The sequence below is a fragment of the Pseudocitrobacter sp. RIT415 genome (assembly GCF_003057695.2).
GTDB lineage: Bacteria > Pseudomonadota > Gammaproteobacteria > Enterobacterales > Enterobacteriaceae > Pseudocitrobacter > Pseudocitrobacter faecalis.
This window is the reverse complement of sequence record NZ_QBJC02000021.1, coordinates 1-85,547: the sequence shown is the minus strand read 5'-3', so window position 1 is coordinate 85,547 and position 85,547 is coordinate 1. Positions and strand designations below refer to the sequence as shown.

The following is an 85,547-nucleotide window of genomic DNA, read 5'->3' as shown; positions in this document are numbered from 1 at the left end:
CGTAGCGCCGATGGTAGTGTGGGGTCTCCCCATGCGAGAGTAGGGAACTGCCAGGCATCAAATTGCAGTAAACCAGGATGAAAATCCGGGTAGTGACAAAGAAATTCGGTGGAGCGGTAGTTCAGTCGGTTAGAATACCTGCCTGTCACGCAGGGGGTCGCGGGTTCGAGTCCCGTCCGTTCCGCCACTTATTAAAAAATTAAGCCTGCTTCATTAGCAGGCTTAATGATAAGAAACTTTAGGGGCGTAGCTCAGTTGGTAGAGCACCGGTCTCCAAAACCGGGTGTCGCGAGTTCGAGTCTCTCCGCCCCTGCCATATATAATCCTTTGCTGATGCAAAGGATTTTTTTTGCCTGAAACTCAGCGAAGTGACATCTCGCGATCCCACTCCTTTCTTTAAAACATACCTAAATCAAAACGTTATTTTTCAGAATATCGCGTATTTGCGCTTGTTTATCGCTGTTCTGTAACCAAATGGCGTATAACGGGCGAGAAAGCGTCGCGCTATCCGCAACCGTATGTAGCCCACCTTTCTCTTTTGCCCACGCGGTAGGTAACCACGTGCAACCTTTCAGCGGCTCCAGTTGCTGTCTTGCCAAATCAGCTGAACTGGTGGTCAATAGCGGAACGTCATCGTGCGCGATCAGGCCAGCTTCATGTTGCTGAAAATCCGGGCCCCATTCCAAACGCAAATAGTTGAGCTCTGCTTTCTCACTGAAGGGCGATGCACAGAAAAGCGCGAGTGTGAAGTTTCCCAATAACTGGCTACTAAATTCATCCATCTTGGGGGCTTCTGTCGTGATGAGCAGATCAAGTTGCCGCTCATGAAGTTGTTTTACCAGCGACTGACGCTGGGCAATGCGTGCCTCAAATTGAAGATTATCAAACGATTGATAGAGTCTCCCGAGCCAGCTATTTAGCATGCATTCCCACAGAGACGCGCTGGCACCGATTGAGAATTCATTGTGCCGCGAGGTATGGGCGACCTCTTTTCGCGCCGCCTGCCAGGTATTCATCAGCGTTTCTGCATAGGGCAGAAGTTTTTCGCCTGCGGCGGTCAGACGAATATTGTTGCGATGTCGGGTGAAGAGATTGACGCCCAACTGATTTTCCAACTGACGGATGCGAAAACTAACCGCAGATTGCGTCAAATAGAGGGCTTCCGCAGCGCGCCCGAAGTGACGAGTTCTGCTCACTTCGAGGAAAGTTTTTAGCAATTCCGTATCCACAGCTTTCTCCGCAAAATTATTTGTCGTAATGATTTAAATCTTTTGTTTTACACTCTGTCAAGCGTAACTAATACTCCGCGCCATAAATAGCTCGGCCAAAGAATTAGGAGCGTGTAGGATGGCGGAAAGCTTTACGACGACTAATCGTTTTTTCGACAATAAAAATTATCCACGCGGGTTCTCTCGTCATGGTGATTTCACCATCAAAGAGGCTCAACTGCTTGAACGTTGTGGCTATGCCTTTAACGAACTCGATCTCGGTAAACGTGAACCGGCTACCGATGAAGAGAAGCAGTTTGTTGCGGTGTGCCGTGGCGAGCGTGAGCCAGCGACCGAAGCTGAACGCGTATGGAACAAATATGTGACGCGCATTAAACGTCCTAAACGTTTTCACACGCTGTCTGGTGGGAAGCCGCAGGTGGAAGGCGCTGAAGACTACACTGAAAGCGACGACTAACAGGAAAGGGGCTTCGGCCCCTTTTTTAATGCAGCAGCTTTTGCAGATGAATCAACACCCGATCAATACCCCGATAACTCAGCGCTTCCTGTAAATGATGACGCGCAATAGTGTCTACCCCTTCAAGATCGGCAATCGTTCGCGATACTTTCAATAAGCGCTGCCAGGCGCGTATTGATAACCCCAGCGTGGTGAGCGTTTGCTCCAGCCATAGCGCATCTTCATCACACAGCACACAGAAACGACGAATATCACTACTACCAAGCCTGGCGTTAAGCTGTCCCTGCCGATGATACTGACGCGCCTGGGCTTCGATTACACGCGCCTGCACGTAATGGCTGTTTTCTTCCTCATGACGCGCCTGACTCAATATTCCTGGTGGAGGCAACGGTATCTCAAGGGAAAGATCAAAACGGTCCAGAAACGGACCCGATAGACGCCCCAGATAACGCAGCGTCTGCTCTGGCGTACAGCGATTGTGATTTCCCTGATAATGCCCGGTAGGGCTTGGATTCATAGCTGCAATCAATTGAAAGCGCGCCGGATAGGTAATTTTCGCCCTTGTTCGCGAAATATGAATCTGCCCCGACTCAATAGGTTCGCGCAGGGCATCCAGTACCCGCCGTTCAAACTCCGGAAGCTCATCGAGAAACAGAACACCGTTATGCGCCAGTGAGATCTCGCCTGGCCCCGGAATAGATCCGCCACCCACCATGGCGGTTAACGATGCGCTGTGATGTGGAGCCCGAAAAGGGCGTTGACGCCACTGCTTCTGTACGTTGCTGGCATTCTCCAGACTAATAATTGCCGCCGTTTCCAGCGCCTCCTGATCGTTAAGCGGAGGCAGCAGACCGCGCAGTCGAGAAGCGAGCATCGTTTTACCGGTTCCCGGTGGGCCAATGAGCAAAAGATTGTGGCCACCCGCAGCGGTAACCTCCAGCGCACGTTTTCCCTGGTGTTGGCCGATGACGTCACTTAAGTCCTCGCAGAGCAGAGGCACTGGCGCTGTATCAGGTTGCGCCGTGCGTAGTTCGTGTTTCCCTTCAAGAAAGGCGCACACCTCCTGCAAATGGCTGGCGATATAGCATTCACTGCCACCCAGTAAGCCAACCTGCGCAGCATCATCTTCGGCTACCACAATCTGCCGACCGGCTTTATCCGCCTCAATTGCTGCTGAAATCGCGCCGGGAATGCCGCGTAGTGCACCTGTAAGCGCAAGTTCGCCCACAAACTCGTATTGACCCAGCTTCTGTGGATTGAGCTGCTCAGAGGCCGCCAGAAGCGCGAGAGCGATAGGTAAATCATATCGCCCCCCTTCCTTCGGCAGATCGGCCGGTGCCAGGTTAACCGTGATTTTCTTAGCCGGATACTCATAACCGCTGTTGATAATTGCGCTACGAACGCGGTCGCGCGCTTCTTTTACGGTCGTTTCCGGCAGGCCCACCATGGTGAGGCCTGGCAACCCCTGACTAATGTGAACTTCAACGGTAATGAGCGGGGCGGTGACGCCAAGCGCCGCGCGCGTGTAGACAACGGATAGTGACATAATGCCTCCTGATGTGCGGCATTATGCGCGCCCTTTTTATATGAATAACTAGCGAGTTTTTACTTTTACGGCGACGATTCAAACATATCGCCACTGTTTCAAGAGATTTCAATAAAATCAGCATGCGTCTCGCATTTCCCGCAGCCCGACCATTCCCGCAGGCGCAAGAGGATTGAAAATGCTCAACAGGTGAAAAAAATTCAATTCATATTTTTTTCATATAAAACAATTATCTTGCACAAGATCCGCAGCATGATGCATATCACAGTAATAAAAAAAACTTGTGCTGTTCTAAACGTCTGTGGTAACTCTGTAGGCATTCCTTCGAACAAGATGCAAGAATAGACAAAAATGAAAGCCCTTCTACGAGTGATTAGCCTGGTCGTGATTAGCGTGGTGGTGATTATTATCCCACCGTGCGGGGCTGCACTTGGACGAGGAAAGGCTTAGAAATCAAGCCTTAACGAACTAAGACCCCCGCACCGAAAGGTCCGGGGGTTTTTTTATGACATAAAAACAATAGCGAGGAGCAGATTATGAGTTGTAGCACAAAATCCTGTTTCTCCCGATCTACGGCGGGGAACTAACTATGAATGGGGCACAATGGGTAGTACATGCGTTGCGGGCACAAGGAGTCGAGACAGTTTTCGGTTATCCAGGTGGCGCAATTATGCCGGTTTACGATGCATTGTATGACGGCGGCGTGGAGCACCTTTTGTGTCGACACGAGCAGGGCGCGGCGATGGCGGCAATTGGTTATGCACGTGCCACCGGTAAAACCGGCGTCTGCATCGCGACATCGGGCCCTGGTGCCACCAATCTGATAACTGGCCTCGCTGATGCCCTGCTGGATTCTGTTCCGGTTGTGGCGATCACCGGCCAGGTGGCTTCTCCGTTCATCGGAACGGATGCGTTTCAGGAAGTGGACGTTCTCGGTTTATCACTTTCCTGCACCAAACATAGTTTCCTGGTGCAGTCGCTGGAAGAGCTGCCGCGCGTGATGGCAGAAGCATTCCAGGTGGCAAACTCAGGCCGTCCGGGCCCCGTTCTGGTTGATATTCCGAAAGATATTCAGGTGGCGCAGGGCGATCTGGAACCGCACTTTTCCACCGTCGCCAGCGAAGACGCCTTCCCACACGCCGACGCTGATGTCGCTCGCCAGATGCTGGCGCAGGCGCACAAGCCGATGCTGTATGTAGGCGGCGGCGTTGGGATGGCACAGGCGGTTCCCGCGTTACGCGAATTTATCGCCGTTACCCAGATGCCAGCGACTTGCACGCTGAAAGGCCTCGGCGCGGTTGATGCCGATTATCCGTATTACCTCGGGATGTTGGGGATGCACGGCACCAAAGCCGCGAACCTGGCGGTGCAGGAGTGTGACCTGCTGATCGCCGTTGGCGCGCGCTTTGATGATCGCGTGACTGGCAAGCTGAACACCTTCGCACCGCACGCCAAAGTGATTCACATGGATATCGACCCGGCGGAAATGAACAAACTGCGTCAGGCACACGTTGCCCTGCAGGGTGACCTCAATGCCTTACTGCCCGCGTTGCAACAATCTCTGTCGATTGATGGGTGGCGTCAGCACATTGCAGAACTGCGTGCCGAGCACGCCTGGCGTTACGATCACCCGGGCGAGGCTATCTATGCGCCGTTGCTGCTCAAACAGCTTTCTGACCGCAAGCCTGCCGATAGCGTTGTCACTACCGATGTGGGTCAGCACCAGATGTGGTCTGCACAACACATGACCTACACCCGTCCGGAAAACTTCATCACTTCCAGCGGCTTAGGCACCATGGGCTTCGGCCTGCCGGCTGCGGTTGGCGCGCAGGTTGCCCGTCCGAGCGACACGGTTATCTGCATCTCCGGCGATGGTTCTTTCATGATGAACGTTCAAGAGTTGGGCACCGTGAAGCGTAAGCAGCTGCCGCTGAAAATTGTTCTGCTGGATAACCAGCGTTTAGGCATGGTTCGCCAGTGGCAGCAGTTGTTCTTTCAGGAACGCTACAGCGAAACCACGCTTACCGATAACCCTGATTTTCTTACGCTGGCCAGTGCCTTTGGCATCCCTGGCCAGCACATCACCCGTAAAGACCAGGTTGAAGCGGCACTTGACACCCTGCTGGCAAGCGAAGGCCCGTACCTGCTTCATGTCTCAATAGACGAACTTGAGAACGTCTGGCCATTGGTACCGCCCGGTGCCAGTAATGCAGAAATGCTGGAGAAATTATCATGATGCAACATCAGCTCGCCGTGCAGGCTCGCTTCAATCCGGAAACGCTGGAACGTGTGTTACGTGTGGTTCGCCATCGTGGTTTTCAAATTTGCGCCATGAATATGGAAGCGGCCACCGATGCACAGAATATAAATATCGAATTGACCGTTGCCAGTCCCCGCCCGGTCGAATTACTGTTTAGCCAGTTAAGTAAACTGGTGGACGTTGCTTCTGTCGCCGTCCATCAGTGCCAGACAACATCACAACAAATTAGCGCCTGAGCGCAAAAGGAAGAAAAATGACGACGAAAAAAGCTGATTACATTTGGTTCAATGGTGAGATGGTTCCATGGGGTGAGGCGAAAGTTCACGTGATGTCCCATGCGTTGCACTACGGTACTTCCGTCTTCGAAGGTATCCGTTGCTACGACTCTCACAAAGGGCCAGTGGTGTTCCGCCATCGCGAACACATGCAGCGTCTGCATGACTCAGCCAAAATTTATCGCTTCCCGGTCTCTCAGAGCGTTGATGAATTAATGGAAGCCTGCCGCGCGGTGATCCGCAAAAACAATCTGACCAGCGCTTATATTCGTCCGCTGGTCTTTGTTGGCGACGTCGGTATGGGTGTGAACCCGCCGGATGGCTACAAAACTGACGTGATTATTGCCGCGTTTCCGTGGGGCGCATATCTGGGCGCAGAAGCGTTGGACCAGGGTATTGATGCGATGGTCTCTTCCTGGAACCGCGTTGCGCCGAACACCATCCCGACCGCTGCGAAAGCGGGTGGCAACTATCTCTCTTCCCTGTTGGTGGGGAGCGAAGCGCGTCGCCACGGTTATCAGGAAGGCATCGCGCTGGACGTAAATGGCTATATCTCTGAGGGCGCGGGCGAAAACCTGTTTGAAGTGAAGGATGGCATCCTGTTCACGCCGCCGTTCACCTCTTCCGCGCTGCCGGGTATCACCCGTGATGCCATTATCAAGCTGGCGAAAGATCTCGATATCGAAGTTCGCGAGCAGGTGCTGTCGCGCGAATCTCTGTACCTGGCGGATGAAGTATTCATGTCTGGTACAGCAGCGGAAATCACGCCTGTACGCAGCGTCGACGGTATCCAGGTAGGCGCAGGCCGCTGTGGCCCGGTTACCAAACGTATTCAACAAGCATTCTTTGGCCTCTTCACCGGTGAAACCGAGGATAAATGGGGCTGGTTGGATCAGGTTAATAACTAACAAAGAAAGGGGACGGCACGCACCGTCCCTTTTATTAGACAGACACTGGGAGTAAATAAAGCATGCCTAAGTATCGTTCCGCTACCACCACCCATGGCCGTAATATGGCGGGTGCCCGCGCACTGTGGCGCGCCACCGGGATGACAGACGCCGATTTCGGTAAGCCGATTATTGCGGTTGTAAACTCGTTTACCCAGTTCGTGCCGGGCCACGTACACCTGCGCGATCTCGGTAAACTGGTTGCTGAACAGATTGAAGCGGCAGGCGGCGTCGCCAAAGAGTTCAACACCATTGCGGTGGATGACGGTATCGCCATGGGCCACGGGGGCATGCTTTATTCACTGCCGTCTCGCGAGCTGATCGCTGACTCCGTTGAATATATGGTTAACGCCCACTGCGCCGATGCGATGGTCTGTATCTCCAACTGCGACAAAATCACCCCAGGGATGCTGATGGCTTCCCTGCGCCTGAACATCCCGGTCATCTTTGTTTCCGGCGGCCCGATGGAAGCCGGGAAAACCAAGCTTTCCGATCAGATAATTAAACTCGATCTGGTTGATGCGATGATTCAGGGGGCAGATCCGAAAGTTTCTGATTCCCAAAGCGATCAGGTTGAACGTTCCGCCTGCCCAACCTGCGGCTCTTGTTCCGGGATGTTCACCGCCAACTCCATGAACTGCCTGACCGAAGCGCTGGGCCTGTCTCAGCCGGGCAACGGCTCACTGCTGGCAACCCACGCCGATCGTAAGCAGCTGTTTCTCAATGCCGGTAAACGCATTGTTGAACTGACTAAACGCTATTACGAGCAGGAAGATGCATCCGCACTGCCGCGCAATATTGCCAGCAAAGCAGCGTTTGAAAACGCCATGACGCTGGATATCGCGATGGGCGGGTCTACCAACACCGTTCTCCACCTGCTGGCGGCAGCACAGGAAGCGGAAATTGACTTCACTATGAGTGATATCGATAAGCTTTCCCGCAAGGTACCGCAGTTGTGTAAAGTCGCACCGAGTACCCAGAAATACCATATGGAAGATGTGCACCGGGCAGGTGGCGTTCTGGGGATTCTGGGTGAGCTCGATCGCGCTAACTTATTGAATCGCGATGTGAAAAACGTGCTGGGCCTGACGTTGCCGCAAACCCTTGAACAGTATGACATTGTTGTTACCCAGGATGACGCGGTAAAAAATATGTTCCGCGCCGGCCCTGCAGGCATTCGTACCACCCAGGCATTCTCGCAGGATTGCCGCTGGGATACGCTGGACGACGATCGCGCAAACGGCTGTATCCGCTCGCTGGAACACGCCTACAGCAAAGACGGTGGCCTGGCGGTGCTTTACGGTAACTTCGCGGAAAATGGCTGCATCGTGAAAACGGCGGGCGTGGATGACAGCATCCTCAAATTCACCGGCTCGGCGAAAGTGTACGAAAGCCAGGACGACGCGGTAGAAGCGATTCTTGGCGGTAAAGTTGTCGCAGGAGATGTTGTAGTGATCCGCTATGAAGGTCCGAAAGGCGGCCCAGGGATGCAGGAAATGCTCTACCCAACCAGCTTCCTGAAATCGATGGGCCTCGGCAAAGCCTGTGCGCTGATCACCGATGGACGCTTCTCCGGCGGCACCTCTGGCCTTTCCATCGGTCACGTCTCACCGGAAGCGGCCAGCGGCGGCAGCATTGGCCTGATTGAAGACGGCGACCTGATTGCCATCGACATTCCGAACCGAGGTATTCAGTTGCAGGTAAGCGATGCCGAACTGGCGGCGCGTCGTGAAGCGCAGGAAGCTCGCGGCGACAAAGCCTGGACGCCGAAAAACCGTGAACGTCAGGTCTCCTTTGCGCTGCGCGCTTACGCCAGCCTGGCGACCAGCGCCGATAAAGGCGCGGTGCGCGATAAATCGAAACTGGGGGGTTAATGATGGCAGACTCACAACCCCTGTCCGGCGCCCCGGAAGGCGCCGAATATTTAAGAGCGGTGCTACGCGCGCCGGTTTACGAAGCGGCGCAGGTCACGCCGCTACAGAAAATGGAAAAACTGTCGTCGCGTCTTGATAACGTCATTCTGGTGAAGCGCGAAGACCGCCAACCGGTGCACAGCTTCAAGCTGCGCGGTGCATACGCGATGATGGCGGGGCTGACGGAAGAACAAAAAGCGCACGGCGTGATCACCGCCTCTGCGGGTAATCATGCGCAGGGCGTCGCGTTTTCCTCCGCGCGGCTAGGCGTGAAGGCGCTCATCGTCATGCCAACCGCCACCGCTGATATTAAAGTGGATGCGGTACGCGGCTTCGGCGGTGAAGTGCTGCTCCATGGCGCGAACTTCGATGAAGCGAAAGCCAAAGCGATTGAATTGTCTCAGCAGCAGGGCTTCACCTGGGTGCCGCCGTTCGATCATCCAATGGTGATCGCCGGGCAGGGCACGCTGGCGCTGGAATTGCTCCAGCAGGACGCCCATCTCGACCGCGTATTTGTGCCGGTCGGCGGCGGTGGTCTGGCGGCGGGTGTCGCGGTGCTGATCAAACAACTGATGCCGCAAATAAAAGTTATCGCGGTCGAAGCGGAAGACTCCGCTTGCCTGAAAGCGGCGTTGGATGCTGGGCATCCCGTAGACCTGCCTCGCGTGGGGCTGTTCGCTGAAGGTGTCGCGGTAAAACGTATCGGCGATGAGACCTTCCGTCTGTGTCAGGAGTATCTCGACGACATCATCACCGTTGATAGCGATGCCATCTGCGCGGCGATGAAAGACCTGTTCGAAGATGTGCGTGCAGTGGCGGAACCCTCCGGTGCGCTGGCGCTGGCGGGAATGAAAAAGTACATCGCTCAGCACAACATCCATGGTGAACGACTGGCGCATATTCTTTCCGGTGCCAACGTGAACTTCCACGGCCTGCGTTATGTCTCGGAACGCTGCGAGCTGGGCGAACAGCGTGAAGCATTGCTGGCGGTGACCATCCCGGAAGAGAAGGGCAGCTTCCTCAAATTCTGCCAGTTGCTTGGCGGGCGTTCAGTCACCGAGTTCAACTACCGCTTTGCCGATGCGAAAAACGCCTGCATTTTTGTCGGCGTGCGTTTAAGTCGCGGCCTCGAAGAGCGCAAAGAGATTTTGCAGATGCTCAACGATGGCGGTTACAGCGTGGTCGATCTCTCCGATGATGAAATGGCGAAGCTGCACGTGCGTTATATGGTCGGCGGACGTCCATCGCATCCGTTGCAGGAGCGCCTCTACAGCTTCGAATTCCCGGAATCACCGGGTGCGCTGCTGCGCTTCCTCAACACGCTGGGTACGCACTGGAATATCTCATTGTTCCACTATCGCAGTCATGGCACCGACTACGGGCGTGTACTGGCAGCGTTCGAGCTTGGCGATCATGAACCGGATTTCGAAACCCGGCTGAATGAGCTGGGCTACGATTGCCACGACGAAACCAATAACCCGGCGTTCAGGTTCTTTTTGGCGGGTTAATTGAGTTGGTGGCCGGAAGTCAGGTCCGTTTCCGGTCATTTTTCAAATTCGCATAGACGTCTTATTGGTTGGTGCAATAATTCTCAGGCTGTCATGGAGAGGCTAAAGCTGGTGAACCCGGCATAAATGTCAAATGCTCAAAGTGTTATTAATCAGGGAAGTTGAGATGAAATTTGCATCAGTTATTTTTATGCTAACTTTTTTGCTTAGCGGTTGCGGTAGTATTATCTCGAGGGTGGCGGGGGAGCGTTACACTTATTATCATGGCACACAGTTCGATGCAGAGAGTGTTAATTTCGATAAGCCTCTTTCGCTTACTTTATTGCTGGATTTACCATTTTCTCTTGTCGCTGACACCCTGCTTGTTCCGGTTGATTTAATTTATTCACCATACTGCGGTATGCTTGCCGCCCACGATCCCGCTTATCCAAAACCGGGATGTGGGCAATAATAAACTCGCGGAAGAATCATTTGACTAAACTACGGGCATAGTTATCCAGCTTCTCCGACTCATAAAAGCTCATACACTGCTCCATTATGTTATTCGCATCCTTTGCGCTATCGGGACATAGCGCAAGGGTGAGGGTGCCGAATCCCTTCGTCTCTTTGGCGACAAATTTCCGGAAAGTATTCCACTTGCCAGCATTATCTAAAGCATACCTTTCAGGCAGAAATGAACGGTCATGAGCGGGAGCAGAAAAGGATTCAGCTGGCGTACGTTCACGGTAATGAGACGTTAAACACTCCTTCAAGGCCAGATGCTTCACATCCTGAACGGTGATTCCTTTCGGTTTGGCTTGTGCGCTGCAACTTACCGCTAAAACCAGAGATACTATCTATATTTTTGTTTTCATTACATTTTCCTCAGTTAGTCAGGCAAGTTCTTCCAGAACGCCTCAATCAGCGGCTCATGCAGCCGCTTTTTTTGTACGCAAACGCCCAGCTCGAACGGTGTTTTCTCATCGCTGCGCTCCAGAATCATTACGCGGTTGCGCACCGGCTCCGGACTGTTTTCCAGCACCACTTCTGGCAGCAGCGCCACGCCGCAGCCGAGCGCCACCATCGACACCATTGCTTCATGCCCACCGACCGTGGCGTAAATCATCGGGTTACTGATTTTGTTACGTCGAAACCACAACTCAATGCGGCGGCGCACCGGCCCTTGATCGGCCATGATAAACGGCACCGTTGACCAGTCGGGCTTTTCGACTGATACCTGATTACGCACCGGACAGGGCAGCGCAGGCGCGATCAACACTACCGCCAGATTCTCCAGCATCGAAAACGCCACCGCGCCGGGCAAGGTTTCCGGTTTACCGGCAATCGCCAGATCTGCTTCGCCCGTGACCACCTTTTCCATTGCATCGGCCGCATCGCCGGTGGTGAGTTTAATCTCTACGGAAGGGTGTTCCGCGCGGAAGCGATCGAGAATCGGTGGCAGATGGCTGTAAGCGGCGGTTACCGAACAGAAGATATGTAACTCGCCCGAGAGCGACGGCCCCTGCTGGTCAATAGTGTGGCGCAGTTGCTGATACTGCAACAAGGTTTGCTGGGCAAAAACGCGTAGCTCTTCCCCCGCTTCGGTCAGTGTCACCGTACGGTTATCTCGCACAAAAAGCGCCTGACCGAGATCGTCTTCCAGGCGCTGAATCTGCCGGGAAAGCGTAGACGGACTGACGTGCATTGCCCGTGCGCTGCGCCCAAAATGGCGGCTTTCGGCCAGATGCAGGAAGGTTTTCAGATCGCGTAAGTCCACAGGCGTTACCCTCGATTTTGACGTTGCAGAAATTGCAACATGACGTTGTGAATATATCAATTTCCGCAATAAATTTCCTGTTGTAATGTGGTGACATTCTCGCTCAACAGCGAACCGAACAATAAGAAGCACAACATCACGAGGAATCACCATGGCTAACTACTTCAATACACTGAACCTGCGCCAGCAACTGGCACAGCTGGGCAAATGTCGCTTTATGGGCCGCGAGGAATTCGCTGACGGCGCGAGCTACCTTCAGGGTAAAAAAGTAGTCATCGTCGGCTGTGGCGCACAGGGTCTGAACCAGGGCCTGAACATGCGTGATTCCGGTCTGGACATCTCTTATGCCCTGCGTAAAGAAGCGATCGCTGAGAAGCGCGCGTCCTGGCGTAAAGCGACCGACAACGGTTTCAAAGTGGGCACTTACGAAGAGTTGATCCCGCAGGCGGATCTGGTGGTTAACCTGACGCCAGACAAGCAGCACTCCGACGTCGTGCGTTCTGTTCAACCGCTGATGAAAGATGGCGCGGCGCTGGGTTACTCTCACGGTTTCAACATCGTAGAAGTGGGTGAGCAGATCCGTAAAGACATCACCGTAGTGATGGTTGCGCCGAAATGCCCGGGCACCGAAGTACGTGAAGAGTACAAACGTGGGTTCGGCGTACCGACGCTGATCGCCGTTCACCCGGAAAACGATCCGAAAGGCGAAGGCATGGCGATCGCTAAAGCCTGGGCTGCTGCAACCGGTGGTCACCGTGCGGGTGTGCTGGAATCTTCATTCGTTGCGGAAGTGAAATCTGACCTGATGGGCGAGCAAACCATCCTCTGCGGTATGTTGCAGGCCGGTTCTCTGCTGTGCTTTGACAAGCTGGTGGAAGAAGGCACCGACCCGGCTTATGCCGAAAAACTGATTCAGTTCGGCTGGGAAACCATCACCGAAGCGCTGAAGCAGGGCGGTATCACCCTGATGATGGACAGGCTCTCTAACCCGGCGAAACTGCGTGCTTACGCACTGTCAGAGCAACTGAAAGAGATCATGGCACCGCTGTTCCAGAAGCATATGGATGACATCATCTCCGGCGAATTCTCCTCCGGCATGATGGCAGACTGGGCCAACGATGATAAGAAACTGCTGACCTGGCGTGAAGAGACCGGTAAAACCGCGTTCGAAACTGCGCCGCAGTATGAAGGTAAAATCAGCGAGCAGGAGTACTTCGATAAAGGCGTACTGATGATCGCAATGGTAAAAGCAGGCGTTGAGCTGGCGTTTGAAACTATGGTTGATTCCGGCATCATCGAAGAATCTGCTTACTATGAATCACTGCACGAACTGCCGCTGATTGCCAACACCATCGCCCGTAAGCGTCTGTACGAAATGAACGTGGTTATCTCTGATACCGCTGAATACGGTAACTACCTGTTCTCTTACGCTTGTGTGCCGCTGCTGAAATCGTTCATGACTGAAATCCAGCCGGGCGATCTGGGCAAAGCGATTGCCGAAGGTGCCGTTGATAACGCACAACTGCGTGATGTGAACGAAGCGATTCGTAGCCATGCGATTGAGAAAGTCGGGCAGAAACTGCGTGGCTATATGACGGATATGAAACGTATTGCGGTTGCGGGATAACTGCGTACCGATGCCCTCACCCTAACCCTCTCCCACACGGAGAGGGGACCGATTGTGCAAGTTTTGAATGTGCGTTGTTTTCTCCCTCTCCCTGTGGGAGAGGGCCGGGGTGAGGGGCCTCAGTTACGATACAACACCTTAATGATGTGATAACCGAACTGGGTGTGCAGCGGGCCAGTCGGCTCCAGCACCGGGCAGGAGAACACCACTTTATCGAACGCCGGAACCATCTGCCCCTGGCGGAATTCCCCTAAATCGCCACCGCGTTTGCCTGATGGGCAAATGGAGTGCTTCTTCGCCAGCTTGCCAAAGTCGGCGCCGTTTTTAATCTGCTCCAGAAGATCCAGAGCGGTTTTCTCATCTTTAACCAGGATATGCAGTGCTGCTGCTGTTTTTGCCATGATATGCGCCTTCGAAAGGGGTCAATAAGGCTGGCGATTTTAGCATGCGTTATCGGCGATATAACACCTTGATGATGTGATAGCCAAATTTGGTTTTCACCGGCCCGTAAGGTTTCAACAATGGACAACTGAAGACGGCATCATCGAACGGTTTTACCATCATGCCTTGTTTGAATTCCCCTAAATCGCCGCCATTGTGCCCGGATGGGCAGCTCGAATAGCGTTTTGCCAGATGGTCGAAGCTGACGCCACGATCCAGTTTGGCGAGGATCTCGAGGGCGAGTTCTTCTGTTTTGACCAGAATATGCAGGGCTGCGGCGCTCTTTGCCATGGCGAGTTTCTCATCGTGTTGTACTGTTCAACACTTTACCATTCGGCGGGTAAATCTCTGCGCAACTTTCTGCTACAATCCTCCCCCCGTTCGAAGATTGAGCAATACTCCTATGCGTCTAAACCCCGGCCAACAACACGCTGTCGAATTCGTTACCGGCCCCTGCCTGGTGCTGGCGGGCGCGGGTTCCGGTAAGACTCGCGTGATCACCAATAAAATCGCCCATCTGATCCACCAGTGTGGTTACCAGGCGCGACACATTGCCGCAGTCACCTTTACCAATAAAGCGGCGCGTGAGATGAAAGAGCGCGTCGCGCAGACGCTTGGGCGCAAAGAAGCACGCGGCCTGATGATTTCGACCTTCCATACCTTGGGGCTGGATATCATCAAGCGCGAATATGCTGCTCTCGGGATGAAATCCAACTTCTCTCTCTTTGACGATACGGATCAGGTGGCCTTGCTCAAGGATCTGACCGAGGGGCTGATCGAAGACGATAAAGTGCAGCTGCAACAGCTGATCTCGACGATCTCTAACTGGAAAAACGATCTGAAATCGCCTGCACAAGCGGCGGCGAGCGCGAAAGGCGAGCGGGATCGTATTTTTGCCCATTGCTATGGCCTGTACGATGCGCACATGAAAGCGTGCAATGTCCTCGACTTCGATGACCTTATTTTGCTGCCGACGCTGCTACTGCAACGTAATGAAGAGGTGCGCGAGCGCTGGCAGAACAAGATTCGCTACTTGCTGGTGGATGAATATCAGGACACCAACACCAGCCAGTATGAACTGGTGAAGTTGCTGGTGGGGCAACGGGCGCGTTTTACTGTAGTGGGTGATGATGATCAGTCGATTTACTCCTGGCGCGGCGCGCGTCCGCAAAACCTGGTGTTGTTGAGTCAGGATTTTCCGGCCCTTCAGGTTATTAAGCTTGAGCAGAATTATCGTTCCTCGGGGCGCATCCTGAAAGCGGCGAATATCCTGATTGCCAATAACCCGCACGTTTTTGAAAAACGCCTCTTTTCTGAGCTGGGCTACGGGAAAGAACTTAAGGTGCTGAGCGCCAACAATGAAGAACACGAAGCCGAGCGCGTGACCGGTGAGCTGATCGCCCATCACTTCGTGAACAAAACGCAGTATAAGGATTACGCGATTCTTTATCGCGGTAACCATCAGTCGCGAGTGTTCGAAAAATTCCTGATGCAGAACCGCATCCCTTACAAAATTTCCGGCGGCACGTCGTTTTTCTCGCGTCCGGAAATTAAAGACCTGCTGGCATATCTGCGCGTGCTGACCAACCCGGACGACGATAGCGCGTTCCTGCGTATCGTCAACACGCCGAAGCGTGAAATCGGCGCAGCGACGATGCAAAAGCTGGGTGAGTGGGCGATGACCCGCAACAAAAGCCTGTTTGCCGCCAGCTTTGATATGGGCCTGACGCAAACGCTCACCGGGCGTGGGTACGAATCTCTTACCCGATTCACCCACTGGCTTAGCGAAGTGCAGCGTCTGTCCGAACGTGAACCCGTTGCGGCAGTGCGCGATCTGATTCATGGCATTGATTACGAGTCCTGGCTGTTTGAAACCTCCGCCAGCCCGAAAGCCGCCGAGATGCGGATGAAAAACGTCAACACGCTGTTTGGCTGGATGACGGAAATGCTCGAAGGCAGTGAAATCGACGAACCGATGACCCTGACGCAGGTGGTCACCCGCTTTACCCTGCGCGATATGATGGAACGGGGGGAAAGCGAGGAGGAGCTGGATCAGGTGCAATTGATGACGCTGCACGCGTCCAAAGGCCTGGAGTTCCCGTATGTGTTCCTGGTGGGGATGGAAGAGGGGTTATTGCCGCACCAGAGCAGCATCGATGAAGATAATGTCGATGAAGAGCGCCGTCTGGCCTACGTCGGCATTACCCGTGCGCAGAAGGAGCTAATCTTTACGCTGTGCAAAGAGCGCCGGCAGTATGGCGAACTGGTGCGCCCGGAGCCGAGCCGCTTTTTACTGGAACTTCCGCAGGATGATTTACAGTGGGAACAGGAGCGGAAGGTGGTGAGCGCCGAAGAGCGAATGCAGAAAGGGCAGAGCCATCTGGCGAATCTGAAAGCGATGATGGCGGCAAAACGCGGCCAATAAAACAGTGCCGGGGAGCGGCCTCGCCTTACCCGGCCTGATAGAGCAAAAATTCTCTGAAGGTCGGATAAGCGAAGCGCCATCCGACATGCGCTTTTTTACTGCACGATCAACGGCCAGTGCACATAACTCTGCCACTGACATTCTTGATCAACAATCTCTTTACCCAGTGGATGATGCGCCAGCCAGCCCTCAGGCAGTTTCAACGTTAATGCCTCTTCGTTGGCTGTAATCGTGATTTGCGGCAAAAGATCGTCACGGCGGCGGTTGGCAAAGATAATCGCCAGCCGTAGCAGGCGACACAGATGCTCGGCCACGCGTGGCGGCACCGCATTTTGCTGATGCAGTGAAGAGAGATCGATGGCGTTAGTTTGGTTAAGCAGCAGTGTTGCCAGCAGTTTTTTCTGCGCGGGCGTAAAGCCTGGCAAATCAAGATTACGTACAAGATACGCCGCATGTGCTGGCGCTTGTTTGAAATCGACGCTCAAACCAATTTCATGAAGATGGCACGCGCTTAGCAGCAGTTCGCGGCTTAATGGCTCAATATCCCACTGTTTTTCAACCTGATCGGCAAAGTGAGACGCCAGTTGTGACACGCGTGCTGCCTGTTCGGTATCAACAATAAACCGGCGCTGTACATTGCGCAGCGTGCGGCTGCGGATGTCTTCGTCAACCGCCAGGTGCAACATACCGTAAACCAGGCCTTCGCGCAGGGCGCCACCGGCCAGCGTCATGCACTGGATATTCAGCTCAGTGAAAATGGCGATCAAAATCGCCAGACCGCTCGGGAACACTAACGCGCGTTCCAGCGTCAGGCCTTCGATTTCCAGCTCTTCCAGACGTCCACACTGAATCGCGCGCTGTTTTAACTGCTGAAGTTTGGCAAGCGTAATGCGCTCGTCCATCCCCTGCGCCATCATGATTTCCTGCAACGCCTGAACTGTGCCGGATGCTCCGACGCAGACTTTCCAGCCATGTGCGCGCAGCTCATCAGCGACCGGACGCAGCACATCACGCGCGGCTTTCTCCGCTTCGTCGAAGTTTTCCTGCGCCAGATTACGATCGGTAAAGAAACGCTCCAGCCAGGTGACACAGCCCATCGACAGGCTGAACAGTGAGGTAGTTTGCGCCCCTTTGCCCGTGACCAGCTCGGTACTGGCACCGCCGATATCCACGACCAGACGACGATCGTCGCCGCCCGTAGTGTGCGCAACACCCTGATAAATCAGGCGCGCTTCTTCTTCACCGCGAATGACCTGCACCGGGCAGCCAAGAATCTCCTGCGCTTTATCGAGGAAATCTTGCGCATTCACAGCCAGACGAAGTGTTGCGGTCGCGACGACACGAATTTGCGGTTGGGGAATATCCTGTAAACGTTCGGCAAACAGGCGCAGGCATTGCCACCCGCGCTCCATCGCTTCTGCCGATAGGATATTATCGCCGCTTAACCCCGCAGCCAGACGGACTTTGCGCTTGATGCGCGTCAGCGTCTGAATACTTCCAGCCACCTCACGAACAACCAGCATATGGAAACTATTGGAACCAAGGTCTATAGCTGCATACAGCGAGGTGGAACTGGGCATATTCTTTTAACCTGAACGACGACGATTACGTGGCGCGCCAGAACGGCGTGGACCATTGCCCTGACGCACACGCGTCAGACGTAACGGTTTCGGCAGATCGGTTAACAGCGCATCGGGATTGTACTTACTAACCGGAATGGAGTGACCGATATAGGTCTCAATCGCCGGCAGATTCAGCGCGTACTCTTCACAGGCGAGGCTGATAGAGTGACCGCGTGCGCCCGCGCGGCCGGTACGGCCAATACGGTGAACGTAGTCTTCACAGTCGTCCGGAAGATCGTAGTTAAAGACGTGCGTAACGGCAGGAATATGCAGGCCGCGCGCGGCAACGTCAGTCGCAACCAGAATATCGAGGTCGCCACGGGTAAATTCTTCGAGAATACGCAGACGTTTTTTCTGCGCCACGTCGCCGGTCAGCAGACCTACGCGATGGCCATCTGCCGCCAGGCTACCCCAGATATCTTCGCAACGGTGCTTGGTGTTGGCGAAGATAATGGTGCGATCTGGCCACTCTTCTTCTAACAGCGTTTGCAGTAAACGCATTTTTTCTTCGTTAGACGGATAGAAGAGCTCTTCTTTAATACGATGGCCCGTTTTCTGCTCAGGCTCGACTTCAACGTATTCGGCGTTGTTCATCTGTTCGAACGCCAGTTCGCGAACACGGTAAGAAAGGGTGGCAGAGAACAGCATGTTCAGGCGCTGGTTTGCCGGCGGCATACGACGGAACAGCCAGCGGATATCTTTAATGAAGCCCAGATCGTACATGCGATCGGCTTCGTCCAGCACAACAACCTGAATTGCCGCGAGATTAATATGGTTTTGCTTCGCGTAATCGATCAGACGGCCAGTGGTACCGATAAGAATATCGACGCCGCTTTCCAGCACTTTCAGCTGTTTATCGTAGCCGTCGCCGCCGTAAGCCAGCCCCAGTTTCAAACCCGTTGCCTGGGCCAGCGGCTCGGCATCGGCGTGAATCTGCACGGCGAGCTCACGCGTCGGCGCCATGATCAGCGCGCGCGGTTGGTTCACCTGGCGGTCAGCAATTGCCGGGTGAGAAAGAAGATAATGAAACGTTGACGTCAGGAACGCCATCGTTTTCCCGGTACCGGTTTGCGCCTGCCCGGCAACGTCACGACCCGCCAGCGTCAGCGGGAGTGCGAGAGCCTGAATGGGCGTACAATTATGAAACCCTTTAGTTTCAAGGGCTTCAATCACCTTCGGGTGCAGGGCGAAGTCGGAAAACTTCTGTTCTGTTAAATGTGTTTTGCTCATAGTGTGGTAGAATATCAGCTTACTATTGCATTAAGAAAGCGTATCCGGTGAAATAACGTCAACCTTTGTTGGCGAAAGTAGAATCAACACGCCGTTGATTAATGCTACACAACACATCAGGCTTATTCCTGTGGAGTTATATATGAGCGATAAAATTATTCACCTGACTGACGACAGTTTTGACACGGACGTACTCAAAGCTGACGGGGTGACACTCGTCGATTTCTGGGCAGAGTGGTGTGGTCCGTGCAAAATGATCGCCCCGATTCTGGATGAAATCGCTGACGAGTATCAGGGTAAACTGACCGTTGCTAAACTGAACATCGATCAGAACCCGGGCACTGCGCCGAAGTATGGCATTCGTGGTATCCCGACCCTGCTGCTGTTCAAAAACGGCGAAGTGGCTGCAACCAAAGTGGGCGCACTGTCCAAAGGTCAGCTGAAAGAGTTCCTCGACGCTAACCTGGCGTAAGAGATCCTTATACGGGCGTGCAGTGGTCCTAAAATAGATAGGACTCTGGACGCCCGGCTTCAGTCGTGCTAAGTTAACTTTGACTTCGTTTTAAACATATCTTTGTTTGAATCTTGTTCGACCCGATACTTCCCGTTGGTACAACGCGTGAAGTTGACAGATTCCTGGCTTGTCACTCTTTCCGTCTTGTCGTTTCAGCTCTGCGTACGCTCTTGTTACCAGACCGCGAACAGACATGAGTCGATGGCCGTAAACAGGCATGGATGATCCTGCCATACCATTCACAACATTAAGTTCGAGAATTACCCCGAGTTTAAGAACCCACACCATTATGAATCTTACCGAATTAAAGAATACGCCGGTTTCTGAGCTGATCACTCTCGGCGAAAATATGGGACTGGAAAACCAGGCCCGTATGCGCAAGCAGGACATTATTTTTGCCATCCTGAAGCAGCACGCAAAGAGTGGCGAAGATATCTTTGGTGATGGCGTACTGGAGATATTGCAGGATGGATTTGGTTTCCTCCGCTCTGCAGACAGCTCCTACCTCGCCGGTCCTGATGACATCTACGTTTCCCCCAGCCAAATCCGCCGTTTCAACCTCCGCACAGGTGATACCATCTCTGGTAAGATTCGTCCTCCTAAAGAGGGTGAGCGTTACTTTGCGCTGTTGAAAGTTAACGAAGTTAACTACGATAAGCCGGAAAACTCGCGCAACAAGATCCTGTTCGAGAACTTGACCCCGCTGCACGCAAACTCTCGTCTGCGTATGGAACGTGGTAACGGTTCTACCGAAGACTTAACCGCACGCGTGCTGGATCTGGCTTCGCCAATTGGCCGTGGTCAGCGTGGCCTGATTGTGGCACCGCCGAAAGCAGGTAAAACCATGCTGCTGCAGAACATTGCGCAGAGCATCGCCTACAATCACCCGGACTGCGTACTGATGGTACTGCTGATTGACGAACGTCCGGAAGAAGTGACCGAGATGCAGCGTCTGGTGAAAGGTGAAGTTGTCGCTTCTACCTTTGACGAACCGGCATCTCGCCACGTTCAGGTTGCGGAAATGGTTATCGAGAAGGCGAAACGCCTGGTTGAGCACAAGAAAGACGTTATCATTTTGCTCGACTCCATCACCCGTCTGGCGCGTGCCTACAACACCGTCGTCCCGGCTTCCGGTAAAGTGTTGACCGGTGGTGTGGACGCCAATGCCCTGCACCGCCCGAAACGCTTCTTCGGTGCCGCGCGTAACGTGGAAGAGGGCGGCAGCCTGACCATCATCGCCACGGCGCTGATCGATACCGGTTCCAAAATGGACGAAGTTATCTACGAAGAGTTTAAAGGTACAGGCAACATGGAACTGCACCTCTCTCGTAAGATTGCTGAAAAACGCGTCTTCCCGGCAATCGACTACAACCGTTCCGGTACCCGTAAAGAAGAGCTGCTCACCACTCAGGAAGAGCTGCAGAAAATGTGGATCCTGCGCAAAATTATTCACCCGATGGGCGAAATCGATGCGATGGAATTCCTCATCAATAAACTGGCGATGACCAAAACCAACGACGACTTCTTCGACATGATGAAACGTTCGTAAACATCGTTGAGTAGAAAAACGCCACGCTTTGCGTGGCGTTTTTCTTTTCAGCAAATCTCAGACATCATCAGGTCAAACAGCATAGGAAAAGGTTTAACCTGCGCTTTAGATGGAGATCAAACCGGAAAACATGAGTGTAATGTTCTAAAAGGTCACTTCAACGGCTCAAGGTAACGCATTATACTTTAAGGAAATGATATATGCTGAGAGCGCATACACTTTGAATTTACTCACTGCTTTATCTGAGTTAATCAGTATCTTCTTATTCACAACCATTTTTATTTTTCTTGCACGAAAAGTGGCAATAAAAATTGGGTTGGTGGATAGGCCCAACTTCCGTAAACGGCATCAGGGGCTGATCCCTCTTGTCGGCGGGATTTCTGTGTTCGCAGGAATCAATTTTACCTTTGCTCTCTCGGATGGCTACATTCCCCATGTAAATCTCTATCTGCTGTGCGCGGGTGTTCTTGTCCTCGTTGGAGCGCTGGACGATCGCTTTGATATCAGCGTAAAAATACGCGCCGTGGTCCAGGCTGTCATAGCTATCGTAATGATTTCTGTGGGTAAACTTTACCTGAGCAGTCTTGGGTACATCTTCGGCGAATGGGAACTTGTACTGGGTCCTTTCGGCTATTTCCTGACGCTGTTCGCGGTCTGGGCCGCCATCAACGCCTTCAATATGGTAGATGGTATAGATGGTTTGTTGGGGGGATTGTCTTGCGTCTCCTTTGCTGCGATTGGCTTTATTCTTTGGTTCGATGGGCAGACGAGCCTGGCCATGTGGTGTTTTGCCATGATCGCCAGCATTCTTCCCTACATTATGCTTAATCTGGGCCTGCTTGGCCGCCGATACAAAGTTTTTATGGGCGATGCGGGCAGTACGCTGATTGGCTTTACCGTCATCTGGATCCTTTTAGAAACCACTCAGGGCCAGCGTCACCCGATTAGCCCGGTTACTGCATTATGGATTATCGCTATTCCATTGATGGATATGGTTGCCATTATGTACCGACGTTTACGTAAGGGAATGAGTCCTTTCTCAGCGGACAGGCAGCATATACATCACTTAATCATGCGCGCAGGGTTTACTTCACGTCAGGCATTTGTCCTAATAACGCTTGCCGCCGCGCTACTCGCCACGATTGGTGTGGCAGCGGAGTATACTCACTTCATTCCGGAATGGGCCATGCTGCTATTATTTTTGGCAGCCTTTTTCCTGTATGGTTACTGCATCAAGAGAGCGTGGAAAGTGGCGCGTTTTATCAAGCGCGTGAAACGTCGCATGCGCCGTAGCAATGGCAATACACAAAACTTAACCAAGTAATACTGGGGATGTAATGACACAACCATTACCGAAAGCACAATCGCAGAGTGCTGAGAATGAACTGGATATTCGCGGTCTGTTTCGCGCGTTATGGTCGGGAAAACGTTGGATTATTGGCTTTGCGGTTCTCTTTGCCGTCATCGTCCTGATTTATACCTTTTTTGCCCGCCAGGAGTGGAGCGCGACGGCGATTACCGATCGTCCCACGGTAAACATGCTGGGTGGCTACTACTCCCAACAGCAATTCCTGCGTAATCTGGATGCGAAGGCGAGCCCGGCGGGCACTATCCAGCCTTCAGTAATGGATGAGGCGTACAAAGAGTTCATTATGCAACTCGCCTCCTGGGATACGCGCCGCGATTTCTGGTCGCAGACCGATTATTACAAGCAGCGTATGGTAGGGAATTCTCGCGCCGATGCGGCATTGCTTGATGAGCTTATCAACGACATTCAGTTTATGCCGGGTGACGTGCTTAAAAGTGTCAGCGACAGCGTGAAGCTGACGGCGGAAACCGCGCCGGACGCCAACAACCTCTTGCGCCAGTATGTCGCATTCGCCAGCCAGCGTGCGGCGGGCCATCTTAACGATGAGCTTAAAGGTGCCTGGGCGGCGCGGACTATTCAGATGAAAGCGCAGGTGAAACGTCAGGAAGAAGTGGCGCAGACCATCTTTAATCGCCGCATTCACAGTGTCGAGTCTGCACTGAAAGTCGCGGAGCAACACAATATTTCCCGCAGCGAAACCGACGTTCCCGCCGAGGAGCTGCCGGATTCCGAACTGTTTATGCTGGGCCGCCCGATGTTACAGGCGCGTCTGGAAAACCTTCAGGCCAGCGGGCCGACCTACGATCTGGAGTACGATCAGGGTCGCGCTATGCTCAACACGCTCAATGTTGGGCCAACACTCGACCCGCGCTTTCAGACATATCGTTATCTGCGCACACCAGAAGAACCCGTTAAACGTACCAGCCCTCGTCGCGCATTCCTGATGGTAATGTGGGGAATTGTCGGCGCGTTGGTGGGTGCGGGTATCGCATTAACACGTCGTCGCGTGTTGTAATGACATCGCCCTGAATCAGGGCGATAGATCTGTCTCATCTACTCGAAGAGAAACGATGTGAAAGTATTGTGTGTATTTGGTACGCGTCCGGAGGCGATCAAGATGGCGCCTCTGGTTCATGCGCTGGCAAGAGATCCTCATTTTGAGGCCAAGGTCTGTGTCACCGCACAGCATCGAGAGATGCTCGATCAGGTGCTAAATCTTTTCTCTATTGTCCCTGATTACGACCTCAACATTATGAGTCCGGGTCAGGGGCTGACGGAAATTACCTGTCGAATCCTTGAAGGATTAAAGCCGGTTCTGGAATCATTCAAACCGGACGTCGTGCTGGTGCACGGCGACACCACCACCACCGCAGCCGCGAGTCTGGCCGCGTTTTATCAACGTATCCCAGTCGGTCACGTAGAAGCCGGGTTGCGTACGGGTAACCTCTACTCCCCGTGGCCAGAAGAAGCCAACCGTACTTTGACCGGGCATCTGGCCATGTATCACTTCGCGCCGACGGAAACGTCGCGCCAGAATCTGCTGAAAGAGAACATTGCCGACACGCGTATTTTTGTCACCGGTAATACGGTTATCGATGCGCTGTTTTGGGTGCGCGATCGCGTGCTGAACAACGAAACGCTGCGTAATGAACTCTCCCGGCGCTATCCTTTCTTAGCGAACGGTAAAAAGATGATTCTGGTTACCGGTCACCGCCGCGAAAGTTTTGGCCGCGGGTTTGAACATATTTGCCACGCGCTGGCTGAAATCGCGGCCACCCATCCGGATGTGCAAATTGTCTACCCAGTGCATCTCAACCCGAACGTTAGCGAGCCGGTGAATCGCATCCTGGGGCATGTGAAAAACGTCATTCTGATTGAGCCGCAGGATTATCTGCCTTTCGTCTGGTTGATGAATCACGCCTGGTTGATTCTCACCGATTCCGGTGGAATTCAGGAGGAAGCACCATCACTGGGCAAACCGGTGCTGGTGATGCGTGACGCCACCGAGCGCCCGGAAGCGATTGACGCGGGGACGGTACGTCTGGTGGGCACCGACAGCCGCCGGATTGTCGACGAAGTGTCGCGCCTGTTGCACGATGAAAACGAATATCAGGCGATGAGCCGGGCACATAACCCGTATGGTGACGGCCAGGCATGCGAACGTATCTTATCAGCCCTTAAAAATAATCAGGTAACGCTATGAGTTTCTCAACCATCTCGGTAATTGGTCTTGGCTATATTGGCCTCCCTACTGCGGCGGCCTTTGCATCCCGGCAAAAAGAGGTCGTCGGTGTGGATATCAACCAGCACGCGGTTGATACAATTAACCGTGGCGAAATTCATATCGTTGAGCCAGACCTCGACAGCGTTGTGAAGACAGCGGTAAGCGCGGGACATCTGCGTGCGACCACCACGCCAGTTGAAGCCGATGCCTACCTGATTGCGGTACCGACGCCGTTTAAAGGCGATCATGAACCGGATATGATCTTTGTTGAAGCGGCGGCGAAGTCGATTGCGCCAGTGCTGAAAAAAGGCGCGCTGGTGATACTTGAGTCGACCTCGCCGGTAGGCGCGACGGAGCAAATGGCCGCATGGCTGGCCGATCTTCGCCCGGACCTCACCTTCCCGCAGCAGGCAGGCGAAAAAGCGGATATCAATATCGCGTATTGCCCGGAGCGCGTATTGCCAGGGCAGGTGATGGTTGAGCTTATAAAAAATGACCGCGTGATTGGTGGTATGACGCCGGTGTGCTCCGCGCGCGCCAGCGAGTTGTATAACATTTTTCTTGAAGGCGAATGTGTAGTCACTAACGCTCGCACGGCAGAAATGTGCAAGTTGACGGAAAACAGCTTCCGCGACGTAAACATCGCCTTTGCTAACGAATTGTCGCTGATTTGCGCCGATCAGGGGATCAACGTCTGGGAACTGATTCGTCTGGCGAATCGTCACCCGCGCGTAAACATCCTCCAACCGGGCCCTGGTGTGGGCGGTCACTGCATCGCTGTAGATCCGTGGTTTATCGTGGCGCAGAACCCGCAGCAGGCGCGCTTGATTCGCACCGCTCGTGAAGTGAACGATCACAAACCGTTCTGGGTGATTGATCAGGTTAAAGCCAACGTGGCGGATTGCCTGGCGGCGACCAACAAACGTGCCAGCGAACTGAAAATTGCCTGTTTTGGCCTGGCATTCAAGCCGAATATTGATGACCTGCGTGAAAGCCCGGCCATGGAAATCGCTGAACTGATTGCCCAATGGCACGCCGGTGAAACGCTGGTCGTTGAACCGAATATTCATCATTTGCCGAAAAAACTCGACGGGTTATGTACGCTGGTTTCTACCGACGATGCGCTGGCTCAGGCAGACGTGATCGTCATGCTGGTCGATCACAATGAATTTAAAGCCATCGCCGCCAGGAATGTCACTCAGTCGTTTATCGTCGATGCGAAAGGGGTGTGGCGTTGAAACGAATTCTGGCCCTCTTTAGAGGGCGTTTCTATGCCCGTCCGCGCCAATATTGAGCCGCTGAACTGGGAAAACCAGTTCTTCGGCATCAACAGCGCGAAGGTTTGTTTTGACGAACAGGCCGAACCGTTGACGCCGGAAGCACTCAACGGCTGGTCGCGCGTGCAGGCTAAAATCGCCGCTCATCAGACAGATCGGCTGGATGCATTACAACAGCTGGGTTTTCAATTGGTGGAAGGCGAGGTCGATTTGGCACTGACGGTTAAAGCCGTTGCCCATTCATCTGCCGGGGTGGCGACGGTTGACGATATTCCGCAACTGCGACAGCTTGCCGCACAGGCATTCTCGCAAAGCCGTTTTCGCGCGCCGTGGTATGCCATCGACGCCAGCGGGCGGTTTTACGCGCAGTGGATTGAAAACGCGGTAAAAGGCACCTTCGACGATCAATGTCTGGTTTTCCGCCACGATGACGGCACGATCCGTGCATTTGTTTCGCTACGTGAATTGAACGCCAGTGAGGCGCGTATTGGCCTGCTGGCCGGGCGCGGCGCGGGCGCAGAATTAATGCAGGCAGCACTATACTGGGCGCAGACGCGCGGCCTGTCGACGCTGCGGGTTGCGACGCAAATCGGCAATACCGCAGCACTGAAACGCTACATTCAAAGCGGGGCGAATATTGTCAGCACCGCATACTGGTTATACAGGTGACACCATGATTCCATTTAACGCCCCGCCGGTGGTGGGAACCGAACTCGACTATATGCAATCCGCGATGGGCAGCGGCAAACTGTGCGGCGATGGGGGTTTTACCCGCCGCTGCCAGCAGTGGATGGAGCAGCATTTTGGCAGCGCGAAAGTGCTGCTGACGCCGTCCTGCACCGCATCCCTGGAGATGGCGGCGCTGCTGCTGGATATCCAGCCGGGTGATGAAGTGATCATGCCCAGCTACACCTTCGTTTCTACCGCCAACGCGTTTGTCCTGCGCGGAGCCAAAATTGTCTTCGTGGATGTGCGTAAAGACACCATGAATATCGATGAAACGCTGATCGAAGCAGCAATCACCGATAAAACCCGCGCGATTGTGCCGGTGCATTACGCAGGCGTGGCCTGTGAAATGGACACCATTATGGCCATCGCCAAAAAGCATAATCTGTTTGTCGTTGAAGACGCTGCACAGGGCGTGATGTCGATCTATAAAGGCCGCGCGCTGGGATCTATCGGTCATATTGGCTGCTTTAGCTTCCATGAAACCAAAAACTACACCGCAGGCGGAGAAGGCGGCGCGACGTTAATCAACGATAAAGCGCTGGTGGAACGTGCGGAGATCATCCGCGAGAAAGGCACCAACCGCAGCCAGTTTTTCCGCGGCCTGGTAGACAAATACACCTGGCGTGATATCGGCTCGAGCTACCTGATGTCCGATCTCCAGGCGGCCTATTTGTGGGCACAGCTGGAAGCGGCGGAACGTATTAACCAACAGCGCCTGGCGCTATGGCAAACCTACTATGACGCGTTGCAACCGCTGGCGAAATCCGGGCGTATTGAACTGCCGTCGGTGCCGGAAAACTGTGGCCACAACGCGCATATGTTCTATATCAAGCTGCGTGATAATGACGATCGCAGCAAGCTTATCGCTTTCCTGAAAGAAGCCGAAATTCTGGCGGTCTTCCACTACATTCCGCTGCATACCTGTCCGGCAGGTGAGAAGTTTGGCGAATTCCATGGGGAAGATCGCTTCACCACCCAGGAAAGCGAGCGTTTGCTCCGTCTGCCGCTGTTCTACAATCTGGCGGCGGTCAATCAGCGCACGGTGATCAATACGCTGCTGAACTACTTCGCCTGATATGTCACTGGCTAAAGCTTCCGTGTGGACCGCCGCGTCCACGCTGGTAAAAATTGGTGTTGGCCTGCTGGTGGTCAAACTGCTGGCGGTCTCATTCGGGCCGTCGGGCGTGGGGCAGGCGGGTAACTTCCGTCAGCTGGTCACCGTATTAGGCGTGCTGGCGGGCGCGGGGATTTTTAACGGCGTTACTAAATTTGTTGCCGAGCATCATGACGACCCGACACAACTGCGTAAAGTGGTCGGTACCTCGTCGGCGATGGTGTTGGGGTTCTCCACGCTACTCGCTCTCGTTTTCCTGCTGGCTGCAGCACCTGTCAGCCAGGCGCTGTTTGGTCATACGGAATATCAGGGGCTGGTGCGTCTGGTTGCGCTGGTACAGATGGGCATCGCGTGGGCAAACCTGCTGCTGGCATTGATGAAAGGCTTTCGCGATGCGGCGGGCAATGCGCTCTCCCTGATTGCCGGGAGTTTTATTGGTGTTGTTGCCTATTACGCCTGTTATCGCTTTGGTGGATATCAGGGCGCGCTGCTCGGCCTGGCGCTGGTTCCGGCGCTGATCGTTATCCCGGCGGCGGTCATGTTGACGCGTCGCGGCACCATTCCGTGGGGATACCTGAAGCCGCGGTGGGACATGTGGCTTGCCGGTCAATTAGGCAAATTCACCCTGATGGCGCTCATCACCTCGGTTACGCTTCCCGTGGCGTATGTGATGATGCGAAACCTGATGGCGGCGCATTACAGCTGGGATGAAGTGGGGATTTGGCAGGGGGTAAGCAGTATATCCGATGCTTACCTGCAATTTATTACCGCGTCTTTTAGCGTCTATTTGCTGCCTACGTTATCGCGATTGACAGGAAAATCGGAGATTACCCGTGAAATCCTCCGATCCCTTAAGTTTGTCTTACCCGCCGTCGCGGCGGCGAGTTTTACCGTTTGGATATTGCGCGATTTCGCTATCTGGCTGCTCTTCTCCGCGAAGTTTGCCGCTATGCGCGACCTGTTTGCGTGGCAGTTGGTGGGCGATGTGCTGAAAGTCGGCGCTTACGTTTTTGGTTATCTGGTGATTGCCAAAGCGTCGCTGCGCCTGTATATCCTTGCGGAAATCAGCCAGTTTACGCTGCTTACTGCGTTTTCACACTGGCTGATACCGGCGCATGGCGCGCTGGGCGCGGCACAAGCCTATATGGCAACCTACATTGTTTATTTCGCCCTTTGTTGCGGCGCGTTTTTAATCTGGCGTAAACGGCTATGACAGCACTGATACATGTTCTGGGATCGGATATCCCTCACCACAACCAGACCGTACTCCGCTTCTTTTCTGAAGAACTGGCAGGCACCAGCGAACATGCGCGCCAGTTTATGGTGGTGAGTCGTGACGACAGCCTGGTGGCGACATACACCGCCCTGGCCATCGAGTGCTACCCCGATAAAGCGACGCTGGCAAAAGCGGTGGTCGCGCGGGCGAAGGCATCACGCGCGCAGCATTTCTTTTTCCACGGCCAGTTCAATACGGGCCTGTGGCTGGCGCTGCTGAGTGGCGGTATCAAACCTGCGCAGTTTAACTGGCACATTTGGGGGGCGGATCTCTACGAAGTCTCTCAGGGGCTGAAGTTCCGTCTGTTCTATCCGCTGCGCCGCATGGCACAGGCGCGGGTGGGATGTGTATTCGCCACGCGCGGCGATCTCAGCTATTTTGCTCGTATACACCCTCGCGTACACGGTGAACTGCTTTACTTCCCGACACGCATGGATCCGGCGTTAAATACGCTGGCACCGGGCGCGCCGCGTAGCGGGAAACTCACCATTCTGGTAGGGAACTCCGGCGATCGCAGTAACGAGCATATCGCCGCGTTAAAAGCGGTACATCAGCAGTTTGGCGACACGGTCACGGTAATTGTGCCGATGGGCTATCCGGCCAATAACGACGCGTACATTAATGAGGTGCGTGCCGCCGGGCTGGCGCTGTTTAGCGAAGAGAATCTGCAAATTCTCAGCGAAAAGCTGGAATTTGACGACTATCTGGCGTTATTACGCCGCTGCGACCTGGGCTATTTTATTTTTGCCCGCCAGCAGGGCATTGGCACGCTGTGTCTGTTGATTCAGGCGGGCGTACCCTGCGTGCTCAATCGGCAGAATCCCTTCTGGCAGGATATGACTGAGCAGCACATCCCGGTTCTGTTTACGGAAGACGCGCTGGATGAAGCGGTTGTGCGTGAGGCCCAGCGTCAACTGGCGCTGGTGGATAAAAGCGCGATTACTTTCTTCCGCCCGAACTATCTGGGGCCCTGGCATCGTGCCCTGCGTTTAGCCGCCGGAGAGCCGATATGACGGAAATGCAATTCACTGGCCTGTTTGTGGTGTGGCTGCTGTCATCGCTGTTTATCGGCACGCTCACCTGGTTTGAGTTTCGTCGGGTGCGTTTTAACTTCAACGTATTCTTCTCGTTGCTGTTTCTACTCACGTTCTTCTTCGGCTTCCCGCTCACCTGTACGCTGGTGTTCCGCTTCGACGTGGGCGTTGCGCCGCCGGAAGTTCTGCTGCAAACGCTGCTGGCCTCGGTCTGTTTCTACGCCGTGTACTACGTGAGTTATAAAACGCGCCTGCGTCCGGCGTCGTCCGGCGTACCGCGCAGGCCGCTGTTCACCATGAACCGGGTAGAGACTAACCTGACGTGGATCCTGCTGATGGGGCTGGCGCTACTGACGGTTGGCATCTTCTTTATGCATAACGGCTTCCTGCTGTTTAAGCTGCGCTCGTACAGCCAGATTTTCTCCAGCGAAGTGTCCGGCGTAGCACTGAAGCGTTTCTTCTACTTCTTTATTCCGGCGATGCTGGTGGTGTACTTCCTGCGTCCTGGCTGGAAAGCGTGGATCTTCTTCCTGCTCAGCACCGTGGCATTTGGTTTACTGACCTACGCCATTGTCGGCGGCACGCGCGCCAACATTATTATCGCCTTCGCCATCTTCCTGTTTATCGGCATTATTCGCGGCTGGATCTCGTTGTGGATGCTGGCGGCGGCAGGTGTGATGGGGATTGTCGGCATGTTCTGGCTGGCACTGAAGCGCTATGGAATGAGCGTGAGTGGCGACGAAGCGTTCTACACGTTCCTTTATCTGACGCGTGATACCTTCTCGCCGTGGGAAAACCTGGCGCTGCTGTTGCAGAACTACGACAAAATTGATTTCCAGGGGCTGGCGCCGATTGCGCGCGACTTCTATGTTTTCATCCCAACCTGGCTGTGGCCTGATCGTCCTGGCATCGTGCTCAATACCGCTAACTACTTCACCTGGGAAGTGCTGAATAACCACTCCGGGCTGGCGATTTCCCCGACGCTGATTGGTTCGCTGGTGGTGATGGGCGGCGTGTGGTTTATCCCACTGGGCGCGGTGGTGGTGGGGCTTATCATTAAGTGGTTCGACTGGCTCTACATGCTGGGTAATGAAGAGACCAACCGCTATAAAGCGGCCATTCTGCACAGTTTCTGTTTTGGCGCTATCTTCAATATGATCGTGCTGGCGAGGGAAGGGCTGGATTCATTTGTTTCGCGCGTGGTCTTTTTCCTGGTTGTTTTCGGCCTCTGTTTACTGGTGGCAAAACTGTTGTACTGGCTGTTTGAAAGCGCGGGGCTGGTTCACCAGCGATTTAAACCGCTTAAGCATGTTTGAAAAGGATACTCATGACTGATTCACATACCGCGCCAACCTACGAGCTGCGCGGTCTGAAGCTTGTCGGCTGGCGCAACATGCAGCATGCGCTGGACTTTCTTTATGCCGATGGGCAGCTCAAAAGCGGCACGCTGGTGGCGATTAACGCCGAGAAAATGCTGACGGCGGAAGATAACGCCGACGTCCGCACGCTTATTAACGCGGCGGAATATAAGTACGCCGATGGCATCAGCGTGGTACGCTCGGTACGCAAAAAATACCCGCAGGCGGACGTCTCGCGCGTGGCCGGAGCCGATCTCTGGGAAGCCTTAATGGAACGGGCGGGCAGAGAGGGTACGCCAGTCTTTCTGGTGGGGGGGAAACCGGAAGTGATGGCCCAAACGGAAGCGAAGCTCCGTCAGCAGTGGAATGTGAATCTGGTCGGCACGCAGGACGGCTATTTTAAACCGGAACAACGGCAGGCGCTGTTTGAGCGCATTCGCGACAGCGGGGCGAAAATTGTCACCGTCGCTATGGGCTCGCCTAAGCAGGAGATCCTGATGCGTGACTGCCGTGAAATCTATCCGGATGCGCTCTATATGGGCGTGGGTGGCACCTACGATGTCTTTACCGGCCACGTGAAGCGCGCGCCGAAGTTCTGGCAGAATCTGGGGCTGGAGTGGCTTTTCCGTCTGCTTTCACAGCCGAGCCGCATTACCCGCCAGCTCCGCCTGTTGCGCTATCTGCGCTGGCACTACACCAATCAGCTGTAATCCTTTCCTGAAAATGTGAATGATTGCGCAATATTTGCGCGATTCATTCGCATATTTAATACTTTGTTTGCCATTTATCAAAAATTGTTAAACCATTCGCACCCTTGATGGAAAATCCGTCTGTTTTTTGATATCCCCCTACCTGTAAGCGTTATGCGTTTTACACATAAAAATAACCGGCAATGACCGGAAATCATGCAAACACAAGAGGATTTATGGCAGAGAAAAAACCGGAGCTCCAGCGCGGTCTGGAAGCCCGTCACATTGAATTAATCGCCCTTGGCGGCACCATTGGTGTCGGCTTGTTCATGGGTGCTGCAAGTACGCTTAAGTGGGCAGGTCCGTCAGTACTGCTGGCCTACATTTTGGCTGGGGTATTTGTCTTCTTCATTATGCGTTCAATGGGCGAAATGCTGTTTATCGAGCCGGTCACCGGGTCGTTCGCCGTTTACGCGCACCGCTATATGAGCCCGTTCTTTGGCTATCTCACCGCGTGGTCCTACTGGTTTATGTGGATGGCGGTGGGGATCTCGGAAATTACCGCCATTGGTGTCTATGTACAGTTCTGGTTCCCGGAGATGGCGCAGTGGATACCGGCGTTGATTGCCGTCGGGCTGGTGGCGCTGGCGAACCTGGCGGCGGTGCGCCTGTACGGTGAAATTGAATTCTGGTTCGCGATGATTAAAGTCACCACTATCATAGTGATGATTGTGATTGGCCTTGGCGTGATCTTCTTCGGCTTCGGTAACGGCGGCCACTCGATTGGTTTTGAAAACCTCACGGCACACGGCGGCTTCTTTGCGGGTGGCTGGAAAGGCTTCCTGACGGCGCTCTGTATCGTGGTCGCCTCCTATCAGGGCGTTGAATTAATCGGCATGACCGCAGGTGAAGCGAAAAACCCGCAGGTCACCTTGCGCAGCGCGGTAGGCAAGGTGCTGTGGCGTATCCTGATTTTCTATGTCGGTGCGATCTTTGTCATTGTCACCATCTTCCCGTGGAATGAAATCGGCACTAACGGCAGCCCGTTTGTCCTGACTTTCGCCAAAATTGGTATTACGGCCGCGGCGGGGATTATTAACTTTGTGGTACTGACGGCGGCACTTTCCGGCTGTAACAGCGGGATGTACAGCTGTGGCCGTATGCTTTACGCGCTGGCGAAGAACCGTCAGCTTCCGGCGGCGATGGCGAAAGTGTCGCGCAGCGGTGTTCCGGCGGCGGGGGTTGCGCTCTCTATTGTGATTCTGCTGATTGGCTCCTGCCTCAACTACATCATTCCAAACCCGCAGCGCGTGTTTGTTTATGTATATAGCGCCAGCGTTCTGCCGGGCATGGTACCGTGGTTTGTGATTCTGATTAGCCAGATTCGCTTCCGTCGCGCGCACAAAGAAGCGATTGCCAGCCATCCGTTCCGCTCGCTGCTCTTCCCGTGGGCCAACTATTTAACGATGGCGTTCCTGGTTTGTGTGCTGATCGGCATGGGAATTAACGAAGATACACGCATGTCGCTGTTTGTCGGGATCCTCTTTTTAGTGGCCGTTACCCTGGTTTATAAAGTTTTTGGCCTGAATCGGGGTGTGGATCTGCAAAAAGTGGAGAAATAAGCGACAAAACGCACAAACCCTGAGCAAACGATAATTTTCTTTAAAAAGGCACTAGACAGCGGGGTGGGAAGTCCGTATTATCCGACCCCGCAACGGCGCTAAGCGCCCGTAGCTCAGCTGGATAGAGCGCTGCCCTCCGGAGGCAGAGGTCTCAGGTTCGAATCCTGTCGGGCGCACCATTTACCCGGTGCTGGAGCTGCGGTGGTTTTGATAACCGCGTAAAAGATTTGCAGTGGTGGCTATAGCTCAGTTGGTAGAGCCCTGGATTGTGATTCCAGTTGTCGTGGGTTCGAATCCCATTAGCCACCCCATTATTTAAAAGTTGTGACAATGCGAAGGTGGCGGAATTGGTAGACGCGCTAGCTTCAGGTGTTAGTGTTCTTACGGACGTGGGGGTTCAAGTCCCCCCCCTCGCACCACGACTTTAAAGATTGAACTAAAAATTCAAAAAGCAGTATTTCGGCGAGTAGCGCAGCTTGGTAGCGCAACTGGTTTGGGACCAGTGGGTCGGAGGTTCGAATCCTCTCTCGCCGACCAATTTTGAACCCCGCTTCGGCGGGGTTTTTTGTTTTCTGTGCATCGCGCACATTTCTGAATTTCCCACCATTCGCAAAAAACGCCCCTTTCGCAAATCTGCATATCACTATGATGGCGGATTCTGATGCTTAAGGATGGCGACGATGTCACACCAGATCCCAATCCGTGCGTTTCATGCGATGGCGAAACCCAGCGGATCCGAATGCAACCTCAACTGTACTTACTGTTTCTACCTGGAAAAGCAGGCGCTTTATTCCGACGCTGGTACGTGCTCGCGGATGAACGATGCGACGCTGGATGCTTACATCAAAAACTATATTGCTGCCGTTGAAGGGCAGGCTGAGGTGGCGTTTACCTGGCAAGGAGGTGAGCCGACGTTGCTGGGGCTAGACTTTTACCGGCGTGCAGTGGCATTACAGGCGAAATATGGCGCGGGTCGGCGCATCAGTAACAGTTTTCAAACCAACGGCGTGCTGCTGGATGATGAGTGGTGTACCTTTTTCCGGCAACATCACTTTTTAATCGGCCTGTCGCTGGATGGCCCGGCAGATATTCACAATGCATATCGCCTGACTAAAGGCGGAAAGCCGACGCACAAGCTGGTGATGCGCGCACTGGCGTTACTCCAAAAGCACGGCGTCGACTACAACGTGCTGGCCTGCGTAAACCGGCAAAGCGCGCTGGAACCGCGAAAAGTGTATGATTTTCTCTGCGAGGCCGGGGTGCAGTTTATCCAGTTTATTCCGGTGGTTGAGCGACAAGCCGGAACGTGGGAAGCCAAAGCAGGCCTTTCTTTGCATGGGCCCGGAAGCGAAAGCGCGGCAGAGGGGGTCACGGAATGGTCAGTCCTTCCGAGAGCGTACGGTGAATTCCTGACGGCGGTGTTCGAACGCTGGATCCAGCGCGATGTTGGCACTGTCTTTGTAATGAACATTGAATGGGCATTCGCTAACTTTGTCGGCGCGCCAGGCGCGGTTTGTCATCATCAGCCCACCTGCGGACGCTCGGTGGTGGTGGAGCATAACGGCGATGTTTACGCTTGCGATCACTACGTTTACCCGAAATATCATCTCGGCAATCTTCATCACCACACCTTTGCAGATATGATTGATGTTCCCGCTCAGCAGCAGTTTGGGCAGGATAAATATGCGCGCCTGCCATTGGCCTGCAAGCAGTGCGATGTATTAAAAGCGTGCTGGGGGGGGTGTCCCAGGCATCGCTTTATGCCCGGAAATGACGGCGATATAAACTATCTCTGCGAGGGATTCCGTCACTACTTCCGCCATTTACCACCCTATCTGAAAGCGATGCGCGACCTGATCGCCAGCGGCCGCCCGGCCAGCGATATCATGAAGGCGCATCTGATTTTTCCGCAAAAATAAAAAAGCCCGCTGATGATCGGCGGGCTTGTGTCCATGCGTTACAGTTTGATCTGCACTTTAGGCGGGTACTTCTTCAGAATTTCCATGTAGGCATGCGCTTCTGTTTGCAGCGGCACACCCATCGGGATATGACGCACCCCGATAGAATCAGACTCCTGTGGATCGGTGTAGAGGTTAAAGACCATGGAGCCGGCGGTTGGCATCACGGCGCCGGTGAAACCGCCCTGATAACCGCTTTGTGTAAAGGCATACGGCTGTTGGATGACCATATGGTACTTGAACTCATCCATACGAACCGCCGCCAACTGACCATTCAGGAAATAGTGCTCGGCCTTACGATTAGACTGACCATTGTCGCCTACGAAGAACGAGGTCTGGTCTACGCCATCGATAAAGGTGGTCTTCGGTACCAGTTTCGCCACTTCCGCGCCCGGATGCCCGGCCAGATCCAGCGTGGTCGGGAACAGGTCGGCGAGATCGACAATGCCATCAGATTTACGCGGTTGAATCATTCCTTTCCAGTAAACAAACGTTGGTACGCGCACGCCGCCTTCCCAGGTTGATCCTTTAGAGCCGCGGAACGGCGTACGACCATGCGGCGGCACTTCCGCTTCCGGGCCGTTATCGGAGGTGAAAACAATCAGCGTATTCTCGAGCTGGCCAGTTTTTTCCAGCGTTTTATACAGATTGGCGAAGATATCATTCATCTCAACCATGCAATCACTGTAGGAGGTGCGCGCCGGAGAACTGCCCGCGTATTTCGCATTCGGGTAGTTATCGAAGTGGCAACCGCGCGTACCGTAGTAGAGGAAGAATGGTTTATCGCTCTTCGCCATCTTATTGATAAAGTCGACGCCGTATTTCATCCAGCGCTGATCGAGATCTTCCATATACTTAGGCGTGATATCGGCAACGGCTTCCTGCTTGCCACCGCGTACGGCGTGAACATCATCCTTGCTGAACGGCAGTTTTTTGATGTATTCCGAACGTGCCGGGCTGAGCGCCACTTCCGGGTTAACGTTCACGTCACGCCACTCGGTGTACATATCCGATACCGAATTAAAGCCGCGGAAATCGTCAAAGCCGACATTCTGCGGCTGCGAGCCTTCATTTTCGCCCATGTGCCATTTACCGATGGCCTGCGTCACGTAGCCCTGATCGTGCAACAGTTGCGGTAGCGTGGTGAGCCCTTCCAGCCCGCCAGGCATGCCATACATCGGTGGCATCAGAATGCCATGGTGAACGGAATACTGCCCGGTCAGAATAGTGGCGCGGGTTGGAGAAGAACTTGGCTGCGAATAGGCAGAAGTGAGAATTAACCCCTGGCTGGCGACGGCGTCAATATCTGGCGTTGGGTTGCCCACCGCCACACCGCCGCCGTTAAAGCCGACGTCCATCCAGCCGACATCATCCAGCAGGAAAATCACCACGTTCGGTTTCTTACCAGTTTTTTTCTGCAATTCAGCCAGTTTCTGCTGAGTTTGTTTGTCCTGCGCCGGATGCTGCATAACCGGCATCATGTTATCGGCAATTTTGGTTGCCGGGGTAACCAGGTACTGGTTAGGATGATCGTATCCCGCAAAGCCTTTACGCGCGGTGGCGGAAGCTGGTGTATCCGCAGCGTAGGCCAGGACAGGAAGGGCTGCAGCCATCGCGACAACAAGCAATTTTGGTGAAAAAGAAAAGTCCATTATTAATGCTCCGTTTTCATATCTTCCACATGAAGGAGTAATTTCGCAGTGAGGCGCATAAATATAAATTTCTGTAGAGATAAAAGATCATGCGCTTCATCATCCTACTCTCCAGACGTATGATTTGTAAGATAATGAAATTGCATCTCTTTGATTATTATTGCGGTTTTTAATTTTTTGCGAATGATTTATTTATATTTCATATGAATTCAATTATTAAATATACCCATAATTATATTTTTAATGAATGGGCGTTTATTATTTATTCTCAAAATGAATTTATAAAATAAATATCATTTTATTTTATTGGGGTAGAAAAGAAATACAATTTTTGTACAGAAAAATCCCATTCCTTCAGAAAGGGGATGATTTTGTGTCAAAGTATGTGCAATAATGCGCGCCGTAGATGCTCATTCCATCTCTTATGCTCGCCTTCTGGCCTCATAAACTCAGGAATGACGCAGAGCCGTTTACGGTGCTTATCGTCCGATGACAGATGTCGCTCAGGCCTCATCAGACACCATGGACATAACGTTGAGTGAAGCACCCATTGTTGTCATAAAGACCTGTTTTAACGCCTGCTCCTGTGAGCAGGCGTTTTTTTATGGCTAAAAAAGGGGGCCGATTGGCCCCCTGAAGCAGTGATTATTGCGGTGGATTATTTTGCAAGGTAAGCATCAATCCATCGCGGCGCATCGCCGCAGCCTCTTCCGGCCTTTTCAGACGGTCGAGGGTGTCGGCAAGCCAGGCATAGTCGAAGGCATCGGGGCGCTGTTTAAGCGCGGCGCGGAAAGCGATGCTCGCTTCCTGCCACTCGCCGTGTTTCATCAGCGATTGGCCCAGCGTGCTCCAGAGCAGTGGACGATCGCCAACGCTCTTAATCTGCTGGCGCAGCATTTTTTCCAGTTGTTCCGGATTATTGGTGCGCAGACGCGGGATCAACAACACCAGACGATCGTCATACTGGCGTTTCAGCCCGTCGATGATGATTAGCTGCGCCGTGTCATGGTCGTCACACTCAATTAAGTGCTCCGCCATGGCTACCTGAAGCGGCACTTCGTGGCGCGTTTTACGGCTCTGGTTTTTCCACCAGTTGCGTAACCCTTCGCTTCCTTCGTCGGCACGGGCTTTATCCATCAGGCCAATCCACGCCTGTTGCTCCAGCGCGGCACGATGGGCTTCATCACCCACGTTGGCTTTCGCCATGGAAGGGATGATATCCAGCAGGGAGCTCCATGCGCCGGTGCGGATGTAAGCCTGCTCGGCAAGACGTAGCACTTCCGGATGACGCGGCGTAATTTCCAGCAGCTTATCGACGCCGTGGCGTGCCGCGTGATCTTCATTGCGCGCAAGCTGTAAACGCACGCGGGTGATTTCAACCGGAATCAAATCATTGCCGGCATTCTCTTCTGCGCGTTGCAGATGCTGATTGGCGCGTGCCTCATCACCGCGCTGTTGGGCGGCTTCGGCGGCCAACAGATAGTTCACCACCGGCTGTTCGGCGTGATCGGCATTTTTCGCCATCAGCTTCTCAACCTGCTGGTAATCGCCTTCTGCCAGTTTGAGCAGCGCCTGTTCCGTTTGCTTACGCGCGCGGCGGCGTTTGCGGCCCACGAACCAGCCGCGCGTATGCGCACCGGTGCGGAAGATGCGACGCAGCACCCATTCGAGGGCAAACAGCACCACCATGATAAGGATCATGATGATCACTAACCCGGTGACGCTGGTTTCGACGTTGTAGTTATCCGTTTGGATCAGCACGTAACCCTGGTGCCCGGCGATCATCGGGCCGACGACGATCCCGGCGATCAGCAGTGCGAAGAGTAATAAAACTTTCAACATAATTACTCTCCTTGAGGCGCGGCAGGGGCGGTCGCGGGCGTTTCAGCCGGGGCGGCCGCAGCGGGCTGCGCCATCAGATTACGCACGCGCGTCTGCATCAGCTTTTCCAGAATCGGCTGGCTTTGCAGCGTTTCCGGCACGTTCATGGTGATGCTCTGCTGGCTCAGTTTATCAACGTCATCAAGGAAGCTTTTGGTAGTGGCATCGTCGGTGTCGTAGTAGGCGCGAACCCACGTCGACACGTTATCCAGCGCCTGTTTGTAAGTCTCTTCCTGATGACGCGGTACAGCCTGTGCGGCAACCAGCAAGCGCGAGCGAATATTCTCACGCAGATAGATATCCTGATTCGGTGCTAACAGCGGAACGGCGGTTTCATCGCGGCGACGAATGGTGATAAAGCTGTCCATAAAGTTCTGCCAGCTTTTTTGCAGATTCACGCGCCACTCGCCAATAGAACTGGAGAGCTCATCGCTATCGGCATCCATTGGGGAATCATCGGTGTTGTTATCTGCCAGACGCAGGTTATCCACCTGATTCGCCAACTGATTTACTTTCAGGATGATGCCATCGTAGTCCACCTGAGAAACCGCGCCCAGGCTTGCGATATCTTCAGTGATGGCGCGACGGGCGCTAATCAGGCTCGGGTCATTCATGTCGGCCAGACTGGCGTCGGCGCTTTTCAACAGCGCGGCGGCGGTGGTGACATCCTGATCGCTCCACAACTTGCGGCCTGCCAGCTTCACGAGGAAGTCGGACTGTGCCAGCAGCCAGGTTTTGGCATCGGTACCGGAAATGGCCGCCACTTTTTGCTGCACTTCATCGAGCTGTTTCGCCAGCGCATCGCGTTGATTCTGCGTCTCGGCAAGCTGTGCGGCCTGTTGTTTCAGCAGGGCATCGAATTGTGTTTTCTGATCGTCCTGCGCTTTTTGTAGCGTAACCAGTTGATTCGCCAGCGTGTCGTTAGCGGTGGTTTGATTTACGGCCTGCTGTTTTCCCCAGCCATACAGCCCCACGCCTGCCGCCAGCGCAATCGCGATCGCCACGCCGCTCAGCACCAGGCTGGTTTTCGCGCCGCCGGATTTCTTTTCGGCGTCCGTGGATTTTTGTGCTTCTGGCTGTGGCGTGGTCTCCACGGCCTCCCTGGTCTCTTCAACCACGGCGGAGTTTTCTTTTTGATCCGTCATTATGGCTTCCAGTTTTGAAGTTATTGTAGTGCGCGCAGCAGCGCATCGTTGTCAGCGCTATCGGCAACCTGAATTTCCTGCCAGCCCAGCTCCCGGGCCAGTTGTGCAAGACGCTCACTGACAACCAACAAACGGCAGCGCAGCAGCCAGTGCTCGCGATACCATTGCGGAATGAGTGCCCAAAGTTGATGTAACATTTCCCCGCTGGTGACGACGAGAGTCGACACCTCACGTTTTTGCCAGCGCATGGCTTCTGCCGCGCCATCATAATGGACAGCGCTGCGTTGATAACATTCACAGAATGTGACTTCAGCGCCGCGTGCGGCCAGCGTTTCGCCTAACAGTTCACGCCCGCCATTGCCGCGTAAGATGAGCGCTTTCTTACCCGTAATATTTTGTAATTCAGGTAATTGTAGCAAGACTTCACTGATTTCCCGATCCAAAGGATACCGTACCTGGCGACCGCTCACCTGATGCAACGCCAGCGCTGTGCTGCGCCCAATGGCGAAACAAGCCGCTTGCTGCGGCCAATGCTGGCCCTGCTGTTGCAGATGAGCGTGCGCATACGACACAGCGTGCGGCGATAGCGCGAAGAGCAAATCGTCGGGGCGCAAAGCGTCCAGGGCAGGAGAGAGTGCCGCAAGTTCGCGACCGGGGGTGATTTCAATCAGCGGAAAGCTCCAGGCCACTCGCCCCAGTGTGCGCAGACGGCTCACTAATTCTTCTCCTTTTGGAGACGGGCGGGTGACCAGGATACTCATTCGGGCTTCTCTCCGTTGTAGACGGCGGTGAGGATTTCGCGCGCACCGTTGTTCAACAGCTCTTCAGCGAGCTCAACGCCCAGCCGTTCAGCGTCTTCAGGCTTGCCGCGTCGTTCGCCGCGCACCATCTGTGAACCATCCGGCGCGCCAACCAGCGCGCGTAGCCACAGTTCACCGTTGTTGAGCTCGGCATAGCTGCCAATGGGTACCTGACAGCCGCCTTCCAGACGCGTGTTCATGGCGCGTTCCGCCAGTACGCGCGTGGCCGTTTGCGCATCGTTAAGCGGAGCCAGCAGCGTCCGCGTGTAGTCATCTTCCAGGCGACATTCGATGCCGACGGCACCCTGGCCGACAGCCGGTAATGATTGCTCAGGCGGCATCGCCTGTCGAATGCGATCGTCAAGTTTCAGACGTTTCAGACCGGCGACGGCCAGAATAATGGCGTCGTAATCGCCATTATCCAGTTTACCAAGACGCGTGCCGACGTTGCCGCGCAGAGAACGAATCTCTAAATCGGGGCGATATTCCGCAATCTGGCACTGGCGACGAAGGCTGGAGGTGCCGACGATGCTGCCTGCCGGTAAATCGTCCAGCGAAGCATAGCGGTTGGAGACAAACGCATCGCGCGGATCTTCGCGCTCACAAATGGTCACCAGACCCAGGCCTTCAGGGAAATCGACGGGAACATCTTTCATGGAGTGAACGGCGATATCGGCCCGGTTTTCCAGCAATGCCAGCTCAAGCTCTTTTACAAACAGCCCTTTACCGCCCACTTTTGCCAGCGGGGTATCCAGGATCACATCGCCGCGTGTCACCAGCGGCACGAGTTCAACCGTCAGCCCCGGATGACAGGCCATCAGGCGGTCTTTAACATAGTGTGCCTGCCAAAGTGCAAGAGGACTTTGGCGTGTGGCAATTCTCAAAACTTTGTCTAACATGCTTGTTACCGTCATTGTCGTCCACGGCCCATCCTAACATTGTTGCTTTAATGATGTTAGTTTTCACGGTGTTTGGGTAATGTCTGGCTGGCCCGTATTTTCTGGAAGTTTCCAATATAGACCTAAACGTATTGTGGAATTTACAGATAACAAACGGTGCTACACTTGTATGTAGTGCAACTTTCTTTACGGTCAACCAGCAAGGTGTTAAATTGATCACGTTTTAAACCATTTGTTCGTCCGCACCACCATAATCATAAGGACGGACGACAAAGGCGACGATTCTTGTTGAAATTCTAAAAACCTCCGTACTTCCCTTCACGGGCGCTACGCCAGGTTTTGAACATCAGGCGATATGTCTTGTACCTCTATATTGAGACACTGAAACAGAGACTGGATGCCATCAATCAACTGCGTGTGGATCGCGCGCTTGCTGCCATGGGCCCTGCTTTCCAGCAGGTATACAGTCTACTGCCGACATTATTACATTATCATCACCCACTGATGCCGGGTTACCTCGACGGTAACGTTCCCAAAGGCATTTGCCTCTACACGCCTGATGAAACCCAACGCCACTACCTCGACGAACTTGAACTGCATCGTGGTATGCCGCCGCAGGCCTCGCCAAAAGGCGAGTTGCCGATAACTGGCGTCTACTCGATGGGCAGTACCTCGTCCGTTGGGCAAAGCTGCTCTTCTGACCTCGATATCTGGGTTTGTCACCAGTCCTGGCTCGATAACGACGAACGTCAACTTCTGCAACGTAAATGCAGTCTGCTGGAAAGCTGGGCCGCCTCGCTGGGCGTGGAAGTCAGCTTCTTCCTGATCGACGAAAACCGCTTCCGTCATAACGAAAGTGGTAGCCTGGGCGGCGAAGACTGCGGCTCCACGCAGCACATCTTGCTGCTGGACGAATTTTATCGCACTGCCGTGCGCCTCGCGGGGAAACGTATTCTGTGGAATATGGTGCCGTGCGAAGAAGAAGAGCATTACGACGACTACGTCATGACGCTCTATGCGCAGGGCGTGCTGACGCCGAACGAGTGGCTCGACCTTGGCGGGTTGAGTTCGCTGTCGGCGGAAGAGTACTTTGGCGCCAGCCTGTGGCAACTGTATAAGAGTATCGACTCACCGTACAAAGCGGTGTTGAAAACCCTGCTGCTGGAAGCCTACTCCTGGGAATACCCCAATACGCGCCTGCTGGCGAAAGATATCAAACAGCGCCTGCACGATGGCGAGATCGTTTCATTTGGTCTCGACTCCTACTGCATGATGCTGGAACGCGTGACCGACTACCTCAAAGCGATCGACGACGAAACGCGTCTGGATCTGGTGCGCCGCTGCTTCTACCTCAAAGTTTGCGAAAAGCTGAGCCGCGAACGCGCGTGCGTTGGCTGGCGCCGTGAAGTGGTGAGCCAACTGGTGAAAGAGTGGGGCTGGGACGAAGAGCGTCTGGCTAAACTGGATAACCGGGCGAACTGGAAGATCGATCAGGTGCGCGAGGCGCATAACGAATTGCTCGATGCCATGATGCAGAGCTACCGTAACCTGATCCGCTTCGCGCGTCGCAACAACCTGAGCGTCTCTGCCAGCCCGCAGGACATCGGTGTGCTGACCCGTAAGCTGTACGCGGCGTTTGAAGCGCTGCCGGGCAAAGTGACGCTGGTTAACCCGCAGATTTCACCGGATCTCTCCGAGCCGAACCTGACCTTTATCCACGTGCCGCCGGGCCGTGCCAACCGTACCGGTTGGTATCTCTACAACCGCGCGCCGAATATGGAAGCTATCGTCAGCCATCAGCCGCTTGAATATAACCGCTATCTTAATAAGCTGGTGGCGTGGGCCTGGTTTAACGGCCTGCTGACCTCACGTACCCGCCTGTTTATTAAGGGCAACGGTATTGTCGACCTCGCAAAACTGCAGGAGATGGTGGCGGATGTTTCCCATCACTTCCCGCTGCGTCTGCCTGCGCCGACGCCAAAAGCGCTTTACAGCCCGTGTGAAATTCGCCATCTGGCGATTATCGTTAACCTCGAATATGACCCGACGGCGGCTTTCCGCAATCAGGTAGTCCATTTCGACTTCCGTAAGCTCGATGTCTTCAGCTTTGGTGAAGAACAAAACTGCCTCGTCGGCAGCGTCGATCTGCTGTATCGCAACTCGTGGAACGAGGTGCGTACGCTGCACTTCAACGGCGAGCAGGCGATGATTGAAGCGCTGAAAACGATTCTCGGCAAAATGCACCAGGACGCCGCCCCGCCGGATAGCGTGGAAGTGTTCTGTTATAGCCAGCATCTGCGTGGCCTGATTCGTACCCGCGTCCAGCAGTTGGTTTCTGAATGTATCGACCTGCGTCTCTCCAGCACACGTCAGGAAACCGGGCGCTTCAAAGCGTTGCGTGTCTCCGGCCAGACCTGGGGTCTTTTCTTCGAACGCCTGAACGTCTCGGTGCAGAAGCTGGAAAACGCCATCGAATTCTATGGTGCCATCTCGCACAATAAACTGCATGGTTTGTCGGTGCAGGTTGAGACTAACCACGTCAAACTGCCGCAGGTGGTGGATGGTTTTGCCAGCGAAGGGATTATTCAGTTCTTCTTTGAAGATTCCGGCGAAGAGCAGGGCTTTAACATCTATATTCTGGATGAATCCAACCGCGCGGAAGTGTATCACCACTGCGAAGGCAGCAAAGAGGAGCTGGTGCGCGACGTCAGCCGCTTCTACTCCTCCTCGCACGATCGCTTTACCTACGGCTCAAGCTTTATCAACTTCAACCTGCCGCAGTTCTATCAGATTGTGAAAGTTGATGGCCGCGCGCAGGTTATTCCTTACCGCAGCCAGGCGATTGGCACACTCCCACCGAGTAACCAGGATAACGACGCCCCGTTGTTGCAGCAGTATTTTTCGTAAGTCAGTGATGGAAGGCCGGATAAGGCAAAGCCGCATCCGGCAATAAACCTTAGCGGAAGCTCACCGTCTCGCCTGCCTGCTGTGTGGCAGCCTGTTCCAGCAAATCCCAGAAGGTTTCGCCGCTGCGATCGCAAACCCACTCATCGCCTTTCAGGTCAAAATGGTAGCCGCCCTGCTTAGTTGCCAGCCATACCTGGTGCAGGGGTTCCTGACGGTTGATAATGATTTTACTGCCATTCTCAAAACTGATGGTCAGCACGCCGCCGTTGATTTCGCAGTCGATATCGCTGTCGCCGTCCCAGTCATCCAGACGCTCTTCGATGGTCATCCAGAGTGTGTCGGCAAGGCGATGAAATTCACTGTCGTTCATTGTTGTTTCCCGTTATTGAGTGATGATGGCAGTATACCGTGAAACAAAACACGTTGCAGTCGGGTGCTAAACGCTTGCTTTTACGCCTTCTCCTGCGATGATAGAAAGCAGAAAGTCTTGAACTACAGGTACCCTGGAATGAAGAACATTTTCCGACCGCTGGCCGTGTTGGCTGTGCTGTTTAGCCTTACCGGTTGCGGCCTTAAAGGCCCGCTCTATTTCCCACCGGCTGATAAAACGGCGCCGACGCCGACCAAGCCCGTGGATAGCCAGATCCAAACGGATTCGCCGGATCGTAACGATCGCGGTGATGACGGCGGCCCGACGCAGGTTAACTATTGATATCACCGTTCTGTTCCGCGTAACTGGAGTAGATAATGCAGTTCTCTAAAATGCATGGCCTTGGCAACGATTTTATGGTCGTCGACGCGGTGACGCAGAATGTGTTTTTTTCGCCGGAATTGATTCGTCGTCTGGCGGACAGGCATCTGGGCGTCGGCTTCGACCAACTGCTGGTCGTCGAGCCGCCCTACGATCCCGATCTTGATTTCCACTATCGCATCTTCAATGCCGACGGCAGCGAAGTGTCGCAATGTGGCAACGGGGCGCGCTGTTTTGCGCGTTTCGTGCGTCTGAAAGGCCTGACCAATAAACGTGACATTCGCGTCAGCACCGCCAACGGACGTATGGTATTGAGCGTGACGGACGACGATCTGGTTCGCGTGAATATGGGCGAGCCGAATTTCGAACCTTCGCAGGTGCCGTTCCGCGCCAACAAAGCGGAAAAGACCTATATTATGCGAGCGGCCGAGCAGACAGTATTGTGCGGCGTGGTCTCGATGGGTAACCCGCACTGCGTGATTCAGGTCGATGATGTTGAAACGGCGGCGGTTGAGTCGCTGGGCCCGGTGATGGAAAGCCACGATCGCTTTCCTGAACGCGCCAACATCGGTTTTATGCAGGTGGTTAAACGCGATCACATCCGTTTGCGCGTCTATGAGCGCGGCGCGGGTGAGACGCAGGCTTGCGGCAGCGGCGCTTGTGCGGCGGTGGCTGTGGGTATCCAGCAGGGGCTACTGGACGAAGAGGTTCGCGTGGAGTTACCGGGCGGACGTCTGGATATCGCCTGGAGAGGCCCGGGTCAACCGTTGTATATGACTGGCCCGGCGGCACATGTCTATGACGGATTTATTCACTTATGAAACACGTCGGGGAAGAACAGCAGGAAGCATTAAGCGCGCTCGACGATCGCGCTGTCGTGGATTATCTGTTGCAACATCCTGAATTCTTTATACGAAACGCCGCGGTCGTGGAACAGATGCGTGTTCCGCACCCGGTGCGCGGTACGGTGTCGCTGGTTGAGTGGCATATGGCGCGCGCGCGTCATCATATTCACACGCTTGAAGAGAACATGGCGCTGCTGATGGAGCAGGCGACGGCCAACGAAGGGCTGTTCTACCGTTTGCTGCATCTGCAAAATCGCCTGGCGAGCGCGGAAAGTCTCGACGATTTGCTGTTGCGCTTTCACCGCTGGGCACGCGATCTGGGTCTGGCGGGGGCCTCTATCCGTCTCTTCGCCGATCGCTGGCGTTTGGGCGCACCGTCGAAATACACCCAACTGGTGCTGTCGCGGCAGGCGTTTGAACCGCTGCGTATTCAGCGTCTTGGTCAGGAGCGCCACTATCTGGGCACGCTGAACGGCCCTGAGCTGCTGGTGGTTCTGCCGGAAGCGAAAGCCGTTGGGTCGGTGGCGATGTCGATGATGGGCAGCGACGCCGATTTGGGCGTGATTCTGTTTACCAGCCGCGATGCACATCACTATGAAGCCGGGCAGGGTACGCAGCTACTGCAGGAAGTGGCGCTGATGCTGCCAGGCCTGCTGGAGCGCTGGATTGAGCGCGCATGAATGACGAACTTCTCTCTGCGGCGGTAGCGCGTTTCCTGCGTTATCTCGGCGTCGAGCGCCAGCTCAGCCCGATTACGCTTCTCAATTATCAGCGTCAGCTTGATGCCATCATTGAACTGGCCCAGCAGATGGGCCTGACGCGCTGGCAACAATGTGATGCTGCGATGGTGCGCAGTTTTGCCACCCGCAGTCGCCGAAAAGGGCTGGGGGCGGCAAGCCTGGCGTTACGCTTATCGGCGTTGCGCAGCTTTTTTGACTGGATGGTGAGCCAGGGCGAACTGCCCGCCAATCCGGCAAAAGGGATCTCCGCACCAAAAGCCCCACGTCATCTGCCGAAAAATATCGACGTCGATGACGTCAATCGCCTGCTGGATATCGATATTAACGATCCGCTGGCGGTTCGCGACCGCGCGATGCTGGAAGTCATGTACGGCGCCGGTCTGCGTCTTTCCGAACTGGTGAATCTGGACATCAAACATCTCGATCTCGACAGCGGTGAAGTGTGGGTGATGGGCAAAGGTAGCAAAGAGCGCCGCCTGCCCATTGGCCGTAATGCGGTGGCGTGGATTGAACACTGGCTCGATTTACGCGGGCTGTTTGGTAGCGACGATGACGCGCTGTTTCTTTCAAAACTGGGGAAACGTATCTCGGCGCGCAATGTGCAAAAACGGTTTGCCGAGTGGGGCATTAAGCAGGGGCTGAACAGCCATGTGCATCCGCACAAGCTGCGCCACTCATTCGCCACCCACATGCTGGAGTCGAGCGGCGATCTGCGCGGTGTGCAGGAGCTGTTGGGGCACGCCAATCTCTCGACCACCCAAATTTATACCCATCTTGATTTTCAACACCTCGCCTCGGTGTACGATGCCGCGCATCCACGCGCTAAACGGGGGAAATAATGCGTTTTTACCGACCACTGGGCCACATCGCCGCACTGACGTTTGACCTGGACGACACCCTTTATGACAACCATCCGGTGATTGATCGCACCCAGCAAGAATCGCTGGCGTTTGTGCGCAGCTATCATCCGGCGCTGCGCCATTTCGAAAACCGCGATCTACAGCAACTGCGCGACGCGCTGCGCAACGCGGAGCCGGAAATTTATCACGATGTGACCGAGTGGCGCCGCCGCGCGCTGGAGCTGGGGATGCTGAACGCAGGCTTAACCGCGCAGGAAGCGGCGATTGGCGCTAACGCGGCGATGGCCAATTTCGCGCAATGGCGCAGCCGAATTGATGTTCCGCAGGAAACGCACGATACGCTGGCAAAACTTGCGGAAAAATGGCCGCTGGTGGCGATTACCAATGGTAATGCCCAGCCAGAATTATTCGGCCTGAACGACTATTTTAAGTTTGTACTACGTGCCGGGCCAGATGGCCGCTCAAAGCCATTTTCCGATATGTATCACCGGGCTGCTGAAAAACTGGATGTGCCGCATAACGCTATTCTGCACGTGGGCGATGACCTGACGACGGATGTTGCGGGGGCGATTCGCAGTGGATTACAGGCATGCTGGATCAAACCTCGGAATGCAGACCTGATGCAGGTGGCTGACAGCCGTTTACTGCCGCATATCGAAATTTCCCGGTTGGCATCGCTGACCTCGCTGATATAATCCTCAATAGTTCTGTATAAAATTCCAGGGTTTTGGCGGATGGCGCTAGGCGTATCCGCCCTACGGTAACGTAGGCCCGGTAAGCGAAGCGCCACCGGGCATTTCGCTGTTTATCTATTCTTAACGCGGCGGTGCCATCAATGGACGTTTCTTACCTGCTCGACAGCCTTAATGACAAACAGCGCGAAGCCGTCGCCGCTTCGCGCACCAACATGCTGGTGCTGGCTGGGGCGGGCAGTGGTAAGACGCGCGTACTGGTTCACCGTATCGCCTGGCTGATGACCGTGGAAAACTGCTCGCCGTACTCCATTATGGCGGTGACGTTTACCAACAAAGCGGCGGCGGAGATGCGTCACCGTATCGGGCAACTGATGGGCACCACCCAGGGCGGCATGTGGGTCGGCACCTTCCACGGGCTGGCGCACCGCTTACTGCGCGCACATCATCTGGATGCCAATCTGCCGCAGGATTTCCAAATCCTTGATAGTGAAGACCAACTGCGCCTGCTGAAACGTCTGATCAAAGCCATGAATCTCGACGAGAAGCAGTGGCCGCCGCGCCAGGCGATGTGGTACATCAACAGCCAGAAAGACGAAGGGCTGCGTCCGCACCACATTCAGAGCTACGGCAACCCGGTTGAACAAACCTGGCAGAAGGTTTATCAGGCCTATCAGGAAGCATGCGACCGCGCGGGGCTGGTCGATTTCGCCGAGCTACTGCTGCGCGCACATGAACTGTGGCTTAACAAGCCGCACATCCTTCAGCACTATCGCGAGCGCTTTACCAATATCCTGGTGGACGAATTCCAGGATACCAACAACATTCAATACGCGTGGATCCGCCTGCTGGCAGGCGACACCGGTAAAGTAATGATTGTGGGTGATGACGACCAGTCAATCTACGGCTGGCGCGGTGCGCAGGTGGAAAACATCCAGCGCTTCCTCAACGATTTCCCTGGTGCGGAAACTATCCGTCTGGAACAGAACTACCGTTCAACCAGCAATATTCTGAGCGCGGCGAACGCCCTGATTGAGAACAATAACGGGCGTCTTGGTAAGAAATTGTGGACCGACGGTGCGGACGGTGAGCCGATTTCGCTCTATTGCGCCTTCAACGAACTCGACGAAGCGCGTTTCGTGGTTAACCGCATCAAAACCTGGCAGGACAACGGCGGCGCGCTGGATCAATGCGCCATTCTCTATCGCAGCAACGCCCAGTCGCGCGTGCTGGAAGAGGCGTTACTGCAGGCGAGTATGCCGTACCGAATTTACGGCGGTATGCGATTCTTCGAGCGTCAGGAAATCAAAGATGCGCTCTCTTATCTGCGCCTGATCGCTAACCGCAATGACGACGCGGCGTTTGAGCGCGTGGTCAACACGCCGACACGCGGCATCGGCGACCGTACGCTGGACGTTGTGCGCCAGACTTCGCGCGATCGCCAGCTTACGCTGTGGCAGTCGTGCCGCGAGCTGTTGCAGGAAAAAGCGCTGGCAGGCCGCGCGGCGAGCGCGTTGCAGCGCTTTATGGAACTGATTGACGCGCTGGCCCAGGAAACGGCGGATATGCCGTTGCACGTGCAGACAGACCGCGTGGTGAAAGACTCCGGCCTACGCATGATGTACGAGCAGGAAAAGGGCGAGAAGGGCCAGACGCGAATCGAAAACTTAGACGAACTGGTGACGGCGACGCGCCAGTTCGCGTACAACGAAGAAGACGAAGATTTAATGCCGTTGCAGGCGTTTCTGTCTCATGCCGCGCTCGAAGCGGGCGAAGGGCAGGCGGATACCTGGCAGGACGCGGTGCAGTTGATGACGCTGCACTCGGCGAAAGGTCTGGAATTCCCGCAGGTGTTTATCGTCGGTATGGAAGAGGGCATGTTCCCGAGCCAGATGTCGCTGGAAGAAGGCGGGCGTCTGGAAGAAGAACGCCGTCTGGCCTACGTTGGCGTGACGCGTGCGATGCAGAAACTGACGCTGACTTATGCCGAAACGCGCCGCTTGTACGGGAAAGAGGTGTATCACCGTCCGTCGCGCTTTATCGGCGAGCTGCCGGAAAACTGCGTGGAAGAGGTACGCCTGCGCGCCACCGTTAGCCGTCCGGTGAGCCATCAGCGCATGGGGACGCCGATTTCGGAAAACGACACCGGTTATAAACTCGGCCAGCGCGTACGTCACGCTAAGTTTGGCGAAGGCACCATTGTTAATCTGGAAGGCAGCGGCGAGCACAGCCGCTTGCAGGTGGCGTTCCAGGGGCAGGGGATCAAATGGCTGGTTGCGGCGTATGCAAAGCTGGAAACTGTCTAACTATCCGAAAGATATCGTTATTTTTTGAGAGTCTGCTAGCCTTACAGTGAATGAGGTAAATCTTACCATTTAGCATTCCGTTGCGTGTTGACGCGGTTTTTTTGCTGGCGTAACATGCGCGCACGATTACGCTAAGAGGACAAATGCCTTGGACACACCCAGTAGATGCTGGCTCACTCTCCTGTCATTCAGGAACAACTCCTAAGGCTATCCTCTTATGCTGATAGCCTTAGCGGTTGTCGGCGACTCGTGTCATTTCCCCGTCGCAATGAGTCAGGCTGTTTAATGGTCTGAAACCCAATTTGTTTCTGTGTGCCCACCGGCTGTCCGATAATTTTTTGCATTGGGAGTCCCGGTCATGCTGAGCGCATTTCAACTGGAAAAAAATCGTTTAACGCGTCTTGAAGCGGACGAAATCAGCCATCTCGCCAGTTCGGTGTGGGTTGATTTAGTCGAACCCGACGATGAAGAACGAAACCGTGTGCAAAAGGAATTGGGCCAGAACCTGGCCACGCGCCCTGAACTGGAAGACATCGAAGCATCCGCACGTTTCTTTGAAGACGAAGACGGTTTACATATTCACTCCTTCTTCTTTTACGAAGATGCGGACGATCACGCAGGTAACTCCACCGTGGCATTCACCATCCGCGAAGGGCGACTCTTCACCCTGCGTGAGCGCGAACTGCCGGCGTTTCGTCTCTACCGTATGCGTGCGCGTAACCAGGCGATGGTGGACGGTAACGCCTATGAGCTTCTGCTCGATCTGTTTGAAACCAAGATTGAACAGCTGGCGGATGAAATCGAAAACATCTACAGCGATCTGGAAAAGCTGAGTCGCGTCATCATGGAAGGCCATCAGGGCGATGAATATGACGAGGCGTTGTCCACGCTGGCAGAGCTGGAAGATATTGGCTGGAAGGTGCGCTTGTGTCTGATGGATACCCAGCGCGCGCTTAACTTCCTGGTGCGTAAAGCGCGTTTACCGGCGGTGCAGCTGGAACAGGCGCGCGAGATCCTGCGAGATATCGAATCTCTGCTGCCACACAATGAATCACTGTTCCAGAAGGTCAACTTCCTGATGCAGGCGGCGATGGGCTTTATCAACATCGAGCAGAACCGCATCATCAAGATCTTCTCGGTGGTCTCCGTGGTCTTCCTGCCGCCGACGCTGGTGGCCTCCAGCTACGGGATGAACTTCGAGTTTATGCCGGAGCTGAAGTGGAGCTTCGGCTACCCTGGTGCGATTATCTTTATGATGCTCGCCGGGCTGGCACCGTATCTGTACTTTAAACGGAAGAACTGGCTGTAAGTCTGTTGCCGGATGGCGTTGCGCCATCCGGCACACGGTTAGCCCCGACGTCCCCGGCGCTGCGTATACACCGCATCCATAATAAAGATCGCCAGTGCCACCCAGATAAACGCAAACGTCACCATTTTATCAGCGCCTGGTGTTTCGCCGTAGAAGGTCACCGCCAGGATAAACATCAGCGTTGGGCCGATATACTGGAAGAAGCCCAGCGTCGATAAGCGTAAACGGGTTGCCGCACCGGTGAAACACAGTAGCGGGATGGTGGTGACTACGCCCGCGGCAATCAGCAGCAGGTTCAGCGACCAGCTGTTGCTCCCCATATGACTGGTCGCGCTGTCGGCAATGCCAAACAGATAAATTGCCGCGATCGGCAGTAGCCACAGGGTTTCAAATAGCATGCCGGTTTGCGCATCGACGGCGATTTTTTTACGTACCAGGCCATAAAACGCGAAGCTAAACGCCAGGCCGAGCGCAATTATTGGCAGCGAGCCAAATGTCCACAGCTGCACCAACACGCCGCAGGCGGCGAGAGCCACAGCTAACCACTGCATCCGGCGGAAGCGCTCGCCGAGGAACAACATCCCCAGCAGAATATTCACCAGCGGGTTAATGAAGTAGCCCAGGCTTGCTTCCAGCATGTGGTGGTTATTCACCGACCAGATAAACAGCAGCCAGTTACCGCCGATCAGCACGGCGGAGAGCGCCAGCATGACGATTTTCTTCGGCGTTTGCAGCAGCGCTTTCACTGTCGACCACTGACGGCTGATGCTGATGAGCGCCACCATGAAGAAGAAGGACCAGATCACGCGGTGCGTCAGGATTTCATCGGCGGGAACATAGTAGATAAGCTTGAAGTACGCCGGAGCGATACCCCAAATAAAATAGGCGGCGAGAGCGAGAAGCACGCCCTGCCGCGTCTGTTTGGCATCCATCGGAGTCATCCGTTACAAAAAAGTAAACTGATTTTACCCGATTTTACTGTTTATCCCACCATATATGTGGCGGTTGCGCTGGCGATGTGGACTTGCTCTTCGTTGTGCAGCTCCACGCGCGCGACGGCAACTTTATTGCCTGCCCGCAAAAGGGTGCTGGTGGCGGTGAAGCGATTGCCGCGCCCTGGACGTAAATAGTCGACGCGTAAATCGATAGTGCCCATCCGTGAAAGCCGCTGACGGAGCTCTTCTTCGTTGATGGTGTCATGGCGAGTTAACGTGCTGCCTACGCAGACCAGACCTGCCGCGACATCCAGCGCTGAGGCGATCACGCCGCCGTGGAGAATGCTTTGCGCCCAGTTTCCTACCATCATTGGCTGGTTATTAAAATTGAGTTTGGCGAAGTCTTTTTCATAACGTTCCAGCTCCAGGCCAAGCGCCCGGTTGAACGGCATATGGTAAACAAAGATTTCACCGACCAGCTTGAGCGCGGCATCGGCAGTGAGTTCAGCAGACATAACAACCCTTTCAATGGTTAATAAAATGTTGATTTTATGCCTATGAAATGTTGTTTTCTATATTAGGAATGGATTACTGAGCATTAAATGCTTAAGTATGTAAAATGAGTGACATTCACATATTCAACATAACAATTTATCAGTTCAGGAGAACATGACTGATGCAGCTCACCCGGAGTTGGTTATTGGCGGCAGTGCTGCCTGTTTCAGCGTTCGCGCAGGAAGCGACAATTCAATCCGTTCACGACACCCCTGCCGTAAAAGGCAGTATCATGGCGAACCTGCTACAGGAGCATGATAACCCGTTTACACTTTATCCTTATGAAAGCAACTATCTGCTTTATACCTGGACCAGCGATCTCAATAAAGAGGCGATCAGTTCCTACGATTGGGCCGAGCACGCGCGCAAAGATGAAGTGAAGTTCCAGCTCAGCCTGGCCTTCCCACTGTGGCGCGGTATTCTGGGGGATAATTCGGTGCTGGGCGCGTCGTATACCCAGCGATCCTGGTGGCAATTGTCGAACAGCGGCGAATCGTCGCCGTTCCGCGAAACTAACTATGAACCGCAGTTGTTTCTTGGATTTGCCACCGATTATTCCTGGGCTGGCTGGACGTTGCGCGATGTTGAGTTTGGTTTTAACCATGACTCAAACGGTCGCTCAGATCCAACTTCCCGCAGCTGGAACCGTCTTTACACGCGCCTGATGGCGCAGAACGGCAACTGGCTGGTGGAAGTGAAACCCTGGTATGTAGTGGGAAATTCCAACGATAATCCCGATATCACCAAATATATGGGCTACTATCGTCTGAAAATCGGTTATCAACTGGGTGATGCGGTATTGAGCGCGCAGGGCCAATATAACTGGAACACCGGCTACGGCGGCGCGGAAGTGGGCGTCAGCTATCCTATCAGTAAGCACGTTCGCCTTTATACCCAGGTTTACAGTGGCTACGGTGAATCGTTGATTGACTACAATTTCAATCAAACGCGCGTGGGCGTGGGTGTCATGCTTAACGATCTGTTTTAACAAAGGCTTTCCTTCGACGTTGCGAGCATGGCCGAAGGAATTCGTCTAAAACGTTGCAGTTTAGAACGCAGGCGCTGAAAATAGCGCCTGTTTTTATTTTTCGGTTAACGGAGTCAATGTGGCACAGGCGGAAGTATTAAATCAGGAATCGCTGGCTAAACAGGTTTTGCAGGAAACCTTTGGCTATCAGCAATTCCGCCCGGGCCAGGAAACCATCATTGATACCGTGCTGGAAGGCCGAGATTGCCTGGTGGTGATGCCGACAGGCGGCGGCAAGTCGCTCTGTTATCAGATTCCGGCGCTGGTGCTGAATGGCCTGACGGTGGTGGTATCGCCGCTGATCTCGTTGATGAAAGACCAGGTCGATCAATTGATCGCCAACGGCGTGTCGGCGGCCTGCATCAACTCAACGCAAAGCCGCGAGCAGCAGCAGGAAGTGATGGCGGGTTGCCGTACAGGCCAGATTCGCTTGCTCTATATCGCGCCTGAACGCCTGATGCTGGATAACTTCCTTGAGCATCTCGCCCACTGGAACCCGGTGATGCTGGCGGTTGATGAGGCGCACTGTATTTCCCAGTGGGGCCATGATTTCCGCCCGGAATACGCCGCGTTAGGCCAGCTTCGTCAGCGCTTCCCGGCGTTGCCGTTTATGGCGCTCACCGCGACGGCGGATGACACGACGCGCCGTGATATCGTTCGCCTGCTGGGTCTGAACGACCCGCTTATTCAAATCAGCAGCTTCGACCGTCCCAACATTCGCTATATGCTGATGGAGAAGTTCAAACCGCTCGATCAGTTAATGCGTTACGTGCAGGAGCAACGCGGCAAGTCCGGCATTATCTACTGCAACAGCCGTGCGAAAGTAGAAGACACCGCCGCGCGCCTGCAAAGCCGTGGCATCAGTGCAGGGGCGTATCACGCCGGGCTGGATAACGCTGTGCGGGCGGACGTGCAGGAGAAATTCCAGCGCGATGACCTGCAAATCGTGGTCGCGACTGTCGCGTTCGGGATGGGGATCAACAAACCCAACGTGCGCTTTGTGGTGCACTTCGACATCCCGCGTAATATCGAATCTTATTATCAGGAAACGGGCCGCGCCGGGCGTGATGGCCTGCCTGCGGAAGCGATGCTGTTTTACGATCCGGCGGATATGGCGTGGCTACGTCGTTGCCTTGAAGAGAAACCCGCAGGGCCCCTGCAGGATATCGAACGCCATAAGCTCAACGCGATGGGCGCCTTTGCCGAGGCGCAGACCTGCCGCCGTCTGGTACTGCTGAACTACTTTGGCGAGGGACGTCAGGAGCCGTGTGGTAACTGTGATATTTGCCTCGACCCGCCAAAGCAGTACGACGGGTTGAATGACGCGCAGATTGCGCTCTCAACGATTTATCGTGTGAATCAGCGCTTCGGGATGGGGTACGTGGTGGAAGTGATTCGCGGCGCTAACAATCAGCGTATTCGCGAGTTTGGCCATGACAAGCTCAAGGTCTACGGCATGGGGCGTGAAAAGAGCCATGAGCACTGGGTGAGCGTGATTCGCCAGTTGATTCATATGGGCTTTGCGACGCAGAACATCGCCCAGCACTCCGCTCTGCAACTGACTGATGCCGCACGTCCGATTGTTCGTGGAGAGATTCCGCTGATGCTGGCGGTGCCGCGTATTGTTGCCCTGAAACCGCGCGTGATGCAGAAAGCCGCGGTGGGTAATTATGACCGTAAACTGTTTTCGAAACTGCGCAAGCTGCGTAAAGCGATTGCCGACGAAGAGAACATCCCGCCTTACGTGGTCTTCAACGATGCCACGTTGATTGAAATGGCAGAACAAATGCCGGTTTCCGCCAGCGAAATGCTCAGCGTCAACGGCGTAGGAATGCGTAAACTGGAACGCTTTGGGAAAGAGTTTATGGCGCTGATCCGCGCACATGTCGATGACGATGATGATGAGTAGTCAACCGCGCTAAAAAGTGCCAATATAGTTACTCACTGAATTATTCCCCGCGAGTACGTTATGTTAACTCTGTTTCTGACAGTGGCGCTGGTGCATATCATTGCGTTGATGAGCCCGGGCCCGGACTTCTTTTTCGTGTCGCAGACCGCGATCAGCCGCTCCCGTAAAGAAGCGATGATGGGCGTACTCGGCATTACCTGTGGCGTGATGGTGTGGGCGGGCGTGGCGTTGCTCGGCCTGAACCTGATCATCGAAAAAATGGCCTGGTTGCACACCATTATTATGGTCGGTGGCGGCTTGTACCTGTGCTGGATGGGTTACCAGATGCTGCGCAGTGCGCTGAAGAAAGAGAACCACGCGGCACCGGAACCGCAGGTTGAACTGGCAAAAAGTGGCCGCAGCTTTATGAAAGGCCTGTTGACTAACCTGGCAAACCCGAAAGCGATTATCTATTTTGGGTCTGTGTTTTCATTGTTCGTTGGCGACAGCGTGGGCGCGGATGCGCGCTGGGGCATTTTCCTGATGATTATCCTCGAAACCCTTGCCTGGTTTGCCGTCGTCGCGAGCCTGTTTGCATTGCCAGCCATGCGTCGCGGATATCAGAAAGCCGCGAAGTGGATCGATGGCTTTGCCGGTACGCTTTTCGCGGGCTTCGGTATTCATTTGATTATTTCGCGCTAAGCCGTTGACCCACTCCGAACGCATCGGGGTGGGTAGCCATCTTAGTGCTGAAGCTGCTTTAGGTCATCCTGCGAAAGGCCGGTCATTTCCATGATGGTCTGAAAATCAAAGCCGCGTTGTAGCATGGCTTTCGCGACGTCGATAAGGGCAATCTGCTTACCTTCTTTACGCCCTTCTTTACGCCCTTCCCGTCTTCCATCATTCAATAATTTCTCCGCCAGAGTCATCAGTTCCTCTCCATGTTGCGGCACGCGCTGTGCCAGCCCATACAGTAATGTTTGAACGTCTTTTTCTTCACCTGCCAGCATCATGTATTTTACCAGGGTGCGGATTTGTTGTCCGCTCATCTGCTCTAACGTCAATAGCTGCGCCAGTTTATCCAGCAACGTCACCATGTCGCGCTGGCGGATATGCTTCTGAACCAGCGTCAGAGCAGCCATGCTGCGGTGCTGCATGATTTCGTCATCAGGGATCAGCGTGATATCGACCAGTGGAAATGCATGAAAATAGAGCCCGCGCGCGGTGTCCGGATCCGGAAAAGCATCGAGCCAGTTCATTGACCAGGGGTAAGGGCTGCGCTTGCCCTGATAAAACAGAATCGGGATCACCAGCGGCAGGGTTTTGTTCCCGGCTTCCAGATGACGCTGCATGGTGGCAATGGCATAGCGCAGCAAACGAAATGCCATATTCTCATCCGGTGAGCTTTGGTGCTCAATCAGAACATACACATACCCACTTCCCTTACTGGTTTCCAGCGAATAGAGAACGTCGTTGTAATACTGGCGGAGATTCTCTTCTACAAAACTGCTGACTTCCAGGTGGAGAGTGTCAAGTCGGCAGAGTTTTACCAGCGCAGGCGGCAGATGAATTTCCATAAAGTCGCGAGCCGTTTCTGGTCGGGATAAGAATGCCTTAAAGACTGCATCATGAGGAGTGGTTGCATCCGCCATTTTCATCGTCCATGTGTGAAATCTGGCGGCATTCTGGCACCGGGGAGGCGGAGGTAATAGCGCTAAAAAAAAGTTTCAGCGCAGGTTCCGAGCCTCCTCGAACGCGGGAGTTAACGTCTTTTCTCGTTCACTAAAATTTGCGTGCACCCTTCCATTTCACGCATGCCTCGCCGACGCCAGTAGCGCGCCAACCAGCATAAACAACGAACCAAAGACTTTGTTCAGCGCCTTCATTTGGCGTGGGCCTTTAATCCAGCTTGCGATTCGTTGAGCGAGGGTGGCATAGCCAATCATCACAATAATATCGACCACAATGGTGGTGATGCCGAGCACCACATACTGCATCACCTGCGGCTGGTGGGGCACGATAAACTGCGGGAACAGCGCAGCCAGGAAGACGATGCTTTTGGGATTGGTAAGATTAACAAACACCGCGCGTCGATAGAGCTTTGAGCGTGACTGGGATTGCGCGAGGGTGTTGAGATCAATCGCCCCTGCCGCGCGCCACTGTTGGATGCCAAGCCAGATTAGATAGGCCGCGCCCGCCCATTTCAGCACTTCGAAAGCGAGCACGGAACGGGAGAACAGCGTCCCCAGACCCACGCCAACCAGCACAATATGAATGGCAAGCCCGGTCTGTAACCCGGCGATGGACGCGACCGCGCCGCGATAGCCATGGCTGATGGATGTGGTCATGGTGTTGATAGCGCCGGAGCCTGGCGAAAGGCTGAGAATTATGGATGTCAGCAGGTAGGCGAACCACCACTCAAAGGTCATGAGAATCTCCCTGATTATCTGTTTTTATGCCACAATACGCTATTGTATGAGTGTTGTGTCAGGCCTCACAAAAAAACGATTTTCAGCGGTTAGCAGGGGTGGAAGCCCGATGTTTCAGCAGCAAAAGGACTGGGAAACAAGAGAAAACGCGTTTGCCGCGTTTGCGATGGGGCCGCTGACGGATTTCTGGCGTCAGCGCGAAGAGGCGGAATTTCGCGGCGTGGATAACGTTGCGGTGCGCTTCGTGCGTTTTTGCTCATCGCACCACGATCGCGTCGTGGTCATTTGCCCGGGCCGTATCGAAAGCTACGTGAAGTATGCCGAACTGGCCTATGACCTCTTCCACAGCGGGTTTGATGTTTTGATTATCGACCACCGTGGGCAGGGGCGTTCAGGCCGAATGCTGTCGGATACCCATCGCGGTCATGTGGTAAAATTCAGCGACTACGTTGACGATCTGGCGGCGTTCTGGGAACAGGAAGTCGCGCCGGGTCATTTGCGAAAGCGCTTTATTCTCGCGCACTCAATGGGTGGCGCGATAGCCACGCTTTTTTTGCAGCGTTATCCGTATCAGTGTGACGCACTCGCGCTTTGTGCGCCGATGTTCGGTATTATCATGCGCCTGCCTGAATGGATGGTGCGTCATATTCTCGATTGGGCTGAGGGCCATCAGCGTCTTCGGGAAGGATATGCTATCGGCACCGGGCGCTGGCGAGCGCTGCCGTTTAGCATTAACGTTCTGACGCACAGCCGTCAGCGTTATCGGCGTAACCTGCGTTTTTATGCGGATGAACCACGTCTGCGCGTGGGCGGGCCAACGTATCACTGGGTCCGTGAAGGGATCATTGCCGGTGAGCAGATCATCGCCGGTGCCTCCAACGATACGTTGCCAACGCTTATCATTCAGGCGGAAGAAGAGCGCGTAGTAGATAACCGCATGCATGACCGTTATTGTGAACTTCGCGCAATGGCGGGGCATCCCTGTGATGGGGATAAACCGCTTGTCATACAGGGCGCGTACCATGAGATCCTTTTTGAAAAGGACGCCATGCGCTCGGTCGCACTCAATGCTATCGTCGATTTTTTCTATCGACATACTTAAACCGGCATTTATGCCGCCAGGCTTAAAGGTAGAATTCTCTTATGTACCAGGTTGTTGCATCTGATTTAGATGGCACGCTCCTCGCTCCCGACCACCGCTTAACGCCGTATGCGAAAGAGACACTGAAATTATTGACCCAAAAGGGGCTGAATTTCGTGTTTGCGACGGGGCGTCATCATATCGACGTAGGGCAGATCCGCGATAATCTCGGGATTGAGGCCTACATGATCACCTCTAATGGCGCGCGCGTGCACGATACCAACGGTAATCTGCTGTTTGCTCACAATCTCGATCGTGATATTGCCGCCGATCTCTTTGGCGTGATGCACAGCAGCCCCGATATCATTACCAATGTTTATCGCGACGACGAGTGGTTTATGAACCGCCATCGCCCGGAAGAGATGCGCTTTTTCAAAGAAGCGGTGTTCAACTATCAGCTCTTTGAGCCGGGCCTGCTGGAGCCGGAAGGCGCCAGCAAAGTCTTCTTTACCAGCAATAACCATGAAGTCTTGTTGCCACTTGAGCAGGCGATTAACGCGCGCTGGGGCGATCGCGTGAACGTCAGTTTCTCCACGCTGACTTGTCTGGAAGTAATGGCGGGTGGAGTTTCCAAAGGTCACGCGCTGGAAGCCGTTGCGAAGAAACTGGGCTATAGCCTGCAAGACTGTATCGCCTTTGGCGACGGCATGAACGATGCCGAAATGCTGTCGATGGCGGGCAAAGGCTGCATTATGGCCGGCGCGCATCAGCGCCTGAAAGATTTGCATCCGGAACTGGAAGTGATTGGATCGAACGCGGATGACGCGGTGCCGCACTACCTGCGTAAGCTCTATCTTGATTAAAAAAATGACGATTGAGCGTTTATTGCTCAGTCGTCAACCATTCTCTTCGCTACAATGCGTGTTCATCTTCCTGAGAGACATTCATTGTGGCGCTACTCATTATCACCACTCTTCTGTGGGCCTTCTCTTTTAGCTTTTACGGCGAGTATCTGGCCGGGCACGTCGACAGCTATTTTGCCGTGCTGGTGCGCGTTGGCCTGGCAGCACTCGTCTTTCTGCCGTTTCTGCGTACCCGTGGCAACAGCCTGAAAACGGTCGGCCTGTATATGCTGGTGGGTGCGATGCAGCTTGGCGTGATGTATATGCTAAGTTTCCGCGCGTATCTCTACCTGACGGTGTCCGAACTGTTGCTGTTTACCGTACTAACGCCGCTTTACATTACCCTTATTTATGATCTGATGAGTAAGCGCCGCCTGCGTTGGGGGTATGCGTTTAGCGCCTTGCTGGCAGTGATTGGCGCGGGGATTATCCGCTACGATCAGGTAACCTCGCACTTCTGGACGGGCTTGTTGCTGGTGCAGCTCTCCAATATCACCTTCGCGATGGGTATGGTGGGCTACAAGCGCCTGATGGAAACTCGCCCGATGCCGCAGCATAACGCTTTTGCGTGGTTCTATCTTGGCGCGTTTTTGGTGGCGATTGTGGCGTGGTCGCTGTTGGGCAACACTCAGAAGATGCCTGAAACCACGCTGCAATGGGGCATTCTGGTCTTTCTTGGCGTGGTGGCTTCCGGGATTGGCTACTTTATGTGGAACTACGGTGCCACGCAGGTGGATGCCGGAACGCTGGGCATTATGAACAATATGCATGTGCCGGCGGGGCTGCTGGTTAACCTGGCTATCTGGCATCAACAGCCGCACTGGCCGACATTCATTACAGGCGCGCTGGTGATCCTGGCGTCGCTGTGGGTGCATCGAAAGTGGGTCGCTCCGCGCTCTTCACGAACGGAAGATGATCGCACGCGTGGTTCCGCGCTGAACGAATAAACGCCTCCGTCACCGGCTGACGCTGCTCGCCATCGCGCACGGCGGCGTACAGTCGGCTCCACAAACCTTCACCCAGGGGTTTGGTGACCACCAGACCCTGGCGCTCAAAACTCTCCACCACCCAATGCGGCAGCGCGGCAATCCCCATGCGAGCGGCAACCATCTGAATCAACAATAACGTGTTATCGACGCTTTTCAGTGACGGGCTGATGCCCGCCGGTTGCAGGAAGTGACGCCAGATATCCAGGCGTGAGCGCTGCACCGGATAAATCAGCAGCGTTTCGCTGGCGAGATCGTCCGGCGTAATGCGCGTTTTTGCCGCCAATGGATGGTCAGGCGCGATCACCAGACGCACCTCGTAATCAAACATCGGCGAATAGTGCAGCCCGCTGCGCGGCAGAATATCGGACGTCATGACCAGATCCAGCTCGCCCTGCTGCAGCGAAGGCTGCGGGTCAAATGTGACGCCGGATTTAAAATCCATCTCAACCTGCGGCCAGTTTTTATGGAAGTTTTCCAGTGCAGGCGTCAGCCACTGAATGCAGCTATGACACTCAATGGCAATGCGCAGGCGTGTCTGCTGTGGCTCGTTACAGGCCTGAAGCGCCTGACTGATTTGCGGCAGCACCTGGTTTGCCAACTGGAGCAGGATCTCGCCCTGCGGCGTAAAGCGCAGCGGCTGGCTCTTACGTACAAATAGCCGAAAGCCAAGGCGCTGTTCCAGATCGCTGAACTGGTGGGAAAGGGCGGATTGGGTCTGATGCAGCGTGGCCGCCGCAGCGGCGAGCGACCCGCAGTTCCGCAACGCTTGTAGCGTCTTCAGATGTTTAACTTCGATCATGAAAGTCCTTCACTTCGGCATGAACAATTTGCGCTTGAGGAATATACAGTAACCGCCAATTATGGATGTGTAAACATCTGGACGGCTAAATCATGTAAATTCCATAAGGGGCATACCATGACCATTCTTAATCACACCCTCGGTTTCCCTCGCGTTGGCCTGCGTCGCGAGCTGAAAAAAGCGCAAGAAAGCTACTGGGCGGGGAAGTCGACTCAGGAAGAACTGCTGTCGGTTGGGCGTGAACTGCGCGCTCGTCACTGGGATCAGCAAAAACAGGCCGGTATCGACCTGCTGCCGGTGGGCGATTTCGCCTGGTACGACCATGTTCTGACGACCAGCCTGATGCTGGGTAACGTTCCGGCTCGTCATCAGAACAGCGATGGATCGGTGGATATCGATACCTTATTCCGCATTGGTCGCGGCCGCGCACCGACCGGTGAACCGGCGGCGGCAGCGGAAATGACCAAATGGTTTAACACCAACTACCATTACCTGGTGCCAGAGTTCGCCAAAGGCCAGCAGTTCAAGCTGACCTGGACACAACTGCTGGAAGAAGTGGACGAAGCGCTGGCGCTGGGCCATAACGTGAAGCCCGTGCTGCTGGGCCCGGTAACCTATTTATGGTTGGGTAAAGTCAAAGGTGAGCAGTTCGATCGTCTGAGTTTGCTGAACGACCTTCTGCCTGTTTATCAACATGTGCTCAGTGAGCTGGCAAAACGCGGCATCGAGTGGGTGCAGATTGACGAGCCGGCACTGGTGCTGGAACTCCCGCAGGCGTGGCTAGAGGCTTATCAACCTGCTTTTGATGCCCTTCAGGGGGCGGTAAAATTGCTGCTGACCACCTATTTTGAAGGCGTCACGCCTAATCTGAATACCATTACTACTCTGCCGATCCAGGGCCTGCATGTTGACCTGGTTCATGGCAAAGATGATGTTGTCGAACTGCATAAGCGCTTGCCTGCCGACTGGCTGCTTTCCGCCGGGTTGATTAACGGACGTAACGTCTGGCGCGCCGATCTTACGGAAAAATATGCACAAATTTGCGAGATTGTCGGTAAACGTGAACTCTGGGTTGCCTCTTCCTGCTCGCTGCTGCATAGCCCTATCGATCTGAGCGTGGAAACGCGTCTGGATGCGGAGGTGAAAAGCTGGTTTGCTTTCGCTCTGCAAAAATGTGAAGAGCTGGCGCTGCTGCGCGATGCGCTTAATAGCGGTGATACGTCTGCGCTGGCAGCGTGGAGTGCCCCGATCCAGGCTCGTCGTCACTCGACCCGCGTGCATAATGCGGCGGTGGAAAAACGCCTGGCGGCGATTACCGCGCAGGATAGCCAGCGTGCAAATGCGTATGATGTGCGGGCGCAAGCCCAGCGTGCGCGTTTTAATCTCCCGGCCTGGCCGACCACCACGATTGGTTCCTTCCCGCAAACCACGGAAATTCGCACTCTGCGCCTGGATTTCAAAAAGGGGAATCTCGACGCTAACCGCTACCGCACGGGGATTGCAGAACAGATTAAACAGGCCATTGTTGAGCAGGAACGTTTAGGGCTTGATGTGCTGGTTCACGGTGAAGCCGAGCGTAACGACATGGTGGAATACTTCGGCGAACACCTGGACGGCTTTGTGTTTACGCAAAACGGCTGGGTACAGAGCTACGGTTCCCGCTGCGTGAAACCGCCAATTGTCATTGGTGACGTTAGCCGCCCGGAAGCCATTACCGTTGAATGGGCGAAGTATGCGCAGTCACTGACCGACAAACCGGTTAAAGGGATGCTGACGGGGCCGGTGACGATTCTCTGCTGGTCCTTCCCGCGTGAAGACGTGAGTCGTGAAACTATCGCCAAACAGATTGCGCTGGCGCTGCGTGATGAAGTCGCGGATCTGGAAGCGGCAGGTATCGGTATCATTCAGATCGACGAACCCGCGCTGCGCGAAGGTTTACCACTACGCCGTAGCGACTGGGACGCATACCTCCAGTGGGGCGTGGAAGCTTTCCGTATCAACGCTGCTGTGGCGAAAGATGACACGCAAATCCACACGCACATGTGTTACTGCGAGTTCAACGACATCATGGATTCGATTGCGGCGCTGGATGCCGACGTCATTACCATCGAAACCTCGCGCTCTGATATGGAACTGCTGGAGTCGTTTGAAGAGTTTGATTACCCAAACGAAATCGGGCCGGGCGTGTATGACATTCACTCGCCTAACGTACCGAGCGTGGCGTGGATTGAAGCGCTGCTGAAGAAAGCCGAACAGCGCATTCCGGCGGAACGCTTGTGGGTGAATCCGGACTGTGGCCTGAAAACCCGCGGCTGGCCAGAGACCCGTGCGGCGCTGGCGAATATGGTGCAGGCGGCGCAGAATCTGCGTCAGGGGTAGAATGTTGAGGCCCGGTAAGCGAATGCATTACCGGGCAAAACGCTTATTTCTTGCCGCCATATTGCGCAAACCACGCCAGCATGCGCTGCCAGCCATCTTTCGCCGATTCTTCATGATAGCTCGGTCGATAATCCGCATTGAACGCGTGCCCGGCATCCGGATAGACAATAATTTCCGCTTTGGCATTCGCAGCGCGCAATGCCTGGCGCATGGTTTCCACCGTTTCAACCGGGATCCCGGTATCCTGACCGCCATAAAGGCCGAGTACCGGTGCATTCAGGTCAACGGCGACATCGACCGGTTGTTTCGGGGAATTCAGTGACTTATCACCGACCAGACGACCATACCAGGCGACGGCAGCTTTCAACTGCGGATTGTGCGCCGCGTACAACCACGCGATGCGCCCGCCCCAGCAGAAGCCGGTGATTAACAGGCGGCTGGCGTCGCCGCCGTTGCGTGCCGCCCAGTTGGCGACGTGGTCGAGGTCTGCCAGTACCTGCGCATCAGGCACTTTACTGACCAGATTGTTAAACAGCGTCGGAATATCGGCGTAATCGTTAGGATCGCCCTGACGGAAATAGAGCTCCGGCGCAACGGCAAGATAACCTTCCTTTGCCAGACGACGGCAGATATCACGGATGTGTTCATGGACGCCAAAAATCTCCTGCACTACGATTACCACCGGAAGCGGGCCATCGCTCTGTTTTGGCCGCGCGTGGTAAGCGGGTAGCAGATCGCCCTGAGAGGGGATCGATGTTTCGCCAGCGGTAATTTCTTCCTCTGACGTGCGAACAGCGGTCGTCGCGTGAGGTGATGCTGCAGGTGCAAAACCAGGTTGGTTGTTGGTGGTCATGGCATTCTCCGTACCTTTAAATGAGCCTTTAGCGCTTCTTTAATATAGACAAATCACAGTGCCTGAATACGGGCGATTTTTGTGCAACAACGAAAGATATAACTTGTTAATGTGATGTGAATCACTTTTTGTATGGAATCTGCTGCAATAATTTTGATTGCTGGTGACGGCGGTCACGAAATATTGTCTTCGTCTTCTGTAAAGTGGCTTTTTGCTTCTTCTGACAAACCCGATCCACAGAGGAGTTTTCTATGTCTAAGTCTGATGTTTTTCATCTCGGCCTCACCAAAAACGATTTACAAGGGGCTACGCTCGCGATCGTCCCTGGCGACCCGGAGCGTGTGGAAAAGATCGCCGCGCTGATGGAAAAGCCGGTCAAACTGGCATCTCACCGCGAATTTACCTCCTGGCGTGCTGAACTTGATGGCAAGCCGGTCATTGTCTGCTCCACCGGTATCGGCGGCCCGTCCACCTCTATCGCTGTGGAAGAACTGGCTCAACTGGGCATTCGTACTTTCCTGCGCGTGGGCACAACAGGTGCTATCCAGCCAAATATCAATGTTGGTGATGTGCTGGTCACCACCGCATCCGTTCGTCTGGACGGCGCGAGCCTGCACTTTGCGCCGATGGAATATCCGGCTGTGGCTGATTTTGATTGCACCACCGCGCTGGTGGCGGCAGCGAAAGAGATTGGCGCAACCACGCATGTGGGCGTAACCGCATCCTCCGATACCTTCTACCCGGGACAGGAACGTTACGATACCTTCTCCGGCCGCGTGGTAAGCCGCTTCAAAGGCTCCATGGAAGAGTGGCAGTCGATGGGCGTGATGAACTACGAAATGGAATCAGCAACCCTGTTAACCATGTGTTCCAGCCAGGGGCTGCGCGCAGGGATGGTTGCGGGCGTGATTGTGAACCGTACTCAGCAGGAGATCCCGAATGCTGAGACGATGAAACAAACCGAAAGCCACGCGGTGAAAATCGTGGTGGAAGCGGCACGCCGCCTTCTGTAAACCTTCTTCTCTTCTTAAAGGCCGACACGTTCGGCCTTTTTCATTTTGCGTACCTCCTCGCAGGAAAAACCTTTCCAACTGGACATCTATACAGCACAATTCTATTTTTGCCGTAAGACGTTCATGCAGGGGGCATTGTGGATATCGCCATTCTTATCTATTTTCTGGTTGCACTGGCGGGCGTTGCGCTGGGCTGGCTGGCCGCGAGCTATCGCGTGGCGCAGCAGCGGGCGGAGCAACTGGCCGAAGAGCGCGATATTTACGGCGAACTGAGCGCCGCGAAACAGCAGCTGGCGCAGAACGCGCACTGGCGCGAGGAGTGCGAGCTACTGAATAATGAACTGCGCAGCCTGCGCGAAATCAACACCTCGCTGGAAGCTGATTTACGGGAAGTGACCACACGGCTGGAAGCCACGCAGCATCATGCGGAAGACAAAATTCGCCAGATGATCAACAGCGAGCAGCGCCTGAGCGAGCAGTTTGAAAACCTGGCAAACCGTATTTTTGAGCACAGTAATCGCCGGGTGGATGAGCAAAACCGTCAAAGCCTGAACAGTTTACTCACACCGCTACGCGAGCAGCTTGATGGTTTTCGCCGGCAGGTGCAGGACAGTTTTGGCCAGGAAGCAAAAGAGCGCCACACGCTGGCCCATGAAATTCGTAATCTGCAACAGCTGAATGAACAGATGACGCGTGAAGCCGTCAACCTGACGCGCGCGTTAAAAGGCGACAATAAAACGCAGGGTAACTGGGGCGAAGTGGTGCTGACGCGTGTGCTGGAAGCGTCTGGCTTGCGTGAAGGTTACGAGTACGAAACGCAGGTGAGTATCGAAACCGATACTCGCGCCCGCATGCAGCCGGACGTCATTGTTCGCCTGCCCCAGGGAAAAGATGTGGTCGTCGATGCCAAAATGACGCTGGTGGCTTATGAGCGCTATTTCAATGCCGAAGATGATTACACGCGTGAACTGGCGCTACAGGAGCATATCGCGGCGGTGCGAAACCATATTCGCCTGTTGGGACGCAAAGATTATCAGCAGCTTCCGGGGCTGCGCTCGCTGGATTATGTCCTGATGTTTATCCCCGTTGAACCCGCCTTTTTGCTGGCATTAGACAGACAGCCCGAACTGATCAATGAAGCATTAAAAAATAACATTATGCTGGTAAGTCCTACTACTTTATTGGTAGCGCTGCGCACCATTGCCAATCTCTGGCGCTACGAGCACCAGAGTCGCAACGCGCAGCAAATCGCCGAACGGGCCAGCCGTCTGTACGACAAAATGCGCCTGTTCATTGATGATATGTCTGCTATTGGGCAGAGCCTGGATAAAGCGCAGGACAACTATCGTCAGGCGATGAAGAAACTCTCTTCCGGGCGCGGGAACCTGCTGGCGCAAACGGAAGCTTTCCGTCACCTCGGTGTCGAGGTGAAACGCGAGATTAATCCGGATTTAGTCGAGCAGGCTACGGCGCAGGATGATGAGTTTCGTTTGCGGCAAGGGGTTGATTCTAACGATGACGATCCTCTGGCCGTGGAAAACGGTTAACCCCGTTTGAGGGAGTGTGACGGGGTTGAATCGTAGGGCAATTGCGCCCAATCTGTTACACTCCATGAACATTTTCTTTATAAGCAGGCTTAGAGATGGCTGAGGAATCACAAGACACGACGCACTTTGGCTTTAAGACAATCGCCAAATCCCAGAAGGAAGACATGGTCGCCCACGTTTTCCACTCTGTCGCCGCAAAATACGATGTGATGAACGACTTGATGTCGTTTGGTATTCACCGTTTATGGAAGCGTTTTACCATTGACTGTAGCGGCGTTCGTCGTGGGCAAACCGTCCTCGATTTGGCAGGCGGTACGGGCGATTTAACGGCGAAATTCTCTCGCATGGTAGGTGAAACCGGTCGCGTCGTGCTGGCTGATATCAACGACTCTATGCTGAAAATGGGGCGCGAAAAGCTGCGCAACCATGGCGTAATCGGCAATGTGGAATATGTTCAGGCGAATGCCGAGGCGCTGCCGTTCCCGGATAACACCTTCGACTGCATCACTATCTCTTTTGGCCTGCGTAATGTCACCGACAAAGAGAAAGCGCTGCGCTCAATGTATCGCGTCCTGAAACCGGGTGGCCGCCTGCTGGTGCTCGAGTTCTCTAAGCCGATTATCGAACCGCTGAGCAAAGCCTACGATGCATACTCTTTCCACATTCTGCCGCGCATTGGTGAAATGGTGGCGAATGATGCAGATAGCTACCGCTATCTGGCGGAATCCATCCGTATGCACCCCGATCAGGAAACCCTGAAAGCGATGATGCAGGAAGCCGGAATGGACAACGTTGAGTACTTCAACCTGACCGCAGGCATCGTGGCGCTGCATCGTGGTTATAAGTTCTGACAGGAGGGCCAGATGCCTTTAAAACCCTTAGTGACGGCCGGCGTCGAAACGGCACTGAACACTTTTCTGTGGCGTGAGCGGGCGCTGAAACCTGCCCGGCAGCGCCTGGTGGGGAAAGTGTTGCGCGTTGAACTTAAAGAGTTCTCTTCGCCACTGGTGCTGGTGTTTAGCGAGCGGCAGGTCGATGTGCTGGGGGCGTGGGAAGGCGAGGCCGACTGTACTGTCGCGACGCGTATCGGCGTCCTGCCGCAACTGCGTAATCGTCAGCAACTCACGGCGCTTATCCGCAACGGTGACCTGGAAGTGCAGGGCGACATCCAGGTCGTGCAAAACCTTGTCGCACTCGCTGACCTGGCCGAGTTTGACCCGGCAGAACTGCTGGCACCCTATACCGGCGATATCGCCGCCGAAAGCGTCAGTAAAGTTCTGCGCGGCGGCGCGAAGTTTCTGCAGCAGAGCTTTGCACGCCAGCAGCACTACGTGGCGGAGGCCGTCACCGAAGAGTGGCGACTGGCACCCGGCGCGCTGGAGTTAGCCTGGTTTGCGGAAGAGACAATGGCTGTAGAACGTGCCGTTGAAGCGCTGACGAAGCGGCTGGAAAAACTGGAGGGGAAATGACGCCAGGAGAATTACGGCGCCTGTATTTTATCATCCACACCTTTTTGAGTTACGGGCTTGATGAGCTCATTCCCAAAATGCGCATCACCCTGCCGCTGCGAATCTGGCGTCGGATGTTGTTCTGGATGCCGAATCGCCACAAAAACCGCCCGCTGGGTGAACGCATGCGTCTGGCATTGCAGGAGCTGGGCCCGGTCTGGATCAAGCTCGGTCAGATGCTCTCTACCCGCCGCGATCTTTTCCCACCGCATATTGCCGACCAGCTCAGTATGTTGCAGGACCGCGTTGCCCCGTTTGACGGGGTGCAGGCGCAAAAACTGATGGAAAAAGCGATGGGGGATATCCCTATCGAAAGCTGGTTTGATGATTTCGATATTAATCCGCTAGCGTCCGCGTCGATTGCCCAGGTGCATACCGCGCGCCTCAAAGAGAACGGCAAAGAGGTGGTGATCAAAGTCATTCGCCCGGATATTCTGCCGGTTATCAAAGCGGATATGAAACTTATCTACCGTCTGGCGCGCTGGGTACCACGCCTGCTGCCGGATGGTCGGCGCCTGCGCCCGGTTGAAGTGGTGCGCGACTATGAAAAAACGCTGATTGATGAGCTGAATTTGCTGCGCGAAGCGGCGAACGCCATTCAGCTGCGCCGCAATTTCGAAGATAGCCCGATGCTGTATGTACCGGAAGTCTATTCCGATTATTGCAGCGAAAACATGATGGTGATGGAGCGCATCTATGGCATTCCGGTGTCGGATACCGAAGCGTTACTAAAGCAAAATACCAACATGAAACTGCTGGCCGAGCGTGGCGTGCAGGTCTTCTTCACCCAGGTATTCCGCGACAGTTTCTTCCATGCGGACATGCACCCGGGCAATATTTTTGTCAGCTATGAGCACCCGGAAGATCCCCAATATATCGGCATCGACTGCGGGATTGTTGGCTCATTGAATAAAGAAGATAAGCGCTATCTGGCGGAGAACTTCATCGCCTTCTTTAACCGCGATTACCGCAAGGTAGCGGAGCTACACGTTGATTCGGGCTGGGTTCCGCCAGATACAAACGTTGAAGACTTTGAGTTTGCGATTCGTACCGTGTGTGAACCTATCTTCGAGAAACCGCTGGCGGAAATCTCCTTCGGGCATGTGTTGCTAAACTTATTTAACACCGCGCGCCGTTTTAACATGGAAGTGCAGCCACAGCTGGTGCTGCTGCAAAAAACGCTGCTTTACGTGGAAGGTGTGGGGCGACAGCTCTATCCGCAGCTCGATTTATGGCAAACGGCGAAGCCGTTCCTTGAATCCTGGCTGAAAGATCAGATAGGCATCCCGGCGTTAGTACGCGCGCTGAAAGCCAAAGCACCGTTCTGGATCGAAAAAATGCCCGAATTACCGGAACTGGTGTACGACAGTTTGCGCCAGAGCAAACATTTACAGAGCAGTTTGGATAAGCTTGCCGGCGACATCACCGTGCATCGTACTCGTCAGGGTCAGTCACGGTATCTCTTTGGTATAGGTGCTGTTTTATTATTGAGCGGTACACTACTGTTAATAAATCGCCCGGAATGGGGCTTCATGCCTGCATGGCTCATGGGCGCAGGGCTGGTGGTATGGTTTGCCGGCTGGCGTAAAACGCGCTGAATTTTGCATCGCTATCACAAGGGCGCATAACGTATAATGCGTCAATGGTTATTTCATCATCTATCACAGAGGAAGATGTATGGGTGGTATTAGTATTTGGCAGTTGCTGATTATCGTCGTTATCGTGGTTCTGCTTTTCGGGACTAAAAAGCTGAGCTCACTGGGATCTGATTTGGGCGCGTCCATCAAGGGCTTTAAGAAAGCCATGGGTGATGAAGACGACAAGAAAGATAAATCGACTCAGGATGCGGATTTCACTGCAAAATCAATTACTGACAAGCAGGAAGACGCGAAGAAAGACGAAGCGAAACGCCACGACAACGAGCAGGTGTAATTCGTGTTTGATATTGGTTTCAGTGAACTGCTGCTGGTATTCGTGATTGGCCTTGTCGTATTAGGGCCAAAACGTCTGCCGGTCGCGGTTAAAACGGTTGTTGGCTGGATTCGCGCGTTGCGCTCGCTGGCGACAACCGTGCAAAACGAGCTGACCCAGGAGCTTAAACTCCAGGAATTTCAGGACAGCCTGAAAAAAGTGGAGAAAGCGAGCCTGGATACCCTTTCGCCAGAGCTGAAGGCGTCAATGGACGAACTGCGTGAAGCGGCGGAATCCATGAAGCGCTCTTACTCCATCCACGATCCTGAAAAGGCGAGTGATGAAGCTAACACTATCCATAACCCGATAGTGAAGGACAGCGAGGAGCAGCGCGCCGGGGTTACCCCGTCGACGGCCGAACATCAGGCCAGCACCGACGAGCAGGTTCCATCCCCCGCTGAAACCCACACGCCAGAAGCGGCGGCGGTCGGCGACTCTGAAAAAGAGAAAAAAACCGCTTCCGTTCCTGATTCATCCCCTGCATCAAGTGATAAATCGTAAACATGGGCGTAGAAGATACTCAACCGCTGGTGTCGCATCTGATTGAACTGCGTAAGCGTCTGCTTAACAGTATCATGGCGGTGTTCATCATTTTTCTGGCGTTAGTCTATTTCGCCAACGATATCTATCAACTGGTCTCTGCGCCGCTGATCCGGCAGATGCCCGTTGGGGCGACGATGATTGCGACCGATGTCGCCTCACCGTTCTTTACCCCCATCAAGCTGACCTTCATGGTGTCGATTATCCTGTCGGCACCGGTGATTCTTTATCAGGTGTGGGCCTTTGTTGCGCCAGCGCTGTATAAGCATGAACGCCGTTTGGTGGTGCCGCTGCTGGTTTCCAGTACGGTACTGTTTTACACCGGTATGGCCTTCGCCTATTTCGTGGTGTTCCCTCTGGCGTTTGGCTTCCTGACACATGCCGCGCCTGCGGGCGTGCTGGTCTCGACCGACATTAAGAGTTACCTCGATTTTGTGATGTCGCTGTTCATCGCTTTTGGGGTTTCCTTCGAAGTGCCGGTGGCGATTGTGCTGCTCTGCTGGGTCGGTGTGACCACCCCGGAAGATCTGCGCAAAAAACGGCCTTACGTACTGGTTGGCGCGTTCGTTATTGGTATGCTGCTGACCCCGCCGGATGTCTTCTCACAAACGCTGCTGGCGATACCGATGTACTGTTTGTTTGAGGTTGGCGTGTTCTTCGCCCGCTTCTATACCGGCAAGCGAGCGACGCGTGACGAAGACGCGGAAGCTGAAGCTGAAGCCGATAAAAACGAAGAATAGTATCACCGCCCGTCAGGGCGGTTTTCGTATGGAGCCGAGATGTTTGATATTGGCGTAAACCTTACCAGCTCGCAGTTTTCCCACGATAGTGACGATGTGATTGCCCGCGCCAAGGCCGCAGGTGTTAGCGGGATGTTGCTTACTGGCACTAATCGACATGAGAGCGAAGAAGCCCAGCGGCTCGCACAGCGCTTTGCCGGTTGCTGGTCCACCGCGGGTGTACATCCGCACGATAGCAGCAGCTGGAACGCGGAAGTGGAAGCGAGCATCCGTAAACTGGCGCAGCAGCCGGAAGTGGTGGCGATTGGCGAATGCGGGCTGGATTTCAACCGTAATTTCTCTACTCCAGCGGAGCAGGAAGCAGCGTTCAGCGCGCAACTCGCCCTGGCAGCGGAACTGTCGATGCCGGTCTTTATGCACTGTCGCGATGCCCATGCGCGTTTTCTGGCGTTGCTCGACCCGTGGCTGGATAAGCTGCCGGGCGGAGTATTGCACTGCTTCACCGGCACGCGCGAAGAGATGCAGGCCTGCATCGATCGCGGCCTGTATATCGGCATTACCGGTTGGGTTTGCGATGAGCGTCGCGGGCTGGAACTGCGTGAGCTGCTGCCGTTTATTCCTGCAGACAGGCTGATGATTGAAACTGACGCGCCTTACCTTCTGCCGCGCGACCTGTCGCCAAAACCGAAATCACGACGTAACGAGCCCGCCTTCATGGCGCACATCCTGACGCAAATTGCCCACTGGCGCGGCGAAGAGGCGCAGTGGCTGGAACACGTCACAGACAATAACGTTAAAGCACTGTTTAATATTGCGTTTTAGTTGCTGTCGGTTTTGCGAAAATCGGTGTTCTTCACGCTTTGCATGACCTGCTTGTTGAGCAGATTGAGCAGCAACATCGAGCGGGCTTCGCCGTCGGGCTCAGAGAAAATCGCCTGCAGACCTTCGAACGCGCCCTCGGTGATCACCACGCGGTCACCGGGGAACGGGGTACTGGGGTCGGTAACGCCTTCCGGCTTATACACCGAAAGCTGATGAATAACGCTGGAAGGAACCGTCGCCGGATGCATGCCAAAACGCACAAAATGGCTGACGCCGCGGGTCGCGTTAATGGTAGTGGTATGAATTACTTCCGGATCAAATTCAACAAACAGGTAGTTGGGGAAAAGCGGTTCACTGACTGAAGTGCGCTTACCGCGTACGATTTTCTCCAGGGTGATCATTGGCGTCAGGCAACTCACCGCCTGCCGTTCAAGATGTTCCTGAGCGCGCTGAAGTTGACCGCGTTTGCAGTACAGTAAATACCAGGCTTGCATAATGACTCTTTTCCACAATGTAGCGTGCAAGCATAACAAAAGTGTGATGCGATCGCGATGATAACTAACAGCGATAAGTCGAGCGTATTGGTTCACGTGATTTTAACAAAAATACAGCATCACAGCCTCATTCGCCGTATAATGAGGCGCTTACCAGGAGGCCATTAATTTCCCCATGAAATACCACGATCTACGCGACTTTCTGACATTGCTGGAGCAACAGGGCGAACTGAAACGTATTACGTTACCTGTTGACCCCCATCTGGAAATCACCGAAATTGCCGATCGCACCCTGCGTGCTGGCGGCCCGGCATTGCTGTTTGAGAACCCAACGGGTTACGACATGCCGGTGCTGTGTAATCTGTTTGGTACGCCAAGGCGCGTGGCGATGGGAATGGGGCAGGAAGATGTCAGCGCACTGCGCGAAGTGGGGAAACTGCTAGCCTTCCTGAAGGAGCCTGAACCACCGAAAGGGTTCCGCGATCTCTTTGATAAGCTCCCTCATTTCAAGCAAGTGCTTAACATGCCAACTAAGCGTCTGCGTGGCGCCCCCTGTCAGCAAAAAATTATCTCCGGCGATGACGTTGATTTATCGCGCATCCCGGTGATGACCTGCTGGCCAGAAGATGCGGCACCGTTAATCACCTGGGGGCTGACGGTTACACGCGGCCCGCACAAAGAGCGGCAGAACCTGGGCATTTATCGCCAGCAGGTGATCGGCAAAAATAAACTGATTATGCGCTGGCTATCGCATCGCGGCGGCGCGCTCGATTTTCAGGAGTGGTGTGCGGCGCATCCGGGCGAGCGATTCCCGGTATCCGTGGCGCTGGGCGCCGATCCTGCGACGATTCTGGGTGCGGTTACACCGGTGCCGGATACCCTATCGGAATACGCGTTCGCGGGTTTGTTGCGCGGTACCAAAACCGAAGTGGTGAAGTGCGTATCCAACGATCTGGAAGTGCCAGCCAGCGCGGAAATCGTGCTTGAAGGGTACATCGAAATCGGTGAGATGGCACCGGAAGGGCCCTATGGTGACCACACCGGTTACTACAACGAAGTGGATAACTTCCCGGTGTTTACCGTCACGCATATTACCCAGCGCGATGATGCTATCTATCACTCGACCTACACAGGTCGTCCGCCTGATGAACCGGCGGTGCTTGGGGTTGCGTTAAACGAAGTTTTCGTACCGATTCTGCAAAAGCAGTTCCCGGAAATTGTCGACTTTTACCTGCCGCCTGAAGGATGTTCTTATCGTCTGGCGGTTGTTACGATGAAAAAACAGTACGCCGGGCACGCGAAACGGGTGATGATGGGCGTATGGTCGTTTTTACGCCAGTTTATGTACACCAAGTTTGTTATCGTCTGCGATGACGATGTGAATGCGCGTGACTGGAATGACGTTATCTGGGCGATTACCACCCGTATGGACCCCGCGCGGGATACGGTACTGGTCGAAAATACGCCAATAGATTATCTGGATTTTGCCTCGCCGGTTTCCGGTCTGGGGTCAAAAATGGGGCTGGATGCCACCAATAAATGGCCAGGAGAAACCCAACGTGAATGGGGGCGTCCGATCAAAAAAGATCCGGCGGTTACGGCGCGTATCGACGCTATCTGGGATGAGCTGGCCATTTTTAGCGACAGCAAACGCGATTAACGCGGCTGTTCTGCCTGTTCAGGCACTGACGATTGGGGCAGTATTCCGACCCTGAAATGACTATAAGATCCGACAGAGGGAGCGCATGACAATTTTAAGCTGTAAAGTGACCTCGGTAGATGCCATCACCGACACTGTATATCGCGTCCGTTTAGTACCCGAAGCCCCATTCTCGTTCCAGGCGGGTCAGTATTTAATGGTCGTGATGGATGAGCGCGATAAGCGCCCGTTCTCCATGGCCTCCACGCCGGATCAGCAGGACTATATCGAACTGCATATTGGCGCATCGGAGCTGAATTTATACGCGATGGCGGTAATGGATCGCATTCTGAAGGATCGCGAAATTGTCGTTGATATTCCTCATGGCGAAGCCTGGCTGCGCGATGATGAAGAACGGCCGCTGATTTTAATCGCGGGCGGTACGGGCTTCTCCTACGTGCGCTCTATTCTGCTGACTGCGCTGAAGCGTAACCCTAACCGTGATGTGACCATTTACTGGGGCGGCCGTGAAGAGAAACACCTGTACGATCTGGCCGAGCTGGAAGCGTTAACGGTGAATCATCCGAAGCTGAATGTTATTCCGGTTGTTGAGCAGCCTGATGATGAGTGGCGTGGACGCTCCGGTACCGTGCTGACGGCGGTCTTACAGGATTACGGTACGCTGGCGGAGCATGATATCTATATTGCAGGCCGTTTCGAAATGGCGAAAATCGCTCGTGACCTGTTCTGCAACGAACGTCAGGCGCGTGAAGACCGCCTGTTTGGCGATGCGTTTGCGTTTATTTAAGCAATAAAAAACCCGCCCCTGACAGGCGGGAAGAACGGCAACTAACCTATTTATTCGTAGGCCGGAGCCCGGCCTACAAGCACTTATACGCGTTCAAATACGGTCGCAATCCCCTGGCCCAATCCAATACACATTGTCGCCAGACCGAACTGGGCGTCTTTGCGTTCCATCAGATTCAGCAACGTGGTACTGATTCGCGCGCCGGAGCAACCTAACGGGTGGCCCAAAGCGATCGCACCGCCGTTGAGGTTGATCTTCTCGTCGATTTGCTCCATCAGCCCCAGATCTTTAATACATGGCAGGATCTGCGCGGCAAACGCTTCGTTCATTTCGAACAGGTCGATGTCGCTTACTGACAGGCCGGCTTTTTTCAGCGCCAGCTTCGACGCCGGAACCGGGCCATAGCCCATGATAGACGGATCGCAGCCGACAACCGCCATCGAGCGTATACGCGCGCGCGGCGTGAAGCCCAGTTCGCGGGCGCGGCTTTCGCTCATGACCAGCATGGCGGAAGCGCCATCGGAAAGCGCAGAAGAGGAACCGGCGGTGACCGTGCCGGTTACCGGGTCGAATGCTGGTTTCAGCGTCGCGAGTGCTTCAACCGTAGTTTCCGGGCGAATCACCTCATCGTAGTTAAACTGTTTCAGAACGCCGTCGGCATCGTGACCACCGGTCGGGACGATCTCATTTTTGAACGCGCCGGACTGGGTTGCGGCCCAGGCACGGGCGTGAGAGCGGGCGGCAAAGGCGTCCTGCATCTCACGGCTGATGCCGTGCATCCGCGCCAGCATTTCGGCGGTTAAGCCCATCATGCCTGCCGCTTTGGCGACGTTCCGGCTTAAGCCGGGGTGAAAATCGACGCCGTGGCTCATCGGTACATGGCCCATGTGCTCTACGCCGCCAATCAGACATGCATGCGCATCACCGGTCATGATCATACGGGCGGCGTCGTGCAGCGCCTGCATTGATGAGCCACACAGGCGGTTAACGGTGTTTGCAGGCACCGAGTGCGGTACTTCCGCCAGCAGGGCGGCGTTGCGCGCAATGTTGAAACCCTGCTCCAGCGTTTGTTGCACGCATCCCCAGTAAATATCATCAAGAGACGCCGCTTCGAGCGCCGGGTTGCGTGACAGCAGAGTGCGCATCAGATGTGCGGAGAGATCTTCCGCGCGCACGTGACGGAATGCGCCGCCTTTTGAACGGCCCATCGGGGTACGAATTGCATCGACAATGACAACCTGTTCCATTGTGACTCCTTAAGCCGTTTTCAGTGTGCCAACCGGACGGGCGGGCTCCACTGCGGGATAATACGGTTCGTTATGACGCGCTTTATTGCGCAGACCTTCCGGCACGTCATACAACGGGCCGAGGTGCTGATACTGCTGCGCCATATCGAGATATTTTGCGCTACCTAACGTGTCCAGCCAGCGGAATGCGCCGCCGTGGAATGGAGGGAAGCCCAGGCCGTAGACCAGCGCCATATCGGCTTCTGCCGGGCTGGCAATAATGCCTTCCTCCAGACAGCGCACCACTTCGTTGACCATCGGGATCATCATGCGGGCGATAATCTCTTCGTCGCTGAAGTCGCGTTTGGGCTGAGAAACATCGGCCAGCAGGCTGTCGGTTTGTGCGTCTTCTTCTTTTTTCGGTTTACCTTTGCTGTCTTCTTTGTAGCGCCAGAAGCCGAGACCATTTTTTTGCCCGAATCGATTGGCTTCAAACAGAGCATCGATCGCATCGCGATAATCCTTCTGCATGCGCTGCGGGAAACCTGCCGCCATCACTGCCTGTGCGTGATGTGCAGTGTCGATACCGACCACGTCCAGCAGATACGCCGGGCCCATCGGCCAGCCGAACTGTTTCTCCATCACTTTGTCGACTTTGCGGAAGTCCGCACCGTCGCGAAGCAACTGGCTGAAACCGGCAAAGTAGGGGAACAGCACGCGGTTAACGAAGAAGCCGGGGCAGTCGTTGACCACAATCGGCGTTTTGCCCATCTGACTGGCCCAGGAAACCACTTTGGCGATGGTTTGCTCGCTGGTCTTTTTACCGCGAATGATCTCAACCAGTGGCATGCGGTGCACCGGATTGAAGAAGTGCATGCCGCAGAAGTTTTCCGGACGCTCTAGCGCGTCAGCCAGCTCGCTGATAGGAATTGTCGATGTGTTGGAGGCCAGAACAGCATCCGGGCGGACTTTTTGCTCGGTTTCTGCCAGCACCGTTTTTTTCACTTTCGGATTTTCAACAACCGCTTCTACGACCACGTCTACACGGTCGAACCCGGCGTAATCCAGCGTGGGCTGAATAGTGGAAATGACGCCTGCCAGCTTCAGACCATCAATTTTGCCGCGCTCCAGTTGCTTATTCAGCAGTTTGCTGGCTTCTGTCATGCCAAGCGTCAGCGATTTCTCGTTGATATCCTTCATGATGACCGGCACGCCTTTCCAGGCGGACTGATACGCGATACCACCGCCCATAATACCCGCGCCCAGAACGGCGGCGTGTTTTGGTGCATCGGTGGTTTTGGCGAGTTTTTTCGCCAGACCTTTTACGTATTGATCGTTCAGGAAGATACCAACCAACGCGCGTGCTTCGTTGGTGTGCGCCAGCGGGACAAAGCTTTGGTTTTCCAGCTTCAGCGCGTCATCGCGCCCCAGACGGGCAGCGGCTTCAATGGTTTTCACTGCTGTAATCGGCGCCGGGTAGTGTTTACCCGCCGTCTGCATCACCATGCCTTTGGCAATAGTGAAGCTCATGGTGGCTTCCACTTTACTGAGCTTCAGCGGCTCCAGCTTCGGACGACGCTTCGCGCGCCAGTCGAGATCGCCATTTATCGCCTGACGTAATACGGCCAGCGCGCCGTCGATCAGTTTCTCTTGTTTAACAACACCATCCACCAGGCCGATTTTCAGTGCTTGTTCAGCGCCAACATCTTTCCCGGCGGCGATGATTTCCAGCGCGCTGTCGGCACCCAGCAGACGCGGCATGCGCACGGAACCGCCAAAACCAGGCATGATCCCCAGTTTGGTTTCCGGCAGGCCGATGCGCAGGTCTGGCGTCGCTAAACGGTAATCGGTCGCCAGTACACACTCACACCCGCCACCCAGCGCGTAGCCATTTACGGCGGCGATGGTCGGAACCGGTAAATCTTCCAGACGGTTGAAGACGCTGTTAGCGAAATGCAGCCATTCGCTGAGCTGTTCTTCCGGCACCAGGAATAGCGAGAGGAATTCGGTAATGTCTGCGCCGACGATAAACGCCGCTTTTTCAGAGCGCAGCAGCAGCCCTTTCAGCTCTTTTTGTTTTTCGAGGACATCGAGCGCGTGACCGAGGCTGGCTACGGTCGCCGTATCTAATTTATTCACCGAGCCGGGGGCGTCGAACACCAGTTCGGCAATGCCATCTTCCAGCCAGTTGAGGTACAGGGTATCGCCTTTGTAGAGCATGTCAGTCTCCTGAATCCAGCAGTGTAATCTGGTCGTACCAGATGAGGCTGAGTGTGGTTTTTATGTTAATAAAATGCAAATTACTCTTTAAATATTTGCTGGGGAGATCACGACTGGTGGAGATCACGCAGGTTCGGTGAGGTGTGCTAAGATGCGAAAACTTGAGGGCAAAAATGTACAAGGACTAAAAATGGAATCACTGGCTGCACTCTACAAAAATCATATCGCCACCCTGCAGGAACGCGCGCGTAACGCGCTCGACCGCTTCAAGCTGGACGCGCTGTTAATTCATTCGGGCGAACTGATGAATGTGTTCCTCGATGACCATGCGTATCCGTTCAAGGTCAACCCGCAGTTTAAGGCCTGGGTGCCCGTAACACAGGTACCGAACTGCTGGCTGCTGGTGGATGGCGTCAATAAACCGAAGCTGTGGTTCTACTTGCCGGTGGATTACTGGCACAACGTTGAGCCGTTGCCGACCTCCTTCTGGACAGAGGAAGTTGAGGTGATTGCACTGCCGAAAGCGGACGGTATTGGTAGCCAACTGCCAGCGGCTCGCGGAAATATTGGCTATATCGGTCCGGTTCCGGAGCGCGCGATTGGCCTGGGTATTGCAGCCGACAAGATCAACCCGAAATGGGTGATTGATTATCTGCACTACTATCGTGCTTATAAAACAGATTACGAACTGGCCTGTATGCGCGAAGCGCAGAAAACGGCAGTTAACGGTCACCGCGCAGCGGAAGAAGCTTTCCGTTCCGGGATGAGCGAGTTCGACATCAACCAGGCGTACCTGACGGCGACCGGCCATCGCGATACGGATGTACCGTATGGCAACATCGTGGCGCTGAATGAACACGCTTCTGTATTGCACTACACCAAACTGGATCACCGCGTGCCGTCTGAAGTGCGTAGCTTCCTGCTGGACGCTGGCGCGGAATACAACGGTTATGCCGCTGACCTCACCCGTACCTGGTCGGCAAACAGCGACAATGATTTCGCCCATCTGATCAAAGACGTGAACGACGAGCAACTGGCGCTGATCGCCACTATGAAAGCGGGCGTCAGCTATGTGGATTACCACATCCAGTTCCATCAGCGCATCGCAAAAATATTGCGTAAACATCAGATCCTTACCGACATGAGCGAAGAGGCGATGGTTGAAAACGACCTGACCGGGCCGTTTATGCCACACGGTATTGGCCACCCACTGGGATTACAGGTTCATGATGTCGCGGGCTTTATGCAGGATGACACTGGCACGCACCTGGCTGCGCCGTCGAAATACCCGTACCTGCGCTGCACCCGCGTGTTGCAGCCGCGCATGGTGCTGACCATCGAGCCGGGAATTTACTTCATCGAATCTCTGCTGGCGCCGTGGCGCGAAGGGCAGTTCAGCAAGCACTTCAACTGGCAGAAAATTGACGCGCTGAAACCGTTCGGTGGGATTCGTATCGAAGATAACGTCGTGATCCACGAGAATAACGTTGAGAACATGACGCGCGATCTGAAACTGGCGTAATGGAAAGTTGGCCGATACCGGCGTCGCCGGTCACGTTTACTGAAGAGATCAAAAAGAGCCGTTTTATCACCCTGCTGGCGCATACCGACGGGGTAGAAGCGGCGAAAGCGTTTGTTGAATCGGTGAGGGCGGAACATCCTGATGCTCGCCACCATTGTGTCGCCTGGGTTGCCGGGCGGCCCGATGATTCACAGCAGCTTGGCTTTTCAGATGACGGTGAACCAGCGGGAACGGCGGGTAAGCCCATGCTGGCGCAGCTTATGGGAAGCGGCGTTGGCGAAATTACCGCCGTGGTGGTTCGCTACTACGGCGGCGTGCTGTTGGGAACGGGGGGCCTGGTGAAAGCCTATGGCGGTGGTGTCCAGCAGGCGCTAAATCAACTCACAACACAAATCAAAACGCCATTAACCGAATATACTCTGTTGTGTGAATACGGTCAGTTGTCGGGGATAGAAACGCTGCTGGGGCAATTCTCTGGCGTCATTGTTACCAGTGATTATCAGGCATCGGTACAGCTACGCGTGGCGCTCCCACAAGCGAAAGTGGATGCTTTTACAGCAAAACTGGCTGATTTTAGCCGTGGTTCATTGCAATTGTTTGCGATTGAAGAATAATCCCCCTCCTTACTTTTATACCAAAGGAAGCGCCAGAGATGCATTTTCGTGCCATAACCCGAATTGTCGGACTTCTGGTCATCTTATTTTCGGGAACCATGATCCTTCCCGGCCTGGTGGCATTGATTTACCGCGATGGCGCCGGGCGGGCATTTACCCAAACCTTTTTTGTCGCGCTGGTGATTGGCTCATTACTGTGGTGGCCGAACCGCCGCGAGAAGGGCGAACTTAAATCGCGCGAGGGGTTTTTGATTGTGGTTCTGTTCTGGACCGTGCTGGGCAGCGTGGGTGCGCTTCCTTTTATTTTCTCTGAGCAGCCAAACCTCACGATAACCGATGCTTTTTTTGAATCCTTTTCCGGGCTGACGACGACCGGCGCGACGACACTGGTGGGCCTTGATTCACTTCCGCATGCGATTCTCTTTTATCGACAGATGCTGCAGTGGTTCGGCGGTATGGGGATCATCGTATTAGCCGTGGCGATTCTGCCTATCCTCGGCGTCGGGGGGATGCAGCTTTATCGTGCTGAGATGCCGGGGCCGCTGAAGGATAACAAGATGCGACCGCGTATTGCGGAAACGGCAAAAACCCTGTGGCTCATCTATGTGCTGTTGACCGTCGCTTGTGCGCTGGCGCTGTGGTTTGCGGGTATGCCGGCGTTCGACGCCATCGGTCACAGCTTCGCGACTATCGCGATTGGCGGCTTCTCGACGCATGACGCCAGCGTGGGCTATTTTGACAGCCCAACGATCAACACCATTATTGCTATCTTCTTACTGATCTCCGGGTGTAACTATGGCCTGCACTTCTCGTTACTGAGTGGGCGGAGCCTGAAGGTTTACTGGCGCGATCCGGAATTCAGAATGTTTATTGGCGTGCAATTGACGCTGGTCTTTATCTGTACGCTGGTGCTCTTTTTCCATAACGTTTACAGCTCGGCGCTGACGACGCTAAACCAGGCTTTCTTCCAGGTTGTGTCAATGGCGACGACGGCGGGCTTTACGACGGACAGTATCGCGCGCTGGCCACTCTTCCTGCCGGTGCTGTTACTCTGTTCCGCGTTTATCGGCGGCTGCGCCGGGTCGACGGGCGGGGGGCTGAAGGTGATTCGAATCCTGCTGCTGTTCAAGCAGGGGAACCGTGAACTGAAACGTCTGGTGCATCCGAACGCGGTGTACAGCATCAAGCTTGGCAACCGTGCGCTGCCGGAACGTATTCTCGAAGCGGTATGGGGATTCTTCTCTGCGTATGCGCTGGTGTTCATTATCAGTATGTTGGCGATTATCGCGACCGGCGTGGATGACTTCTCCGCGTTTGCCTCGGTAGTGGCAACGCTGAATAACCTTGGGCCTGGGCTTGGGGTGGTGGCGGATAACTTTGCCAGTATGAACCCGGTGGCGAAGTGGATCCTGATTGCGAACATGCTGTTTGGTCGTCTGGAAGTCTTTACGTTGCTGGTATTGTTTACCCCAACTTTCTGGCGCGAATAAGTGGAGCTTGCGTTGAAAACATTAATCCTCTTCTCTACCCGTGATGGTCAGACGCGTGAAATTGCCGCCTACCTCTCTTCTGAGCTTAAAGAGCTGGGCGTTGATTCAGAACTGGTGAATCTGAACCGTACTCAGGACATTGAGTGGGAACAGTATGATCGCGTCGTGGTGGGAGCGTCGATTCGCTATGGGCACTTCCATTCTGCGGTCGATCGTTTTGTGAAAAAGCATGCCGCGCAGATGCAGGCATTACCGAGTGCTTTCTTCTCGGTGAACCTGGTAGCGCGTAAACCTGAGAAGCGCTCGCCGCAGACCAATAACTACACGCGTAAGTTTCTGTTGGCCTCGCCGTGGCAGCCAGATGCCTGCGCCGTTTTCGCCGGTGCGCTGCGTTACCCGCGTTATCGTTGGTATGACCGTTTTATGATCCGCCTGATTATGAAGATGACCGGCGGTGAAACAGATACCCGTAAAGAAGTGGTTTATACGGACTGGCAGCAGGTCGCTCATTTCGCTCGCGAAATTGCACATATTCCGCGCAAATAGCGTGCGAAGGGAGCGTATTGCCTGGAAAATGAGCTAACGAAAAGTTTTTTGTATTTTATGCTTGCGGGATCTCAATTACTCCCTATAATGCGCTCCCACTGACACGGCAACAGCCGCTTCGGTTGAAGAGAAAAATCCTGAAAATCAGGGTTGACTCTGAAAGAGGAAAGCGTAATATACGCCACCTCGCAACGGTGAGCTTCACGCCGCAGTTGCACTGCTCTTTAACAATTTATCAGACAATCTGTGTGGGCACTCAATGATACGGATTCTT

Annotated in this window: 78 protein-coding genes and 6 tRNA genes; 61 read left to right on the top strand and 23 right to left on the bottom strand. The window is 54.4% G+C overall.

Features of this window, described 5'->3' with window-relative positions; translation table 11 throughout:
- The first annotated feature begins 110 nt into the window (after positions 1 to 110).
- Both DBY68_RS18355 and DBY68_RS18350 read left to right on the top strand, forming a co-directional pair.
- A tRNA-Asp gene (locus DBY68_RS18355) sits at positions 111 to 187 on the top strand.
- Between the two features lie 53 nt (positions 188 to 240).
- Positions 241 to 316 (top strand) — tRNA-Trp (locus DBY68_RS18350).
- 91 nt (positions 317 to 407) lie between these two features.
- Here the strand turns inward: DBY68_RS18350 and hdfR are convergent.
- Entirely contained in the window at positions 408 to 1,229 is an 822-nt protein-coding gene (gene hdfR / locus DBY68_RS18345) for an HTH-type transcriptional regulator HdfR (RefSeq protein ID WP_108476940.1), read from the bottom strand.
- A gap of 118 nt (positions 1,230 to 1,347) precedes the next feature.
- Between hdfR and DBY68_RS18340 the strand changes: the two genes are divergently transcribed.
- Complete coding sequence (locus DBY68_RS18340; protein WP_108476939.1) at positions 1,348 to 1,686, top strand: DUF413 domain-containing protein; 339 nt, start codon at positions 1,348 to 1,350, stop codon at positions 1,684 to 1,686.
- Between the two features lie 25 nt (positions 1,687 to 1,711).
- Here the strand turns inward: DBY68_RS18340 and DBY68_RS18335 are convergent, their stop codons facing one another.
- Positions 1,712 to 3,232: a YifB family Mg chelatase-like AAA ATPase gene (locus DBY68_RS18335; protein WP_108476938.1), complete on the bottom strand. Its 1,521-nt coding sequence runs from the start codon at positions 3,230 to 3,232 to the stop codon at positions 1,712 to 1,714.
- A gap of 351 nt (positions 3,233 to 3,583) precedes the next feature.
- Between DBY68_RS18335 and ilvL the strand changes: the two genes are divergently transcribed.
- The 7 genes from ilvL to DBY68_RS18300 all read left to right on the top strand — a co-directional run bounded on the left by ilvL (position 3,584) and on the right by DBY68_RS18300 (position 10,586).
- On the top strand, positions 3,584 to 3,682 hold the full coding sequence (ilvL, locus tag DBY68_RS18330; RefSeq protein WP_015966468.1) for an ilv operon leader peptide: 99 nt from the start codon (positions 3,584 to 3,586) through the stop codon (positions 3,680 to 3,682).
- 139 nt (positions 3,683 to 3,821) lie between these two features.
- Positions 3,822 to 5,468: an acetolactate synthase 2 catalytic subunit gene (gene ilvG, locus DBY68_RS18325; RefSeq protein ID WP_108476937.1), complete on the top strand. Its 1,647-nt coding sequence runs from the start codon at positions 3,822 to 3,824 to the stop codon at positions 5,466 to 5,468.
- On the top strand, positions 5,465 to 5,728 hold the full coding sequence (gene ilvM / locus DBY68_RS18320) for an acetolactate synthase 2 small subunit (protein WP_108476936.1): 264 nt from the start codon (positions 5,465 to 5,467) through the stop codon (positions 5,726 to 5,728). Before ilvG ends, ilvM begins: the two co-directional genes overlap by 4 nt.
- A gap of 17 nt (positions 5,729 to 5,745) precedes the next feature.
- Complete coding sequence (locus DBY68_RS18315; RefSeq protein ID WP_108476935.1) at positions 5,746 to 6,675, top strand: branched-chain amino acid transaminase; 930 nt, start codon at positions 5,746 to 5,748, stop codon at positions 6,673 to 6,675.
- A gap of 62 nt (positions 6,676 to 6,737) precedes the next feature.
- On the top strand, positions 6,738 to 8,588 hold the full coding sequence (gene ilvD / locus DBY68_RS18310; RefSeq protein ID WP_108476934.1) for a dihydroxy-acid dehydratase: 1,851 nt from the start codon (positions 6,738 to 6,740) through the stop codon (positions 8,586 to 8,588).
- A gap of 2 nt (positions 8,589 to 8,590) precedes the next feature.
- Positions 8,591 to 10,135, top strand: coding sequence for a threonine ammonia-lyase, biosynthetic (ilvA, locus tag DBY68_RS18305; RefSeq protein ID WP_108476944.1), 1,545 nt, complete (start codon positions 8,591 to 8,593; stop codon positions 10,133 to 10,135).
- A gap of 166 nt (positions 10,136 to 10,301) precedes the next feature.
- Positions 10,302 to 10,586 carry a YceK/YidQ family lipoprotein gene (locus DBY68_RS18300; protein ID WP_108476943.1) on the top strand — a complete coding sequence of 95 codons (285 nt, stop codon included), beginning with the start codon at positions 10,302 to 10,304 and terminating at the stop codon, positions 10,584 to 10,586.
- Between the two features lie 16 nt (positions 10,587 to 10,602).
- Here DBY68_RS18300 and DBY68_RS18295 read toward each other — a convergent pair whose 3' ends face one another.
- Positions 10,603 to 10,971 (bottom strand): hypothetical protein, encoded by a 369-nt coding sequence (locus DBY68_RS18295; protein ID WP_233503908.1) that lies wholly within the window; start codon positions 10,969 to 10,971, stop codon positions 10,603 to 10,605.
- A gap of 32 nt (positions 10,972 to 11,003) precedes the next feature.
- Positions 11,004 to 11,891 (bottom strand): HTH-type transcriptional activator IlvY, encoded by an 888-nt coding sequence (ilvY, locus tag DBY68_RS18290; protein ID WP_108476933.1) that lies wholly within the window; start codon positions 11,889 to 11,891, stop codon positions 11,004 to 11,006.
- A gap of 151 nt (positions 11,892 to 12,042) precedes the next feature.
- On the opposite strand from ilvY, the gene ilvC reads away from it, so the two are divergent.
- Complete coding sequence (ilvC, locus tag DBY68_RS18285) at positions 12,043 to 13,518, top strand: ketol-acid reductoisomerase (protein WP_108476932.1); 1,476 nt, start codon at positions 12,043 to 12,045, stop codon at positions 13,516 to 13,518.
- A gap of 119 nt (positions 13,519 to 13,637) precedes the next feature.
- Here the strand turns inward: ilvC and ppiC (DBY68_RS18280) are convergent, their stop codons facing one another.
- Positions 13,638 to 13,919 carry a peptidylprolyl isomerase PpiC gene (gene ppiC, locus DBY68_RS18280; RefSeq protein ID WP_108476931.1) on the bottom strand — a complete coding sequence of 94 codons (282 nt, stop codon included), beginning with the start codon at positions 13,917 to 13,919 and terminating at the stop codon, positions 13,638 to 13,640.
- A 49-nt stretch (positions 13,920 to 13,968) separates the two neighbouring features.
- Positions 13,969 to 14,250: a peptidylprolyl isomerase PpiC gene (gene ppiC / locus DBY68_RS18275; protein ID WP_108476930.1), complete on the bottom strand. Its 282-nt coding sequence runs from the start codon at positions 14,248 to 14,250 to the stop codon at positions 13,969 to 13,971.
- A 112-nt stretch (positions 14,251 to 14,362) separates the two neighbouring features.
- Between ppiC (DBY68_RS18275) and rep the strand changes: the two genes are divergently transcribed.
- Positions 14,363 to 16,384 (top strand): DNA helicase Rep, encoded by a 2,022-nt coding sequence (gene rep / locus DBY68_RS18270; RefSeq protein WP_108476929.1) that lies wholly within the window; start codon positions 14,363 to 14,365, stop codon positions 16,382 to 16,384.
- Positions 16,385 to 16,479: 95 nt separating this feature from the next.
- On the opposite strand, the gene gppA is transcribed toward rep, so the two are convergent.
- Together gppA and rhlB are read right to left on the bottom strand one after the other, a co-directional pair.
- Positions 16,480 to 17,964, bottom strand: coding sequence for a guanosine-5'-triphosphate,3'-diphosphate diphosphatase (gene gppA / locus DBY68_RS18265; RefSeq protein WP_108476928.1), 1,485 nt, complete (start codon positions 17,962 to 17,964; stop codon positions 16,480 to 16,482).
- A gap of 6 nt (positions 17,965 to 17,970) precedes the next feature.
- Positions 17,971 to 19,236: an ATP-dependent RNA helicase RhlB gene (gene rhlB, locus DBY68_RS18260; RefSeq protein WP_015966456.1), complete on the bottom strand. Its 1,266-nt coding sequence runs from the start codon at positions 19,234 to 19,236 to the stop codon at positions 17,971 to 17,973.
- A 142-nt stretch (positions 19,237 to 19,378) separates the two neighbouring features.
- Between rhlB and trxA the strand changes: the two genes are divergently transcribed.
- The 19 genes from trxA to DBY68_RS18165 all read left to right on the top strand — a co-directional run bounded on the left by trxA (position 19,379) and on the right by DBY68_RS18165 (position 35,910).
- Complete coding sequence (trxA, locus tag DBY68_RS18255) at positions 19,379 to 19,708, top strand: thioredoxin TrxA (RefSeq protein ID WP_108476927.1); 330 nt, start codon at positions 19,379 to 19,381, stop codon at positions 19,706 to 19,708.
- A gap of 160 nt (positions 19,709 to 19,868) precedes the next feature.
- Positions 19,869 to 19,961: a rho operon leader peptide gene (locus tag DBY68_RS23270; protein ID WP_146745485.1), complete on the top strand. Its 93-nt coding sequence runs from the start codon at positions 19,869 to 19,871 to the stop codon at positions 19,959 to 19,961.
- A 78-nt stretch (positions 19,962 to 20,039) separates the two neighbouring features.
- Entirely contained in the window at positions 20,040 to 21,299 is a 1,260-nt protein-coding gene (gene rho, locus DBY68_RS18245; RefSeq protein ID WP_001054528.1) for a transcription termination factor Rho, read from the top strand.
- Between the two features lie 220 nt (positions 21,300 to 21,519).
- Positions 21,520 to 22,623, top strand: a complete 1,104-nt coding sequence (wecA, locus tag DBY68_RS18240; protein WP_108476942.1) for a UDP-N-acetylglucosamine--undecaprenyl-phosphate N-acetylglucosaminephosphotransferase — start codon at positions 21,520 to 21,522, stop codon at positions 22,621 to 22,623.
- A gap of 13 nt (positions 22,624 to 22,636) precedes the next feature.
- A complete protein-coding gene (wzzE, locus tag DBY68_RS18235; RefSeq protein ID WP_108476925.1) occupies positions 22,637 to 23,683 on the top strand; it encodes an ECA polysaccharide chain length modulation protein in 1,047 nt (348 codons plus the stop codon).
- 57 nt (positions 23,684 to 23,740) lie between these two features.
- Positions 23,741 to 24,871 carry a UDP-N-acetylglucosamine 2-epimerase (non-hydrolyzing) gene (wecB, locus tag DBY68_RS18230; protein WP_108476924.1) on the top strand — a complete coding sequence of 377 codons (1,131 nt, stop codon included), beginning with the start codon at positions 23,741 to 23,743 and terminating at the stop codon, positions 24,869 to 24,871.
- Positions 24,868 to 26,130, top strand: coding sequence for a UDP-N-acetyl-D-mannosamine dehydrogenase (gene wecC, locus DBY68_RS18225; protein WP_108476923.1), 1,263 nt, complete (start codon positions 24,868 to 24,870; stop codon positions 26,128 to 26,130). Before wecB ends, wecC begins: the two co-directional genes overlap by 4 nt.
- Positions 26,131 to 26,163: 33 nt before the next feature.
- Positions 26,164 to 26,838: a dTDP-4-amino-4,6-dideoxy-D-galactose acyltransferase gene (gene rffC, locus DBY68_RS18220; RefSeq protein WP_108476922.1), complete on the top strand. Its 675-nt coding sequence runs from the start codon at positions 26,164 to 26,166 to the stop codon at positions 26,836 to 26,838.
- Between the two features lie 4 nt (positions 26,839 to 26,842).
- Positions 26,843 to 27,973: a dTDP-4-amino-4,6-dideoxygalactose transaminase gene (gene rffA / locus DBY68_RS18215; protein WP_108476921.1), complete on the top strand. Its 1,131-nt coding sequence runs from the start codon at positions 26,843 to 26,845 to the stop codon at positions 27,971 to 27,973.
- Position 27,974: 1 nt separating this feature from the next.
- Positions 27,975 to 29,225, top strand: coding sequence for a lipid III flippase WzxE (gene wzxE / locus DBY68_RS18210; protein WP_108476920.1), 1,251 nt, complete (start codon positions 27,975 to 27,977; stop codon positions 29,223 to 29,225).
- On the top strand, positions 29,222 to 30,301 hold the full coding sequence (locus DBY68_RS18205) for a TDP-N-acetylfucosamine:lipid II N-acetylfucosaminyltransferase (RefSeq protein WP_108476919.1): 1,080 nt from the start codon (positions 29,222 to 29,224) through the stop codon (positions 30,299 to 30,301). The genes wzxE and DBY68_RS18205 overlap by 4 nt, the downstream gene beginning before the upstream one ends.
- Positions 30,298 to 31,638, top strand: a complete 1,341-nt coding sequence (gene wzyE / locus DBY68_RS18200; RefSeq protein ID WP_108476918.1) for an ECA oligosaccharide polymerase — start codon at positions 30,298 to 30,300, stop codon at positions 31,636 to 31,638. Before DBY68_RS18205 ends, wzyE begins: the two co-directional genes overlap by 4 nt.
- Positions 31,639 to 31,649: 11 nt before the next feature.
- Positions 31,650 to 32,390 carry a lipopolysaccharide N-acetylmannosaminouronosyltransferase gene (gene wecG, locus DBY68_RS18195; RefSeq protein ID WP_108476917.1) on the top strand — a complete coding sequence of 247 codons (741 nt, stop codon included), beginning with the start codon at positions 31,650 to 31,652 and terminating at the stop codon, positions 32,388 to 32,390.
- Positions 32,391 to 32,605: 215 nt separating this feature from the next.
- Positions 32,606 to 33,991: an amino acid permease gene (locus DBY68_RS18190; RefSeq protein ID WP_108476916.1), complete on the top strand. Its 1,386-nt coding sequence runs from the start codon at positions 32,606 to 32,608 to the stop codon at positions 33,989 to 33,991.
- Positions 33,992 to 34,093: 102 nt separating this feature from the next.
- A tRNA-Arg gene (locus DBY68_RS18185) sits at positions 34,094 to 34,170 on the top strand.
- A 56-nt stretch (positions 34,171 to 34,226) separates the two neighbouring features.
- Positions 34,227 to 34,302 (top strand) — tRNA-His (locus DBY68_RS18180).
- A gap of 21 nt (positions 34,303 to 34,323) precedes the next feature.
- Positions 34,324 to 34,410: transfer RNA gene (locus DBY68_RS18175), tRNA-Leu, on the top strand.
- A gap of 41 nt (positions 34,411 to 34,451) precedes the next feature.
- Positions 34,452 to 34,528, top strand: a tRNA-Pro gene (locus DBY68_RS18170).
- Between the two features lie 143 nt (positions 34,529 to 34,671).
- Complete coding sequence (locus DBY68_RS18165; protein WP_108476915.1) at positions 34,672 to 35,910, top strand: anaerobic sulfatase maturase; 1,239 nt, start codon at positions 34,672 to 34,674, stop codon at positions 35,908 to 35,910.
- A gap of 38 nt (positions 35,911 to 35,948) precedes the next feature.
- Here DBY68_RS18165 and DBY68_RS18160 read toward each other — a convergent pair whose 3' ends face one another.
- The 5 genes from DBY68_RS18160 to hemC form a co-directional block, all read right to left on the bottom strand.
- On the bottom strand, positions 35,949 to 37,601 hold the full coding sequence (locus DBY68_RS18160; protein ID WP_108476914.1) for a sulfatase-like hydrolase/transferase: 1,653 nt from the start codon (positions 37,599 to 37,601) through the stop codon (positions 35,949 to 35,951).
- 645 nt (positions 37,602 to 38,246) lie between these two features.
- The gene (gene hemY, locus DBY68_RS18155) at positions 38,247 to 39,443 is read right to left on the bottom strand and encodes a protoheme IX biogenesis protein HemY (protein WP_108476913.1); all 1,197 of its coding nucleotides are present in this window, start codon (positions 39,441 to 39,443) and stop codon (positions 38,247 to 38,249) included.
- Positions 39,444 to 39,445: 2 nt separating this feature from the next.
- Positions 39,446 to 40,627: a uroporphyrinogen-III C-methyltransferase gene (gene hemX / locus DBY68_RS18150; RefSeq protein WP_108476912.1), complete on the bottom strand. Its 1,182-nt coding sequence runs from the start codon at positions 40,625 to 40,627 to the stop codon at positions 39,446 to 39,448.
- 20 nt (positions 40,628 to 40,647) lie between these two features.
- On the bottom strand, positions 40,648 to 41,388 hold the full coding sequence (gene hemD, locus DBY68_RS18145) for a uroporphyrinogen-III synthase (RefSeq protein ID WP_108476911.1): 741 nt from the start codon (positions 41,386 to 41,388) through the stop codon (positions 40,648 to 40,650).
- Positions 41,385 to 42,326, bottom strand: a complete 942-nt coding sequence (gene hemC, locus DBY68_RS18140) for a hydroxymethylbilane synthase (RefSeq protein WP_146745484.1) — start codon at positions 42,324 to 42,326, stop codon at positions 41,385 to 41,387. The genes hemD and hemC overlap by 4 nt, the downstream gene beginning before the upstream one ends.
- A 360-nt stretch (positions 42,327 to 42,686) precedes the next feature.
- Here hemC and cyaA point away from each other — a divergent pair, with 360 nt between their 5' ends.
- Positions 42,687 to 45,233, top strand: coding sequence for a class I adenylate cyclase (gene cyaA, locus DBY68_RS18135; RefSeq protein WP_108476909.1), 2,547 nt, complete (start codon positions 42,687 to 42,689; stop codon positions 45,231 to 45,233).
- Positions 45,234 to 45,282: 49 nt separating this feature from the next.
- On the opposite strand, the gene cyaY is transcribed toward cyaA, so the two are convergent.
- Positions 45,283 to 45,603, bottom strand: a complete 321-nt coding sequence (gene cyaY, locus DBY68_RS18130; protein ID WP_042292793.1) for an iron donor protein CyaY — start codon at positions 45,601 to 45,603, stop codon at positions 45,283 to 45,285.
- A 138-nt stretch (positions 45,604 to 45,741) separates the two neighbouring features.
- Here cyaY and DBY68_RS18125 point away from each other — a divergent pair, with 138 nt between their 5' ends.
- From DBY68_RS18125 to corA, 7 genes are all read left to right on the top strand, one after another.
- Complete coding sequence (locus DBY68_RS18125; RefSeq protein ID WP_015966433.1) at positions 45,742 to 45,945, top strand: lipoprotein; 204 nt, start codon at positions 45,742 to 45,744, stop codon at positions 45,943 to 45,945.
- Positions 45,946 to 45,980: 35 nt separating this feature from the next.
- Positions 45,981 to 46,805 (top strand): diaminopimelate epimerase, encoded by an 825-nt coding sequence (gene dapF, locus DBY68_RS18120; RefSeq protein WP_015966432.1) that lies wholly within the window; start codon positions 45,981 to 45,983, stop codon positions 46,803 to 46,805.
- On the top strand, positions 46,802 to 47,509 hold the full coding sequence (locus tag DBY68_RS18115; RefSeq protein ID WP_108476908.1) for a DUF484 domain-containing protein: 708 nt from the start codon (positions 46,802 to 46,804) through the stop codon (positions 47,507 to 47,509). The genes dapF and DBY68_RS18115 overlap by 4 nt, the downstream gene beginning before the upstream one ends.
- Entirely contained in the window at positions 47,506 to 48,408 is a 903-nt protein-coding gene (gene xerC / locus DBY68_RS18110) for a tyrosine recombinase XerC (protein WP_108476907.1), read from the top strand. Before DBY68_RS18115 ends, xerC begins: the two co-directional genes overlap by 4 nt.
- Entirely contained in the window at positions 48,408 to 49,124 is a 717-nt protein-coding gene (yigB, locus tag DBY68_RS18105; protein ID WP_108476906.1) for a 5-amino-6-(5-phospho-D-ribitylamino)uracil phosphatase YigB, read from the top strand. Before xerC ends, yigB begins: the two co-directional genes overlap by 1 nt.
- Before the next feature lie 140 nt (positions 49,125 to 49,264).
- Entirely contained in the window at positions 49,265 to 51,427 is a 2,163-nt protein-coding gene (gene uvrD / locus DBY68_RS18100; RefSeq protein ID WP_015966428.1) for a DNA helicase II, read from the top strand.
- A 358-nt stretch (positions 51,428 to 51,785) separates the two neighbouring features.
- A complete protein-coding gene (corA, locus tag DBY68_RS18095; RefSeq protein WP_108476905.1) occupies positions 51,786 to 52,736 on the top strand; it encodes a magnesium/cobalt transporter CorA in 951 nt (316 codons plus the stop codon).
- A gap of 38 nt (positions 52,737 to 52,774) precedes the next feature.
- On the opposite strand, the gene rarD is transcribed toward corA, so the two are convergent.
- Positions 52,775 to 53,668, bottom strand: a complete 894-nt coding sequence (gene rarD / locus DBY68_RS18090) for an EamA family transporter RarD (RefSeq protein ID WP_108476904.1) — start codon at positions 53,666 to 53,668, stop codon at positions 52,775 to 52,777.
- A gap of 50 nt (positions 53,669 to 53,718) precedes the next feature.
- Complete coding sequence (gene yigI, locus DBY68_RS18085) at positions 53,719 to 54,186, bottom strand: acyl-CoA thioesterase YigI (RefSeq protein WP_015966425.1); 468 nt, start codon at positions 54,184 to 54,186, stop codon at positions 53,719 to 53,721.
- 161 nt (positions 54,187 to 54,347) lie between these two features.
- Here yigI and pldA point away from each other — a divergent pair, with 161 nt between their 5' ends.
- The 3 genes from pldA (at position 54,348) to rhtC (ending at position 57,843) form a co-directional block, all read left to right on the top strand.
- The gene (pldA, locus tag DBY68_RS18080; RefSeq protein ID WP_108476903.1) at positions 54,348 to 55,214 is read left to right on the top strand and encodes a phospholipase A; all 867 of its coding nucleotides are present in this window, start codon (positions 54,348 to 54,350) and stop codon (positions 55,212 to 55,214) included.
- 118 nt (positions 55,215 to 55,332) lie between these two features.
- Positions 55,333 to 57,162, top strand: a complete 1,830-nt coding sequence (recQ, locus tag DBY68_RS18075) for an ATP-dependent DNA helicase RecQ (RefSeq protein WP_108476902.1) — start codon at positions 55,333 to 55,335, stop codon at positions 57,160 to 57,162.
- Between the two features lie 60 nt (positions 57,163 to 57,222).
- Entirely contained in the window at positions 57,223 to 57,843 is a 621-nt protein-coding gene (gene rhtC / locus DBY68_RS18070; RefSeq protein ID WP_108476901.1) for a threonine export protein RhtC, read from the top strand.
- 41 nt (positions 57,844 to 57,884) lie between these two features.
- On the opposite strand, the gene DBY68_RS18065 is transcribed toward rhtC, so the two are convergent.
- Together DBY68_RS18065 and rhtB are read right to left on the bottom strand one after the other, a co-directional pair.
- The gene (locus tag DBY68_RS18065) at positions 57,885 to 58,799 is read right to left on the bottom strand and encodes an Rpn family recombination-promoting nuclease/putative transposase (RefSeq protein ID WP_108476900.1); all 915 of its coding nucleotides are present in this window, start codon (positions 58,797 to 58,799) and stop codon (positions 57,885 to 57,887) included.
- Positions 58,800 to 58,949: 150 nt separating this feature from the next.
- A complete protein-coding gene (gene rhtB / locus DBY68_RS18060) occupies positions 58,950 to 59,570 on the bottom strand; it encodes a homoserine/homoserine lactone efflux protein (RefSeq protein ID WP_108476899.1) in 621 nt (206 codons plus the stop codon).
- A gap of 109 nt (positions 59,571 to 59,679) precedes the next feature.
- On the opposite strand from rhtB, the gene pldB reads away from it, so the two are divergent.
- The 3 genes from pldB (at position 59,680) to bioP (ending at position 62,500) form a co-directional block, all read left to right on the top strand.
- Positions 59,680 to 60,672: a lysophospholipase L2 gene (gene pldB, locus DBY68_RS18055; protein ID WP_108476898.1), complete on the top strand. Its 993-nt coding sequence runs from the start codon at positions 59,680 to 59,682 to the stop codon at positions 60,670 to 60,672.
- A gap of 41 nt (positions 60,673 to 60,713) precedes the next feature.
- Positions 60,714 to 61,514: a sugar/pyridoxal phosphate phosphatase YigL gene (yigL, locus tag DBY68_RS18050; RefSeq protein ID WP_108476897.1), complete on the top strand. Its 801-nt coding sequence runs from the start codon at positions 60,714 to 60,716 to the stop codon at positions 61,512 to 61,514.
- Between the two features lie 86 nt (positions 61,515 to 61,600).
- Positions 61,601 to 62,500, top strand: a complete 900-nt coding sequence (gene bioP, locus DBY68_RS18045) for a biotin transporter (protein ID WP_108476896.1) — start codon at positions 61,601 to 61,603, stop codon at positions 62,498 to 62,500.
- Here bioP and metR read toward each other — a convergent pair.
- A complete protein-coding gene (gene metR / locus DBY68_RS18040; RefSeq protein ID WP_108476895.1) occupies positions 62,388 to 63,341 on the bottom strand; it encodes an HTH-type transcriptional regulator MetR in 954 nt (317 codons plus the stop codon). The two genes, bioP and metR, sit on opposite strands and share 113 nt — an antisense overlap.
- A gap of 117 nt (positions 63,342 to 63,458) precedes the next feature.
- Between metR and metE the strand changes: the two genes are divergently transcribed.
- A complete protein-coding gene (gene metE / locus DBY68_RS18035) occupies positions 63,459 to 65,720 on the top strand; it encodes a 5-methyltetrahydropteroyltriglutamate--homocysteine S-methyltransferase (RefSeq protein WP_108476894.1) in 2,262 nt (753 codons plus the stop codon).
- A 43-nt stretch (positions 65,721 to 65,763) separates the two neighbouring features.
- Here metE and DBY68_RS18030 read toward each other — a convergent pair whose 3' ends face one another.
- Entirely contained in the window at positions 65,764 to 66,573 is an 810-nt protein-coding gene (locus tag DBY68_RS18030; RefSeq protein ID WP_108476893.1) for a dienelactone hydrolase family protein, read from the bottom strand.
- A gap of 251 nt (positions 66,574 to 66,824) precedes the next feature.
- Here DBY68_RS18030 and udp point away from each other — a divergent pair, with 251 nt between their 5' ends.
- The 9 genes from udp to tatD all read left to right on the top strand — a co-directional run bounded on the left by udp (position 66,825) and on the right by tatD (position 74,714).
- On the top strand, positions 66,825 to 67,586 hold the full coding sequence (udp, locus tag DBY68_RS18025; RefSeq protein ID WP_108476892.1) for a uridine phosphorylase: 762 nt from the start codon (positions 66,825 to 66,827) through the stop codon (positions 67,584 to 67,586).
- Between the two features lie 137 nt (positions 67,587 to 67,723).
- Complete coding sequence (rmuC, locus tag DBY68_RS18020; protein ID WP_108476891.1) at positions 67,724 to 69,133, top strand: DNA recombination protein RmuC; 1,410 nt, start codon at positions 67,724 to 67,726, stop codon at positions 69,131 to 69,133.
- 95 nt (positions 69,134 to 69,228) lie between these two features.
- The gene (gene ubiE / locus DBY68_RS18015; protein WP_108476890.1) at positions 69,229 to 69,984 is read left to right on the top strand and encodes a bifunctional demethylmenaquinone methyltransferase/2-methoxy-6-polyprenyl-1,4-benzoquinol methylase UbiE; all 756 of its coding nucleotides are present in this window, start codon (positions 69,229 to 69,231) and stop codon (positions 69,982 to 69,984) included.
- 12 nt (positions 69,985 to 69,996) lie between these two features.
- A complete protein-coding gene (locus DBY68_RS18010) occupies positions 69,997 to 70,602 on the top strand; it encodes an SCP2 domain-containing protein (RefSeq protein WP_108476889.1) in 606 nt (201 codons plus the stop codon).
- Entirely contained in the window at positions 70,599 to 72,239 is a 1,641-nt protein-coding gene (ubiB, locus tag DBY68_RS18005; protein ID WP_108476888.1) for a ubiquinone biosynthesis regulatory protein kinase UbiB, read from the top strand. Before DBY68_RS18010 ends, ubiB begins: the two co-directional genes overlap by 4 nt.
- A 79-nt stretch (positions 72,240 to 72,318) precedes the next feature.
- The gene (gene tatA, locus DBY68_RS18000) at positions 72,319 to 72,573 is read left to right on the top strand and encodes a Sec-independent protein translocase subunit TatA (protein WP_015966408.1); all 255 of its coding nucleotides are present in this window, start codon (positions 72,319 to 72,321) and stop codon (positions 72,571 to 72,573) included.
- A gap of 3 nt (positions 72,574 to 72,576) precedes the next feature.
- Entirely contained in the window at positions 72,577 to 73,113 is a 537-nt protein-coding gene (gene tatB / locus DBY68_RS17995; protein ID WP_108476887.1) for a Sec-independent protein translocase protein TatB, read from the top strand.
- A 2-nt stretch (positions 73,114 to 73,115) separates the two neighbouring features.
- Positions 73,116 to 73,892, top strand: coding sequence for a Sec-independent protein translocase subunit TatC (tatC, locus tag DBY68_RS17990; protein WP_108476886.1), 777 nt, complete (start codon positions 73,116 to 73,118; stop codon positions 73,890 to 73,892).
- Between the two features lie 39 nt (positions 73,893 to 73,931).
- Positions 73,932 to 74,714: a 3'-5' ssDNA/RNA exonuclease TatD gene (gene tatD / locus DBY68_RS17985; protein ID WP_108476885.1), complete on the top strand. Its 783-nt coding sequence runs from the start codon at positions 73,932 to 73,934 to the stop codon at positions 74,712 to 74,714.
- On the opposite strand, the gene rfaH is transcribed toward tatD, so the two are convergent.
- Complete coding sequence (gene rfaH, locus DBY68_RS17980) at positions 74,711 to 75,208, bottom strand: transcription/translation regulatory transformer protein RfaH (protein ID WP_108476884.1); 498 nt, start codon at positions 75,206 to 75,208, stop codon at positions 74,711 to 74,713. The two genes, tatD and rfaH, sit on opposite strands and share 4 nt — an antisense overlap.
- A gap of 175 nt (positions 75,209 to 75,383) precedes the next feature.
- Between rfaH and ubiD the strand changes: the two genes are divergently transcribed.
- Both ubiD and fre read left to right on the top strand, forming a co-directional pair.
- Positions 75,384 to 76,868, top strand: coding sequence for a 4-hydroxy-3-polyprenylbenzoate decarboxylase (ubiD, locus tag DBY68_RS17975; RefSeq protein WP_108476883.1), 1,485 nt, complete (start codon positions 75,384 to 75,386; stop codon positions 76,866 to 76,868).
- 85 nt (positions 76,869 to 76,953) lie between these two features.
- A complete protein-coding gene (gene fre, locus DBY68_RS17970) occupies positions 76,954 to 77,655 on the top strand; it encodes an NAD(P)H-flavin reductase (protein WP_108476882.1) in 702 nt (233 codons plus the stop codon).
- 83 nt (positions 77,656 to 77,738) lie between these two features.
- Here the strand turns inward: fre and fadA are convergent, their stop codons facing one another.
- Together fadA and fadB are read right to left on the bottom strand one after the other, a co-directional pair.
- Positions 77,739 to 78,902, bottom strand: a complete 1,164-nt coding sequence (fadA, locus tag DBY68_RS17965; RefSeq protein ID WP_108476881.1) for an acetyl-CoA C-acyltransferase FadA — start codon at positions 78,900 to 78,902, stop codon at positions 77,739 to 77,741.
- Between the two features lie 9 nt (positions 78,903 to 78,911).
- Positions 78,912 to 81,101, bottom strand: a complete 2,190-nt coding sequence (fadB, locus tag DBY68_RS17960) for a fatty acid oxidation complex subunit alpha FadB (protein WP_108476880.1) — start codon at positions 81,099 to 81,101, stop codon at positions 78,912 to 78,914.
- Between the two features lie 190 nt (positions 81,102 to 81,291).
- Between fadB and pepQ the strand changes: the two genes are divergently transcribed.
- From pepQ to hemG, 4 genes are read left to right on the top strand one after another with little or no spacing between them, the layout of a single operon-like run.
- Positions 81,292 to 82,623 (top strand): Xaa-Pro dipeptidase, encoded by a 1,332-nt coding sequence (gene pepQ, locus DBY68_RS17950; RefSeq protein ID WP_108476879.1) that lies wholly within the window; start codon positions 81,292 to 81,294, stop codon positions 82,621 to 82,623.
- On the top strand, positions 82,623 to 83,237 hold the full coding sequence (locus DBY68_RS17945) for an IMPACT family protein (protein ID WP_108476878.1): 615 nt from the start codon (positions 82,623 to 82,625) through the stop codon (positions 83,235 to 83,237). The genes pepQ and DBY68_RS17945 overlap by 1 nt, the downstream gene beginning before the upstream one ends.
- Before the next feature lie 38 nt (positions 83,238 to 83,275).
- A complete protein-coding gene (gene trkH / locus DBY68_RS17940; RefSeq protein ID WP_015966397.1) occupies positions 83,276 to 84,727 on the top strand; it encodes a Trk system potassium transporter TrkH in 1,452 nt (483 codons plus the stop codon).
- Positions 84,728 to 84,739: 12 nt separating this feature from the next.
- The gene (gene hemG / locus DBY68_RS17935) at positions 84,740 to 85,273 is read left to right on the top strand and encodes a menaquinone-dependent protoporphyrinogen IX dehydrogenase (protein WP_108476941.1); all 534 of its coding nucleotides are present in this window, start codon (positions 84,740 to 84,742) and stop codon (positions 85,271 to 85,273) included.
- Positions 85,274 to 85,547: the final 274 nt, after the last annotated feature.

Excerpts from the sequence above, each read along its gene's own strand:
- DBY68_RS18340 (WP_108476939.1), top strand. The coding sequence starts at position 1,348 with ATGGCGGAAAGCTTTACGACGACTAATCGTTTTTTCGACAATAAAAAT.
- DBY68_RS18335 (WP_108476938.1), bottom strand. The coding sequence starts at position 3,232 with ATGTCACTATCCGTTGTCTACACGCGCGCGGCGCTTGGCGTCACCGCC.
- ilvL (WP_015966468.1), top strand. The coding sequence starts at position 3,584 with ATGAAAGCCCTTCTACGAGTGATTAGCCTGGTCGTGATTAGCGTGGTG.
- ilvG (WP_108476937.1), top strand. The coding sequence starts at position 3,822 with ATGAATGGGGCACAATGGGTAGTACATGCGTTGCGGGCACAAGGAGTC.
- ilvM (WP_108476936.1), top strand. The coding sequence starts at position 5,465 with ATGATGCAACATCAGCTCGCCGTGCAGGCTCGCTTCAATCCGGAAACG.
- DBY68_RS18315 (WP_108476935.1), top strand. The coding sequence starts at position 5,746 with ATGACGACGAAAAAAGCTGATTACATTTGGTTCAATGGTGAGATGGTT.
- ilvD (WP_108476934.1), top strand. The coding sequence starts at position 6,738 with ATGCCTAAGTATCGTTCCGCTACCACCACCCATGGCCGTAATATGGCG.
- ilvA (WP_108476944.1), top strand. The coding sequence starts at position 8,591 with ATGGCAGACTCACAACCCCTGTCCGGCGCCCCGGAAGGCGCCGAATAT.
- DBY68_RS18300 (WP_108476943.1), top strand. The coding sequence starts at position 10,302 with ATGAAATTTGCATCAGTTATTTTTATGCTAACTTTTTTGCTTAGCGGT.
- ilvC (WP_108476932.1), top strand. The coding sequence starts at position 12,043 with ATGGCTAACTACTTCAATACACTGAACCTGCGCCAGCAACTGGCACAG.
- ppiC (WP_108476931.1), bottom strand. The coding sequence starts at position 13,919 with ATGGCAAAAACAGCAGCAGCACTGCATATCCTGGTTAAAGATGAGAAA.
- ppiC (WP_108476930.1), bottom strand. The coding sequence starts at position 14,250 with ATGGCAAAGAGCGCCGCAGCCCTGCATATTCTGGTCAAAACAGAAGAA.
- rep (WP_108476929.1), top strand. The coding sequence starts at position 14,363 with ATGCGTCTAAACCCCGGCCAACAACACGCTGTCGAATTCGTTACCGGC.
- gppA (WP_108476928.1), bottom strand. The coding sequence starts at position 17,964 with ATGCCCAGTTCCACCTCGCTGTATGCAGCTATAGACCTTGGTTCCAAT.
- rhlB (WP_015966456.1), bottom strand. The coding sequence starts at position 19,236 with ATGAGCAAAACACATTTAACAGAACAGAAGTTTTCCGACTTCGCCCTG.
- trxA (WP_108476927.1), top strand. The coding sequence starts at position 19,379 with ATGAGCGATAAAATTATTCACCTGACTGACGACAGTTTTGACACGGAC.
- rho (WP_001054528.1), top strand. The coding sequence starts at position 20,040 with ATGAATCTTACCGAATTAAAGAATACGCCGGTTTCTGAGCTGATCACT.
- wzzE (WP_108476925.1), top strand. The coding sequence starts at position 22,637 with ATGACACAACCATTACCGAAAGCACAATCGCAGAGTGCTGAGAATGAA.
- wecC (WP_108476923.1), top strand. The coding sequence starts at position 24,868 with ATGAGTTTCTCAACCATCTCGGTAATTGGTCTTGGCTATATTGGCCTC.
- rffC (WP_108476922.1), top strand. The coding sequence starts at position 26,164 with ATGCCCGTCCGCGCCAATATTGAGCCGCTGAACTGGGAAAACCAGTTC.
- rffA (WP_108476921.1), top strand. The coding sequence starts at position 26,843 with ATGATTCCATTTAACGCCCCGCCGGTGGTGGGAACCGAACTCGACTAT.
- wzxE (WP_108476920.1), top strand. The coding sequence starts at position 27,975 with ATGTCACTGGCTAAAGCTTCCGTGTGGACCGCCGCGTCCACGCTGGTA.
- DBY68_RS18205 (WP_108476919.1), top strand. The coding sequence starts at position 29,222 with ATGACAGCACTGATACATGTTCTGGGATCGGATATCCCTCACCACAAC.
- wzyE (WP_108476918.1), top strand. The coding sequence starts at position 30,298 with ATGACGGAAATGCAATTCACTGGCCTGTTTGTGGTGTGGCTGCTGTCA.
- wecG (WP_108476917.1), top strand. The coding sequence starts at position 31,650 with ATGACTGATTCACATACCGCGCCAACCTACGAGCTGCGCGGTCTGAAG.
- DBY68_RS18190 (WP_108476916.1), top strand. The coding sequence starts at position 32,606 with ATGGCAGAGAAAAAACCGGAGCTCCAGCGCGGTCTGGAAGCCCGTCAC.
- DBY68_RS18165 (WP_108476915.1), top strand. The coding sequence starts at position 34,672 with ATGTCACACCAGATCCCAATCCGTGCGTTTCATGCGATGGCGAAACCC.
- DBY68_RS18160 (WP_108476914.1), bottom strand. The coding sequence starts at position 37,601 with ATGGACTTTTCTTTTTCACCAAAATTGCTTGTTGTCGCGATGGCTGCA.
- hemY (WP_108476913.1), bottom strand. The coding sequence starts at position 39,443 with ATGTTGAAAGTTTTATTACTCTTCGCACTGCTGATCGCCGGGATCGTC.
- hemX (WP_108476912.1), bottom strand. The coding sequence starts at position 40,627 with ATGACGGATCAAAAAGAAAACTCCGCCGTGGTTGAAGAGACCAGGGAG.
- hemD (WP_108476911.1), bottom strand. The coding sequence starts at position 41,388 with ATGAGTATCCTGGTCACCCGCCCGTCTCCAAAAGGAGAAGAATTAGTG.
- hemC (WP_146745484.1), bottom strand. The coding sequence starts at position 42,326 with ATGTTAGACAAAGTTTTGAGAATTGCCACACGCCAAAGTCCTCTTGCA.
- cyaY (WP_042292793.1), bottom strand. The coding sequence starts at position 45,603 with ATGAACGACAGTGAATTTCATCGCCTTGCCGACACACTCTGGATGACC.
- DBY68_RS18125 (WP_015966433.1), top strand. The coding sequence starts at position 45,742 with ATGAAGAACATTTTCCGACCGCTGGCCGTGTTGGCTGTGCTGTTTAGC.
- dapF (WP_015966432.1), top strand. The coding sequence starts at position 45,981 with ATGCAGTTCTCTAAAATGCATGGCCTTGGCAACGATTTTATGGTCGTC.
- DBY68_RS18115 (WP_108476908.1), top strand. The coding sequence starts at position 46,802 with ATGAAACACGTCGGGGAAGAACAGCAGGAAGCATTAAGCGCGCTCGAC.
- xerC (WP_108476907.1), top strand. The coding sequence starts at position 47,506 with ATGAATGACGAACTTCTCTCTGCGGCGGTAGCGCGTTTCCTGCGTTAT.
- yigB (WP_108476906.1), top strand. The coding sequence starts at position 48,408 with ATGCGTTTTTACCGACCACTGGGCCACATCGCCGCACTGACGTTTGAC.
- uvrD (WP_015966428.1), top strand. The coding sequence starts at position 49,265 with ATGGACGTTTCTTACCTGCTCGACAGCCTTAATGACAAACAGCGCGAA.
- corA (WP_108476905.1), top strand. The coding sequence starts at position 51,786 with ATGCTGAGCGCATTTCAACTGGAAAAAAATCGTTTAACGCGTCTTGAA.
- rarD (WP_108476904.1), bottom strand. The coding sequence starts at position 53,668 with ATGGATGCCAAACAGACGCGGCAGGGCGTGCTTCTCGCTCTCGCCGCC.
- yigI (WP_015966425.1), bottom strand. The coding sequence starts at position 54,186 with ATGTCTGCTGAACTCACTGCCGATGCCGCGCTCAAGCTGGTCGGTGAA.
- pldA (WP_108476903.1), top strand. The coding sequence starts at position 54,348 with ATGCAGCTCACCCGGAGTTGGTTATTGGCGGCAGTGCTGCCTGTTTCA.
- rhtC (WP_108476901.1), top strand. The coding sequence starts at position 57,223 with ATGTTAACTCTGTTTCTGACAGTGGCGCTGGTGCATATCATTGCGTTG.
- DBY68_RS18065 (WP_108476900.1), bottom strand. The coding sequence starts at position 58,799 with ATGAAAATGGCGGATGCAACCACTCCTCATGATGCAGTCTTTAAGGCA.
- rhtB (WP_108476899.1), bottom strand. The coding sequence starts at position 59,570 with ATGACCTTTGAGTGGTGGTTCGCCTACCTGCTGACATCCATAATTCTC.
- pldB (WP_108476898.1), top strand. The coding sequence starts at position 59,680 with ATGTTTCAGCAGCAAAAGGACTGGGAAACAAGAGAAAACGCGTTTGCC.
- yigL (WP_108476897.1), top strand. The coding sequence starts at position 60,714 with ATGTACCAGGTTGTTGCATCTGATTTAGATGGCACGCTCCTCGCTCCC.
- metR (WP_108476895.1), bottom strand. The coding sequence starts at position 63,341 with ATGATCGAAGTTAAACATCTGAAGACGCTACAAGCGTTGCGGAACTGC.
- metE (WP_108476894.1), top strand. The coding sequence starts at position 63,459 with ATGACCATTCTTAATCACACCCTCGGTTTCCCTCGCGTTGGCCTGCGT.
- DBY68_RS18030 (WP_108476893.1), bottom strand. The coding sequence starts at position 66,573 with ATGACCACCAACAACCAACCTGGTTTTGCACCTGCAGCATCACCTCAC.
- udp (WP_108476892.1), top strand. The coding sequence starts at position 66,825 with ATGTCTAAGTCTGATGTTTTTCATCTCGGCCTCACCAAAAACGATTTA.
- ubiE (WP_108476890.1), top strand. The coding sequence starts at position 69,229 with ATGGCTGAGGAATCACAAGACACGACGCACTTTGGCTTTAAGACAATC.
- DBY68_RS18010 (WP_108476889.1), top strand. The coding sequence starts at position 69,997 with ATGCCTTTAAAACCCTTAGTGACGGCCGGCGTCGAAACGGCACTGAAC.
- ubiB (WP_108476888.1), top strand. The coding sequence starts at position 70,599 with ATGACGCCAGGAGAATTACGGCGCCTGTATTTTATCATCCACACCTTT.
- tatA (WP_015966408.1), top strand. The coding sequence starts at position 72,319 with ATGGGTGGTATTAGTATTTGGCAGTTGCTGATTATCGTCGTTATCGTG.
- tatC (WP_108476886.1), top strand. The coding sequence starts at position 73,116 with ATGGGCGTAGAAGATACTCAACCGCTGGTGTCGCATCTGATTGAACTG.
- tatD (WP_108476885.1), top strand. The coding sequence starts at position 73,932 with ATGTTTGATATTGGCGTAAACCTTACCAGCTCGCAGTTTTCCCACGAT.
- rfaH (WP_108476884.1), bottom strand. The coding sequence starts at position 75,208 with ATGCAAGCCTGGTATTTACTGTACTGCAAACGCGGTCAACTTCAGCGC.
- ubiD (WP_108476883.1), top strand. The coding sequence starts at position 75,384 with ATGAAATACCACGATCTACGCGACTTTCTGACATTGCTGGAGCAACAG.
- fre (WP_108476882.1), top strand. The coding sequence starts at position 76,954 with ATGACAATTTTAAGCTGTAAAGTGACCTCGGTAGATGCCATCACCGAC.
- fadA (WP_108476881.1), bottom strand. The coding sequence starts at position 78,902 with ATGGAACAGGTTGTCATTGTCGATGCAATTCGTACCCCGATGGGCCGT.
- fadB (WP_108476880.1), bottom strand. The coding sequence starts at position 81,101 with ATGCTCTACAAAGGCGATACCCTGTACCTCAACTGGCTGGAAGATGGC.
- pepQ (WP_108476879.1), top strand. The coding sequence starts at position 81,292 with ATGGAATCACTGGCTGCACTCTACAAAAATCATATCGCCACCCTGCAG.
- DBY68_RS17945 (WP_108476878.1), top strand. The coding sequence starts at position 82,623 with ATGGAAAGTTGGCCGATACCGGCGTCGCCGGTCACGTTTACTGAAGAG.
- trkH (WP_015966397.1), top strand. The coding sequence starts at position 83,276 with ATGCATTTTCGTGCCATAACCCGAATTGTCGGACTTCTGGTCATCTTA.